The 97,563-nt window shown below is 69.8% G+C and carries 83 protein-coding genes, 2 pseudogenes and 1 riboswitch (1 of these 86 running past the window's edge); of the genes and pseudogenes, 27 read left to right on the top strand and 58 right to left on the bottom strand.

Annotated features, from left to right (window positions below):
• Window positions 1-166: 166 nt before the first annotated feature.
• Both ACFRKB_RS07430 and ACFRKB_RS07425 read right to left on the bottom strand, forming a co-directional pair.
• On the bottom strand, window positions 167-1,474 hold the full coding sequence (locus tag ACFRKB_RS07430) for a LolA family protein (protein ID WP_383104106.1): 1,308 nt from the start codon (window positions 1,472-1,474) through the stop codon (window positions 167-169).
• Window positions 1,475-1,769: 295 nt separating this feature from the next.
• Entirely contained in the window at window positions 1,770-2,780 is a 1,011-nt protein-coding gene (locus tag ACFRKB_RS07425) for a polyprenyl synthetase family protein (RefSeq protein WP_383104104.1), read from the bottom strand.
• Window positions 2,781-3,015: 235 nt separating this feature from the next.
• On the opposite strand from ACFRKB_RS07425, the gene ACFRKB_RS07420 reads away from it, so the two are divergent.
• Together ACFRKB_RS07420 and fahA are read left to right on the top strand one after the other, a co-directional pair.
• Window positions 3,016-5,031 (top strand): CocE/NonD family hydrolase, encoded by a 2,016-nt coding sequence (locus ACFRKB_RS07420; protein ID WP_383104102.1) that lies wholly within the window; start codon window positions 3,016-3,018, stop codon window positions 5,029-5,031.
• A 198-nt stretch (window positions 5,032-5,229) separates the two neighbouring features.
• On the top strand, window positions 5,230-6,453 hold the full coding sequence (gene fahA / locus ACFRKB_RS07415; RefSeq protein WP_383104100.1) for a fumarylacetoacetase: 1,224 nt from the start codon (window positions 5,230-5,232) through the stop codon (window positions 6,451-6,453).
• 62 nt (window positions 6,454-6,515) lie between these two features.
• Here fahA and nuoN read toward each other — a convergent pair whose 3' ends face one another.
• The 14 genes from nuoN to ACFRKB_RS07345 are packed head-to-tail and all read right to left on the bottom strand — an operon-like array spanning window position 6,516 to window position 22,514.
• Entirely contained in the window at window positions 6,516-8,168 is a 1,653-nt protein-coding gene (gene nuoN, locus ACFRKB_RS07410) for an NADH-quinone oxidoreductase subunit NuoN (protein ID WP_383104099.1), read from the bottom strand.
• The gene (locus ACFRKB_RS07405; protein ID WP_383104097.1) at window positions 8,165-9,742 is read right to left on the bottom strand and encodes an NADH-quinone oxidoreductase subunit M; all 1,578 of its coding nucleotides are present in this window, start codon (window positions 9,740-9,742) and stop codon (window positions 8,165-8,167) included. The genes nuoN and ACFRKB_RS07405 overlap by 4 nt, the downstream gene beginning before the upstream one ends.
• A 5-nt stretch (window positions 9,743-9,747) precedes the next feature.
• Window positions 9,748-11,643, bottom strand: coding sequence for an NADH-quinone oxidoreductase subunit L (gene nuoL / locus ACFRKB_RS07400; protein ID WP_383104095.1), 1,896 nt, complete (start codon window positions 11,641-11,643; stop codon window positions 9,748-9,750).
• Window positions 11,644-11,657: 14 nt separating this feature from the next.
• Window positions 11,658-11,957: an NADH-quinone oxidoreductase subunit NuoK gene (nuoK, locus tag ACFRKB_RS07395; RefSeq protein WP_365977471.1), complete on the bottom strand. Its 300-nt coding sequence runs from the start codon at window positions 11,955-11,957 to the stop codon at window positions 11,658-11,660.
• Window positions 11,954-12,832, bottom strand: a complete 879-nt coding sequence (locus ACFRKB_RS07390) for an NADH-quinone oxidoreductase subunit J (protein ID WP_383104093.1) — start codon at window positions 12,830-12,832, stop codon at window positions 11,954-11,956. Before ACFRKB_RS07390 ends, nuoK begins: the two co-directional genes overlap by 4 nt.
• Window positions 12,829-13,434 (bottom strand): NADH-quinone oxidoreductase subunit NuoI, encoded by a 606-nt coding sequence (gene nuoI / locus ACFRKB_RS07385; protein WP_351396659.1) that lies wholly within the window; start codon window positions 13,432-13,434, stop codon window positions 12,829-12,831. The genes ACFRKB_RS07390 and nuoI overlap by 4 nt, the downstream gene beginning before the upstream one ends.
• Window positions 13,427-14,827: an NADH-quinone oxidoreductase subunit NuoH gene (gene nuoH / locus ACFRKB_RS07380; RefSeq protein ID WP_383104091.1), complete on the bottom strand. Its 1,401-nt coding sequence runs from the start codon at window positions 14,825-14,827 to the stop codon at window positions 13,427-13,429. The genes nuoI and nuoH overlap by 8 nt, the downstream gene beginning before the upstream one ends.
• Entirely contained in the window at window positions 14,824-17,367 is a 2,544-nt protein-coding gene (locus ACFRKB_RS07375) for an NADH-quinone oxidoreductase subunit G (RefSeq protein WP_383104090.1), read from the bottom strand. The genes nuoH and ACFRKB_RS07375 overlap by 4 nt, the downstream gene beginning before the upstream one ends.
• Entirely contained in the window at window positions 17,364-18,725 is a 1,362-nt protein-coding gene (nuoF, locus tag ACFRKB_RS07370) for an NADH-quinone oxidoreductase subunit NuoF (protein ID WP_383104088.1), read from the bottom strand. Before nuoF ends, ACFRKB_RS07375 begins: the two co-directional genes overlap by 4 nt.
• Window positions 18,725-19,504: an NADH-quinone oxidoreductase subunit NuoE gene (gene nuoE, locus ACFRKB_RS07365; protein ID WP_383104086.1), complete on the bottom strand. Its 780-nt coding sequence runs from the start codon at window positions 19,502-19,504 to the stop codon at window positions 18,725-18,727. The genes nuoF and nuoE overlap by 1 nt, the downstream gene beginning before the upstream one ends.
• Window positions 19,501-20,850 (bottom strand): NADH-quinone oxidoreductase subunit D, encoded by a 1,350-nt coding sequence (locus tag ACFRKB_RS07360; protein WP_383104084.1) that lies wholly within the window; start codon window positions 20,848-20,850, stop codon window positions 19,501-19,503. Before ACFRKB_RS07360 ends, nuoE begins: the two co-directional genes overlap by 4 nt.
• On the bottom strand, window positions 20,850-21,584 hold the full coding sequence (locus ACFRKB_RS07355) for an NADH-quinone oxidoreductase subunit C (RefSeq protein WP_383104083.1): 735 nt from the start codon (window positions 21,582-21,584) through the stop codon (window positions 20,850-20,852). The genes ACFRKB_RS07360 and ACFRKB_RS07355 overlap by 1 nt, the downstream gene beginning before the upstream one ends.
• Complete coding sequence (locus ACFRKB_RS07350; RefSeq protein ID WP_046505025.1) at window positions 21,581-22,135, bottom strand: NuoB/complex I 20 kDa subunit family protein; 555 nt, start codon at window positions 22,133-22,135, stop codon at window positions 21,581-21,583. Before ACFRKB_RS07350 ends, ACFRKB_RS07355 begins: the two co-directional genes overlap by 4 nt.
• 19 nt (window positions 22,136-22,154) lie before the next feature.
• Window positions 22,155-22,514, bottom strand: a complete 360-nt coding sequence (locus ACFRKB_RS07345; protein WP_129773348.1) for an NADH-quinone oxidoreductase subunit A — start codon at window positions 22,512-22,514, stop codon at window positions 22,155-22,157.
• Between the two features lie 793 nt (window positions 22,515-23,307).
• On the opposite strand from ACFRKB_RS07345, the gene ACFRKB_RS07340 reads away from it, so the two are divergent.
• Window positions 23,308-24,147 (top strand): C40 family peptidase, encoded by an 840-nt coding sequence (locus tag ACFRKB_RS07340; RefSeq protein ID WP_383104081.1) that lies wholly within the window; start codon window positions 23,308-23,310, stop codon window positions 24,145-24,147.
• Window positions 24,148-24,244: 97 nt separating this feature from the next.
• On the opposite strand, the gene ACFRKB_RS07335 is transcribed toward ACFRKB_RS07340, so the two are convergent.
• Window positions 24,245-25,177 carry an SDR family oxidoreductase gene (locus ACFRKB_RS07335; RefSeq protein WP_383104079.1) on the bottom strand — a complete coding sequence of 311 codons (933 nt, stop codon included), beginning with the start codon at window positions 25,175-25,177 and terminating at the stop codon, window positions 24,245-24,247.
• Between the two features lie 97 nt (window positions 25,178-25,274).
• On the opposite strand from ACFRKB_RS07335, the gene ACFRKB_RS07330 reads away from it, so the two are divergent.
• A complete protein-coding gene (locus tag ACFRKB_RS07330) occupies window positions 25,275-25,958 on the top strand; it encodes a TetR/AcrR family transcriptional regulator (protein ID WP_383104077.1) in 684 nt (227 codons plus the stop codon).
• 162 nt (window positions 25,959-26,120) lie between these two features.
• Here the strand turns inward: ACFRKB_RS07330 and ACFRKB_RS07325 are convergent, their stop codons facing one another.
• The 3 genes from ACFRKB_RS07325 to ACFRKB_RS07315 all read right to left on the bottom strand — a co-directional run bounded on the left by ACFRKB_RS07325 (window position 26,121) and on the right by ACFRKB_RS07315 (window position 27,558).
• Window positions 26,121-26,303, bottom strand: coding sequence for a hypothetical protein (locus tag ACFRKB_RS07325; RefSeq protein WP_383104076.1), 183 nt, complete (start codon window positions 26,301-26,303; stop codon window positions 26,121-26,123).
• A 473-nt stretch (window positions 26,304-26,776) separates the two neighbouring features.
• Window positions 26,777-27,037: a hypothetical protein gene (locus ACFRKB_RS07320; RefSeq protein ID WP_383104074.1), complete on the bottom strand. Its 261-nt coding sequence runs from the start codon at window positions 27,035-27,037 to the stop codon at window positions 26,777-26,779.
• Entirely contained in the window at window positions 27,037-27,558 is a 522-nt protein-coding gene (locus ACFRKB_RS07315) for an ATP-binding protein (protein ID WP_383104072.1), read from the bottom strand. The genes ACFRKB_RS07320 and ACFRKB_RS07315 overlap by 1 nt, the downstream gene beginning before the upstream one ends.
• Window positions 27,559-27,801: 243 nt before the next feature.
• Here ACFRKB_RS07315 and ACFRKB_RS07310 point away from each other — a divergent pair, with 243 nt between their 5' ends.
• The 3 genes from ACFRKB_RS07310 (at window position 27,802) to ACFRKB_RS07300 (ending at window position 29,641) form a co-directional block, all read left to right on the top strand.
• Window positions 27,802-28,653: a Scr1 family TA system antitoxin-like transcriptional regulator gene (locus ACFRKB_RS07310; protein WP_383104070.1), complete on the top strand. Its 852-nt coding sequence runs from the start codon at window positions 27,802-27,804 to the stop codon at window positions 28,651-28,653.
• Window positions 28,654-28,666: 13 nt separating this feature from the next.
• On the top strand, window positions 28,667-28,861 hold the full coding sequence (locus ACFRKB_RS07305) for a DUF397 domain-containing protein (RefSeq protein WP_383104069.1): 195 nt from the start codon (window positions 28,667-28,669) through the stop codon (window positions 28,859-28,861).
• A 447-nt stretch (window positions 28,862-29,308) separates the two neighbouring features.
• Window positions 29,309-29,641: a hypothetical protein gene (locus ACFRKB_RS07300; RefSeq protein WP_383104067.1), complete on the top strand. Its 333-nt coding sequence runs from the start codon at window positions 29,309-29,311 to the stop codon at window positions 29,639-29,641.
• Between the two features lie 53 nt (window positions 29,642-29,694).
• Here ACFRKB_RS07300 and ACFRKB_RS07295 read toward each other — a convergent pair whose 3' ends face one another.
• Entirely contained in the window at window positions 29,695-32,535 is a 2,841-nt protein-coding gene (locus tag ACFRKB_RS07295; protein ID WP_383104065.1) for an ADP-ribosyltransferase, read from the bottom strand.
• A 282-nt stretch (window positions 32,536-32,817) separates the two neighbouring features.
• Between ACFRKB_RS07295 and ACFRKB_RS07290 the strand changes: the two genes are divergently transcribed.
• A complete protein-coding gene (locus tag ACFRKB_RS07290) occupies window positions 32,818-33,366 on the top strand; it encodes a glycoside hydrolase family 25 protein (RefSeq protein WP_383104063.1) in 549 nt (182 codons plus the stop codon).
• Between the two features lie 75 nt (window positions 33,367-33,441).
• Here ACFRKB_RS07290 and ACFRKB_RS07285 read toward each other — a convergent pair whose 3' ends face one another.
• Window positions 33,442-34,728 (bottom strand): geranylgeranyl reductase family protein, encoded by a 1,287-nt coding sequence (locus tag ACFRKB_RS07285; protein ID WP_365977440.1) that lies wholly within the window; start codon window positions 34,726-34,728, stop codon window positions 33,442-33,444.
• A 131-nt stretch (window positions 34,729-34,859) separates the two neighbouring features.
• Entirely contained in the window at window positions 34,860-36,059 is a 1,200-nt protein-coding gene (locus ACFRKB_RS07280; RefSeq protein ID WP_383104061.1) for an RNA-guided endonuclease InsQ/TnpB family protein, read from the bottom strand.
• Between the two features lie 29 nt (window positions 36,060-36,088).
• Here ACFRKB_RS07280 and ACFRKB_RS07275 point away from each other — a divergent pair, with 29 nt between their 5' ends.
• A complete protein-coding gene (locus ACFRKB_RS07275) occupies window positions 36,089-36,247 on the top strand; it encodes an Arc family DNA-binding protein (protein WP_383104059.1) in 159 nt (52 codons plus the stop codon).
• A gap of 92 nt (window positions 36,248-36,339) precedes the next feature.
• Window positions 36,340-36,846 (top strand): GNAT family N-acetyltransferase, encoded by a 507-nt coding sequence (locus tag ACFRKB_RS07270; RefSeq protein WP_383104057.1) that lies wholly within the window; start codon window positions 36,340-36,342, stop codon window positions 36,844-36,846.
• Between the two features lie 48 nt (window positions 36,847-36,894).
• Here ACFRKB_RS07270 and ACFRKB_RS07265 read toward each other — a convergent pair whose 3' ends face one another.
• The 5 genes from ACFRKB_RS07265 to ACFRKB_RS07245 form a co-directional block, all read right to left on the bottom strand.
• Window positions 36,895-37,587, bottom strand: coding sequence for a demethylmenaquinone methyltransferase (locus ACFRKB_RS07265; RefSeq protein ID WP_383104056.1), 693 nt, complete (start codon window positions 37,585-37,587; stop codon window positions 36,895-36,897).
• A gap of 92 nt (window positions 37,588-37,679) precedes the next feature.
• A complete protein-coding gene (locus tag ACFRKB_RS07260; RefSeq protein WP_383104055.1) occupies window positions 37,680-38,129 on the bottom strand; it encodes an imidazolonepropionase-like domain-containing protein in 450 nt (149 codons plus the stop codon).
• A 64-nt stretch (window positions 38,130-38,193) separates the two neighbouring features.
• Entirely contained in the window at window positions 38,194-39,420 is a 1,227-nt protein-coding gene (gene mqnC, locus ACFRKB_RS07255) for a cyclic dehypoxanthinyl futalosine synthase (protein WP_383104054.1), read from the bottom strand.
• 121 nt (window positions 39,421-39,541) lie between these two features.
• A complete protein-coding gene (locus ACFRKB_RS07250; protein ID WP_383104053.1) occupies window positions 39,542-41,323 on the bottom strand; it encodes a serine/threonine-protein kinase in 1,782 nt (593 codons plus the stop codon).
• A gap of 79 nt (window positions 41,324-41,402) precedes the next feature.
• Window positions 41,403-42,215 carry a menaquinone biosynthetic enzyme MqnA/MqnD family protein gene (locus tag ACFRKB_RS07245; RefSeq protein ID WP_383104484.1) on the bottom strand — a complete coding sequence of 271 codons (813 nt, stop codon included), beginning with the start codon at window positions 42,213-42,215 and terminating at the stop codon, window positions 41,403-41,405.
• A gap of 439 nt (window positions 42,216-42,654) precedes the next feature.
• On the opposite strand from ACFRKB_RS07245, the gene ACFRKB_RS07240 reads away from it, so the two are divergent.
• Window positions 42,655-42,858, top strand: coding sequence for a cold-shock protein (locus ACFRKB_RS07240; protein WP_017948713.1), 204 nt, complete (start codon window positions 42,655-42,657; stop codon window positions 42,856-42,858).
• A 381-nt stretch (window positions 42,859-43,239) separates the two neighbouring features.
• Here ACFRKB_RS07240 and ACFRKB_RS07235 read toward each other — a convergent pair whose 3' ends face one another.
• Window positions 43,240-44,241 (bottom strand): oxidoreductase, encoded by a 1,002-nt coding sequence (locus ACFRKB_RS07235; protein WP_383104051.1) that lies wholly within the window; start codon window positions 44,239-44,241, stop codon window positions 43,240-43,242.
• Window positions 44,242-44,341: 100 nt separating this feature from the next.
• On the opposite strand from ACFRKB_RS07235, the gene ACFRKB_RS07230 reads away from it, so the two are divergent.
• Window positions 44,342-45,355 (top strand): AraC family transcriptional regulator, encoded by a 1,014-nt coding sequence (locus ACFRKB_RS07230; RefSeq protein WP_383104050.1) that lies wholly within the window; start codon window positions 44,342-44,344, stop codon window positions 45,353-45,355.
• A 64-nt stretch (window positions 45,356-45,419) separates the two neighbouring features.
• Here the strand turns inward: ACFRKB_RS07230 and ACFRKB_RS07225 are convergent, their stop codons facing one another.
• The 10 genes from ACFRKB_RS07225 to ACFRKB_RS07180 form a co-directional block, all read right to left on the bottom strand.
• The gene (locus tag ACFRKB_RS07225; protein WP_383104049.1) at window positions 45,420-47,201 is read right to left on the bottom strand and encodes an ABC transporter ATP-binding protein; all 1,782 of its coding nucleotides are present in this window, start codon (window positions 47,199-47,201) and stop codon (window positions 45,420-45,422) included.
• Entirely contained in the window at window positions 47,198-48,289 is a 1,092-nt protein-coding gene (locus tag ACFRKB_RS07220) for a hypothetical protein (RefSeq protein WP_383104047.1), read from the bottom strand. Before ACFRKB_RS07220 ends, ACFRKB_RS07225 begins: the two co-directional genes overlap by 4 nt.
• 6 nt (window positions 48,290-48,295) lie before the next feature.
• On the bottom strand, window positions 48,296-49,354 hold the full coding sequence (locus ACFRKB_RS07215; RefSeq protein WP_383104045.1) for a DUF1611 domain-containing protein: 1,059 nt from the start codon (window positions 49,352-49,354) through the stop codon (window positions 48,296-48,298).
• 344 nt (window positions 49,355-49,698) lie between these two features.
• Window positions 49,699-51,054 (bottom strand): dicarboxylate/amino acid:cation symporter, encoded by a 1,356-nt coding sequence (locus tag ACFRKB_RS07210; RefSeq protein WP_383104043.1) that lies wholly within the window; start codon window positions 51,052-51,054, stop codon window positions 49,699-49,701.
• A gap of 403 nt (window positions 51,055-51,457) precedes the next feature.
• Complete coding sequence (locus ACFRKB_RS07205; RefSeq protein ID WP_383104482.1) at window positions 51,458-51,712, bottom strand: DUF4229 domain-containing protein; 255 nt, start codon at window positions 51,710-51,712, stop codon at window positions 51,458-51,460.
• A 138-nt stretch (window positions 51,713-51,850) separates the two neighbouring features.
• Entirely contained in the window at window positions 51,851-52,381 is a 531-nt protein-coding gene (locus ACFRKB_RS07200; RefSeq protein WP_383104042.1) for a GNAT family N-acetyltransferase, read from the bottom strand.
• Between the two features lie 31 nt (window positions 52,382-52,412).
• Complete coding sequence (mqnE, locus tag ACFRKB_RS07195) at window positions 52,413-53,591, bottom strand: aminofutalosine synthase MqnE (protein WP_383104041.1); 1,179 nt, start codon at window positions 53,589-53,591, stop codon at window positions 52,413-52,415.
• Window positions 53,592-53,643: 52 nt separating this feature from the next.
• On the bottom strand, window positions 53,644-54,624 hold the full coding sequence (locus tag ACFRKB_RS07190) for a quinone oxidoreductase family protein (RefSeq protein WP_383104039.1): 981 nt from the start codon (window positions 54,622-54,624) through the stop codon (window positions 53,644-53,646).
• Window positions 54,625-54,660: 36 nt separating this feature from the next.
• Window positions 54,661-55,116, bottom strand: a complete 456-nt coding sequence (locus tag ACFRKB_RS07185; protein WP_030351341.1) for an Lrp/AsnC family transcriptional regulator — start codon at window positions 55,114-55,116, stop codon at window positions 54,661-54,663.
• Between the two features lie 102 nt (window positions 55,117-55,218).
• Window positions 55,219-55,938: a UbiX family flavin prenyltransferase gene (locus ACFRKB_RS07180; RefSeq protein ID WP_383104037.1), complete on the bottom strand. Its 720-nt coding sequence runs from the start codon at window positions 55,936-55,938 to the stop codon at window positions 55,219-55,221.
• A gap of 183 nt (window positions 55,939-56,121) precedes the next feature.
• Between ACFRKB_RS07180 and ACFRKB_RS07175 the strand changes: the two genes are divergently transcribed.
• Entirely contained in the window at window positions 56,122-56,736 is a 615-nt protein-coding gene (locus ACFRKB_RS07175; RefSeq protein WP_383104035.1) for a rhomboid family intramembrane serine protease, read from the top strand.
• Between the two features lie 17 nt (window positions 56,737-56,753).
• Here the strand turns inward: ACFRKB_RS07175 and mqnP are convergent, their stop codons facing one another.
• Both mqnP and ACFRKB_RS07165 read right to left on the bottom strand, forming a co-directional pair.
• The gene (mqnP, locus tag ACFRKB_RS07170) at window positions 56,754-57,656 is read right to left on the bottom strand and encodes a menaquinone biosynthesis prenyltransferase MqnP (RefSeq protein ID WP_383104034.1); all 903 of its coding nucleotides are present in this window, start codon (window positions 57,654-57,656) and stop codon (window positions 56,754-56,756) included.
• Window positions 57,653-59,104 (bottom strand): menaquinone biosynthesis decarboxylase, encoded by a 1,452-nt coding sequence (locus ACFRKB_RS07165; RefSeq protein ID WP_383104032.1) that lies wholly within the window; start codon window positions 59,102-59,104, stop codon window positions 57,653-57,655. The genes mqnP and ACFRKB_RS07165 overlap by 4 nt, the downstream gene beginning before the upstream one ends.
• A gap of 185 nt (window positions 59,105-59,289) precedes the next feature.
• Here ACFRKB_RS07165 and ACFRKB_RS07160 point away from each other — a divergent pair, with 185 nt between their 5' ends.
• The gene (locus ACFRKB_RS07160) at window positions 59,290-59,616 is read left to right on the top strand and encodes a PLD nuclease N-terminal domain-containing protein (protein WP_383104031.1); all 327 of its coding nucleotides are present in this window, start codon (window positions 59,290-59,292) and stop codon (window positions 59,614-59,616) included.
• Window positions 59,617-59,730: 114 nt separating this feature from the next.
• Here the strand turns inward: ACFRKB_RS07160 and ccsB are convergent, their stop codons facing one another.
• From ccsB to hemL, 7 genes and pseudogenes are all read right to left on the bottom strand, one after another.
• Window positions 59,731-60,819 (bottom strand): c-type cytochrome biogenesis protein CcsB, encoded by a 1,089-nt coding sequence (gene ccsB, locus ACFRKB_RS07155; protein WP_383104029.1) that lies wholly within the window; start codon window positions 60,817-60,819, stop codon window positions 59,731-59,733.
• Window positions 60,816-62,627, bottom strand: coding sequence for a cytochrome c biogenesis protein ResB (gene resB / locus ACFRKB_RS07150; protein WP_383104027.1), 1,812 nt, complete (start codon window positions 62,625-62,627; stop codon window positions 60,816-60,818). Before resB ends, ccsB begins: the two co-directional genes overlap by 4 nt.
• A 4-nt stretch (window positions 62,628-62,631) precedes the next feature.
• Window positions 62,632-63,369 carry a cytochrome c biogenesis CcdA family protein gene (locus ACFRKB_RS07145; protein WP_383104480.1) on the bottom strand — a complete coding sequence of 246 codons (738 nt, stop codon included), beginning with the start codon at window positions 63,367-63,369 and terminating at the stop codon, window positions 62,632-62,634.
• Window positions 63,370-63,418: 49 nt separating this feature from the next.
• Window positions 63,419-64,039 carry a TlpA family protein disulfide reductase gene (locus ACFRKB_RS07140; protein WP_383104025.1) on the bottom strand — a complete coding sequence of 207 codons (621 nt, stop codon included), beginning with the start codon at window positions 64,037-64,039 and terminating at the stop codon, window positions 63,419-63,421.
• Between the two features lie 154 nt (window positions 64,040-64,193).
• Window positions 64,194-65,444 carry a polysaccharide deacetylase family protein gene (locus ACFRKB_RS07135; RefSeq protein WP_383104023.1) on the bottom strand — a complete coding sequence of 417 codons (1,251 nt, stop codon included), beginning with the start codon at window positions 65,442-65,444 and terminating at the stop codon, window positions 64,194-64,196.
• Between the two features lie 238 nt (window positions 65,445-65,682).
• Window positions 65,683-66,375: a histidine phosphatase family protein gene (locus ACFRKB_RS07130; protein WP_365976941.1), complete on the bottom strand. Its 693-nt coding sequence runs from the start codon at window positions 66,373-66,375 to the stop codon at window positions 65,683-65,685.
• 59 nt (window positions 66,376-66,434) lie between these two features.
• A pseudogene (hemL, locus tag ACFRKB_RS07125) lies at window positions 66,435-67,748 on the bottom strand (glutamate-1-semialdehyde 2,1-aminomutase); the annotation flags it as partial.
• A gap of 116 nt (window positions 67,749-67,864) precedes the next feature.
• Here hemL and ACFRKB_RS07120 point away from each other — a divergent pair.
• Both ACFRKB_RS07120 and ACFRKB_RS07115 read left to right on the top strand, forming a co-directional pair.
• A complete protein-coding gene (locus ACFRKB_RS07120; protein ID WP_365976965.1) occupies window positions 67,865-68,440 on the top strand; it encodes a hypothetical protein in 576 nt (191 codons plus the stop codon).
• A 251-nt stretch (window positions 68,441-68,691) separates the two neighbouring features.
• Window positions 68,692-69,234 carry an NUDIX hydrolase gene (locus tag ACFRKB_RS07115; protein WP_383104021.1) on the top strand — a complete coding sequence of 181 codons (543 nt, stop codon included), beginning with the start codon at window positions 68,692-68,694 and terminating at the stop codon, window positions 69,232-69,234.
• On the opposite strand, the gene ACFRKB_RS07110 is transcribed toward ACFRKB_RS07115, so the two are convergent.
• Window positions 69,231-70,556, bottom strand: a complete 1,326-nt coding sequence (locus ACFRKB_RS07110) for a helix-turn-helix domain-containing protein (RefSeq protein WP_383104019.1) — start codon at window positions 70,554-70,556, stop codon at window positions 69,231-69,233. The genes ACFRKB_RS07115 and ACFRKB_RS07110 overlap by 4 nt on opposite strands.
• Before the next feature lie 414 nt (window positions 70,557-70,970).
• Here ACFRKB_RS07110 and ACFRKB_RS07105 point away from each other — a divergent pair, with 414 nt between their 5' ends.
• The 4 genes from ACFRKB_RS07105 (at window position 70,971) to ACFRKB_RS07090 (ending at window position 74,418) form a co-directional block, all read left to right on the top strand.
• Window positions 70,971-71,774 (top strand): DNA glycosylase family protein, encoded by an 804-nt coding sequence (locus ACFRKB_RS07105; protein ID WP_383104018.1) that lies wholly within the window; start codon window positions 70,971-70,973, stop codon window positions 71,772-71,774.
• Window positions 71,775-71,846: 72 nt separating this feature from the next.
• Window positions 71,847-73,331, top strand: coding sequence for a B12-binding domain-containing radical SAM protein (locus ACFRKB_RS07100; RefSeq protein WP_383104016.1), 1,485 nt, complete (start codon window positions 71,847-71,849; stop codon window positions 73,329-73,331).
• A complete protein-coding gene (tmk, locus tag ACFRKB_RS07095) occupies window positions 73,328-73,981 on the top strand; it encodes a dTMP kinase (protein ID WP_383104014.1) in 654 nt (217 codons plus the stop codon). Before ACFRKB_RS07100 ends, tmk begins: the two co-directional genes overlap by 4 nt.
• Window positions 73,978-74,418 (top strand): NUDIX hydrolase, encoded by a 441-nt coding sequence (locus ACFRKB_RS07090; protein WP_383104013.1) that lies wholly within the window; start codon window positions 73,978-73,980, stop codon window positions 74,416-74,418. The genes tmk and ACFRKB_RS07090 overlap by 4 nt, the downstream gene beginning before the upstream one ends.
• A 56-nt stretch (window positions 74,419-74,474) precedes the next feature.
• Here the strand turns inward: ACFRKB_RS07090 and ACFRKB_RS07085 are convergent, their stop codons facing one another.
• Entirely contained in the window at window positions 74,475-75,038 is a 564-nt protein-coding gene (locus ACFRKB_RS07085) for a flavoprotein (RefSeq protein ID WP_383104478.1), read from the bottom strand.
• 311 nt (window positions 75,039-75,349) lie between these two features.
• Between ACFRKB_RS07085 and ACFRKB_RS07080 the strand changes: the two genes are divergently transcribed.
• Window positions 75,350-77,104 (top strand): hypothetical protein, encoded by a 1,755-nt coding sequence (locus ACFRKB_RS07080; protein WP_383104011.1) that lies wholly within the window; start codon window positions 75,350-75,352, stop codon window positions 77,102-77,104.
• Window positions 77,105-77,163: 59 nt separating this feature from the next.
• On the opposite strand, the gene ACFRKB_RS07075 is transcribed toward ACFRKB_RS07080, so the two are convergent.
• The 7 genes from ACFRKB_RS07075 to cobN form a co-directional block, all read right to left on the bottom strand.
• Window positions 77,164-82,170, bottom strand: coding sequence for a DNA repair ATPase (locus ACFRKB_RS07075; protein WP_383104009.1), 5,007 nt, complete (start codon window positions 82,168-82,170; stop codon window positions 77,164-77,166).
• Between the two features lie 145 nt (window positions 82,171-82,315).
• A complete protein-coding gene (locus tag ACFRKB_RS07070) occupies window positions 82,316-84,409 on the bottom strand; it encodes a flotillin family protein (RefSeq protein ID WP_383104007.1) in 2,094 nt (697 codons plus the stop codon).
• A 178-nt stretch (window positions 84,410-84,587) separates the two neighbouring features.
• Window positions 84,588-85,208, bottom strand: a complete 621-nt coding sequence (locus ACFRKB_RS07065; RefSeq protein ID WP_383104006.1) for a hypothetical protein — start codon at window positions 85,206-85,208, stop codon at window positions 84,588-84,590.
• Between the two features lie 355 nt (window positions 85,209-85,563).
• Window positions 85,564-85,788, bottom strand: a complete 225-nt coding sequence (locus ACFRKB_RS07060) for a GNAT family N-acetyltransferase (RefSeq protein WP_383104004.1) — start codon at window positions 85,786-85,788, stop codon at window positions 85,564-85,566.
• Window positions 85,789-86,074: 286 nt separating this feature from the next.
• Window positions 86,075-86,560, bottom strand: coding sequence for a hypothetical protein (locus tag ACFRKB_RS07055; RefSeq protein ID WP_383104003.1), 486 nt, complete (start codon window positions 86,558-86,560; stop codon window positions 86,075-86,077).
• Window positions 86,557-86,892 (bottom strand): hypothetical protein, encoded by a 336-nt coding sequence (locus ACFRKB_RS07050; RefSeq protein ID WP_383104001.1) that lies wholly within the window; start codon window positions 86,890-86,892, stop codon window positions 86,557-86,559. Before ACFRKB_RS07050 ends, ACFRKB_RS07055 begins: the two co-directional genes overlap by 4 nt.
• Before the next feature lie 54 nt (window positions 86,893-86,946).
• Complete coding sequence (gene cobN / locus ACFRKB_RS07045; RefSeq protein WP_383104000.1) at window positions 86,947-90,579, bottom strand: cobaltochelatase subunit CobN; 3,633 nt, start codon at window positions 90,577-90,579, stop codon at window positions 86,947-86,949.
• A 56-nt stretch (window positions 90,580-90,635) separates the two neighbouring features.
• Window positions 90,636-90,708: riboswitch (cobalamin riboswitch) on the bottom strand.
• Between the two features lie 260 nt (window positions 90,709-90,968).
• Between cobN and cobG the strand changes: the two genes are divergently transcribed.
• The 3 genes and pseudogenes from cobG to ACFRKB_RS07030 all read left to right on the top strand — a co-directional run.
• The gene (cobG, locus tag ACFRKB_RS07040) at window positions 90,969-92,369 is read left to right on the top strand and encodes a precorrin-3B synthase (RefSeq protein WP_383103998.1); all 1,401 of its coding nucleotides are present in this window, start codon (window positions 90,969-90,971) and stop codon (window positions 92,367-92,369) included.
• On the top strand, window positions 92,366-93,037 hold the full coding sequence (locus tag ACFRKB_RS07035; protein ID WP_383103996.1) for a precorrin-8X methylmutase: 672 nt from the start codon (window positions 92,366-92,368) through the stop codon (window positions 93,035-93,037). Before cobG ends, ACFRKB_RS07035 begins: the two co-directional genes overlap by 4 nt.
• Window positions 93,034-94,698 (top strand): annotated as a pseudogene (locus ACFRKB_RS07030) (precorrin-2 C(20)-methyltransferase); the annotation flags it as partial. The gene ACFRKB_RS07035 and the pseudogene ACFRKB_RS07030, both read left to right, overlap by 4 nt.
• On the opposite strand, the gene ACFRKB_RS07025 reads toward ACFRKB_RS07030, so the two are convergent.
• Entirely contained in the window at window positions 94,686-95,528 is an 843-nt protein-coding gene (locus ACFRKB_RS07025) for a cobalt-precorrin-6A reductase (RefSeq protein ID WP_383103995.1), read from the bottom strand. The pseudogene ACFRKB_RS07030 and the gene ACFRKB_RS07025 sit on opposite strands and share 13 nt — an antisense overlap.
• A 17-nt stretch (window positions 95,529-95,545) precedes the next feature.
• Between ACFRKB_RS07025 and ACFRKB_RS07020 the strand changes: the two genes are divergently transcribed.
• From ACFRKB_RS07020 to ACFRKB_RS07010, 3 genes are all read left to right on the top strand, one after another.
• A complete protein-coding gene (locus ACFRKB_RS07020; protein WP_383103994.1) occupies window positions 95,546-96,685 on the top strand; it encodes a cobalt-precorrin-5B (C(1))-methyltransferase in 1,140 nt (379 codons plus the stop codon).
• A gap of 56 nt (window positions 96,686-96,741) precedes the next feature.
• Window positions 96,742-97,257: a hypothetical protein gene (locus ACFRKB_RS07015; RefSeq protein WP_383103992.1), complete on the top strand. Its 516-nt coding sequence runs from the start codon at window positions 96,742-96,744 to the stop codon at window positions 97,255-97,257.
• A 246-nt stretch (window positions 97,258-97,503) separates the two neighbouring features.
• Window positions 97,504-97,563: the start of a hypothetical protein gene (locus ACFRKB_RS07010; RefSeq protein ID WP_383103990.1), read on the top strand. It continues 540 nt past the right edge of the window; 60 of the gene's 600 nt are visible here — the first part of the coding sequence; its start codon is at window positions 97,504-97,506; its stop codon lies off the right edge, out of view.

The raw sequence follows: 97,563 nt of genomic DNA, 5'->3' as shown, positions 1-97,563 counted from the left end.
ACGCACGTCACGCACATCGCGCACGGCTGTCATCCCGCTCCCCCGCTCTCGTCTTCCCGTCAGCGGTCGCACATCGGCAGTACGAGAACGGACCGGCCCCGGTCAGCGTTCCGCCCCGCCGTACGGAGCGTACGACGGGGCGGAACGGACCGGACCGGCCGGATCGTTACTTCGCCTCGTTGGCGGCCTTGACCAGCGCGTCCTGCGTCACCGCGCCGACGTACACCGTGCCGTCGTCCGTCATCAGGGCGTTGACCAGACGGGTCTTGAAGACCGTGCCCGAGCCGAACTTCCCGGTGACCTTGTCGCCCAGCGCGTCCAGGAACTGCCGCGCCTCGGCCGGGACATCGCCCGACTTCGCCGCGTCCGCGCCCGCCGCGCCCGCGATGCCCTCGCCTGCGCCGGTCTTCAGCTCGTAGACGGCGTTCCAGCCCTCGCCGATGACCTTCACGTCGCCCTGGTCCTTGGGCCCCTTGGCCTTGTCGTGGCCCTTGGGCAGCTCCGGGGCCCCGTTCTTGCCGGCGCTCCTGTCGCCGCTCTTGTCGCCCTCCTCCGTCACCTTCGCGCCCTTCGGGGGCGTGAATGCGAACGTGGAGGCGGCGGGCTTGGCGAAGTCGACGTCGGTGAAGCCGACATCGACCACGGCCTTGCCACCGCTGCTCGGCGAGAGCGTGAACTTCAGCGGGGTACCGGTCTTCGCGTCGACCGCGACCTTGATCGAGCCGACCGTCGAACCGCTCTGCTTCGGCTTGATGAGCAGCTGGTACGCATCGCGCCCGGCGACCTTCGCCGTACCGTCGACGCTCACGGACGTCGTGTCGCCCGCGGCCTTCAGCGCCTCCTCGGCGAACTCCTTGGGCGTCGCCGGGACGTCCTTCAGGGCGTCCTTCGGAACGTCCTTCTCGCCGCCCTTGGCCGCGCCGTGCTCGGCCGCGTCCTTCGGGGCGGTGGCGTGGTACGCCTCGTTGGAGGCGCTGTCGTACGCCCAGATCTCGCCGCCGTTGTGGATGAGGCTGTACTCGGCGGCGGTGTCGCGGATCGACAGCCGCTGCTTGTCGGGGCCGTCCACCGCGACCCGCAGCGTGTGCGTACCGGAGCTGAGCTCCATCAGCTTGGCGTTGGGGTCCGCGGTGGAGCTGTCGGAGGAACCGCTCGGCCCGCCCTTGCCGCCGGCGAGCGCCCCGCCCGCCAGGTCGCCGAGGCCGGCCAGCGACGGCAGCCCCAGATCGGTGGTGATCTTCACGGAGCCCGAGAGCTGCTCGGTCTCCGACGCGGCGATCTTCTCGATGAGTTGCTGCGCGCTGATCTCCGGCAGTTCGGGGTCGCCGGTCGCGGCGAGTGCCGGGACGAGCCCGATGGTCGCCGCAGCCACCCCCGCCACCGCGACGGGGAGCGCGTAGCGCGCCGCCTTGCGGCGGCCCTCGCGGGGCTCCCTGTCCTCCTCGGTGATCCGTGCGCTGTCGTTCGGTGCCATGTGTGCCCTACCTCCGTGGTCGGCGGCCTTCGGTCTGGTGCACTCGTCCACTCCGCGCCGCCGGTCTCACCCGAATTGGTCAGGAGTGGTGTTGACCATCTGACCAAACGGCCCCGCGATAAGCGTCAGACCCGGGGCGCAACTTCCCGTACTGCTCTGGGATGACATACCGAGGAGATGCTTCCCGCATCCACTAGGGGAAGACAGGATTCCGCCGGTTCGCGCCACATCGGGCCACGCCGTACGTCAGCCCGCCCCTCGCCGGGCAGACGCCTCGTCAGCCCTTCCGGTGGACTCAGCCCGCCCGGTGGACCACGGCGTCGCACAGCTCGATCAGCGCGGACTTCGCGTACCCCTCGGGCAGCGGCGTGAGCGTCGCCCGCGCCTCCTGCGCGTACCGCACCGTGTCCCTGCGCGCCTGCTCCAGGGCCGGATGCGCGCGCAGCAGCCGCAGCGCCTCCGAGAGCCGCGCGTCGTCCGCCAGATCGCCGTCCAGCAGCTCGACCAGCGCGAGGTCGTCGGGCTTGCCGTACGCCTCGGCCTGGGCGCGCAGCAGCAGCACCGGCAGCGTGGGGATGCCCTCGCGCAGATCCGTGCCGGGCATCTTGCCCGACTCGTGCGAGTCACTGGCGATGTCGAGGACGTCGTCCGCGAGCTGGAAGGCGACGCCGAGCCGCTCCCCGTACTGGGTGAGGATGTCGACGACCGACTCGTCCGCGCCGGAGGTCATCGCGCCGAAGCGGCAGGAGACGGCGACCAGCGAACCGGTCTTGCCGCCCATGACATCGAGGTAGTGCTCGACCGGATCGCGTCCGTCGCGCGGTCCCGCGGTCTCCAGGATCTGGCCCGTCACCAGCCGTTCGAACGCCTCGGCCTGGATCCGTACCGCCTCGGGCCCCAGATCGGCCAGGATGTGCGACGCGCGCGCGAAGAGAAAGTCACCCGTGAGGACGGCGACCGAATTGCCCCAGCGCGCGTTGGCGCTGTCCACGCCCCGGCGGACCTCCGCCTCGTCCATCACGTCGTCGTGGTACAGCGTCGCGAGGTGGGTCAGCTCGACGACCACCGCCGCGGGGACGACACCGGGCGCGTACGGATCACCGAACTGTGACGCGAGCATGACCAACAATGGCCGGAAGCGTTTGCCGCCCGCCCGTACCAGGTGCTGGGCCGCCTCCGTGATGAACGGCACGTCGCTCTTGGTGGCATCGAGCAGTCCCGCCTCGACAGCCGCCAACCCGGTCTGGACATCGGCCTCAAGAGCCTGGTCCCGCACGCTCAGCCCGAACGGCCCGACGACGGTCACGAGGGGTACTCCTGTCTGCTGACGATCACACGGATTGTCGATGTGTCGCTGTCTCCACTCAAGTCAGCGTATCCGGTCGCCTTTCGATCACCGTGGGCGCCTTCCCGGACCCGCCGGTATGTTCGGGATCAGCCATACCACCAGGAATAGCGCTTTTGTCCGGAACAACGACCGAACCCCGGGCGAACACGGAGCAGCCACCGTCTGGCGATGATCACGATCGGAGGTGACCGGTATGACCCCCGCCATCCGCACCGACTTCCCGTACGAGACGACCCACACGGACGTACGTATCCCCCTCCCCGACGGCACCCGGCTCTACGCGCGCGTCTGGCGGCCACTCACCGACGAGCCCGTCCCCGCGCTGCTCGAATACCTGCCGTACCGGCTGAGCGACGGGACCGCGCCGCGCGACCGGCAGCGCCACCCCTGGTACGCGGGCCACGGCTACGCCTCCGTACGGGTCGATCTGCGCGGGCACGGCAACAGCGAGGGGCTGCCGGGCGACGAGTACGACGCGACCGAGCTGGCCGACGGGGTCGAGGTGATCAACTGGCTCGCCGCGCAGCCCTGGTGCACCGGCCGCGTGGGGATGTTCGGGATCTCCTGGGGCGGCTTCAACGCCCTCCGGCTCGCCGCCCTCGCGCCGGAGCCGCTGAAGGCGATCGTCACCGTCTGCTCGTCCGACGACCGCTACGACAACGGTGTCCACTACATGGGCGGCTCGGTGCTCGCCGTGGACATGCACGCCTGGGCGGCCACCATGCTGGCCTTCGTCGCCCGGCCGCCGGACCCGGTGTACGCCGGGGAGGGCTGGCGCGAGATGTGGCTGAACCGTCTCGAAGCCGTCGAGCCCCTCCTCCACACCTGGCTGGCCCACCAGACCCGTGACGCGTACTGGCGGCACGGCAGCGTCCGCGAGGACTACGCCGCGATCGGGGCGGCGGTCCTGGCCGTCGGCGGCTGGCACGACCCGTACCGGGACACCGTGCTGCGGCTGGTCGAGCATCTGGACCCGGCGCGGGTACGGGGGCTGATCGGGCCCTGGTCGCACCAGTACCCGGACCGGGGGCTGCCGCCGGGCCCGGCGATCGGCTTCCTCCAGGAGACCCTGCGCTGGTGGGACCAGTGGCTGAAGGACGAGGACACGGGGATCATGGCCGAGCCGCCGCTGCGGAGCTGGATCAGCGCCTCGCACCCGCCCGCGACGGTCTATCCCGAGCTGCCGGGCCGCTGGGCCGGCGAACCTGCCTGGCCCTCGCCGAACGTCACCGTCGTCCCGTACGCCTTCCAGGGCGAGCCGGTGATCGTCGACTCCCCGCAGCAGACGGGGCTGGACGCGGGGCGCTTCTTCCCGTTCGGCGATGACGCCGATCTGCCGCCCGACCAGCGCGACGAGGACGCGAAGTCCGCCTGCTTCGAATTCCCCGTCACCGGCGGGCTGATCGAGATCCTGGGCCGCCCGCGCGTCCGGCTGCGGCTGCGGCTGGACGTCCCGGCGGGACAGGCGATCGCCCGGCTCTGCGATGTCGCGCCGGACGGCTCGTCCACGCTCGTCACGCGCGGTGTCCTCAATCTGTCGGCCAGGAAGGGCCGGGACCGGGCCGTGCCCTGGCCCGAGGGCGCGACCGAGGACGTCACCTTCGAACTGAACTCCATCGGACACACCTTCCCGCCCGGACACCGCGTCCGGCTCGCGGTCTCCTCCGCGTACTGGCCGTGGATCTGGCCGCGCGCCGAGTCGGCGGGCTTCACCCTGGACCCGGTGGGCAGCTCGCTCGAACTCCCGGTCCGTACGGCCGGCCCCGCGACGGAGGCCGTGGACCGGGCGATCGCGTTCGAACCGGCCGAGCAGGCGGAGCCGATGGGTGTGGTCTCGCTGGTGACGCTGGACGCGGAGCGGCCCGAGCGGCTGGTGACCCGGGATGTGGCGCGGGGGCTGTGGCGGCTGGACGTCGATCCGCGCTACGGCGGTACCCGCGTCTATCCGGACGGTCTCGAATTCACCGAGGAAGCGCTGGAGACGTACACGATCCAGGAGAGCGACCCGCTGTCGGCCACCGCGCGCTCGGAGTGGCGGATCCGGCTGCACCGGCCGGAGCCGGCCTGGGACGCCCGGGTCGAGACCCGGTCCGGGATCAGCTGCGATGTGGACGACTTCATCACGTCCGACGAGGTGATCTGCCACGACGGCGCCGAGGTGGTCTTCCACCGGACCTGGGAGAAGCGGATTCCGCGCACGGCGGGATGAGCGCGGGGCTTCCCATGGGGCCCCGCGGGGCTATCGCGGGGCTCGCATGGGGCTCCCATGGGGCTACCGCGGGTACGGTCCGCGAACTACCCGGCACAGGCCGCCCTTTCGGCCCAAGACGGACTTTTTACCACTGCCGCGGCTGGGCAACAGCGACGTAACGTGTCCTGCATCGATCCGGAAAGCGAGGCAGCACCAATGCCCGAGCAGAGCCCGCTCGAACCGGCCGAGGGAGACCCCTTCGGCCCGCACAACCTCCCGTACGGAGTCTTCTCCACCGCCGACGAGCCCGACCGCCGCCGGCTCGGGGTCCGTATCGGCGACCACGTGCTCGACGCGGGAGCGGCGGCATACGCCCTGGGCTCCCCGTACGCCGCACTGCTGGCCAGGCCGAGCCTCAACCCCCTGATGGCGGCGGGCCGTACGGCCTGGCGCGATGTCCGCAGGGCCCTCACCGCATGGGTCACGGTGCCCGCGCACCGCGCGGACATAGAGCCGCTGCTCCATCCGCTCGGCTCGGTCACCCTGCATCTGCCGTACGAGATCGCCGACTATGTCGACTTCTACGCGAGCGAGCACCACGCCACCAACGTGGGCCGGATCTTCCGTCCCGACGGGGACGCGCTGCCCGCCAACTGGAAGCATCTGCCGATCGGTTACCACGGCAGGGCCGGCACGATCGTCGTCTCCGGTACGGACGTGACGCGCCCCTCGGGCCAGCGCAAGGCGCCCACCGACCCGGTGCCGGTCTTCGGCCCCTCCGTGAAGCTGGACATCGAGGCGGAGGTCGGCTTCGTCGTCGGAACGCCCTCGCGGCAGGGCAGTCCGGTGGAGCAGGCGTCCTTCCGTGACCATGTCTTCGGGCTGTCGCTCCTCAACGACTGGTCGGCGCGCGACATCCAGGCATGGGAGTACGTACCGCTCGGCCCGTTCCTCGGGAAGTCCTTCGCCACGTCCGTCTCGGCGTGGGTGACCCCGCTGGAGGCCCTGGACGCGGCCCGGGTGGCGCCCCCGGCCCGCACCGCCGGCCTTCTCCCCTATCTGGACGACGCGGACGCCGAGGAGCCGGGCGGCTTCGATCTGCGGATCTCCGTCTCGCTCAACGGCCAGATCGTCTCGGAGCCGCCGTTCTCCACCATGTACTGGACGGCGGCGCAGCAGCTGAGCCATATGACGGTCAACGGCGCCTCGCTCCGTACGGGCGATCTCTTCGCCTCCGGCACGGTCAGCGGCGCCGCGCGCGAACAGCGCGGCTCTCTGCTCGAACTCACCTGGAACGGCACCGAACCCCTCGAACTCCCCGCCGGCAAGCGGACATTCCTGGAGGACGGCGACGAGGTCACCCTGACCGCCTGGGCCCCGGGCCCGGACGGCACCCGCGTCGGCCTCGGCGAGGTCACGGGCCGTATCGCGCCCGCCTGAACCGGACTGCCCGGCACCCGCGACGGGTGCCGGGCAGCCGGCTCGCTGTGTGACGGCACGCGCTACCGCACGAACCCGCCCGCCTGGCCCGCCAGGTCCAGGAAGTACTGCGGGGCCACGCCCAGGACCAGCGTGACCGCGACGCCGACCGCGATCGCCGTCGTCGTCAGCGCCGAAGGCACCGCGACCGTCGGGCCCTCCGGCTTCGGCTCGCTGAAGAACATCAGCACGATGACCCGGATATAGAAGAACGCGGCGATCGCCGAGGCGATCACACCGATCACGACCAGCACACCCGCGCCGCCGTCCGCCGCCGCCTTGAAGACCGCGAACTTCCCGGAGAAGCCCGAGGTCAGCGGGATACCGGCGAAGGCGAGCAGGAAGACCGCGAAGACCGCGGCCACCAGGGGCGAACGCCGCCCGAGCCCGGCCCACTTGGACAGATGCGTGGCCTCGCCGCCCGCGTCGCGCACCAGCGTGACGACCGCGAACGCGCCGATCGTGACGAAGGAGTACGCCGCCAGATAGAAGAGGACAGACGAGATGCCGTCGCTCGTCCCCGCGATCACACCGGCCAGGATGAAGCCCGCGTGCGCGATCGACGAGTACGCCAGAAGGCGCTTGATGTCGGTCTGGGTGATGGCGACGATCGCGCCGCCCAGCATCGTGACGATGACGACGCCCCACATCACCGGCCGCCAGTCCCAGCGCAGCCCCGGCAGCACGACGTACAGCAGCCGCAGCAGCGCGCCGAAGGCGGCCACCTTGGTCGCCGCGGCCATGAAGCCGGTGACCGGTGTGGGCGCGCCCTGGTAGACGTCCGGGGTCCACATGTGGAACGGCACCGCGCCGACCTTGAAGAGCAGCCCCATCAGCACCATCGCGCCGCCGATCAGCAGCAGCGCGTCATTGCCCATGGTGTCGGCGAGGGCCGGGTCGATGTTCTGGACGGTGCCGTTGACGACCTCCGCGATCCGCGCGTACGAGACGGAGCCCGCGTATCCGTACAGCAGGGCGATCCCGAAGAGCAGGAACGCCGAGGAGAAGGCGCCCAGCAGGAAGTACTTGACCGCCGCCTCCTGCGACATCAGCCGCTTGCGGCGGGCGAGGGCGCACAGCAGGTAGAGCGGGAGCGAGAAGACTTCCAGCGCGATGAAGAGCGTCAGCAGATCGTTGGCCGCCGGGAAGACCAGCATGCCCGCGACGGCGAACAGCGCCAGCGGGAACACCTCGGTGGTGGTGAACCCGGCCTTGACCGCCGCTTTCTCGGAGTCGCTGCCCGGTACGGCCGCGGCCTGCGCCACGAAGGAGTCGACGCGGTTGCCATGGGCCTCCGGGTCGAGCTTGCGCTCGGCGAAGGTGAACACGGCGACGATCGAGGCCAGCAGGATCGTGCCCTGGAGGAAGAGCGCCGGGCCGTCGACCGCGATGGCGCCCATGGCCGCGATGTGCTTCTTGGTCGTGCCGTATCCGCCCGCCGCGAGCCCGACCACCGCCGCGAAGCCGGCGGCCAGGGCGACCACGGAGAGGAACAGCTGTGTGTGGTACCGGCCCCGGCGCGGGACGAACGCCTCGGCCAGGATGCCCAGGACCGCCGCGCCCAGCACGATCAGTACGGGTGACAGCTGTGCGTACTCGATGTTCGGGGCCTGGATCTTGGTGATCCCGTCGGCCGCCGTCGTTGTCCACAGGCTGTGGACGACAGTCGCACTCATGGAGCGGCCTCCACCTCGGGCTTGGGATCGGTCTGCTGGACGTCGGAGAGCGTGTGCTCCACCGCCGGGTTGACGATCTCGGTCAGCGGCTTCGGATAGACGCCCAGGAACAGGAGCAGCGCGATCAGCGGAGTGATGACCACCAGCTCCCGGACGCGCAGATCCGGCATCGTCCTGACCTCGGCCTTCACCGGTCCGGTCATCGTGCGCTGATAGAGCACGAGGACATAGAGCGCGGCGAGCACGATGCCGATGGTGGCGATGATGCCGATCACCGGATACCGGCTGAACGTGCCGACCAGGACCAGGAATTCACTCACGAACGGGGAGAGGCCCGGCAGCGAGAGCGTCGCGAGCCCGCCGATCAGGAACGTCCCGGCGAGAACCGGCGCGACCTTCTGCACCCCGCCGTAGTCCGCGATGAGCCGCGAGCCGCGCCGGGTGATCAGGAAGCCGGCCACCAGCATCAGTGCGGCGGTCGAGATCCCGTGGTTGACCATGTAGAGCGTGGCGCCCGACTGGCCCTGGCTGGTCATCGCGAAGATGCCCATGATGATGAAGCCGAAGTGGGAGATCGACGCGTACGCGATCAGCCGCTTCATGTCCCGCTGGCCGACGGCGAGCAGCGCCCCGTAGACGATGCTGATCAGCGCGAGCACCAGGATCACCGGGGTCGCCCACTTGGACGCCTCCGGGAAGAGCTGGAGGCAGAAGCGCAGCATCGCGAACGTGCCGACCTTGTCGACCACCGCGGTGATCAGTACGGCGACGGGCGCGGTGGCCTCGCCCATGGCGTTGGGCAGCCAGGTGTGCAGCGGCCACAGCGGCGCCTTCACCGCGAAGGCGAAGAAGAAGCCGAGGAAGAGCCACCGCTCGGTGTCGGTCGCGATGGACAGCGAGCCATTGGCCCGCGCCTCGGCGATCTCGGAGAGCGAGAAGCTGCCCGCGACGACATAGAGCCCGATGACGGCGGCCAGCATGATCAGACCGCCGACCAGGTTGTAGAGGAGGAACTTGACGGCCGCGTACGAGCGTTGGGTGGCCGCCGCCTCGTCCCCGCCCGCGTGGGCGCGGTCCCCGAAGCCGCCGATGAGGAAGTACATCGGGATGAGCATGGCTTCGAAGAGGATGTAGAAGAGGAAGACGTCGGTGGCCTCGAAGGAGAGGATCACCATCGCCTCGACCATCAGGATCAGCGCGAAGAAGCCCTGGGTCGGCCGCCAGCGGCGGTTCGGGTTCACCTCTTCCAGCGGGTCGGCGTCATGCCAGCCGGCCAGGATCACAAAGGGGATCAGCAGCGCGGTCAGCGCGAGCAGCGCCACCCCGATGCCGTCCACGCCCAGTTCGTAGCGGACCCCGAAGTCCGAGATCCAGGCGTGCGATTCGGTGAGCTGATAGCGGGCACCACCGGGCTCGAAGCGGACCACCACGACGGCGGCCAGTACGAGCGTCGCGAGCGAGAAGACCAGCGCCAGCCACTTGGCGGCGGTGCGCCGGGCGGCCGGGACGGCCGCCGTGACGATCGCGCCGACCGCGGGCAGCACGGCCGTCGCCGTCAGGAGCGGGAACGACATGTCCGTTACACCGCCCTCATCAGCAGGGTCGCGGCGATGAGCACTGCCGTACCTCCGAACATCGAGACCGCATAGGTGCGGGCGTAGCCGTTCTGCAGCTTGCGCAGCCGGCCGGAGAGCCCGCCGAACGACGCCGCGGTGCCGTTGACCACCCCGTCGACCAGGGTGTGGTCGACATAGACCAGGGAGCGGGTGAGGTGCTCGCCGCCACGGACCAGGACCACATGGTTGAAGTCGTCCTGGAGGAGATCGCGGCGGGCGGCGCGGGTGAGCAGCGAGCCGCGCGGGGCGGTCACCGGCACGGGCTTGCGTCCGTACATGAACCAGGCGACGGCGACGCCGATGACCAGCACGACCACGGTGGCGGTGGTGACGGTGGCCGCGCTGACCGGCGAGTTCCCGTGGGAGTATCCGGTGACGGGCTCCAGCCAGTGCACGAAGCGCTCACCGATGGCGAAGAACCCGCCGGCGAAGACCGAGCCGAAGGCCAGGATGACCATGGGGATGGTCATGGACTTCGGGGACTCGTGCGGTCGCGGCTCGTTTCCGTTCTCGTCCGGCTGCCAGCGCTTCTCGCCGAAGAACGTCATCAGCATCACGCGCGTCATGTAGAACGCGGTGATCGCGGCGCCCAGCAGCGTGACGGCGCCGAGGATCCAGCCCTCCGTACCGCCCTTGGCGAAGGCGGCCTCGATGATCAGGTCCTTGGAGAAGAAGCCGGACAGCCCCGGGAAGCCGATGATCGCCAGATAGCCGAGGCCGAACGTGACGAACGTGACCGGCATGTACTTCCGCAGGCCGCCGTACCTCCGCATGTCGACCTCGTCGTTCATGCCGTGCATGACCGACCCGGCGCCGAGGAAGAGCCCGGCCTTGAAGAAGCCGTGCGTCACCAGGTGCATGATCGCGAAGACATAGCCGATCGGACCGAGGCCCGCCGCCAGGATCATGTAGCCGATCTGCGACATCGTCGAGCCCGCGAGCGCCTTCTTGATGTCGTCCTTCGCGCAACCGACGATCGCACCGAAGAGGAGCGTGACCGCGCCGACCACCACGACCACCAGCTGTGCGTCCGGCGCCGCGTTGAAGATCGCGCCGGAGCGGGTGATCAGATACACGCCGGCGGTCACCATCGTCGCCGCGTGGATCAGGGCCGAGACCGGGGTCGGGCCCTCCATCGCGTCACCGAGCCAGGACTGGAGCGGCACCTGAGCCGACTTGCCGCACGCGGCCAGCAGCAGCATCAGGCCGATCGCCGTGAGCTTGCCCTCCGTCGCGTCGCCCGTGGACGACAGCACGGGGCCGAAGGCGAACGTCCCGAAGGTGGTGAACATCAGCATGATCGCGATCGACAGACCCATGTCGCCGACGCGGTTGACCAGGAACGCCTTCTTGGCGGCCGTGGCCGCGCTGGGCTTGTGCTGCCAGAACCCGATGAGCAGGTACGAGGCGAGTCCGACGCCCTCCCAGCCCATGTACAGCAGCAGGTAGTTGTCGGCGAGGACCAGCAGCAGCATCGCCGCCAGGAACAGGTTCAGATAGCCGAAGAAGCGGCGGCGCCGTTCGTCGTGCTCCATGTACCCGATCGAATAGATATGAATGAGCGTGCCCACGCCCGTGATCAGCAGGACGAAAGTCATCGACAACTGGTCGAGCTGGAAGGCGACGTCCGCCTGGAACCCCTCGACGGGGATCCAGCTGAACAGATGCTGGTGCAGCGAGCGCCCTTCGCCGCTCTTGCCGAGCATGTCGCTGAAGAGCACGACACCGATCACGAAGGACGCGGCGGCCAGCGCTGTGCCGAGCCAGTGGCCCACGCGGTCGAGCCGGCGTCCGCCGCACAGCAGGACCGCCGCTCCGAGCAGAGGCGCCGCGATGAGCAGCGCAATCAAGTTCTCCACGATTCAGCGACCCCTCAGAGCTTCATCAGGCTGGCGTCGTCGACCGAGGCCGAGTGGCGGGAACGGAACAGCGACACGATGATCGCGAGCCCGACCACGACCTCCGCGGCGGCGACGACCATCGTGAAGAAGGCGATGATCTGGCCGTCGAGATTGCCGTGCATCCGGGAGAAGGCGACGAGCGCGAGGTTGCAGGCGTTCAGCATCAGCTCGATGCACATGAACACCACGATCGCGTTCCGCCTGATCAGCACCCCGGCCGCGCCGATGGTGAACAGCAGCGAGGCGAGATAGAGGTAGTTGACCGGATTCATCGCTTGACCTCCTCATCCTCGCGGCCCAGCCGCTCCGACGACCGCTGCTCCAGTGCCTTGAGGTCCGCGATGGCCTCGTTCGACACGTCGCGGATCTGCCCGCGGTCCTTGAGCGTCTTGCTGACCGTCAGCTCGGACGGGGTGCCGTCCGGCAGCAGGCCGGCGATGTCCACCGCGTTGTGCCGGGCGTAGACACCGGGGGCGGGCAGCGGGGGCAGTTGCGTGCCCTTGCGTACGCGCTCCTCGGCCAGCTCCCGCTGGGTCTTGGCCCGTTCGGTGCGCTCCCGGTGCGTGAGCAGCATCGCGCCGACCGACGCGGTGATCAGCAGCGCGCCGGTGATCTCGAAGGCGAACACGTACCGGGTGAAGATGAGGGCGGCCAGCCCCTCGACATTGCCGCCGGCGTTGGCCTGGCCGAGTCCGGTGAAGGTCTTCAGCGAGGCGTTGCCGATCCCGGCGATGAGCAGGATCCCGAAGCCGAGCCCGCAGGCGGCGGCCCACCAACGCTGGCCCTTCAGCGTCTCCTTGAGGGAGTCGGCGGCGGTGACACCGACCAGCATGACCACGAAGAGGAACAGCATCATGATCGCGCCGGTGTAGACCACGATCTGCACCACGCCCAGGAAATACGCCCCGTTGGCGAGATAGAAGACCGCGAGGACGATCATCGTGGCGGCCAGACACAGCGCGCTGTGCACGGCCTTCCTCATCAGGATCGTGCAGAGCGCGCCGATCACGGCGACGGTGCCGAGGATCCAGAACTGGACGGCCTCACCGGTCGAGGTGGTCGTGGCGGCGGAGGTGAAGGAAGGAGCGGAGGTGAAGGAGGAAACAGACGCGACGGACGCGAGGGAGGACGCGGCGAGCAGGCTCATGCACCGACCTCCTCGTCCGTCGGCTTCTCGCCCTTGCTCACCGCGACCTGCCGGACCGTACCCGGCGCGGCCTCGGTGACCAGCCCCCGGTAGTAGTCCTGTTCGTCGGTGCCCGGGAAGATCGAGTGCGGCGTCTCGACCATGCCTTCCTGGAGGCCCGCGAGAAGCTGCTCCTTCGTATAGATCAGGTTCTCGCGGGAGCTGTCGGCCAGCTCGAAGTCATTGGTCATCGTGAGCGCCCTGGTCGGGCAGGCCTCGATGCACAGACCGCACAGGATGCAGCGCGCGTAGTTGATCTGGTAGACGCGGCCGTAGCGCTCCCCCGGGGAGTAGCGCTCCTCGTCCGTATTGTCCGCGCCCTCCACATAGATCGCGTCCGCCGGGCACGCCCAGGCGCACAACTCGCAGCCGATGCACTTCTCCAGCCCGTCCGGATGCCGGTTCAGCTGATGCCGGCCGTGGAAGCGCGGCGCCGTCTCCTTCTGCTGTTCCGGGTACTGCTCGGTCAGCCGCTTCTTGAACATGGCCTTGAAGGTCACGCCGAAGCCGGCCACCGGATTCCGGGGGGGACGCGGGATGTCCCCCGGCGAAGAGTCAGACACTGTCAGCCTCCTTTCCGTCACTCTCGGTACCGTCACTCACAGTATTGCCCCCACCACTGACAATCAGCTCGCGGTCACGTCGTGGCCGCCTGCGCGGTACGGGCGGCAACTCCTGTCCCGGCAGCGGTGGTACGGGGAATCCGCCCGCCATCGGGTCGAAGGCCGGGGGTTCCGGCGCGCTCGCCGCCTCGGCCTTCTCCTTCCTGTCGCGGAAGATGTCCACGACGAAGGAGAGCAGCAGGATCGTGATGACCGCCCCGAGGACGTACAGCACGATCGACTGGAAGCCGTAGTTCTCGTTGCGCAGGGCCCGTACGGTAGCGACGACCATCAGCCAGACCACCGAGACCGGGATCAGGACCTTCCAGCCGAGCTTCATCAGCTGGTCGTAGCGCACGCGCGGCAGCGTGCCGCGCAGCCAGATGAAGAAGAACAGCAGCAGCTGGACCTTGACCACGAACCAGAGCAGCGGCCACCAGCCGTGGTTCGCGCCCTCCCAGAAGGTGGAGATCGGCCACGGAGCGCGCCAGCCGCCGAGGAAGAGCGTGGTCGCGACGGCCGAGACGGTGACCATGTTGACGTACTCGGCGAGCATGAACATCGCGAACTTGATCGATGAGTACTCGGTGTTGAAGCCGCCGACGAGGTCGCCCTCGGACTCCGGCATGTCGAAGGGGGCGCGGTTGGTCTCGCCCACCATCGTGACGATGTAGATGATGAAGGAGACCGGCAGCAGGATGATGAACCAGCGGTCGGCCTGGGCCTCCACGATCGCCGAGGTCGACATCGACCCCGAGTAGAGGAACACCGACGCGAACGCGGCGCCCATGGCGATCTCGTACGAGATCATCTGCGCGCACGAGCGGAGCCCGCCGAGCAGCGGATACGTCGATCCCGAGGACCAGCCCGCGAGGACGATGCCGTAGATACCGACCGAGGCGACCGCGAGGACGTAGAGCATTGCGATCGGCAGGTCGGTCAGCTGCATCGTGGTGCGGTGGCCGAAGATCGAGACCTCGTTGCCGGCCGGGCCGAACGGGATCACGGCGATCGCCATGAAGGCCGGCACCGCCGCGATGATCGGCGCGAGGACATAGACCACCTTGTCCGCGCGCTTGACGATGATGTCTTCCTTGAACATCAGCTTGGCGCCGTCGGCGAGGGACTGGAGCATGCCCCAGGGTCCGTGCCGGTTGGGGCCGATGCGCAGCTGCATCCAGGCGACGACCTTGCGCTCCCACACGATGGAGAAGAGCACGGTCAGCAGCAGGAACGCGAAGCAGAACACGGCCTTGATGACCACGAGCCACCACGGGTCGCGGCCGAACAGCGACAGGTCCTCGGCGGCGAGGACGGTCCCCGGGGCCGCCGCGAGCTGGGCGAGGGCGGTCATGCGCGCACCTCCGGTGCTTCCGTGGCCGCGTCCCTTGCCTCGGCCGGGCCGATACGGACGAGCGTGCCGGGGCGGGAGCCGGTGTCCGCGAGGACCCCGCCGCCCGTCGAGTTGAGCGGCAGCCAGACCACCCGGTCCGGCATCTCCGTGACCTGGAGCGGGAGCGTGACCGTGCCCAGCGGGCCGGTGACGGACAGCTCGTCGCCGTTCTTGACGCCCGTCTCGGCGGCCGTCACGGCGGAGAGCCGGGCGACCGCCGCGTGCCGGGTGCCGGCCAGCGCGTCGTCGCCCTCCTGGAGACGGCCGAGGTCCAGCAGGAGCCGGTGGCCCGCGAGGACCGCCTCGCCGTCGCCGGGACGGGGAACCGGACGGGAGGTTTCCAGCGGCTCGGTGGCGCGCGGTCCCTCCCAGCGGCCGAGCCGGTCCAGTTCGGTGCGTACGGCCCGCAGGTCCGGCAGTCCGAAGTCGACGGGCACGTCGGCGCCTTCGGCCGCGGCGAGCGTGTCGGCCAGCATGTGCAGCACGCGCGCGTCGGTCGGGGACAGCCGCCGGGTCATCTGCTCCGGCTTCAGCGCGGCCTCGAACAGCCGCGCCCTGCCCTCCCAGTTGAGGAACGTGCCGGACTTCTCCGCGACGGCGGCGACCGGGAAGACCACATCGGCCCGCTCGGTGACCTCGCTCGGCCGCAGCTCCAGCGAGACGAGGAAGCCGATGGCGTCCAGCGCGGCCCGCGCGCCCGCCGGGTCGGGCAGATCCGCGACCTCGACACCCGCGACGACCAGGGCGGCCAGCTCGCCGGTGGCGGCGGCCTCGACGATCTGGCCGGTGTCGCGCCCGTAGTGGTGCGGCAGTTCGCGTACGCCCCAGACGGCCGCGGTCTCCTCACGGGCCCGCGGGTCGGTGGCGGGACGGCCGCCGGGCAGCAGCGACGGGAGCGCGCCCGCCTCCACCGCGCCGCGCTCGCCGGCCCGCCGGGGGATCCACACCAGCTTCGCGCCGGTCGCGGTGGCGGCCCGCGCGGCGGCGGTGAGCCCGCCGGGGACGGCCGCGAGCCGCTCGCCGACGACGATCACGGCGCCCGGCTCGCGCAGCGCCTGGGAGGCCCGCTCACCGTCCCCTTCGAGTCCGGCGCTGACCGGGTTGGCGGCCAGCGCGTCCAGCCACTCGGTCTCGGTGCCGGGTGCGGCGGGCAGCAGCGTGCCGCCGGCCTTCTCCAGACCGCGGGTGGCGTAGGCGGCGAGCGAGAACGTGCGCTGGCCGTGGTTGCGGTGCGCCTTGCGCAGCCGCAGGAAGACGCCGGGCGCCTCCTCCTCGGACTCGAAGCCCGCGAGCAGCACCGCCGGGGCCTTCTCCAGCGTGGTGTACGTGAGCCCCGTACCGTCCAGATCGCGGCCGTGGCCGGCGACATGGGCGGCCAGGAAGTCGGCTTCCTCGGTGCTGTGCACGCGCGCGCGGAAGTCGATGTCGTTGGTGTCGAGGACGACCCGGGCGAACTTGGCGTAGGCGTAGGCGTCCTCAACGGTGAGCCGGCCACCGGCCAGCACACCCGCCCGGCCGCGCGCGGCGCTCAGCCCGCGGGCCGCGGCCTCCAGTGCCTCGGGCCAGCTCGCCGGTTCGAGGACGCCGTCCTCGTTGCGTACGAGCGGGGTGGTGAGCCGGTCCGGCTTCTGCGCGTAGCGAAAGCCGAACCGCCCCTTGTCGCACAGCCATTCCTCGTTGACCTCGGGGTCGTTGGCGGCCAGCCGCCGCATGACCTTGCCGCGCCGGTGGTCGGTCCTGGTGGCGCAGCCGCCCGCGCAGTGCTCGCAGACGCTCGGCGAGGACACCAGGTCGAACGGGCGGGAGCGGAAGCGGTACGCGGCCGAGGTCAGCGCCCCGACCGGGCAGATCTGGATGGTGTTCCCGGAGAAGTACGACTCGAACGGGTCGCCCTCGCCGGTACCGACCTGCTGGAGCGCGCCCCGCTCGATCAGCTCGATCATCGGGTCGCCCGCGATCTGGTTGGAGAACCGCGTACAGCGCGCGCACAGCACGCACCGCTCGCGGTCCAGCAGCACCTGGGTGGAGATCGGGACGGGCTTCTGGAACGTGCGCTTCTTGCCCTCGAAGCGGGTGTCCGGGTCGCCGACCTGCATGGCCTGGTTCTGGAGCGGGCACTCACCGCCCTTGTCGCAGACCGGGCAGTCCAGCGGGTGGTTGATGAGCAGCAGCTCCATCACCCCGCGCTGGGCCTTCTCGGCGACCGGGGAGGTCAGCTGAGACTTGACGACCATGCCGTCGGTGCAGGTGATGGTGCAGGAGGCCATCGGCTTGCGCTGGCCCTCCACCTCGACGATGCACTGGCGGCAGGCGCCGGCCGGGTCGAGGAGCGGATGGTCGCAGAAGCGCGGGATCTCGATGCCGAGCAGTTCGGCGGCGCGGATCACCAGGGTCCCCTTGGGGACGGAGATCTCGATGCCGTCGATGGTCAGCGAGACGAGATCCTCGGGCGGGACCGCCGCGTCGCCGCCGCCGGAGGGAGCGCTTGTCGTCACGGTCATGCGTTCACCTCCAGGTGCGGGTTCCGGTCTGCCCAGACGGTGGACTTCGCGGGGTCGAAGGGGCAGCCCTTGCCGGTGATGTGCTGCTCGTACTCCTCGCGGAAGTACTGGAGCGAGGAGAAGATCGGGGACGCGGCGCCGTCACCGAGCGCGCAGAAGGACTTGCCGTTGATGTTGTCGGCGATGTCGTTGAGCTTGTCGAGGTCGGACAGCTGTCCCTTGCCGTCCTCGATGTCGCGGAGCAACTGCACCAGCCAGTACGTGCCTTCGCGGCAGGGCGTGCACTTGCCGCAGGACTCGTGCGCGTAGAACTCGGTCCAGCGCGTGACGGCCCGTACGACGCAGGTGGTCTCGTCGAAGCACTGGAGCGCTTTCGTGCCGAGCATGGAGCCGGCCGCGCCGACCCCCTCGTAGTCCAGCGGGACATCGAGGTGCTCGTCCGTGAGGATCGGGGTCGAAGAGCCGCCCGGGGTCCAGAACTTGAGCCGGTGGCCCGCCCGCATGCCGCCGCTCATGTCGAGCAGCTGCCGCAGCGTGACGCCGAGCGGGGCCTCGTACTGGCCGGGGCCCGCGACATGGCCGCTGAGCGAGTAGAGCGTGAAGCCCGGGGACTTCTCGCTGCCCATCGACTTGAACCAGTCCTTGCCGCGGTTGAGGATCGCGGGAACGGACGCGATGGACTCGACGTTGTTCACCACGGTGGGGCAGGCGTAGAGGCCCGCCACCGCCGGGAAGGGAGGACGCAGCCGGGGCTGTCCGCGACGGCCCTCCAGGGAGTCGAGCAGCGCGGTCTCCTCCCCGCAGATGTACGCGCCCGCGCCCGCGTGCACGACCACATCGAGGTCGAGCCCGCTGCCCAGGATGTTCTTGCCGAGATACCCCGCCGCGTAGGCCTCGCGCACGGCCTCGTGCACCCTGCGCAGTACGGGGACGACCTCGCCGCGCAGATAGATGAACGCGTGCTGCGAGCGGATCGCGTAACAGGCGATCACGATCCCCTCGATGAGGGAGTGCGGATTGGCGAAGAGGAGCGGGATGTCCTTGCAGGTGCCCGGCTCCGACTCGTCCGCGTTGACGACGAGGTAGTGCGGCTTGCCGTCGCCCTGCGGGATGAACTGCCACTTCATCCCGGTGGGGAAGCCCGCGCCGCCGCGGCCGCGCAGGCCCGAGTCCTTGACGTACGCGATGACGTCGTCGGGCGGCATGGCGAGAGCCTTCTTGAGACCCTCGTACCCTTCGTGCCGCTCGTAGGTCTCCAGCGTCCAGGACTCCGGCTGGTCCCAGAAGGCGGACAGGACGGGCGCGAGGATCTTCTCGGGGCTGGTCCCGTTCTCATTGAGCGCGGCGGCCAACGTCATCACTTCCCCTCCTCGGCTGCGTCGGACTGCGTGTCGTCCTGGGGATGCGCGCCGTCCCGGGGCCGCACCACCCGCTGGGGTGCCTCGCCCTTGGCCAGCCGCAGGCCGGCCAGCGACGCGGGACCGGCGCCGCCGGTGGCCTCGACGGCGCCGGGGCGCTCGTCGGGGAAGCCGGCCAGGATGCGCGCGGTCTCCTTGTAGGTGCACAGGGGGGCGCCGCGGGTGGGCCGGACGGTCTGGCCTTCGCGCAGGTCGTCGACGAGCCGCTTGGCGCTGTCCGGCGTCTGGTTGTCGAAGAACTCCCAGTTCACCATCACGACGGGCGCGAAGTCGCAGGCCGCGTTGCACTCGATGTGTTCGAGGGTGACCTTGCCGTCCTCGGTCGTCTCGTTGTTGCCGACGCCGAGGTGCTCCTTCAGCGCGTCGAAGATGGCGTCGCCGCCCATCACCGCGCAGAGCGTGTTGGTGCAGACCCCGACCTGGTAGTCGCCGCCCTGCTTGCGGCGGTACATGGAGTAGAAGGTCGCGACGGCCGTGACCTCGGCGGTGGTCAGTTCGAGCAGCTCCGCGCAGAAGGCCATCCCCGTGCGGGAGACGTACCCCTCCTCGGACTGCACGAGGTGCAGCAGCGGAAGCAGCGCGGACCGGGAGCCGGGGTAGCGGCCGATGATCTCCTTGGCGTCGGCTTCCAGCCTGGCGCGCACATCGGCCGGGTAGTCGGGAGCGGGGAGCTGTGGCATCCCCAGGCTCACCCCCGCGTTGGGCGGTGTGGTGGTCACCGGTCGACGCCTCCCATCACGGGGTCGATGGACGCGACGGCGACGATGACGTCGGCGACCTGGCCGCCCTCGCACATCGCCGCCATGGCCTGGAGATTGGTGAAGGACGGGTCGCGGAAGTGGACCCGGTACGGGCGCGTGCCGCCGTCGGAGACGACATGCGCGGCCAGCTCGCCCTTGGGCGACTCCACGGCGGCGTACGCCTGCCCCGGCGGGACCCGGAAGCCCTCCGTCACCAGCTTGAAGTGATGGATCAGAGCCTCCATGGACGTGCCCATGATGTTCTTGATGTGGTCGAGCGAATTGCCCAGACCGTCAGGGCCGAGCGCGAGCTGCGCGGGCCAGGCGATCTTCTTGTCGGCGACCATCACCGGGCCCGGCTCCAGCCGGTCCAGGCACTGTTCGACGATCCGCAGCGACTGGCGCATCTCCTCAAGACGGATGAGGAAGCGGCCGTACGCGTCGCAGGTGTCGGCGGTCGGCACCTCGAAGTCGAAGGTCTCGTAACCGCAGTACGGGTCGCTCCTGCGCAGATCGTGCGGGAGCCCGGCGGAGCGCAGGATCGGTCCTGTGGCGCCCAGCGCCATGCAGCCGGTCAGATCGAGATAGCCGACGTCCTGCATACGGGCCTTGAAGATCGGGTTGCCGGTGGCGAGCTTGTCGTACTCCGGCAGGTTCTTCCGCAGCGTCTTCAGCAGCTCGCGCAGCTGGTCGACGGCGCCCGGGGGCAGGTCCTGGGCGAGTCCGCCGGGGCGGATGAACGCGTGGTTCATGCGCAGGCCGGTGATCAGCTCGTAGGCATCGAGAATCAGTTCACGATCACGGAATCCGTAGATCATGATCGTTGTCGCGCCCAGCTCCATACCGCCGGTGGCGATACAGACGAGGTGCGAGGAGAGCCGGTTCAGCTCCATCAGCAGGACGCGGATGAGCGTGGCCCGGTCCGGGACGGCGTCCTCGATGCCGAGCAGCTTCTCCACGCCCAGGCAGTACGCCGTCTCGTTGAAGAACGACGTCAGGTAATCCATGCGCGTGACGAAGGTGGTGCCCTGCGTCCAGTTGCGGAATTCGAGGTTCTTCTCGATACCGGTGTGCAGATAGCCGATGCCGCAGCGGGCCTCGGTGACGGTCTCGCCCTCGATCTCCAGGATCAGCCGCAGCACTCCGTGGGTGGAGGGGTGCTGGGGACCCATGTTGACGACGATCCGCTCGTCGTCGGCCTTGGCGGCGGACTGGACGACCTCGTCCCAGTCACCGCCGGTGACCGTGTAGACGGTGCCCTCGGTGGTCTCGCGAGGAGTGGCCTGCGGCGCCTGGGGGGCGTGGGGTGCGTGGGATGCAGACATCAGGAGTACGACCTCCGCTGGTCCGGAGCCGGGATCTGGGCGCCCTTGTACTCGACGGCGATCCCGCCGAGCGGATAGTCCTTGCGCTGCGGGAAGCCCTGCCAGTCGTCCGGCATCATGATCCGGGTCAGGGCGGGGTGGCCGTCGAAGATCAGCCCGAAGAAGTCGTACGTCTCGCGCTCGTGCCAGTCGTTGGTCGGATACAGCTCGACCAGGGACGGCACATGCGGGTCGGCGTCCGGCGCGGAGACCTCAAGACGGATCAGCCGGCCGTGGGTGAGCGAGCGCAGGTGGTAGACGGCGTGCAGCTCGCGGCCCTTGTCGCCGGGGAAGTGGACGCCGGAGACCCCCGTACAGAGCTCGAAGCGCAGCGCCGGGTCGTCGCGCAGGGTGCGCGCCACCTGGACGAGATGCTCGCGGGCGATGTGGAAGGTGAGTTCGCCGCGGTCGACGACCGTCTTCTCGATGGCGTTCTCCGGGACGAGTCCCTGCTCCTCCAGCGCCCCTTCGAGTTCGTCGGCGATCTCGTCGAAGGACCCGCCGGGGCCGCCGTACGGCCGCGCGGAGGGGCCCGGCAGCAGCACGGTCCTGACGAGCCCGCCGTAGCCGGAGGTGTCGCCGCCGTTGTTGGCGCCGAACATGCCCTTCTGTACGCGGATGGGCTCGCCGCTGTCCTCGCGCGCGGACGGAACGTTGTTTCCGGAGGTCCGCCCTCCGGTTCCCTGGTCGGTCACCGCAGCAGCCCCTTCATCTCGATCGTCGGGAGCGCCTTGAGGGCCGCTTCCTCCGCCTCACGGGCCGCCTCCTCCGCGTTGACCCCGAGCTTGGAGCTCTGGATCTTCTGGTGGAGCTTGAGGATGGCGTCCATCAGCATCTCGGGGCGTGGTGGGCAGCCGGGCAAATAGATGTCGACAGGGACAATATGATCCACACCCTGGACAATCGCGTAATTATTGAACATTCCGCCCGATGATGCGCAAACCCCCATGGAGATCACCCACTTGGGGTTCGGCATCTGGTCATAGACCTGCCGCAGAACCGGCGCCATCTTCTGGCTCACCCGCCCGGCCACGATCATCAGATCGGCCTGGCGCGGCGAACCGCGGAAGACCTCCATGCCGAACCGCGCCAGGTCGTACCGACCGGCGCCGGTCGTCATCATCTCGATGGCGCAGCAGGCGAGGCCGAAGGTCGCGGGGAAGACGGATGACTTCCGCACCCAGCCCGAGGCCTGTTCGACGGTGGTCAGCAGAAAACCGCTCGGCAGCTTCTCTTCGAGTCCCATTGGTGGCCCCTCAGCCCCTTTAGTCCCATTCCAGACCGCCGCGCCGCCACACATACGCGTAGGCGACGAAGACGGTGAGCACGAAGAGCAGCATCTCCACGAGCCCGAAAATCCCCAGCGCGTCGAAGGTGACGGCCCAGGGGTAAAGGAAGACGACCTCGATATCGAAGATGATGAAGAGCATCGCCGTCAGGTAGTACTTGATGGGAAAACGGCCGCCTCCGGCCGGCGTCGGCGTGGGTTCGATGCCACACTCGTACGCTTCAATTTTGGCCCGGTTGTAGCGCTTTGGGCCGATAAGCGTGGCCATGACCACGGAGAAGATCGCAAACCCAGCCCCGAGGGCGCCGAGCACGAGGATGGGTGCGTAGGAATTCACGCCCCTCAGCTCCTTCCAGTCGTCCTTGACCGTTGGATCGCACCGGGCGGTTCGCCTCACCACCTCGCCACGACCCCTGAAGATCGCTTACATGTGAGGCAGTTCACAAGCCCGACTGCCCCGCATCCTATGCCCGGTGGTCTGTGATCTGCGACACGGGGTGCAGCAACGGCTTTGTGATCTCCACCACCCGACGAAGGATCATGAAGTCGGATGAGCGGTGATCTTCATACGTGAAGCGGCCGAGCGGTCACCAGATGTGACAACCGAGTCCGTTTCCGCTGGTCGGAGGTGCGCTGCCCTATCAAGCGATGCACCGTACAAGCAAATTTGCAATGAAACAGTATACCGTGCTAAGGGGCTCGGCGGTCACCCGCGCGAGGGGGAAGTGCGGACCGACGTGGACACGTGCACGCATTCACGAGCAACCGGGACAGCCCGACAGGCGTCCATGGAGAGACGCGCGAGCGCGCCGGAAGACCCCGTGACCACTCCGGGCGGACTCCGTGATCGTCCCGACTGCCGCGCGGTGACCATCCTGTGACCTCCACCACTCCACTCAACCGTCAAGACAAGAGGGCTTGGCCATGGGTGTGAAGGGGTGGTAAGCGGCGGGCAATTCGGACCTTTATCGGAAAGACCGTGATCACAGCCATGATCACGCATGCCCGGTTTGCCCGTTACGGCGTCAATAAGACCCGAAGCTAAGCGGATTCACAGATTCCGAACGTAACTGTGGCGCAACACACCTTGCTTGACGGGAACCAGGTATCACCTGATAGCCGTAGGTCTCATGTCCCACACCGCTCACATACCCAGCCACCGGAAGCCCCGCCGCAGCGCGTCGAAAGTCGTCCTCCGTAGCGGAGTTGCCGGTGGCGTCCTCAGCACCATCGCGGTCGCGGGTGCCGCGGGCCCGGCGCAGGCCGAGCCGGTGACCACCCAGACCATAGAAATGCCCACGCTCACCTCCGGTCTCGTCGCCGACTTCACGCGGTCCGCCGAGGCCACGCAGCGCGTCGCGAACTCCCTGGACCTGCGCGCCCAGCAGGACGCCGCGGCGTCCACGGCCGCGCAGACCGCCAAGAAGGCCAAGGCCGAGGCGGACCGCAAGGCCGAGGCCAAGAAGAAGGCCGAGGCGAAGAAGGCCGAGGAGGCCCGCGCCAAGGCCGCCGCCGCCGAGCGCGCGTCCCGCACCGCGGAGCGCACGACGCTGTCGGCGTCGTCCTCCTCGAACTCGGGCTCCTCCACGGCCTCGAAGAGCAGCTCGCAGGCGACCGGTTCCGCCGCCGCCGTGCTCGCCTTCGCCCAGGCCCAGCTCGGCGACGCGTACATCATGGGCTCGACGGGCCCGAACGCCTGGGACTGCTCCTCCCTGGTCCAGGCCGCCTACCGCCAGATCGGCGTCGACCTCCCGCGCGTCTCGCAGGACCAGTCGACGGCCGGCACCCAGGTCTCCCTGAGCAACCTCCAGCCGGGCGACATCCTCTACTGGGGCGGCGCGGGCAGCGCGTACCACACGGCGATCTACGCCGGCGGCGGCGAGTTCATCGGCGCGCAGAACCCCAGCTCGGGTGTCGTGAAGAAGTCCCTGGACTGGGACCCGCCGAGCGGCGCGGTCCGCGTCCTCTGATCCGCTCGCGGATCCACCCGAAACACGACGAAAACCCGCAACTCCGGCTCGGGGGGTGCGGGTTTTCGTCGTTCACGTCCCTTTCGCCCTGTTCTCGTCAGGCGGCGGGGGCGGGCAGCGCGACGCCGGTCAGACGCTCGGACGCGGCCCAGAGACGGGCGTTGGCGGCGGGGTCGAGGGCGCGGCGGGTCGTACGGGCCGTGGTGGTGGGGCCGATCAGCCCGAACCGTCCGCCCGGACCGTAGTACCCGCCCGCGACGGCACCCGGGTCGGCCGCCGCGTACAGCAGCGGTTCCGTGCCCTGTTGGACGTCCTGCGAGGGCAGGAAGGTGAGGGACGTCAGCACGGAGATCCGGCGCGACGGCTTGCCGGTGCCGAGAGCCGGCCCCGTCGTCTGGAGGTTCGTGCGGGTGTAGCCGGGGTGCGCGCCGGTGCTCAGCAGCTGCCAGCCGCGCTCGTCGGCGAGGGCCGCGAGGTGCCGGGTCATCATGAGGTTGGCGAGCTTGGACTGTGCGTAGGAGAGGTTCGGGCTGTAGCGCCGGCGCTCCCACTGAAGATCCTCGAAGTGGATACGGCCGTAGTTGGCCGTCCCGCTGCTCATCGTCGCCACCCGCGGCGCGGTGGCGGAGAGCAGCAGCGGCAGCAGCCGGACCGTCAGCGCGAACGGGCCCAGGTAGTTGCTGCCCATCTGGAGCTCGAAGCCGTCGGCCGTGGTCATCCGGGCGGGCGGGGCCATCACCCCGGCGTTGTTGACCAGCAGGTCGAGCGGGGTGCCGTCGGCGATGAGCCCGTCGGCGAATTCCTGGACGGAGGCGAGATCGGCCAGATCGATCCGGCGTACCTCCAGTTGGGCGTCCGGATGCCGGGCCAGGATCTCGGCGCGGGCCCGCTCGCCCTTGGCGACCGTACGGACGGCCATCACGACCCGGGCCCCCGCGCCGGCGAGCCGACGGACCGCTTCCTTGCCGGTCCCGCTGTTGGCGCCGGTGACGACGGCGAGCTTCCCACTCTGGTCGGGGACGACGTACATGGCGACTCCTTCGTAGTAGACCGGCGGTCTGTTGCCATTCGACGCTAGCAGACCGTCGGTCTATTAACAACAGACCGGAGGTCTGTAGCCTGGGGCCATGACAACGCCCTTCCAGCGCGCCCGCAGCGAGGAGCAGCGCGCCGTGCGCCGGCAAGCGATCCTGGACACCGCGGCGGCGATGCTGACCGAGATGCCCGTGTCGCAGGTGAGCCTCAACGAGCTGAGCCGACGCGTCGGGCTGGCGAAGTCGAACGTGCTGCGCTACTTCGAGTCCCGCGAGGCCGTCCTCCTCGAACTGCTGGACACCGAGCTACGGGAGTGGCTGGGCCGGCTGGACGGCACGCTCGCCACGGCGGTCGACGCGTCCGGCGGACCGTACGAACGCGGCGACCAGGTCGCCGGCGCGCTCGCGGACACGCTCGCGGCCCGCCCGGTGCTCTGCGATCTGGTCAGCGCGCAGGCCGCGGTGCTGGAACGGAACGTCTCCCCGCAGATCGCCGCGGAGTACAAGCGCGCCGTCCTGACCGACGCCACCGCCCTGACCCGGCTGATCCGCACACACGTACCCGAACTGAACGAACACGACGCGATGCGGTGCGCCGCCGCCACCCTCCTGTCGGCCGGCGCGATCTGGACCCACGCGCAGCCCTCGGCCGCGATGCTGGCCGCCTACGAGGCCGATCCCACCCTGGCGACCATGCGCCTGGACTTCACCAGCACGCTCCGCGAGCTGCTGGAGGTACTGCTCACGGGCCTGCTGACCCGCGCACTGCGCCGCTGACCCGCGCGCTGCGCCGCCGACCCGCGCGCTGCGCTGCCGACCGGCGCGCTGGGCTGCCGACCGGCGCATTCGACTGCTGACCGGCGCACTGCGCCGTTTTCCCGCCTGAACGCACCCCGGCCCCCCGCGGTGAACCCGCGGGGGGCCGGTAATGAGCAGGCGTCACTTGTCGCCGAAGATCACGACCGTGTTGAAGCTGTTCTTGATCTTGGAGTCGATGTCGATGAACTCACGTCCGTCGTGACGTCCGTCGTGCTCCCAGCTCGACGCTGAGGCGGCACCCGCGCTGCCCAGGACGGCCATGGCGGCGAGAGCGGCGGCGGCGACTGCTGTACGAATACGCATGAGTTTTCTCCTTGTGAAGAAACATTCGGTTTGGACACTTCACAGGTTCACGGTGGAGCGCCGCCGATAACCGAGCGGGAAGAGAGACCACTCCGATGCGGAGAAAATGCAGTACCCCTGGCCGAAGGACGCCAAAGGTTCGCCTCTGGTCCCGCGGGCGAGTCTGGTTCCGCGGTCGGGCCGGCGAGACTCCGAGGTGCGGTTTCCACTGACGGCTCGGTATCACTCTGACGAGGTTGCGCCCGAGTCGCACGTCCCAGTCCGCGGTGGGGGTGCGCGGCAGGGCTACGGCGATCACGCGAGCGGCCGGGAATGATCACGTGAATCCGGGGCCGGAGGGTCCCCGGCGGCCGGGTCATGTCCCGCCCGTGAGGGCGCGGGCCCTCGTAGCTTGAGCACGACAATGCGGGTCCGCTTCTTGTTACCGATGGGTTCGGCGGCGGGCGAGAAGAGGCCCGCCCCGGCTACCTCGGCTACCCCTCGGTCCTCACCTCACGCCGACCACCAGGCGCACGCCCCACCAAGTGCGCCTGCGGAACACGGATCGTGACCCGCACCGGGTCGGGGCAGCAGTAACAGGTGTACGTGTAGCCCTCCTCCGCGTCGAGCGGGACGGGTGACACGGCACTGTCCGCCGTCGGCATCACGGCGTACAGCACCCCCACCGCCAGCACGATCGCACTCATCGCGATCGACACAACACCCCACAGCGCGGGGTCCGTTACGGGCTCCATCAGCCGGTCTCCCCGCTCTCGGCCCGCACTTCGGCCCATGCTTCGGCCCGCGCTTCGGCTTCGGCCTCGACCTCGGCCAGCGTGAACCAGACCGCCTTCAACCTGGGCGAGCGTCCCCCGTAGACCGTGAATCCCCACGCACGGGCCAGACTGTCCACGAGCATCAGCCCGCGCCCGCCTTCCTGCGCTCGCTCCCGGCACAGCGCGGCGGGCTCGGTCGGCGTGGGGAAGGCCCAGGGCCTGTCGTCGGCCACGGAGACCGTGGCCTGTTGGTGAGTCACCGTCACATGTACGCGGATCAGCTGCGTATGGGTATGGCGATGCGCGTTGGTGACCACCTCGGTCACGCAGAGGCGCGCGTCGTCGACGAGGTCGCGGTGCCGGCTGAGCCCGAGAAGCGACGTGACGAAGTCACGCGCGACCTTGGCCGCGCTCGCGGTGTTAGGCAGGGCGAGCCGGTAGCTCTCGCCGCCTGGTGGTGGCGGGGGTACGGGAGTTGCGGTGGCGGTCACGGTGGTCATGTCGTTCTCCCAACGCGGTGCGGTCTGAACTGGCGCGTGGCCCGCCATGCGTGGCGATGACCGCGATGGCGCGCCAAGGCGCGCTGAAACGGCTGCACTTCGGTCTTACTGACGTGCGACGCGGTGCAAGTACGACGTTACCGTCTGTCCATCACATGTGGTACCTGCTTCGATATTATGGGTAACGCAGTGGATTGTGGTTTGGACACGGGCCACACTGAGACCCGACAAGAGGAGAGACCAATGCCACCGAGGAAGGCGCTCACAGCGCGGCAGCGCCGACTGGGTTCCGAGCTACGCAAGATCCGGGAGCACTCCGGTCTCTCCATCACACAGGCAGCGGCGCTGCTCGGCACGGATCGCACCACCATCAGCAACACCGAGTCGGGACGATTCGGCGTGAGCCCCGCTCGCGTGCGGACCTGGGCGGGTCACTACGAGTGTCCTGACACGGCGTACATCGACGCACTCGCCGACATGGCCGCGGAACGTATAAACGGGTGGTGGGAGGACTACCGGGGCGATCTCCCCAGTGATGCACTCGACTTGTCCGAGTTGGAGCACCACGCCACCGGCATCCGCGCCGTGCAGATCATGCATATGCCCGGCCTGCTCCAGACCGAGGATTACGCTCGGGCCGTCTTTGCGGAGGACGTGCCATCACCGAGCCCTGTGAAACTGCGACGTCAGCTTTCCCACCGTTTGAAGCGGCGCGATGTGCTCGACCGGGCGGAGCCGCCGGCGTGCACGTTTCTCATCCATGAAGCCGCGCTTCGCATGCAGTACGGCGGCCCCGAGGTCACCCGTGGTCAACTCGACTACCTCCTGAAGGAGTCGGACCGCGACAACATCACCATCCGGGTGATTCCGTTTGCGGTGGGCGGTTTCCCGAACGCTGGCAGTTCAACACGCTATGTGTACGGTCCCGTCCCGCAGCTCGACACCGTACAGATCGACACTGCGACCGGGTCGGCACTTCTCGATGCCGAAACACCTCTCGCGAACTATCGAGCCGTACTGGAGCGGACCGAAGAGCGATCGCTCGATCCGCAGAGTTCGCGGGACTTCATCAATGAGATCGCACAACGAGTATGAAGGCGTGAGAATCATGGAAATTCAGTGGCGCAAGTCCTCCAAGTCCTCGAATGCCGCAGGCAGTGATTGCCTCGAACTCGCCGAGCACGACGGCGAGATCCTGATGCGCGAAAGCGACAACCCCGACGTCATCATCCGCACCACCCGCACCAAGCTCCGCGCCTTCCTCGACGGCGCCAAGGAAGGCGAGTTCGACAACCTCGCCTGACCAACCACAGCACCCCAGATACGGGCGGTCCCCACCGGCGCAGGTGGAGGCCGCCCGTTTCGCTGCCGGGACCACCACGACGTCGTCATCCGTACGACCCGCACCAAGCTGCGCGGCTTCCTCGACGGCGCCAAACAGGGCGAGTTCGACAACCTTGCCTGAGCCAGCCCTCACGACTGCCAGCGGGCGACGGACCGTTCACGTCCGTATCACTCGTTAGGTGTAAACACTTGATACGCGCCCGCAGCAAACGCTAACGTCTCCCCGTGCCGCCGCCACGGGCAGAACCCTCGGCCCCCGCCGTGCCCGTTCGCGTCGCACAACTCCCCTTTCATCTGCGCCAGTTGGGGGAGTCTCAGAAAGGTTGCCCCCTGCCTGCCGCTCGTCACGCCGGCCAAAGGCAGGGGGCAATCCCTCTCCGCACCCCGCCCGCCAGGAGGCCCCGCCATGCCCAACTCCGGGACAGAGCACGCGTTCTGGTGCGAGCAGGTCACCTACAGCTCACTCGCCGTCGACGGCATCGCCGACGCGTCGCACCACGTAGCCCCCACCCCCGCCGATGCGATCCGCAGCGTCCGTGCGGCCGTTCGCACACTCGCCGCCACGCTCCCGTCCATCGAGCGCCAGCGCGCGCTGAGTTGGGTGGACGGCGGTGGCTGCATCGGGGCGGTCGGGGCGCTGCACCGGGGCGAGCCGTGCGGATTCTCGCTCAGCCATCGTGGCCTGTGGACGGAGTGGACCGTACGTCCCGTACCGCTCCCCCTCAAGGACCGGGCATGACGACGGCCCTGTGCGGTGACCGGGCGGTCACCGCACAGGGCCGTACGCAGGGCTCAACCCACCTGTTTCACCTGGATGACCTTGTACTCCTTGCCACCGATGATCTTCGTCGTCTCGCCCGTCTTCACGAATTTGCCGCCACGCGGGATCAGGACCTCCGACTCCTTGCCCCGATAGCGGGAAAGGGGGTCGATGTTGCGGCCTTCGTCCGTGGTGATTTCGAGCACGACCTTCTCGCCCTTCCGGCCGTTGCTCTTCGAGTTCTCGGCGGCGCGGTCGGCCTTTGCCGGGTCGCTGGACGTGCTGAGGTACTCGGGCATCTCGACCTCTTCACCGTTGGCGAACCTCTCCAGCAGCTCGTCCGGCATGAACGTACCCCGGTAGAACGTCCCCTCGACCGGCGGCAGGTGCTCCAGAGCACTGTCCATGCGCTCGATGAACTTCGGGACCTGTTCCCCACGGCGGCCAGGGATCCCCTGACCACGGAGGTACTTGTTCGCGTCCTCGGCCCACGAGCCGGTGTAGTCGGCGATGATGAGCGCGTCCTGGGCGGTGAAATCCTTTGTCAGCGGGTTCTTGCGAGCGATCTCCTCGACCTCCTGCGCCCAGTTCTTCTTGTCGCCGGGGCGGAAGTCCGGGATATCCTCCAGCACGGTCATCGGGTCCGGGCGCTCGGAGCAATTCCCTCCATCCGGACCCGGTTCGGGCTCCGGCTCGGGCTCCGGTTCGGGCTCCGGTTCGGGGTCGTCGCGCTCGGGCTCCGGCCTCGGCTCGTCAGTGAGTCCGAGAGCGTTCCGGAGCCTGTCCTCCACCTCTTGGTACGTGTCGACACCAGCGATGGCGGAGCCGGATACCGACTGCAGCATGTCCATCGCGGAAGCGCTTCCCGGGTCGGCCGCGAGCGTGACGCGGCTGACGACAACACGCGTACGAACCGCAGCCGAGGCGAGCGTGTAGCGCCCGTCGCCGGTCGCTCCGGTACTCACCGGGCCGGAGAAAGCGATCTTGGAACCGTTCAGGCAGTCGTTCTTCTTGTCCTCGTTGTCCTCGTCCTTGTTGTCGTCCTCATCCTCGTCGTCGTTCTTGTCGTCGTCGTTCTTGTCGTCGTCGTTCTTGTCGTCGTCGTTCTTGTCGTCGTTATTGCCGCCGCTGCTCCCGCCCGAGCCACCACCGGTACCTCCGCCGGCGTCGGACCCGCCGGTGCCCGTTTCCCGGCAGCTCTGCATGATGCCCCAGGGGGCCATGACCGGATTGCACTCGACGCCGCCACTCGAACCGCCGCTGTCCGAGCCACCGTCGGACCCACCGTCCGAACCACCGCTGTCGGAGCCACCATCCGATCCGCCGCTGCTCGATCCACCGCCGTTCGAGCCACCACCGCTCGAACTACCGCCGTTCGAGCCACCACCGCTCGAACCGCCTCCGTTCGAGCCACCGCCGCTGGAACCGCCACCGTTGGAACCACCACCGCTCGAACTACCGCCGTTCGAGCCACCACCGCTCGAACTACCGCCGTTCGAGCCACCACCGCTCGAACCGCCACCGTTGGAACCACCACCGCTCGAACTACCGCCGTTCGAGCCACCACCGCTCGAACTACCGCCGTTCGAACCGCCGCCGCTGGAACCACCGCCGTCGGACCCACCGTCCGAACCGCCACCATCCGAACCGCCACCGTCGGACCCGCCATCCGAGCCACCGCCATCCGAGCCGCCGCCGTCGGAGCCACCGCCGTCCGACCCGCCACCGCTCGAACCTCCGCCGTTCGAGCCACCACCGCTGGAACCACCGCCGCTCGAACCGCCACCGTCGGACCCACCGTCCGAGCCACCGCCGTCCGAACCACCACCATCGGTCCCACCGTCCGAGCCGCCGCCGTCGGAGCCGCCGCCGTCCGAACCGCCACCGCTCGAACCTCCGCCGTTCGAGCCGCCGCCGTTCGAGCCGCCGCCGCTCGAACCGCCACCGTCGGAGCCGCCGTCCGAACCGCCGCCGTTCGAGCCCCCGCCGTTGGAACCACCTCCGTCGGAACCACCGTTGGAACCGCCCCCCGAGTCCCCACCGCCGTTGTCCCCACCACCGGAGTCACCACCGCCGGAGTCACCACCGCCGTTGTCCCCACCACCGGAGTCACCGCCCCCGGAGTCACCACCGCCGGAGTCACCACCGCCGGAGTCACCGCCACCGCTGTCGCCACCGCCCGACTCGCCACCGCCACCGGCAACCGCGTCGCTGTCGCACGAATCGCCAAGGATGTTGCAAACCGCTGTCTGGAGACCGTTCGCGATCTGGGTTCCCACGCCACCCATGACAAGCGCACCGATGATCAGGGCAACCAGACCGATCATGCCGACGTACTCAACCGTCGTCTGACCACGATTCCGGCGCCACCCGATCATGTGCGAAATCGACGGAAACGCCTCCCGACGCAACCGCTCACGCGTCCAACGCGGCCTCACCGCCCGCTGCTCCGCCGCCAGTTCGAACCAACCCCGACTGGCACCCGCACCGACCAGCGCCAGCAGAGCCCCCGGCAGCAGCAGCTGACTGACCCCGCGCGCCGAACCCACGTACAGATTGACGACGCTGCCGACCAGCAGCCACGCCTGAAGCCCGACCAACGCGAACCAGACGACCTTCCCACCGGTCCACAGGAACCGCGCCAGAATCACGGCGGCGATCCCCGGCGCCACCGCGTACAGCGCCGCCAGACTGAGCGTCGGCGTGATGTGAGTGCCCAGTTCCAGCAGCGAGTTCACCACGCCCACGCCGCCCAGCAGCGTCAGAGCGAACATCAGATAGAGCAGAACCCGGGTGACGACGAGAGATCTCGGCAACTCCCAGCGGTGCGTGGGTATGCCGGGCTGAATCACCAGGCCCTGCGAGTCCGACACGGAGAAACCTTTCCAACAAACCACTTGCGATTGTCCGGCCCCGGCATCCAGCCATGGCGCGTATATCGGCACACTACGTACGTACAAGACCCATTCCGAAGGGCCCACGGACCCACCCGGGGCCCACGTCGGGCCCATGCCGCGTCTCAGCGGCTCTCCCCCGGGATTTCACTCGTAAAGGTGTAGTGCCTGTCGCCGATACGCCAGCGCGATCGTACGAACCACGGTTGGGTAGGGGTGAGTTGAAACGCTTGAACCACCGGCGCAGGAGGCCCTCCCCCCATGACCACCAAAGGCATCGACGTCTCGTCACACCAGAGTTCCAGCTACAGCACCGCCGGCCTCGACTTCGTCTTCATCAAGGCCACCGAGGGCACGTCATACATCAACCCCAAGATGACCGCGCAGGCCGCGCGCGGGCGGGCGGCCGGGTTGGTGGTCGGGTTCTATCACTTCCTGCGGCCCGGTGACATGAAGGCGCAGGCGCGGTATTTCGTCGAGGAGTGCGCCAGTATCGAGTACGACCCGCTGTTCGCCGACTGGGAGGACGACGGGGTTTCCTGCGCCGAGAAGGACGCTTTCCTCGCCGAGGTGAAGCGCTTGCGCGGGTCGAATCACCGGGTGGGGCTGTACTGCGGGCAGTACTACTGGCTGCACCGCGACACCACCAGCAACGCGGGCGACGCGCTGTGGATCGCCGACTATGTGACCGTAGGAAAGCCGCGGATCAAGGCCGCGTGGAAGTTCCACCAGTACACGGACACCCCGGTCGACACGAACGTCGGGAAGTTCGCCGACCGGGCCGACCTGAAGAAGTGGACCCGAGGATAAGACGGGGATGAGCCCCCGGAGATAAGCCCCCGGGGACGAGACGGATGTCAGCCGGGACCGGTCGTCCACGCGGCCCTACGCCTTGGGGGCCACCTTCGACAGTCCGTTGATGATGCGGTCCATCGCGTCGCCGCCCGTCGGATCCGTCAAGTTCGCCAGCATCTTCAGGGTGAACTTCATCAGCAGCGGATGCGTCAGACCGCGCTGCGTCGCGATCTTCATGACCTTCGGGTTGCCGATGAGCTTCACGAAGGCGCGGCCGAGCGTGTAGTAGCCGCCGTAGGTCTCCTTGAGGACCTTCGGGTAGTGGAGAAGGGCCATCTCACGCTGGGCGGGAGTCGCGCGGGCGTGGGCCTGGACGATGACGTCGGCGGCGATCTGGCCGGACTCCATGGCGTACGCGATGCCCTCGCCGTTGAACGGGTTGACCATGCCACCCGCGTCACCGACCAGCAGCAGGCCCTTGGTGTAGTGCGGCTGGCGGTTGAACGCCATGGGCAGGGCGGCGCCGCGGATCGGCATCGTCATGTTGTCGGGGGTGTAGCCCCAGTCCTCCGGCATCGAGGCGCACCACGCCTTGAGCACCTGACGCCAGTCCAGTTCCTTGTACGCGGAGGAGGAGTTGAGGATGCCGAGGCCGACGTTCGACGTGCCGTCGCCCATGCCGAAGATCCAGCCGTAACCGGGCAGCAGCCGGTCCTCACCCGGGCCGCGGCGGTCCCAGAGTTCGAGCCACGACTCCAGGTAGTCGTCGTCGTGGCGGGGGGAGGTGAAGTACGTACGGACCGCGACGCCCATGGGCCGGTCCTCGCGCCGGTGCAGCCCCATGCCCAGGGACAGCCGGGTCGAGTTGCCGTCGGCGGCGACGACGAGCGGCGCGTGGAAGGTGACCGGGGTCTTCTCCTCGCCGAGCTTGGCGTGTACGCCGGTGATGCGGCCGGTGCGGTCGTCGGTGATCGGGGCGCCGACGTTGCACCGCTCGTACAGCCGCGCGCCGGCCTTCTGCGCCTGCCGGGCGAGCTGTTCGTCGAAGTCGTCGCGCTTGCGGACCAGGCCGTAGTCCGGATACGCGGCCAGATCCGGCCAGTCGAGCTGGAGCCGTACGCCACCGCCGATGATCCGGAGCCCCTTGTTGCGCAGCCAGCCGGCCTCTTCGGAGATGTCGATGCCCATCGAGACGAGCTGCTTCGTGGCGCGCGGGGTGAGGCCGTCGCCGCAGACCTTCTCGCGGGGGAACGCGGTCTTCTCCAGCAACAGGACGTCCAGGCCCGCCTTGGCGAGGTAGTACGCCGTGGTGGAACCGGCCGGGCCGGCACCCACGACGATCACATCTGCGCTGTTTTCGGAGAGGGGCTCGGTCACAGCGGGTTCTCCCGAAGACTCGAATTTGGGTACCTGGCGGCACGGGGCATGTGCAGTCTATGGGGGTGCACTGTTACCTGAAGGGTTGCCCTCTTGACTGCTCCCCACCTGAAGACGGGGGGATTCCTGGCTCACGCCGCTCGGCCGCTCAACGAGTGATCAAGTCTTACGCGATCAGCACCAGCCGGGTTCAGACCAGCCCGGACGAGCATCACACGCGCAGAGTTCTTATCCCTCGGAGACGAGACTCCGCACACGGTGCAGGTGTACGTACGTTGCGACAGGGGCAGTGCATGCTTGGTTCTCGCTCCGCAGTGTCCGCAGTCCATGGTGGTGTGCGCGGGATGTACCAGGTGGAGGGTGCGCCCGTGCTTGCGGGCCATGTTGATCAGTTCGTGCTTCGTGGCCGAGATCGCCGCGTCGGCCGCCTTGCGTGCCATGGTGGATTTGCCGAGGAACTTCGGACGAAAGTCCTCCACCGCGATTTGATCGAAGTCGGCCGTCACTTTTCTGGCCCACTTGCGGGCAGTGTCCTGCCGTTGCCGGGCAATCCTCTTGTGCACCTTCGCGGCCTGCCGCCTGGCCATCCGGTACCCCTTCGAGGCGGCATTTCCGCGCTTCGGCTTCCGGCGAGCCATCATCCGCTGGTAGTGCGCGAGCTCGGCGGCGGCTCTCTTCCCGTGCTCGGCATGCGGAAGGTCGTGGTCGTCGCTGGTGGTGGTCGCGGTCTCCTTCACACCCCAGTCGATGCCGACCGCCGTGCCGGTTGCGGCGAGCGGCTCGGTCTTGGAGGAGACGACGAACGAGCAATACCAATGCCCCAGACTGTCACGGTAAATCCGGACACTCGACGGTTCTTCGGGAAGGCCGCGAGACCACACCACGGTCAGCACGATGCCGCCCGCGAGATGCAGACGTCCGTCCTTGAGGCGAAAGCCGCGCCGCGTGTAATTGAGTGTGGCGTCGGCCAGGTCCTTCTTCTTGAATCGCGGCATCCCGGCCCTCTGCCGTATAGGCAGCCGGGCTTTGACGTCCTTCAGCGCCTTAACCCGAGAGGCGGCGAAGTCGCGGATGACCTGCTGCTGTGGCACCGATCCGCCAGCGCGCAGCCACTCGTGCTCGGCACGCCAGCCGGTCAGCTTCCTGTCGAGCCCTGCCGGGCCACACTTCTCCCCGACTTGGTGCGCGGCGCGGGATTCAGCGACGCACTGATTCCACACCCAGCGGCACCGATCCCACTCGGCAAGCAGCGCGGCGAGCGCGCTGGACGACACCCGGAGCCGGTAGGTGTACCGGGCACGTCCGACCTCTCTCCCCTCTGGTGTCGTCATGACACCATTTTAGCACTACGATTGAAGGTATGGACCAAGAAGTGCGCATCACGCTTCGGCTGCCCGCCGACCTCCACGCATGGCTGGTCTCCCAGGCCAAGTCCGCCCGACGGTCCCTCAACTCCGAGATCGTGCACCGTTTGGAGGTCGGGCGCGGCGCCGATGGAGCAGACGACGAATCGCCCTGACGGCGATTCGTCTATCCCCGTACCGCTACACGGCGGTCCGATTTCCCCCGGTCTGAAGGCTGGGGCATCCTCGGAGGTTCTCGGTGAACAACATGACCCAACCGCTCCCTGTGGTGCAGCTCCGCGTGCCCACGGAGGAGGACGCGTTCCACTGGCACCGGGTTTTCGACGACCCCGAGGTGATGGAGTTCCACGGCGGCGTCTCGGCGGAGATGTCGGTGTACGAGGAGTTGACCGCCCGGCAGCGCAGGCATGACGCCGAGCGCGGCTTCTGCTTCTGGACGATGACGGACGACGACGGTGAGGTGATCGGCTTCACCGGCGCCCAGCCCTGGCCGCACGAGACGTTCGGTCCGGTCGGCGAGATCGAGATCGGCTGGCGGCTGGGGCGGACGCACTGGGGTCGCGGTTACGCGACGGCCGCCGCGCACACCACACTGGAGCGGGTACGCGCGGCGGGCGTCGGCCGGGTCGTGGCGATGGTCAACTCCCGTAACGAGCGCTCGGTCGCGGTGGCGCGACGGCTCGGGATGGAGCTGGCGGAGACGTACCCGCTCACGTCGGGCGATACCGGGTACTGCTTCCGGCTGGAGTTGTGACCGGGTGAGCCCGTGAGCCGGTAGTGGCTGAGGATCCGCGGCGCCGGCTCAGTGGCGTACGCCCCGGTGCAGCGCCACGATCCCGCCCGTCAGATTCCGCCACGCCACCTTGGACCAGCCCGCCCCCTTCAGCCGCGCCGCGAGGGCGGGCTGGTCCGGCCAGGCCCTGATCGACTCGGCGAGATAGACGTACGCGTCGGGGTTGGAGGACACGGCGCGCGCGGTCGGCGGCAGCGCGCGCATCAGGTACTCCTCGTAGACCGTACGGAACGGCGCCCACGTCGGGTGCGAGAACTCACAGATCACGATCCGCCCGCCGGGCTTCGTCACCCGGTGCAGCTCGCGCAGCGCGAGGTCCGTGTCCTGGACGTTGCGCAGGCCGAAGGAGATCGTCACCGCGTCGAACACCCCGTCGGCGAACGGCAGTTTCGTCGCGTCCCCGGCCGTGAACGGCATCCACGGGTGCCGCTTCTTGCCCTGCCGCAGCATGCCCTGGGAGAAGTCGCAGGGCACGACGTACGCGCCCGTCGCGGCGAGCGACATCGAGGAGGTGGCGGTGCCCGCGGCCAGGTCGAGGACCTTCTCCGCCGGGCGGGCCTTCACGGCCTTGGCGACCTCCTTGCGCCACAGCCTGGCCTGGCCGAGCGAGAGCACATCGTTCGTGAGGTCGTACTTCTCCGCCACGTCGTCGAACATCGAGATGACTTCGTGCGGCTGCTTGTCCAGGGAGGCTCGGGTCACGCACTCCATTGTGGCAGGGCGGGTGCGGACCGGGCCGCGCCACTCCCCCGTACGGCCTCCCGGTACGCACCGGATACGCCGCCGGGCGGGCTCTACGCGCGGCGGTGCACCAGACGCCCCGCGCACACCGTGGCGACGCAGCGCCCGTCCGCGTCGAAGACGGCGAGATCGGCGCGGCCCGCCTCGGCGAGCGCCGTACGCCGGGCGGCGGGCAGTACGAGGACGCCCACCCGCGCGGCGGCGGCGCGCAGCCCCGGGGCCGTCGCGTACTCGGCGAGGACCGCCACCGCGCCCAGCTTCAGCACGGCGTGGACCTGTTCGCGCGGGGTCGGTGCGTCGGGCAGCGGTCCCTCGTGGACGCGGGCGGGGCCGAGCGTCCCGGCCCACTTCCGCACCCGCGCGCCCGGGAACCGCTCCCGCAGCTCCTCGAACGTGCCGACCGCACCGATCCGGTCGCCCGTCACCACGACGCCACCGCCCTTGATCGGCTCGGCGATGTCCCAGGCGCGGCGCACCTCGTCGGCCACATGCAGGGTCTCCACCGCGCGGTCCCCAGGTCGGATCGGTTGGATCAGTCGGATCGGTCGGTCAACTCAGCCGGTCAGCTCAGTTGGTGGCGATCAGCTTCAGTTCGGGGTGGGCCGTACCGCCCTCGATCGCCGTGGACGAGATATGCGACTGGACCCGGTCGTCGACGGGGTCGTTCGCCGGGTCGTCGTGCACGACCAGGTGCTCGTACGTCGTGGCGCGCTGCGCGGGGACGCGGCCCGCCTTGCGGATCAGGTCGATGATCTCCAGCCGGTTGGAGCGGTGCCTGGCACCGGCCGAGGACACGACGTTCTCCTCCAGCATGATCGAGCCGAGGTCGTCCGCGCCGTAGTGCAGCGACAGCTGGCCGACCTCCTTGCCCGTGGTCAGCCAGGAGCCCTGGATGTGCGCGACGTTGTCGAGGAAGATGCGCGCGATCGCGATCATGCGCAGGTACTCGAAGAGCGTGGCCTGCGTCTGGCCCTTCAGATGGTTGTTCTCGGGCTGGTACGTGTACGGGATGAACGCGCGGAAGCCGCCCGTCCGGTCCTGTACGTCACGGATCATCCGGAGGTGCTCGATGCGCTCGGCGTTGGTCTCGCCCGTGCCCATGAGCATCGTGGACGTCGACTCGACGCCGAGACCGTGCGCGATCTCCATGATCTCCAGCCAGCGTTCGCCGGACTCCTTGAGCGGGGCGATCGCCTTGCGCGGGCGGGCGGGCAGCAGTTCGGCGCCCGCGCCCGCGAAGGAGTCGAGCCCGGCGGCGTGGATGCGCCGGATCGCCTCCTCGGCGGAGACTCCGGAGATCCGGGCCATGTGCTCGACCTCGGAGGCGCCGAGGGAGTGGATGACCAGCTGGGGGAAGTCCTTCTTGATGGCGGCGAAGTGCTTCTCGTAGTACTCGACGCCGTAGTCCGGGTGGTGGCCGCCCTGGAACATGATCTGCGTACCGCCCAGCTCCACGGTCTCCGCGCAGCGGCGCAGGATGTCGTCGAGGTCGCGGCTCCAGCCCTTGGCGGTGTCCTTGGGCGCGGCGTAGAAGGCGCAGAACTTGCAGGCCGTCACACAGACGTTGGTGTAGTTGATGTTCCGCTCGATGATGTACGTCGCGATGTGCTCGGTACCCGCGTACCGGCGACGGCGTACGGCGTCGGCCGCGGCGCCGAGCGCGTGCAGCGGCGCGGAGCGGTAGAGGTCGAGCGCTTCCTCGGGGGTGATGCGGCCGCCGGCGGCGGCGCGGTCCAGGACATCAGTGAGGCTGCCAGTGACGTGTACGGACGTGAGGTCGGCCTTCTCGGTCACCGGTGCGGGTCCTTCCCAAGGGGTCTGTGACGACCGATCCAGCCTACGCCAGGGGTGGTGACGCGCCACGGGCGCCATGGGGCGCGCGGGCGGGCGGCCTGCCGCGCGCGGGCGGGCGGGCTCATCTCTGTTTCGTCAGGATGCCGGTGGGGCTGCCCGCGCGCGCGTCCCGCGAGAGGTAGCGGAGACCGTCCCTTTCGAGACCGAGCCGCAGACCGGTCGTACTCTCGGAGCACATGTCCTTGCTGCGCGGGCCGCGCCGGGCGTCGACGACGAGGGTGTCGCCCTCGACGCCGGTGAGGGTGAGCAGGTCCTCGCAGATGAAGTTGCCGAGGATGTCGGTCTGTTCGGCCTTCCCGACGCGCTCGCCGGTGGAGCCCGTTCGTATGGTCACCTTCATCGTGCCGGCGGGCAGACCGGCGGCGGTGACCTCGCCGTCCCAGACGCCGACGAGTTCGGCGGGTACGGAGCCGTCGCCAGAGCCATCGCCGGAGCCGTCGCCCGAGCCGTCGCCGGGATAGGAGTCGTCGCCGGCCGGGGGCTTCGAGGCGGCCACGCTCGATGACGGGTTGGCCTTGTCCTTGGAGGCGGAGTCGTTGGTGCCGCCGCCGGGCAGGAGATCGAAGAGGAGCGCGCTGCCCACCATCACGGCGGCCATCGCACCCGCGACGGCCAGGGCCACCGTGCAGCTGACCTTCCGCGCGCGCCGTCCGGTGCCGGTGACGGTGCCGTTGCTGTGGCCGGAACCCGTGCCGGGTCCCGTCCCCGTTGCCGTACTGGTGTCGGCGGAGACCGATACGGAGAACCGCGCCCCCGGAACCGAGGCGCCCTGGGGCGGATCGCTCGGCGGGACCGCCCGTACGTCCATCGGCGGGCCCGGCGGCAGGTCCGGCGGCGGGTCCATCGGCGGGTCCGTCGGCGGGCCGAAAACCCCCAGCGACGGGTTACTGAACGGCACGGGCCCGGTCTGTACGGGCGGAGCCGCCGCCTCCAGGTGCAGCAGCCGGACGACCGCCCGGCTGACTTCCTCGACCAGTGGGGCCGGCAGCCAGCCCGCGGCCACCAGCCCCTCCGCGCCGCCGCCCCCTTCGGGGACGAGGCGACGCACGATCGCGGCCGGCGCGGGCCGCGCGGACGGGTCCTTGGCGAGGCAGTCCGCGACCAGTTCGCGCAGTTCGCCGCTCAGGGAGCCCAGTTCGGGTTCCTCGTGCAGCACCTTGTAGAGGAGCGCCGCCGAGGAGTCGCCGGGGAAGGGGCTCGTACCCGTCACCGCGTACGCCAGTACCGCACCCAGCGAGAAGACGTCCGCCGCGCCCGTGACCACCTGGCCGAGGATCTGTTCGGGCGACATGTAGCCGGGCGACCCGACCGAGACGCCGGTCGAGGTGAGCGAGGCGGTGCCGTCCGTGGCGCGGGCGATACCGAAGTCGATCAGCCGGGGCCCGTCCGGGGCGAGCAGTACGTTCGACGGCTTGACGTCCCGGTGCACCAGCCCGAGGCCGTGCACGGCCGCCAGCGCCTCCGCGAGACCGGCGCCCAGCGCGCGTACGGAGTCTTCGGGCAGCGGACCGTGCGTGCCGACCGCCTGGGTCAGCGAGGGGCCCGCCACATACGCCGTGGCCACCCACGGAACGGTCGCCTCCGCATCGGCGTCCAGCACCGGCGCCGACCAGCGGGACCCGGCAGGGCCCGTACCGACGCGCCGCGCCGCGTCCACCTCGCGACGGAAGCGGGCCCGGAACTCCTCGTCCATCGCGAAGTGCGGATGGACGACCTTGACCGCGACCGTACGGCCGCCCTGCGAGCGGGCGACGTAGACCCTGCCCATTCCGCCCGACCCCAGCCGCCCGAGCAGCCGGTACGGACCGATGGTCGCCGGATCGCCGGCCTCCAGCGGCTGCATTCCCCGTCCCCCGTCCCCCTCGTGAGTCCCTACGCAGCAGACTAGGGGGTGGGGGTACGGCGGCGGTCGGTCTCTGGGATCAGGCCTGGAGCAGTTCGACACGCACATCGGACGGGAACCCGGTCGTGGGGCCGGTCCTGCGCGCGAACTCCCGTACGCCCGCGAGCTGGTCGGGACCGAAGCGGAAGTCGAGCGTCGTGAAGTACCGCTCCAGCAGCTCCGCGTCGAAGGTCTCCCAGCGTGCCGCCTGCTTGGCGACCTTCGCGACCTCCTCCAGGGAGAGATCCCGGGACGCGAGGAACGCCTCGTGCACCTTCCGTACGACCTCCGGCTCGCGCGCCAGATAGTCCTTGCGCGCCGCCCACACCGCGAAGACGAACGGCAGGTCCGTCCAGTCCTTCCACATCCGCCCCAGGTCATGGACCTGGAGGCCGAGCCGGGGCGCTTCGTACAGCGAGGCGCGCAGCGCGGCGTCGCCGATCAGGACGGCCGCCTCGGCCTCCTGCATCATCAGACCGAGATCGGGCGGACACGTGTAGTAGTCGGGGGTGACCTTGTACTGCTCGCTCAGCAGCAGCTGGGCCAGACGTACGGACGTACGGGACGTGGAGCCGAGGGCCACCCGGGCGCCGTCCAGCTGGTCCAGGGGCACCTGCGAGACGATGACGCAGGACATGACGGGTCCGTCGCAGCCGACCGCGAGATCGGTGAAGGCGACGAGATCGTCGGCATTGCGGAGGAATTCGACGAGGGTGACGGGGGCGATATCCAGCTCGCCGCGCACCAGCTGTTCACTGAGCTTCTCGGGAGTGTCCTTGGTCAGCTCCAGATCGAGAAGGGCGCCGGTCCTGGCGAGGCCCCAATAGAGGGGCAGACAGTTCAGGAACTGAATATGGCCGACGCGCGGCCGACTGCGACGGTCGTCGTCGCCTCCGGCCGCCGTGGGGTCCCCGGGGGCCGCCGGGTCCTCGGCGGGGGGCGCTGTCGCGCCGGATACCCCTGATGCCCCTGATGCCCGTGATGCTTCTGCCGCTGTGATTTCCGCTCGACTGTCCACAGCGCGAGGCTAGACCCGCGAGGGCCGCGGGAGCCCTCCGGGGCCCGCTTGCGGCGTGGCTCGTCAGCACGTCAGAGCCCTATACAAACGTCCGGGTGAAGTGATCTTTCCCTCTACCGCTGGACATGTCCTGCGTGCTAGGCTCGCCGCAAGTTGCAGTTTGGTTTCCCTTGCAGTACAGAGCCTGCGGAGCATGTGACCCGCAGGCTTTTGTAGTTTTCAGACTTCTTTGCAGGTTCTGGAGCAGGGCAACCCTTTGGCCCAAGGAGGGCTTATGGCTACCGGAACCGTCAAGTGGTTCAACGCTGAAAAGGGCTTCGGCTTCATCGCCCAGGACGGCGGCGGCCCGGATGTCTTCGTCCACTACTCCGCGATCAACGCGACCGGCTTCCGCTCCCTTGAGGAGAACCAGGTCGTGAACTTCGACGTCACTCAGGGCCCGAAGGGCCCGCAGGCGGAGAACGTCACCCCGGCCTAGTTGCCCGGGTCGGCGATCGCGCACGACTTACGCAGTAACCAAGGAGCCCTGCTTTCCCCACTTCGGTGGGGGACAGCGGGGCTCCTGCCTTTTCTCCTCCTCCGTGCTCTGCCTCTCTGCCCTTATCCCCCGGCCCGCGAGTCGCCATCGAACTCTTGTTCCCCGTTTTGGTGGCGCCGAACCGTACCGGATCGCGCCGGACCGTATACGACCGGAGGGGCCCGGAGGGGCCCGGAGGGGCTCAGCGTGCCCCATGTCTGGGGGGGTGCCTTCGGTTGCGGGTCACGACCAAGAGGTATCCGGGGCGGGCCGGAAGGTCCGATGGCGGGTAGGGGCCACGCCTGCCTCTCATCGGCGCATAACGCTCCCTTGGCGGGCGGGCTACCGGATCGCGCTGCCCGTGAGCCGCTCGCTCAGCTCCCACAGCCGCCCGGCCGCGACGGGATCGACCGCGTACGGCATCACACCCACCAGCCGGGTCGAGTCCTCGATGCCCCACTCGCGCACCTCGTCATCGGGGACCGGCCGGGCCACCTCGACGTTCTCGCAGTAGACACCGCCCATTGCGTCGAGCCGGGGGCTCGTCGCGCACCAGACGCTCGTCGCCGCCCCCTGCTCCGCGGTCTTCCGGCCGCTCGCCGCGTCGAAGACGGGGTCGCCGTTCTCGTCGATCGCGCCGACCGTCCGCTTCTCCTCGTCCGAGAGGTACTTCCCCAGACCGGTGCCCGCGATGTTGCCCGGGTGGAGGGAGAAGGCGCGTACGCCGTCGGCCCTGCCGCGCTCGTCCGCCGCGAGCGCGAAGAGGATGTTGGCCGTCTTCGACTGGCCGTAGGCCGCCCACGGGTCGTACACGCGGCGCTCGAAGTGGGGGTCGTCGAACACGACCGGCGAGAAGCGGTGCCCCCAGGACGACACCGAGACGACCCGCGCCCCGTCCGCCCGGAGAAGGGCCGGCCAGAGCCGCACGGCGAGCTGGAAGTGGCCCAGGTGGTTCGTCGCGAACTGCGATTCGTATCCGCGCGCGTCGCGTGCGAGCGGGCTCGCCATGATTCCGGCGCTGTTCACCAGGGTGTGCAGCGGCCGGCCCGAGGCGAGGAACCGCTCGGCGAAGGCGTCGACCGACGCCGGGTCGGTCAGGTCCATCGCCTCGATCCCGACCCCGTCGAGACCCTTCAGCGCGGTCGCGGCCCGGTCGTGGTCGCGCGCCGGGACGATGACCCCGGCGCCCGCGGAACGCAGCGTGCGTACGGTCTCCAGGCCGATCCCGGAATAGCCTCCGGTGACGATGGCGACCTTGCCGGACAGATCGATGCCCTCGATGACGTCGGCGGTGGTGGAAGCGGCACCGAAACCGGAGCCGATGGGCTGTTGCGGGGTGGTCATGGCACGTATCTCCTCGTTCGAAGTCTCCTGGCCAGCGTAGGCAGGCATATCCGGACGATGAATGCTTGCCAGTCCGCATTACTTGCGCGAGAGTACGGACATGAGCGCTGATCCCCTGTCCGACACACTCGCGCTCACCGACGCGCGGTGTGCCATCTCGCGCGGATTCGCGGCCGGGGGCACCTGGGCCCTGCGCTTCCCGGCGCCGAACCGGCTCAAGCTCACCGCCGTCGTGAAGGGCAGCTACTGGCTGGTCCTCGACGGCGCTGATGGCGGCGCTGATGGCGGCGCGGAAGGGGACGCGGGAGACGGCGCGGGAGAGAGCGCGGAGAAGGGCGTGCTCCTGGAGGCCGGGGACGTGGCCGTGTTCGACGGCAGGCATCCGTTCGTCCTCGCCAGCGATCCGGCCGTGGAACCGGTGGACGCGACGAGACTGTTCAAGGATTCCTCCGAGCCCATCGTCCGCGCCGACGAGCACGCGGCGGACGCGGACACAGAGAGCGCGGACGTCGTCTCCGTCGGCGGCCATATCGATCTGAACCGGGCCGGCGAGGAACTGCTGATCCAGGCCCTGCCGCCGCTGATCCATGTCCGCGCCACCGCCGACGAGGCCCCCGTACTGCGCTGGCTGCTCGACCAGCTCCTCCGGGAAATGGCGGCCGACCGGGCGGGCACCGGCTTCGCGACGGGCCAGCTCACCCAGCTCATGTTCGTCCAGGTGCTGCGCGCCTATCTCGCGGACGCCGAGTCGATCCCGGTCGGGTGGCTGCGGGCGCTCGCCGATGAACGCATCGCCCCGGCGCTGCACTTGATGCACGGCGATCCCGGCCGGCCCTGGCAGCTGAGCGAACTCGCCGGGGCGGCGGCCATGTCCCGTACCACCTTCGCGTCACGCTTCAGGGCCGTGGCCGGTGTCCCGCCACTGACCTATCTGCACAACTGGCGCATGCGTCTCGCCGAACGCGCTCTGCGCGAGGAGGACACCCCCATCTCGTCCCTCGCCCTCTCACTCGGCTACACCTCCGACAGCGCCTTCAGCAACGCCTTCAAGCGGACGATCGGTATCGCCCCGAAGCGCTACCGGGACACGGCGCGGGCGGCGGCCGCCGGCTGAGAGCCGGCCGCCCAGGCACGTCGGACGGCATCGGCAGCTCCGACCACGTCAGGGGCTGGACCCGTCAGGCGGCCCGCCGGGTCGCCCGCGCGGCCTCCCGCCGGGCCGACGCCGAGGCCGGACCGCGGCGCGTGCGCGGGGTGCCGTCGTCGAGATGGATGGTGCGGGTGGCGAGGCGGGTGAGGGCCGGCCGGTGGGTGGTCATCACCGCCGTCCGGCTCTCGACCAGGTGCCCGAGCGCGCGGACGACGAGCTCTTCGGCGGCGTTGTCCAGCCCCGTGGTGGGTTCGTCCAGCAGCACAACAGGGGCGTCGGCGAGCAGGGCCCGGGCGATGCCGACGCGCTGGCGCTGGCCGCCGGAGAGTCCGGCGCCTCGGTCGGCGAGCCGGGTGCCGAGGCCATCGGGCAGGTGTTCGGTGAACTCGGTGACCAGGGCTGCCTCCGCCGCCCGTGCGACCTCGTGCGGGCCGGCGTCGGGCCGGGCGTAGCGGATGTTGTCGGCGATGGTGCCGGAGAACAGGAACGTGTCCTGGAGCACGACCGCGATCTGGCGGTGCAGCCAGATGGCGGGGATGTCGCCGAGGGGGAGCCCGTCGAGGAGCAGATGGCCGCGGGTGGGCACGTAGAGCCCGGCGATGAGGGAGAGCACGGTGGATTTGCCGGAGCCGTTGGGTCCGAGCAGCGCGAGGCGTTCGCCGGGGTGCACGGTGAGGTCGAAGTGGTGCAGGACGGGGCCGCGGCCGTAGTCGAGGGTGATGTCGCGCAGGTCGATGCGGCCGGTGGCGCGGTCGGGCAGGCGCCGGTGTGGTGCCGGGGGCGGGGGCGGCTGGTCGAGGATGGCGGCGACGCGTTCCGCGGAGGCCGCGCCCTGGGGGAAGGTGATCGAAAGGCGGGACATCGATCGCATGGGCTTGATCATGTCCTTGAGGTAGCTGGTCACCACGACCAGCAGCCCGACGGTCCACCAGTGGTGCACGACACCGAGGCCGCCCGCCCACAGCAGTGCCGCGGTGGCCACCGCGGCGGCGGCTTCGAGCAGCGGAGTGAACCGGGCCCGGAGTTCGACGCTGCGCAGGCCGGCGTTGAGGGTGGTGCTGTTGCTGTGGGCGAAATGCGCGTCGTGCAGGTCCTGGCGGCCGAAGGCATGGATGGTGCGGATGCCTTGAAGGGATTCGGTGACGAAGGTGGCGAGGTGTCCTTCGGCGGCGCGCTGCCGCCGTTCCGTCTTGCGGGTCAGCCGCGTGTAACGGGCGGCCGTGAGGAATACCAGCGGGGAGCCCCCGATCGCGATCAACCCCAGGCGCCAGTCGACGGAGAGGATGACGGTGGCGTAGCCCGCGAGGGCCAGCAACCCGGGCAGGAACGTGGAGAACAGGTCGACCAGGGCGTCCTGGATCCGGCTGGTGTCGATCGCGATGCGGCTGGTCAGTTCCCCGACGGCTTGCCGGTCGTGGTAGCTCATGGGGAGCCGTTGCATATGGGCGAAGACGTCCGTACGGATCTCCGCCGTGATCCGCTCTCCGGCGCTGTTCATCACGCGGTCACCGAGGTAGTCGAACGTCCCCGAGGCGAGAGTGATCAGCAGCAGTGCGATGGCGGCCACGCTGAGCATGGCCAGCGGTGACGAGCCCACGATGCCCGTGAGCCAGGTCAGTGGGCCGCTGGTCTTGCCCCTGAGTACGTTGTCGATGACCAGCGCCAGCGGCCAGGGTGCCGCCAGGTCGGCGATCAGTTCTCCGATGCGCAGTCCCACGCCGAGCAGGAGCGTGCCCAGGTGCGGGCGGCCGTAGGAACGGAATCGCCACAGGTACCGCATCATTCCCACATCGGCTCGATGGGCCCTCATCTGCCCACCTCCCCGGTCAGTTCCGCGCGGGCGGCGTCTTCGAGAGCCGCGTTGCTCGCGCCGGGGCGTATGCCGTGCTCGGCCATGGCGGTCAGCACCACCGGCGCGAGTCCGGGGTCCGTACGCGTGATCGCGGACAGCAGCCGGGAGAACTGGCGGCGCCGGATCAGGGCCTCCTCGGTCACCCGGTCGGCATCGGCTCCGGCCGACTCCATGCCGCGCAGCAGCGCCGTGTCGAAGCGTGCCGCGTCGGCACCCGTGGCGATGACCCGCTCACGGGCGGACCAGCATGCCGATGCCCACACGGTGCCGTCGGCGTGCGGGTCCTGGTCCCGGCCGCCCACGAAGTGCGCCATGGTCCATCGCGGCTGTAGTTTGCGGCGCCGCGGATCCCACTCGGCGATGGTCCCGCGGTGCCAGCCGTAGATGTCCGGGGTGCCCAGCAGGATGGCCGTGAGGACATCCGCCGTGCCCTCGTCCAGGGCGATCTTCCGGTTGGTCTGCTGCGCCGGGGGACGCAGCCGGTTGAGCCGGAAGTCCGCGGTGTGCCGGCACAGATGATGGCCGACCTCGTGACAGATGATCGCGGCGTTGTGCGCGGGGGCGTGGAAGTACCGGCCGCCCTCCGGTGCCGGGAGGAATCCGTCGCCGCCGCCCAGATGGACCTCACCCGCGCGGCTGAGAGTGGCGGGCTCGTCCGTGAGCGACGACCTGGGAAGCCGGTAATGCCCTCCGTGCCAGCGGCGGGGCTGGTTGTGCATCCCGATTCTGACCAGCAGTCGGGGAAGAGGGTGGCCGAGCAGTGCCGAAGCGAACCGCAGGGCACGCTGGACGTGGAAGGCCGTGTTGGTCACGCCGAATGCTCGGGCCTGCCGGTCCGCGACGGCGTCAGCCAGCGGGCCGCCACCGGCCGCGGGGTCGAACATCAACGTGGAGCCGTCGAACAGCCGCCCGCCGCGCTCGTCACGGACCGTGGCCTCGGGCAGCACCACTTCGGCCGGCCCCAGTTCAAGGACGTCCAGGGCGGCTTCGGCCAACTGACCTGGCCAGGGACGTCCGTCAGGTAGGTAGACGATCGCCTTGGGCACGGGGCATCATCCCCGGACAGCGGCGTCGGCGAAGGATCCCGCCGTGGCGGGGGCCGGCCGGTCCGGTGCGCGCACCAGGTCCACGGCCGCGCCGTCCGCCAGTTGTGGCGGGGACAGGACCGGCAGTCCCGTGGCCAAGTGTGCTTCCTGGGAGGCGAGGGGGCTGGCGGTGACCAGGCCGCTCACCAGCCGGACGGGGACGCCCAGTTCCCGCAGGATCGTCACCCCGGCCGCCGCGTCCAGCGCGTTGGCCGCCGCCAGTACGACACCGTGGGCGAATCCGGGCAGGCACTCGACGAGCGCCCGTGTCTCGGACTGCAGCAGCCCGTCGGCGATCTCCAGGACGACCGCGTCCGCACCGTCGTCGACCAGGGCATCGCGGATGGCGACCATCGTGGTCCGCAGCCGCTCGACCGGATAGCCGAACGTGGAGGACATGCCGAAGTCGAGGAATTCGGCCACGGTGCTGGCGCCCGCGTCGATGTACGTCCAGCGGTCCTTGCCGCTGCCGGAACCGGTGACCTTGCCCGCACCGGCAGCCAGTCCGGCTCGCGTCCAGCCACTCACCATGGCCGACGCCGTCGTGGTCTTGCCCGCGTTCATCGACGAGCCGAGCACGACCAGAGTGCCCCACTCCGGCGCCGTGTGCGGGGACGGCGTCCGCGCGTAGTGTTCCAGCGACAGTGGCTTCCCGGACCGGTCGTTCAGCGTGCCGATCACCTTCAGCTCGGTCGGTGGCAGCCGTCGCGAATGCGCCGAGGCGACCGTTCCCACCAGGCCGCCCGCCGTCAGCAGATGAACCTGGGGCCCGGTCGGCAGGTAACCCTCGTAGAAGTCCGTGGCATAACGGTTGCCGTATGCACCTACGACGATGTCGCCCACGTAGAGACGGACGCGCCGACCGTGGACATCCTCCAGATGGTCGAGCTCGCCCAGGTGGGCGACGGTGGCGACCACGAGATCCCCGAGCTGCGGCTCGCGAACCGACCCACCGGGCACGGTCGCGTCCCGGTCGTTGATCCTGCGGGTCACATAGCCCCACTTGGCCCCAGCGAAATCTCTCATCACAGATACCTCATCCGGTCCGGATCGGGCCCGTACCGGCGCCCGAACGGGTGTCATCCATTCGATTCGCTCGTCCCATGTTCCGTGCTCCTGGGATCGACCGCATGGTGACGGTGGCCCTGGCGGCGACCGGAGGGGCGAAAGTCCCCGGAGCTACCGGGAAAAACTACGAGTTCAAAATGAGCCCGCCGGGCCCGGATTCATGTATGGCGCACCAGTAGAGACATCAACTACCACCGCGCCTCGGACGAGGCCGGGGCGCGACGGCCGGCCGGCTGACAGCACGTCGCCCCCGGCCTCGGCGGAGGACGGGGGCGATCCGGGGTGCGCTTCGCGCGTGTGCGTTACGCGGCGACCGGGACCTTCGCCCCGCGCGCCTCGTCGGCGCTGTCGTAGTCGTCCACCGGCGAGGCCGAGGCCGAGTTGTACGCGTCGTGGTCGAGGATCTTCTCGCGCGCCGCGACGACGACCGGGACGAGCGCCTGGCCCGCCACGTTCGTGGCCGTACGCATCATGTCCAGGATCGGGTCGATCGCCATCAGCAGACCCACGCCCTCCAGCGGGAGCCCCAGCGTGGAGAGGGTCAGCGTCAGCATGACCGTCGCGCCGGTGAGGCCCGCCGTGGCCGCCGAGCCGACGACCGAGACGAAGGCGATCAGCAGATAGTCCTGGATGCCCAGCTGGACGTCGAAGATCTGCGCGATGAAGATCGCGGCGAGCGCCGGGTAGATCGCGGCGCAGCCGTCCATCTTGGTCGTCGCGCCGAACGGGACGGCGAAGGAGGTGTACTCCTTCGGGACGCCGAGCCGCTCGGTGACCTTCTGGGTGACCGGCATCGTGCCGACGGAGGAGCGGGAGACGAAGGCCAGCTGGATCGCGGGCCAGGCGCCCTTGTAGAACTGGAGCGGGTTGACCTTGGCGACCGTGGCCAGCAGCAGCGGGTAGACGCCGAAGAGGACCAGCGCGCAGCCGATGTAGACGTCGGCGGTGAAGGTCGCGTACTTGCCGATGAGGTCCCAGCCGTAGTCGGCGATGGCGAAGCCGATGAGGCCGACCGTACCGATCGGGGCGAGCCGGATGACCCACCACAGGGCCTTCTGGAGCAGTTCGAGGACGGCTTCGCTGAGGGTGAGGATCGGCTGGGCCTTCGGGCCGAGCTTGAGGGCCGCGATCCCGGCGACGGCGGCCATGAAGACGATCTGGAGGACGTTCAGTTCGGTGAACGGGGTGATCACGTCGGTCGGCACGATGCCGGTCAGGAAGTCGATCCAGGACCCGGAGCCCTCGGGTGCCTTGCCGTCCTTCGGGGTGAGGCCGGTGCCCGAGCCCGGGTTGGTGATCAGGCCGATCGCCAGGCCGATGGCGACCGCGATCAGCGAGGTGATCATGAACCAGAGCAGGGTACGGGAGGCCAGCCTGGCCGCGTTGTTGACCTTGCGCAGGTTGGTGATCGACACCAGTATCGCGAAGAAGACCAGCGGCGCCACGGCCAGCTTCAGCAGCTGGACGAAGATGCTGCCGATCTTGTCGAGGGTGGTGTAGAGCCAGCTGATGTCCTGGCTGCGGGCGAGCCAGCCGAGCAGCACACCGAGGACGAGACCGGCGACGATCTGCGCCCAGAACGGGATCTTGGGTATACGGACGCCGGATCTGGGATCAGCCGGCGTCTCGGGCGTGGTGGACGGGGAGTTCGCGGACACGAACACACTCCAGACGTGACGTTTCGGGGGCACACGGGACAGGGGTGCGGCGCTCGTGCTTCGAAGGGCTCGGGAGGGTAAGGGCTCGGGAGGACTCAGAAGGGGCGCCGCTGCATGATGCCGGGTCAGACCGCGCGGCAACAGACCGCGGACATACAGCGGCAGAGATCGACATGCAGGCGTGCCACGAGCGGGATGCCCCGGTGGCGGCGGTGACGCACTGCTGTCTTCATGTCGAACACGTTAACACTTGAACTTTGAGAAGCTCAAAGCACTTCTTTGAGGTACGAAGCGCCGGAAACGAGCACCGGAAACAGGCGGCCCGAACAGGCGGAGGAAACACGACACCCCAGCTCCGGAGGGACGGCTCCGGAGCCGGGGTGTGAGAAAGCTTACGCGGCGACTACTGCGTGACGCCGTCCTCCCGCGCGCGGTTCGACTCCAGCCGCGACTTCGCGCCGTCGACCTTGCCGACGATCTGCGCGGACATCTCGTCGCGCTGCTTGCGCAGCAGCACGAAGCTGAGCGGCGCCGAGATCACGAGCGCGAGCAGCAGCACCCAGATGAAGTTGGAGTCACCGAGCCCCTTGGGCAGCACACCGAACTGGACCAGACCGGCGACGACCACGAAGCAGCCGGCGAAGATGCCCAGACGCATCGCGGTGTACCGGATCGTGGCGCCTGTCTTCGAAACGGTCACAGCGGGTCCTCTTTCTCTTCTCTTCCTGGCGTACTGGCGTCGCCGTGGGTCCGACGTCGCGGTATGTCCGAGTCCTACCAGTCAAGCACGGGCCGTTCAGTACCGGTCCAGCGGGAGCAGCATCGTGATGTCGTCACGGTCGTCACCCGGGGCGACCCTGATCGCGTCCGGCACCCGCCCGACCTCCTTGTAGCCGCAGGAGGCGTAGAACCTGTCGACGCCCGTGCCCCCTCGGCAGGTGAGCCGGATCGCCTCGATGGACTCGATCCCGCGGGCGGCGTCCGCGGCGGCGGCCATCAGGTCGCGGCCGTACCCCTTGCCCTGGTGCCGGGGGTGGACCATCACGGTGTAGAGCCAGAGCCAGTGCCGCATCAGCCGGTGGGTGTTGAGCGTGAGGAACGCCGTCGCGGCGACGGCGCCCTCCTCGTCGTACCCGACCAGCAGCCGGACCCGGCCCTCGGTCATGGCGGCGAAGTGCTTGACCAGCTCGGGCCGTATGTCGTCCGCCGTGACCGGCGGTACGAATCCGACGGCACCGCCCGCGTTGGAGACGTCCGCCCAGAGCGCCAGAACTCCGTCGCGCAGGGCGGGGTCCACCGCCGGATCCAGCTCGAATGTGAGCGCCATCGCGTCTGCCCTCTCAGCTCCGCGCGCCCGCTCAGACCCGCATGGGCTGCGGGGACTCGCGGCGGCCGGCGTCGGGGCCCGGGTACTCGCGGATGATCTCGTACCGGGTGTTCCGCTCGACGGGCCGGAAGCCCGCGTCGCGGATGAGGTCGAGCAGATCCTCACGGCCGAGCTTGTTGGGCGTGCCGTAGTTGTCCGCGTCGTGCGTGATCTTGTACTCGACGACCGAGCCGTCCATGTCGTCCGCGCCGTGCTGGAGGGCGAGTTGGGCGGTCTGCACGCCGTGCATCACCCAGAAGACCTTGACGTGCGGGACGTTGTCGAAGAGCAGCCGGGAGACCGCGAAGGTCTTCAGCGCCTCGGCGCCCGTGGCCATGGTCGTACGGGCCTGGAGGCGGTTGCGGATCTTGCCGTCCTTCATGTCCACGAAGTCGTGCTGGTAGCGCAGCGGGATGAAGACCTGGAAACCGCCGGTCTCGTCCTGGAGTTCACGCAGCCGCAGCACATGGTCGACGCGGTGCCGGGGCTCCTCGATGTGCCCGTACAGCATCGTCGCCGGGGTCTTGAGCCCCTTCTCGTGCGCGAGCCGGTGGATGCGCGACCAGTCCTCCCAGTGGGTGTTGTGGTCGACGATGTGCTGCCGGACCTCCCAGTCGAAGATCTCGGCGCCGCCGCCGGTCAGCGACTCCAGCCCGGCCTCGATCAGCTCGTCGAGGATCTCGGAGGCCGACAGGCCGGAGATCGTCTCGAAGTGGTGGATCTCGGTGGCGGTGAACGCCTTGAGGGAGACCTGCGGGAGGGCTTCCTTCAGCGCGCTGAGCGAGCGCGGGTAGTAGCGCCACGGCAGCGTCGGGTGGAGGCCGTTGACGATGTGCAGCTCGGTGAGGTTCTCGTTCTCCATCGCCTTGGCGAGGCGGACGGCCTCCTCGATGCGCATCGTGTACGCGTCCTTCTCGCCCGGCTTGCGCTGGAACGAGCAGTAGGCGCAGGAAGCGGTGCACACGTTCGTCATGTTGAGGTGACGGTTGACGTTGAAGTGGACGACGTCACCGTTCTTGCGCGTGCGCACCTCGTGGGCGAGACCGCCGAGCCAGGCCAGATCGTCCGACTCGTACAGCGCGATGCCGTCCTCACGGGTCAGCCGCTCGCCGGCCCGGATCTTCGCCTCCAGCTCGCGCTTGAGACCCACATCCTGAACAGATGCAGTCATCAGGCCGCCTCCCACTATGTCTGCCAAATCGTGCCAGTCGAGACTACGCCCCTCACGGTACGAGAACGACGCGGCCCATGCTGAGGCGCTGTTCGAGCAGGTCATGCGCGCGGGCGGCCTCGTCGAGCGGCACCCGCTCATGGATCACCGGCCGTACGGAACCGTCCGCGACCAGCCGGACCAGCAGTCGTACGCCCTCCTCCGCGAGCGCCGGGCTGTCGCGCAGCATGGCGGCCATGCTGAATCCCGTCACCTGCCGCATGCCCATCAGATCCATGACCGGGACGGCCGGCTGCTCGCCGTCGCCGCCGGACGCGCCGTAGAACACGAGCCGTCCGTACGGCGCGAGCAGCCGGACGCCGTCGAGGAGCCGGGGGCCGCCGACGCCGTCGAGGACCACGTCCACGCCCCGCGGTCCGGCCGCGTCACGGACCCGGTCGGGCCAGTCGGGGGCGGTGTAGTCGACGGCCGCGTCCGCGCCGAGCGAGCGTACGAACTCCCGCTTGCGCGCTGAGCCGGCGGTGGCGATGACCCGCCGAGCGCCGAGCGCACGGGCCGCCTGTACGGCGATATGGCCGATCGCGCCCGCGCCCGCGTGCACGAGCACCGTCTCCCCGGCGGCCACCCGCGCGGTCTGGAGCAGATGCACCGCGACCCGGCCGGTGGTGCCGAGCAGCGTGGCCTCCGCGAAGCCGAGGCCGTCCGGCAGCGGCAGCACGCGCGCGGCGGGGGCGGCGACGAACTCCGCGTACGCGTCGGGGGCCTGCCATACGACGACCCGCTGTCCCGGCTCGATCCCGGTCACCCGGCCGCCGGCCGCCACCACCGTGCCGGCGACATCCGTGGAGGGGCAGTACGGAAGCGGCGGGGCGCCGAGCGGGAAGGTGCCGAGGCGGCGCTGTACGTCGGCGTGGTCGACGCCGATGGCCTCCGCGCGGACGAGCACGTCCTCCGGGCCGTGGGCGGGCGGTTCGGCCTTCTCGGTCCGCAGCACCCGGGACGGGCCGTACTCGTGGTGCCGGACGATGCGCACAGTCGCTTCCCCTTCTCCGGTCGGGCTGGCGCGGCGTCAGACCTCCTCGGGCAGCTCCCCCACCCGGTTCTCCCACTTGGTGGAGAGCACGATGGTGGTACGGGTCCGGGAGACGCCCTTCGTGCCGCTCAGCCGGCGGATCGTCTTCTCCAGGCCGTCCACGTCGCTCGCGCGGACCTTCAGCATGTACGAGTCGTCGCCCGCGATGAACCAGCAGTCCTCGATCTCCCCGAGATCGCGCATCCGGCGGGCCACGTCCTCGTGGTCGGCGGCGTCGGAGAGCGAGATCCCGATCAGCGCGGTGACGCCGAGGCCGAGCGAGGCCGAGTCGACCGTGGCGCGGTAGCCGGTGATGACGCCCGCCGCTTCGAGACGGTTGATACGGTCGGTGACGCTGGGCCCGGAGAGCCCGACGAGCCTGCCGAGTTCGGCGTACGAGGCTCTGCCGTTCTCTCTGAGGGCCTGGATGAGCTGCCTATCCACGGCGTCCATATGCCTGAAGCCTTCCATTATTCGGCGATCTCGCAAGATTATAGACACAATCTAAGGCATGCAGGGGTGAAATCCTATGAATCCTTGGATCCGGGATCTGTTTCAGGCACCGTCACCCCGAGAGCCGCCGAGCTTCCCCTCCCAGCGGCGGTACAGCCGGTGCGGCACCCCGGCCGCGTCCAGGACCCGCCCGGCGACGAAATCCACCAGATCCTGGATGTGCGTCGCCCCCGCGTAGAACGCGGGAGAGGCGGGCAGCACCACGGCGCCCGCCTCGTCCAGCGACACCAGATGCTTCAGCGTCTGCCCGTTGAGCGGCGTCTCCCGTACGGCGACCACCAGCGTCCGCCGCTCCTTCAGGGTCACGCTCGCCGCGCGCTGGAGCAGATCCTTCGACAGTCCGAGCGCCACCCCGGCCACGCTCGCCGTGGACGCGGGCACGATCAGCATCCCCTTCACGGGGTACGAGCCCGAGGACGGGCCGGCCGCCAGATCTCCGGCCGGCCAGTGCCGTACGTCGTCCGCGCCGGGGTCCCGGCTCAGCTTCACGTCGAAAGTGTCCGGCTTGCCGTCCGCGCCGCGCGCCAGCCAGGTGCGCAGATCGTCCCGCCAGCGCGCGTCCCTGAAGGCGATGCCCGTCTCGTCGAGCAGCGTCAGCCGTGAGGCCCGGCTGACCACGAGATCGACGCTCTCGCCCGCGTCCAGCAGCCCCCGCAGCACGGCCGCGGCGTACGGCGTCCCGGACGCCCCCGAGACGCCGACGACCCAGGGCCGCCGGGGCTGTCGCGGGGTGTTCTGGTCTTCGTACGGTGCGGGCTTCACGGATCCGAGCCTATCCGGCGGCCCGGGACAGGAACCGATGGCCGTACCCCGGACGTTCACAGGGACAGAACCACGGGAACACGGACCGTGGGAACACTGTGCATACGGACAGACTGTGCATACGGACAGGAAGACATCCGGACGGACGGACCGACAGACGAGCAGTGACCAGAGGGGGGCCTGATGCCGTATCCGACCAGAGGCATGTCCGGCGGCACGACCGCACGGAGCCGGACCTCACGGATGAAGCCGGCCGCGGCCGTCATGATCGGCTGGGTCACGCTGCTCTGGGTGCTCGAAGCGGTGAACGGCGCGACGGGCTCGCTCAGTACGTACGGACTGAGCCCGCGTGACGTCGGCGAGCTGCGCGATGTCATCCCGATGGCCTTCCTGCACCACGGCTACGACCATCTCGTCTCCAACTCCGTGCCGCTGCTGGTGCTCGGCTTCCTCGCCGCGCTGACCGGCCTGCGGCGGTTCGCCGCCGTCGTGTTCACGATCATGGTCGTCGGCGGGCTGGGCGTCTGGCTCACCGCCGCCGACCACACGGTCACGGCGGGCGCCTCCGGGGTCGTCTTCGGGCTGCTCGGCTATCTGCTGGTGCGCGGCTTCGTCGACCGCAACGCGGTGGACATCGTGACCGGTCTGCTGGTCCTCGTGTTCTACGGCTCGGCCCTGTGGGGCGTCCTGCCGACCAACTCGGCCGTCAGCTGGCAGGGCCATCTCTTCGGGCTGATCGGCGGGGTGCTGGCCGCGTTCATGTTCCGCAGGCCGCCCCCGCTGAACGAGCGCATATGAACAAGCGCGGGTAGGCCCTACAGCGTCAGGCCGCGCACCAGGAGATCCAGCAGCGCGGCGGCGAACAGGATTATCCCGATGAAGCCGTTGACGCTGAAGAACGCCCTGTTCAGCCGGGACAGATCGCCCGGCTTCACGATCGTGTGCTCGTACAGGAACGCGCCGGCGACGACGGCCAGCCCGGTCCAGAAGAACGCCCCGGCGTCCGTGGCCAGCGCGTACCAGACCAGCAGCGCCACGGTCACGGCATGGCAGGCGCGCGCCCCGTACAGCGCCGCCGGGATACCGAACCGGGCCGGTACGGACAGCACGCCGTGCGCGCGGTCCGCCTGGACGTCCTGGCAGGCGAAGATCAGGTCGAAGCCGCCGATCCAGATACCGACCGCCAGCCCGAGGATCACCGCGTCCCACGACCAGCTGCCGGTGACCGCGAGCCAGGCGCCGACCGGGCCCATGGCCTGGGCGATGCCGAGGATGGCGTGCGGGAAGTTGGTGAACCTCTTCCCGTACGGATAGACCACCATCGGGATCACGGCGATGGGCGCGAGGGCGAGACAGAGCGGATTGAGCGCCGCCGCGGCCCCGAGGAAGAAGACGACGGCCACGGCCGCGCCCGTCCACGCGGAGCGCACCGAGACCGCGCCCGTCACCAGTTCGCGTCCCGCCGTGCGCGGATTGCGCGCGTCGATCTCGCGGTCGATGATCCGGTTGCAGGCCATCGCGAACGTACGGAGCCCGACCATCGCGATGGTGACCAGCAGCAGCTTGACCCAGTGGACGTTCCCGTCCAGCTGGAACATCGCGGTCAGCGCCGCGATATAGGCGAACGGCAGCGCGAAGACCGAGTGCTCGATCATCACCAGCCGCAGAAAAGCCCTGGTCCTGCCCGGCTGCGGTACTGCCGCCGCTGCGCTCGTCACAGCCCGTACTCCCTCCACCGGCGGTCGACTTTCGCCGCCGTCTCCGGGTCGGACTCGACCATCTCCGGCCAGCCGCCGTCCCGGGTGTACCCCTCCTCGGGGAGCTTCCTCGTCGCGTCGATCCCCGCCTTGCCGCCCCAGAACTGCTGGTAGGAGGAGTGGTCGAGATGGTCGACCGGGCCCTCGACGACGGTGAGGTCGCGCGCGTAGTCGGTGTTGCCCAGCGCCCGCCAGGACACCTCGTGCAGATCGTGCACATCGCAGTCCGCGTCGACGACCACGATCAGTTTGGTCAGCGACATCATGTGCGCGCCCCAGATCGCGTGCATCACCTTCTGCGCGTGCTTGGGGTACTTCTTGTCGATCGAGACGATCGCGCAGTTGTGGAAGCCGCCCGACTCGGGCAGGTGGTAGTCCACGATGTCCGGCACGATGATCTTCAGCAGTGGCAGGAAGAACCGTTCCGTCGCCCGCCCCAGCGGCCCGTCCTCCGTCGGCGGCCTGCCGACCACGATCGACTGGAGCAGCGGGCGCTTCCGCATCGTCACACAGTCGATGGTGAGCGCCGGGAACGGCTCCTGCGGGGTGTAGAAGCCGGTGTGGTCGCCGAACGGGCCCTCGGGCAGCATCTTGCCCGGTTCGAGCCAACCCTCGATGACCACCTCGGCGTTGGCGGGCACCTGGAGCGGCACGGTCTTGCAGTCGACCATCTCGATACGCCGGCCCTGGACGAAGCCCGCGAAGAGGTACTCGTCGATATCACCGGGCAGCGGGGCGGTCGAGGCGTACGTCACGGCGGGCGGACAGCCGAACGCGATCGCGACGGGCAGCCGTTCACCGCGCTTGGCGGCCACCTGGTAGTGGTTGCGGCTGTCCTTGTGGATCTGCCAGTGCATCCCGATGGTGCGCCGGTCATGGCGCTGGAGCCGGTAGAGCCCGAGATTGCGGACGCCGGTCTCGGGCTGCTTGGTGTGGGTGAGACCGAGGTTGAAGAAGGAGCCGCCGTCCTCGGGCCAGGTGAACAGCGCGGGCAGCTGGTCGAGATCGACGTCGTCGCCGGTGAGGACGACCTCCTGGACGGGCGCGTCCTTGATCTTCTTCGGCGGTACGTGCGCCACGGAACTGAGCTTCCCGAACGCCTCGCGCACCCCGATGAAGCCCTGCGGCAGCTCCGGCTTGAGCAGTCCGCCGATCTTGTCGCTGATATCGGTGTACGACTTCAGCCCCAGCGCCTTCAGCAGCCGGCGGTCCGTGCCGTACACGTTCATGGCGAGGGGCATCGCCGAGCCGCGCACGTTCTCGAAGAGCAGCGCGGGCCCGCCCGCCTTGTTCACCCGGTCGACGATCTCCCCGACTTCCAGGTACGGGTCGACTTCGGCCTTGATGCGCTTGAGGTCGCCCTCGCGCTCCAGCGCCCGGAGCAGCGAGCGGAGATCGTCGTAAGCCATGCGTTCCAGTGTGTCATCCCTTCGGGCGCGGTCCGCCGGGGGCTTACCGCCCGCGGCCCGCGAGCCGGAGCCCGCACGAGCGGCGAGCGTGACCGACCAGGACCGGGTCTGATCGGTTACTCGCTACCCTGGTGGTGTCAGGGGGCCGCTCACCCGGTCTCGATCTCCACTTAAAAGGGGACTCCATGCTTCGGGTGCTGATGATTCTGGTGCCGTTGGCTCTCAGCATCTACGCCTTCATCGACTGCATCACGACCGATGAGAAGGAGATCCGGTACCTCCCCAAGCCCATCTGGGCGATTCTGGTGCTGCTTTTCCCGCTGGTCGGCTCCATCTCGTGGCTGATCGTGGGCCGGGAGCGGACGACGACGGCGGCGCGCCGGGGCGGCTGGGTGGCGCCCGACGACAACCCGGAGTTCCTCAACTCCCTCAAGGACGACACGAGGGACGACAAGAGGGACGAGCGGCGTGAGAAGGGCGGCGGCGCGGACGACACCCCGCCGAAGCACTGAAGGCCGTTTATTCGCACATACAGGGGCGCCCCACGCGGAGTCAATACCGCGGAGGGCGCCTCTTGATGTATCCGGTGTACGCGGGATTCATCCCGGCGCACACGAAGTTACGGGTTACACCCCCGCGTACGAGTGCTTGCCCGTGACGAAGATGTTCACGCCGTAATAGTTGAAGAGCCAGCAGCCGAGGGCGATCAGCGCCAGATAGGCGGCCTTGCGGCCCTTCCAGCCGGCGGTGGCGCGGGCGTGCAGATAAGCGGCGTACGCGACCCAGGTGATGAAGGACCAGACCTCCTTGGGGTCCCAGCCCCAGTAGCGGCCCCAGGCGTCGCCCGCCCAGATCGCGCCCGCGACGATCGTGAACGTCCAGAGCGGGAAGACCGCGGCGTTGACGCGGTACGCGAACTTGTCGAGCGTCGCCGCGGCCGGCAGCCGTTCCAGCACCGAGGTCGCGAAGGAGCCGGGCTTGAGGCCGGCGGCGAGCTTCGACTCGTACCGCTCACGGAAGAGGTAGAGAACCGTGGACAGTCCACCGACGTAGAAGACCGCGCCGCAGAAGATCGCCGTGGAGACATGGATCCACAGCCAGTACGAATGCAGCGCCGGGACCAACTGGTCGCTGTCGGTGTACAGGACGGTGATGGCGAGCCCGAGATCGAGCAGGACCGTGATGAGTAGCGGCAGTCCGATCCAGCGGACGTTCTTCCTCGCCGCGAGGAAGGCGAGATAGACACCGACGGCCACGGTGGTGATCGTGATGTTGAACTCGTACATGTTGCCCCACGGCGCCCGCTGCACGGACAGCGCGCGGGTGACCACCCCGACCGCCTCGATGCCCCAGGCGAGGACCGTGAGGGAGATGGCGATCCGGCCGTACAGATCGCCCTGCGCGTCACCGCCGGCCGCGCCGGGACCGTCGGGCAGATCGCGACTGCCGCTCGCGGAGCGGGTGATGACCTTCGGCCGCTCCAGGACGGCGGTGGAACCGCCCTCCCGCGCGGACCGTACCCGCACCGGCACCGCCGCGGACTTCGCGTCGCCGGTCAGCGCGGCGGCGGTCCTGGCGACCTTGCTGCGGCTGCCGAACAGCCACTCGGCGATGTGCGCGAAGAAGGCCAGCAGGTAGACGGCCATGGCCGAATAGATCAGCACATTGCTGGTCTGTGCCAGGCTCTCATTGGTTGCTGCGGCGGCGAGATTCACTTCTCAGCCCCTTCAACGGTCTTTTCTGCGGGATCAGGCGCGCTGGGCGCCTCTGAATGGAGGGTGCCGGCCAGTTCGGCCAGTTCCTCGGGGAGCCTGACGGACTCACTGCGGCCGAGTCCCGCCATCTCGATGACGGTGACGCCGTCGGCGCCCCGTACGGCCCGGACCCAGACCCGGCGCCGCTGGATGAAGAGCGAACCGGCCAGCCCCACGATGGCGGCGATCGCGCCGCCGAGTGCCCAGGTGTTACCGGGCTCGTGCGAGATCTGGAAGCTCGCCCACTCCTTGACCTCCTTCTCGAAGGTGATGGAGCCGGCGCCGTCGGGCAGGGTGAGCGAGTCGCCCGGCAGCAGGGTCTTCTTCAGGACATTGCCCTTGGCGTCCTTGAAGGGCTTCATCTTGTCGGTGTTCAGCTGGTAGACGTTCTGCGGCAGCCCGGAGTCGACACCCAGACTGCCGTGGTACGCGCCGACGTTGAGCACCGGGAAGTCGAGCGCGGGGAACCGGGAGAACATCTGCCCGGAGCCCTTGCCGCCGTACGTCGGCACGAAGAACGCGGCGAAGCCCAGCTGGTCCTTCTTGCCGTTCTTGTCGCGGTAGCCGTCCATGATCTTGATGGCGCCCGTGGACGAGACGTTGTTGTCGATCGGCAGCAGCGGGACCGCGCCCTGGAAGACCTCCTTGCCGCGGCCGTCCTTGACGGTGACGACGGGGGCGTACCCGTGGGCGATGAGATAGACCTTCGAGCCGTCGACGTCGAGGGGCTTGTTGACCTCGATGACCGCCTTCTTCTCCGGACCGGTCGCGTCGGTGGTGTACCGGACGTCGGCCTTGAAGGTCCGGGGGGTGCCCAGTTGCGGCCCGCTGCGCTCGTACGTTCCCGTGAACGCGTCCAGGGTGAAGCTGAACGGCGTGAGCTCGTCCGTGTTGAAGAGGGAACCGGACTTGAAGTCGTCGTACTGGGTGAGGGTGTTGGAGAAGCCGTCGCCCTCCACGATCAGCTTGCCGCCCTCGGACTTGAGGAGCTGTCCGCTCGCGAAGGCCACCAGCATCACGATCAGCGCGATGTGGAAGGCGAGGTTGCCGGCCTCGCGGAGATAGCCCTTCTCGGCGGCGACCGCGTCACCGACGGTATGGACGCGGAAGCGGCGCTTCCTGAGGATCGCGAGCGCGGCCTCGCGGGCGGCCCCGGGCTCGGCGGTGGTGCGCCACGTCGCGTACGCCGGCATCCGGTTGAGGCGCTTGGGCGCGCCCGGCGGACGGCTGCGCAGCTGGCCGGCGAACTGCCAGGTGCGCGGGACGATACAGCCGATGAGGGAGATGAACAGCAGGATGTAGATCGCGGAGAACCACACCGAGCTGTAGACGTGGAAGAGCTGGAGGCTTTCGTAGATCGGCGCGAGCGTCTCGTGCCGCTCCTTGAAGTCCTGCACCTTCAGCTCGTCGATGCCGGCCTGCGGGATCAGCGAGCCGGGGATGGAGCCGAGGGAGAGCAGGAAGAGGAGGATCAGCGCGACGCGCATGGAGGTGAGCTGGCGCCAGAACCAGCGGAGCCAGCCGACGATCCCGAGGGTGGGGCCGCCGATGGTGGTGTCCTCGCGCTCCTCGCGGGGGGCGGTGGAGAGGGCGGACCCGGCGTCGCCGAGTTCGCGGGCGTCGCGGGCGCGCTCGGCGGTGCCGTCGTCGGTGGCCGCGGCGGCTCCGGGGCCGTTGGTTCGGGTGCCTTTGGTTCCCGTGTCGTCTTCGGTCGCCGCCGCGGCTCCGGGGCCGTTGGTCGAGGTGTCGTTCATGGATGCCTTGCTCATGGAACTAGATCCCCACCGTGAAGCCGTCGGACCAGGTCTGCATGTCCTGCACGATGCTGTCCCACGCGCCGGTCAGCAGCGCAAGACCGGTCAGGATCATCATCGCGCCTCCGATGCGCATCACCCATACGTGGTGGCGCTTTATCCAGCCGAACGCCCCGAGCGCCTTGCGGAACGCCACCGCCGCGAGCACGAACGGCAGACCGAGACCGAGGCAGTACGCGACGGTCAGGACGGCCCCGCGGCCCGCGCTCGCCTGGTCGAACGCGAGGGCGTTCACCGAGGAGATGGTCGGCCCGAGGCACGGCGTCCAGCCGATCCCGAAGAGAGCACCCAGCAGGGGCGCGCCCGCCAGACCGCTCACCGGCCGCTTGTGGAAGCGGAATTCGCGCTGGGTGAGCCAGGGCATCATCCCCATGAAGAACACACCCATGAGGATCATCAGGACGCCGAGCACCTTGGAGAGGACTTCGCGATGGTCCTGGAGCGTCGACCCGAAGTAGCCGAAGAGCGCCCCGCCCGAGACGAAGACCGCGGTGAAGCCGACGACGAAGAGCGAGGCGCCGACGACCATCCGGCCCCGTCTGGCCTCCGCCAGATCCGTTCCGCTGACGCCGGTGACATACGAGAGATAGCCCGGCACGAGCGGCAGCACGCACGGCGAGAAGAAGGAGATGAGCCCGCCCAGCAGGGCGATCGGCAGCGCGAGCAGCATCGCTCCGCTGTAGACCGTCTCGTTCATGCCGGGGGTCGCGGCGAGAATCTGCACGGGATCACTGACCTGCACGGGATCACTTCTCCGCGATCAGCGGGTCGATCATCTTGCGCAGCTTCTCCTCGTCGAGCGCCATCAGCGCGCGGGCCGCGATCTTCCCGTCCCGGTCGAGCACGATCGTGGAGGGGATGGACTGCGGGTTGAGACTTCCCTTGGGGAAGCCGTTGACGATGAGCTTGCCCGCCGGGTCGTACAGACTCGGGTACGGGACGCCGTAGTCCTTCTCGAACGCGAGCGCCGGGCCCTTGTTGGCGTCCCGGGTGTTGATCCCGACGAACGCCACGCCCTTCGACTCGGTCTCCTTGGCGACCTTCGCGAAGTGCGGGGCCTCGGCGCGGCAGGGCGGGCACCACGATCCCCAGACGTTCATCACGACGATCTTGCCCTTGAGATCGGCGACGTCGAGCTGCTCGCCGTCCAGGGTCTCGCCGGAGAGCCGGCCGGCGGGCTTGCGGTCGGCCGCCGCGACGGTGGAGATGCCACCGGTGTTCGTGACGAAGTTGGTGTCACCGCCGCCGCCGGACTTGCCGCCGCCCCCGCAGGCCGAGAGCGTCAGTGCCGCCACGCCGACGACAACCGGTGGGAGGGCGCGGAATCGTCGCTCGGAGCGGCGTCGGGGAGCGCGGCCTGAGTTCATGTGAAAAGTTTCGCATGGGCGATTCAGGGATCTTGCGCACCCCCCTGGCTGCCCGTAAAGCCCGTTGTAAAGAGCCGCGCGCGAGCCGGGCGCGGCGCTCGGGGGCCCTTCTCGGCCTTCCCGGCCTTCAGGCTGCTCCGGCTTCTCAGGCTTCTCAGGCTTTGAAGAATGTGTTCCAGCCGCCTGCGGGGGCCTGGCCGACCTCCAGAGTGCGGAGCTTGTCGAGTACGGCGGGGTTCTGCGCGTCGAGCCAGTCGGTGAACTGCCGGAACGAGACGAGCCGTACGTCCTTCTTGCCCGCCATCCCCTTCAGCGCCTCCTCGACGGCGTCCATATAGATCCCTCCGTTCCACTGCTCGAAGTGGTTGCCGATGAAGAAGGGCGCGCGATTCGACTCGTACGCGCGGTTGAAACCGCCGAGATACGCGTCGGTGGCCTGCTTGCGCCACTCCGGGTAACGCGAGGCCATGCCGTTCGTCGAATTCCCCGACTGATTGGCGAGGATGTTGTAGTCCATCGAAAGGACCTCGAAGCTCCGCCCGGGGAACGGGACTTGCTGGAGCGGGAAATCCCAGATGCCGAGCTTCTTGTCCGGCCACCGCTGCGTACCGCCGGGCGAACTCGCGTCGTAACGCCAGCCCAGCTTCTTCGCCGTCAGCAGCAGATTCTCCTGGCCGAGCAGACAGGGCGTACGGGCGCCGATCAGTTCCTTGCGGTAGTCGAAGGGCAGCGGGTCGAGGTCGGTCCAGCCGCTGTTCGTACGCCACTCGGTGACGAAGGACACAGCCTGGTCGATCTCGCTGCGCCACTGCTGCGGGGTCCAGTCGCCGACGGAGCCGGAGCCGGCGCAGAAGTGCCCGTTGAAGTGCGTACCGATCTCATGACCGTCCAGCCACGCCTGGCGGACGTTCTTGAGCGTGTCCTTGATGTGGCCGTCGGTGAGATAGCCGATGTCGGAGGCGCCGACGGGGTTGTTGGGCGGGCGGTAGAGCGTCTTCTTCGACTCCGGCAGCAGATAGAGACCGGAGAGGAAGAACGTCATCGCCGCGTCGTGGTTCCTGGCGAGTTCCAGGAAGCGCGGGAAGAGTCCGTTGCCGACCTCGCCGGCCCCGTCCCAGGAGAAGATCACGAACTGCGGCGGGGTCTGGCCGGGCTCCAGGGGGACCGGGGCGGGCGGCTGACGCGGCTGCTTTCCCGTGTCGGAAGTGGAACCGTCCCCTATGAGCCGGACCTCCTTACCGAGGGGGCTGGCGCCGCCCGTCCCGCCTCCGCTCTCACCCCCGCCCTTGCCCACCTCCGTGTGGCGGACCGTGCCGCTCCCGCCCGTGGAGCAGCCCGCGATCCCGATCGCGGCGGCGGCTCCGATGCCCGCTCCGAGCAGACTCCTTCGGCTGATGTCACGCATACAGTTCCCATCCGCGCTCGCCCGTACGCCGCGAATAAAAGTCTTACAAGCGGCAACACGAGAGATGAGGTGACGAACGCGGAGGTTCCTGTACTTGTCATATCTTTACTGATCTTTGCTGATGTAGCGACAGATATGACAGAAGTGATCAACGGACTGTGAGTGTTCAGCGGGCTGGGAGCGTGCGGCGGGTCAGGAGCGTGCGGCGGGTCGGGAGTGCGCGGCGGGCTGGGGGCGTTCAGGCCCCGAAGGCCTTGGCACCGCCCTTGACCGGCCGGGCGCCGGGGAGCAGATGGGCCGGTACGAGATCACGGGCCGGCTCGGAGTAGCCGACGGAGACGATCTTGTCGCCCTGATAGGTGAAGCTGGTCAGAGACGCGAGCGTGCACTGCCGGCGGCGCGGGTCGTGCCACAGCCTGCGCCGCTCGACGAAGCTCCGCACGATCCAGATCGGCAGCTGATGGCTGACGCAGACCGCCTCGTGCCCGCGGGCCGCGTCGCGCGCGGCGTTCAGGGCGCCCATCATCCGTACGACCTGGTCGATATAGGGCTCGCCCCAGGACGGCCGGAACGGGTTGGTGAGGTACCTCCAGTTGCCGGGCTTGCGCAGCGCGCCGTCACCGACCCCGAAGGTCTTGCCCTCGAAGACGTTCGCGGCCTCGATCAGCCGGTCGTCGGTGTCGAGGGTCAGCCCATGGCTCTTGGCGATGGGGGCCGCGGTCTCCTGCGCGCGCTCCAGGGGGGAGGCGACGACGTGAGTGATGTCACGGTCCGCGAGGTGCTCGGCGACCCGGTCGGCCATCTGCCTGCCCAGCTCGGAGAGGTGGTAGCCGGGGCGTCGGCCGTAGAGGACACCGTCCGGGTTGTGCACTTCGCCGTGGCGCATGAGATGGACGACGGTGATCTCTTCGATCTCTTCGCTCGTGCTCATGCGGCGTTCTCCGGGTCGCTGGGTTCGGGGGCGGTGGCCTTGAGCCGGCCGGGCTCGGGGGCGGTCGCTTCGGCGGCGGCGCGGGCGGCGGCCGGCAGCGCGGCGGCGATCCGCTCGATCGCGCGCTCGTCGTGGGCGGTGGAGACGAACCAGGACTCGAAGGAGGACGGCGGCAGATAGACGCCATCGGCCAGCAGTGAGTGGAAGAAGGGCGTGAAGCGGAACGACTCCTGCTTCTTGGCGCCCTCGTAGTCACGGACCTCGTCGGCCGTGAAGAAGACGGAGAACATGTTGCTCGCCGTCTGTACGCGGTGGGCGACGCCCTCCTTGCCGAGCGCCTCCGTCACCAGCCCCTGGATCTGCCGCGAGACGGCGTCGATCTTCGCGTACGCCGCGTCGTCGAGCAGCCGCAGCTGCGCGAGGCCCGCGGCGGTGGCGACCGGGTTCCCGGAGAGCGTGCCCGCCTGGTAGACGGGGCCCGCCGGGGCGAGCCGCCCCATGACATCGGCGCGCCCGCCGAACGCGGCGGCCGGGAAGCCGCCGCCCATGACCTTGCCGAAGGTCATCAGGTCGGGCACGACCCCGTCGACGCCGTACCAGCCGGCCTTCGACGTACGGAACCCGGTCATCACCTCGTCCGAGATGTACAGCGCGCCATCGGCGGCGCAGAGATCCTTGAGCCCGGCGTTGAACCCGTCCCGGGGCGGTACGACGCCCATGTTGCCGGGCGACGCCTCGGTGATCACACAGGCGATCTCGCCGGGGTGCGCGGCGAACGCCCGGCGCACGGCGTCAAGATCGTTGTACGGCAGCACGATGGTGTCCCCGGCCTGCGCGCCGGTCACCCCGGGGGTGTCCGGCAGCCCGAGGGTCGCGACCCCGGACCCCGCCGCGGCGAGCAGCGCGTCGACATGCCCGTGGTAGCAGCCGGCGAACTTCACGACCTTGGCGCGCCCGGTGAAACCGCGGGCGAGCCGGATGGCGGACATGGTCGCCTCGGTCCCGGACGACACGAGCCGTACCTGCTCGACGGGCCCGACCCGGCCCACGATCTCCTCGGCGAGCGCCACCTCGCCCTCACCGGGCGTGCCGAAGGACGTACCGCGGGCGACGGCGGCCTGGACCGCTTCGACGACCTCCGGATGGGAATGTCCGAGAATCATCGGCCCCCAAGAACATACGAGGTCGACATATTCACGGCCGTCCGCATCGATGAGGTATGGACCGTTACCGGACACCATGAACCGGGGCGTACCGCCCACCGCGCGGAAGGCGCGGACGGGAGAGTTCACGCCGCCGGGCGTCACGAGGGCCGCGCGGTCGAAAAGCGTCTGCGAAACTGGGGCGTCATAGGGGAAGCTCACGGAATCCATGGTGTCAGAGGCTCGGACGTTCTTGCGGACAGGTGTTTCACCGGACGTTCGTGGGGGAGGTCACTGTCACGATGATCGGGTTGCGCGGCCATGGCTGCGAGTGGTCGGGTGGAGATATGCATCGCGGTGGCGGACTGGGCGAGGGAACCGACGACCTCGGTCCCGAGCCTGCCCGGCGTGGAAAGCATCGACGGCGCGAACGCGAGGCGCGGGAGCAACTTCCAGGAACGCCGGAAAGCAGGAGTGGTGGCCGGGTGGGGGTGACCTACAAATACTTCGGCGCGCCCGACGGAGCCACGGCCGCGCGTGTGCCCATTTCCATGCGCCCGGAGGAGCTGGGCGGCGACGAGCTCGGCATGAACGGCATGTTCACGAAGATCAAGCCCGAGACGATAGCGGCGATGGTGCTCACGGGCATTCAGGGCATGCCCCTGTACAAAGTGCCGCCGCTCGAACTGGTCGTGCTGCACCCCGATTACGCGGTGGTCAAACTCCCGATGACGGTGGTGGACCCGCTGCGCGGAATCGGCGAGGAATCCGTGGGCGCGGCGGCCTTCATCTGGTCGACGGTCCCGGACAGGGGCGGCCCGAGGGACGCGTACAACGTCTACCAACTGCTGCACGAATGGCAGGACTTCAGCCATCGGCTGCATGAGGCGGGGCATCAGCCGTACTGCCTGGTGTGGCCCTGAGCCGAGGTCGCGCTGCGCGGGGGCGGGGCCTTTGGGGCTCCGCCCTCATCTACGTACGCCGGATGAACCCGGAGTCGGAGGTACTTGGCCCCGCCTGACCCGCGTCGGCCACCACTCTCCGCCCAACGTGGGCGCGGGCCGGTGACTCCGGACCGATAACGCCAGTAACGGCCCGAAATCGCTGATGGGCAGACGACTTCTCGTCCAAGTGACATTCTTGGAGCTGCACGGCGGCGAAGGGGAGTTGGCTCATGCGGTGGACGGTTCATGGCGAGCGTCAGATTTACAGCAATCCGTGGGTCAATCTCTGGCTCGTGGATGTCCAGCAGCCGGACGGCCGACGGTGGGAGCACCATGTGGTCCGGATGCGGCATCTTGCCGTGGCCGCCGTGGTGGACGAGCAGAAGCGGGTGCTGATGATGTGGCGCCACCGTTTCATCACGGACACCTGGGGCTGGGAACTGCCGATGGGCCTGATCGAGGCCGACGAGACCCCGGAACAGGCGGCGGCCCGTGAGGTGGAAGAGGAGACCGGCTGGCGGGTGGAGGGCCTGAAGCCTCTGGTGTACGCGCAGCCGGCGAACGGCATCACCGACTCGGAACATCACGTCTTCCGGGCTCAGGCTGCTGCTTACGCTGGCCCGCCGACCGAACTGAACGAGTCGGACCGTATCGAGTGGATCCCGATATCCGAGATCCGCGGCATGATCGACCGTCGCGAGGTGGTCAGCAGCGGAAGCCTGGTCGGGCTGCTGTACCTCCTGCTGGACGATGCCACCAGCGCCGCCGGCTAACCGATCGCGTCGCGCATGCGCTGCTCGAACACGACCACTGGCGTCTCTTGCGCGTACGGGGCAAGTCGCCAGTGAAACTCGTGGACGTGGCGTGCTACGCGTGGCGAATCCAGGGACGCATTGAGGTCCAGAGCGAGCCCGGCGCTGTCGCACGCGGCCTCCAGCCGACCTTGTTGCAGTTGAACCGTAGCCAACCAGAAGGCGTGGAAGGCACGGCCACGTCGCTGCGCGCCGGTTTCCCGTCGAAGGCCCTCGGCGATCAGCGGCTCGGCACGTTCGGACTCGCCCAGTTCGGCAAGAGCGATACCTGTGTCGACGAGCAGTTTCGTCTCATCGAAGTAACGGACCCAGGAAGGCGCCTCGTCTTCCCGACCGCGAGCCTGTTCGTACGCCTCCCGGGAACGCCCGATGGATTGATGGCAGGAGGCGGCATCACGAAGCGTGGCGTGTGCGAAGGCTTCACGCATGTGGAGCATGGACATCACCAGTGGCTGCCCGCCTGCGGTGCGGGCGGCATCTTGGGCTTTGCAGGCCAGCGCCACCGCGTCCGAGGGCTGCCCGTCGTAGGTAGCCTGCAGACTCATGCAGGACAGGACGTTTGCCATAAAGAGGTAGTCGTCCTGCCCATGCGAGAGCCGGAGGGCTCGGGTGAAATGGGAGCGCGCGGTGCTGTATTGGCGTGCGTCGAAGTAGGCCCATCCGGCGAGGCGAGCGAGTTCGGCGGCGAGTGACTGAAGATCGCGGCGCAAGGGGTCCGGGACGCTGCCCATCACCTGCATCACGTACCGAAGGTGTCCCACGACCGCCGGGCGCATGGCTGCGCCGCCGTGCTCGTCGTCACGGCGCCAGTAGTCCTCAACTGATGACTTGAGGGCGAGAAGTGTCGATCTCGTCACCCTGCCGTCAGCGAGAGTCAGCAACTCGTCCAGTTCCGTGCCGGATTCGGCTTCGCGCTCCTGCTCGGAGTCAGCGGCGGTTGCGAAGCTCTGAACCGAACGCCTCCGCACAGGCTGCCCGGAGGCGGCGGACGGAGGGATCTCCCAGGGGCGGTGGGCAAGCCCGAGCAAGGCGCCGGGGATACGAAGTCCATCCGCGACCCGCTCGATGACATCGATGTGAGCGAGCCGGCGCTGCCCCGACATGATCTCCCCCACCCGGCTCGGCGTCATGCCGCACAAGGCGGCCACACGAGACGGATAGATGCCGGCTTTCACCTTCACGAGGCGGAACACACTCGCGAAGTCGCGCTGCCGGCAGGCGCGTTGCCACTCAGAGTTCCTGAGCAGTTCTGGCGGGAGCCCTTGTGGCTGGGGTCCGGGCACATGCGCTCCTCTGCCGTCCTAGGCGGTCGTCCGGCCATTGGGCAGCCGTAATGCAGATTACCCACGTTGGGTAATCACTGTGACCTGATTGCGTGATGGCTCCTCGCGGTGAGCTGGTCCTCCGACTGACCGCCCGCGAAAGAGGGCGCGAGGTACGTACGTCCCCAGACCTGGACCCGAAAACCCAAGGTTCCAGGACCTCGGAGGTAAATCCCGTGTCCCTGATGCCCCCGGCACACCGCGTCCCCGCCTTCCCTTCCCGACGTTCTGCCGTGAACCTCGCCATGCCACTCGACGACAACCGCCCCCCGACCGCAGAGGCGACAGCAGACACGGAATCGGATCGGAGGTCTCCTCTCTCCGGTCAAACGCGAGAGGCTACGGCGGACCGACCAACCACCATGAGGAGCCACCATGACTGGCGTTCTGACGACCGATCACCCTGCCTGGATCGAGGTGAGGACCGACACCCACGCACGAGCCGTGCGCACCGCCTCCGGGGTCTGGGTTCTGTCGTGGGACCAGCAGGGCCCGCACATGACCTGTGTGCAGGGCTCTGAGGACGTAAAGCCGACGTTCGTCACCACGGACCCCTCGTGCCTGCCCGATAGTGTCCCTGCCGAGCTCAGGGCTGGGCTCGACGGCCTCGGCCCCACGCAGCGTCCGGCCAACCCCTGGCTGTGGGACGCCATCACCACCGCGATCCTGCGGCAGGTCGTACGCGCCGAGCAGGCCCGCAAGCTGTACAGGGCGTGGTGCCGGACGTTCGGCGCCACCGTCCTCAGCCCCATGGGTGAGCTGTCCGTCGCCCCTACCGCCACCCAGGTTCTGGAACTGGATGACGAACGGTTCACGGATGTCGGGGCCAAGTTCCACCGCAGTGCCTTGCAGGCCGCGGCCACCCACTACGAGCGGCAGTCCATCCACTGGCAGCGTATGGACTCCCACGACCTGGTCGTCGCTCTCATGAGTGTCCCGCGCATCGGCCCATGGACCGCAGCAGCCGCGGCAGCCGACTACACCGGCGACTTCAGCGTCTACCCGCACGACGATCTGGCCGTGCGTACCTGGGCCGGGCAGATCGCGCCCGCCCACGCCTGGCCCGGCAGGAAGGACAAGGGGTTCGGCCCGATGTGGACTGGCATGGCCGGTCCCGACCGCATCGCCCTGCACACCCTGACTCTCTCCACACTCACCTGGGGTTCCCATGCCCGCTGATCCGGAGGGCCCATGCCGCATTTATCACTGATCACGGGTGCCGATCCGACCCGCACGCTCGACGCACTGTTCGTGAACGCGCCGCTGCGCGACTACGACAAACGACCGCGGACCAACGACTACACCCTGCCCGTGCTGGGCATGGCCTATATCGCTACGTACGCGCAGAAGATCGGCGGTTTCAATGTAGGCGTCCTCGACGCCGAAGCACACGGTCTCGGCATCGCAGAGACAGCGAGACTCGTCAACGTCGCACAACCCCGGTGGGCGGCGATGAACCTGCTCGCCCCCACCTACGAGATGTCCGCCCGCATCGCGGCGCGCCTCTCCCCGGACATCGCTCTCATGGTCGGCGGCCACCACGCCAAGGCGATGCCGGACCGTGTTCTGGCCGACCCGCGCATGGCCAACCTGCGGGCTCTCGTGCTGGGTGAGGGCGAACTCCGTGTCACTGCCCTCCTGGAGGACGAGCAACGCCGTCGTGAACTGCCCGGGGTGCTATGGCGTGATCCTCTGCTCGGCACGCGGGCGGCAGGCGTCCCCGTCGGCAAGACGAGTGCTCAGATGCTCGGCCCCGACATCAATGCCTTGCCGTACGTCAACCGCGCCTTCCTGCCCCAGGATCCCTACCGCGCCGCCCCCACGGAGTCGGACCGGCGCCTCGCGGTGTGCCGCGGCACCGAGCCACTGACGCAGGCTGCCCGCGCCGGGCACATGGAGGCGAACATCGTAGGCTCCAGGGGCTGCCCCTACAACTGCACCTTCTGTGGTGCGGCCGTCAGCGCCAACCCCGACGTCAACATCCGAGTTCGCGACCCCGAGGACATCATCGGCGAACTCAACGAGTTGCACGACGAGTACGGCGTCACCGCGTTCCGGTTCGTCGATGACCTGTTCCTCGGCGCCTCCCGCGTCATCAAGACGCAGATGGCGGCCTTCACGCGGCACCGGATCGGCGAGCAGTACGTGTGGGACGCCACCGGGCGCATCAACGTCCTGGACCGGCTCGACAATGCCGGGCTCGAACTGCTCGTCAATAACGGCCTCCGGGAAGTCGCCCTCGGCATCGAGTCCGGCAGCGACCGCATCCTGAGCGCGATGGACAAGCGGATCGACGCCGAGATGACCGAGCGCGTAGCCCGTCGCCTTGTCGAACGCGGCATTGGTGTGAAGGGGTACTTCATCCTCGGCTTCCCCGGCGAGACCCACGAGGACATCCAGGCAACCGTGCGCCACATCCGCAACCTCTGGAGCATCGCCGACGCCAATCCCGGCGACGTGCGGGCCAGCGTGTTCGAGTTCCGCCCCTACCCCGGCACGCCCGTGTGGAAGACACTGACCGACGTCGGCCACGACCCCGACAAGCTCCTCGCGTACGGAGACGTCGACCTGACCGAAGACGGAGCCGACGAGTCGATGCGCCAGCGCGACGAGTTCAACTTCTCCGTCGGCATCCAGTTCGGCGACGTCCCCCTGAGCGAAGTCCGCTCCACCCTGGCCGCGCTGACCCGCGAACAGCACGAGCGCAACCAAGCGACCCGAGAGGACGCGGCGTGACGTCGAAACGCGGGCAGCTCATCACCCTCGACGGCCCCAGCGGCGTCGGGAAGACGACTACCGTCCAGGCCCTGAACAGGGAATTGATCAGACGCGGCCAGGCCGTCCGTCAGACCGTGGAGCCCACCCTCGGCGACATCGGCGTCTTCGTCAGGGAGCACTTCGGCCACATCCGCGGGCGAGCCTTGGCCTGCCTGGTCGCGGCGGACCGGTACGAGCACGTCGAGCACGAGATCGAGCCCTGGCTGAGCACCGGCGACATCGTCGTCTGCGACCGGTACCTCCCCTCAACGCTCGTCATGCAACAACTCGATGGTGTGCCGCTGAAGTTCCTGCTCGACCTGAACGCGCACGTCCTGATGCCGGACCTGGCAGTCATCCTGACCGCGTCCCCCCGCCTCATCGCCGAACGGATAGCCATGCGCGGCCCCCGCAATCGCTTCCACCTCGACCCGACTGCGCCCGGCCGCGAAGTCGACTTGTACGACGAGGCCGCCCAGATCCTCATGACCGCGAACGTGAAGGTGCTGGTCGTGAACACAGGCGACGCCACCCCAAAGGAGGTTGCGGCCACAATCGCCGACGCAATCCCCCATTCGTCGGTAACGTCAGCCGCCTCAATGCCACCAATAACCCCCCAGGAAACATGAATCCGCAACGCGCACAACCCGTCATCGACACGCACGTCCTCCTCCGCGACGGAGACAAACTGCTCTTCTCCCAGCGCGGAGGGCCGTACGGCTACGGCCGCTGGCACATGCCGTCGGGCAAGCTCGACCAGGGCGAGCCCTTGAGTGTCGGAGCCGCCCGGGAACTGCTGGAGGAGACCGGCGTCGAGGTGGACCCAGCTCATCTGCGGCTGGTGCATGTCGTGCACCACAGGCAGAGCGAGGCCGTGGAACGGATCGGGTTCTTCTTCGAGGCCACCGACTGGACCGGGGAGCCCGTCAACAAGGAGCCGGCGAAGTGCCTGGGGCTCCAGTGGTTCAGCGTGCACGAACTGCCCGAGGACTTCATCGAGTACCCGAAGGAAGGACTGCTCGGCTACTTGATGGGTTCCGGCTCTCTGGCAGAGCACGGCTGGTAATGGTCCAGCGCGGCTACCCACGCCTGTTGACGTGCTTGGCGCGAAGACGGACGTGGTCAGTGTCGGGGCGGGAGCGTCGGGGCGAGTAGGTCCAGGGCCTCCTGCCAGCGGAAACGGTCCGCGGCTCCCTCCGTCTTCGGGGGATGGGGCCGGTTCGAGCCGATCAGGACGCCCATCTCGCGCAGTCGCTCCAGGCTCCGGGGATACGCGGGGTGAGAGGCCATGGCCGCGTTCACGTACGGGAGGACCGCCGTCGGGATGCCGAGTCCGTACGCCTCGCAGAGAATTCCCAGGGCGAGGGTGTCGGAGATGCCGGCGGCCCACTTGTTGATCGTGTTGAAGGTGGCCGGTGCGACCGCGATGGCGTCCGGGGGCGGTAGCGGGCGTGGGTCGCCGGGGCTGCGCCAGGCGGATCGGATCGGGTAGCCGGTCTGTGCTGCCACCGCCTCGGCGTCGATGAAGCCGAGGCCCAGCGGGGTGGCGATGACGCCCACGTCCCAGCGCCGCTCCTGCGCGGCGGTGATGAGCGTGCCGACGTCGCCCGCGATGCCGGACGCGCACACGATGACGTACAGGAACGGCTTCTTCGGCTGCACGCTCATCGGCGGCTGCTCGCTCATCGGCGGCTGCTCGCTCATCGGCGGCTGCTCGCTCATCGGCGGCTGCTCGTTCATCGGCGCGCCCTCCCCTGTGGTCATGCTCCCGACCCTAACGGCCAGCGGACATCCCGGACTCGGCACGGAAGACGGAACACGGCCCTCCGGAGTTCATCCAACCGTGCGTCGGGCGCAACTTTCCGCAGGTAGGAGGGGGTGCGCCGGTCTGCGAGTGGGCCCCTCAACTGGGCCCGGGGACCCTGCGTTTGGGCCCGGCCCCCTCCTTACGCTGCTCCCGCTCGGGGGATCGGGGACGGCGTGGGCGAGGAGAACTGATGAGGGGCGCCGACAGGTTGCGCAGATGGCATACGCAGAGCCATGGGCTGGTCGACAGAGGGCATCGCGACCGGGGGCATCGCGACAGAGGGCATCTCGACAGAGGCCATCTCGACCGGAGACAGAGCGACCGGGGGCAGAGCGGCGCCGAGTACGCCGCGATGGTCGGCGTCGTGTCCCTGGTCGTGGCGGCCATCGTCGGTCTGAGCGTGCCCGCCGACGAGGCGACCGGCCTCAAGAGCGCGGTGTGCCGAATACTTCACCCGCTCAGCGGGGCCGAGGCATGCTCCACCGGCGACTACGCGGGCGACGACGGTGACGGCGGAGGCGGCGACAACGGCGGAGGCGGCGGGCCCGGGGATCCCTTCGTCCCCAACGGCGATCCGTTCGAGCCCGCGAGATGTCTGCTGTCGCAGGACCAGACGAAGACCACCGTCGTCATCCAGATCCTCTTCATCAAAATCAGCAGCTCGGAGACGGTCAAGCTCCAGCAGTGGTCCGACGGCACCGTCACCCTGGAGCGCGTGAAGGAGACCGGCGGCGGCGTCACGGCAAGCATCTCCGCCGGCATCCCGGGCCTCAAGGACTGGGGCGGCAGCGCCAAGCTGAGCGGCACATACCTGGCGGGCAGCGGCAGCGGCGGGCAGTGGCTCTTCAACGGGAACAAGACCGGCGATCCCCAGGCAGACCTGGCGGCCAACCTGGAGGACGCGCAGCAGTTCACCGAATACCTCAAGGCGCAGGACGAGTGCAACAGCAGGCCCGCCGGCCCCCGCTCCTCCGAACTGGGCATGATCTGCGGCTACCACGCCGGCAAGAAGAAACCCGATCTCGAACCGGAGCGGGCACCCGACGTCGACATCACCAAGACCTCCACCGAGGCCTCCGGCAACGCCAGCTTCGGCGGAAAGTTCAAGAGCAACGGCAAGAGCGGCAAGGACTCCGGGAAGAGCGACGGTCCCAAGGACCTCGGCAAGATCTCCGGCGAGGTCCTCAACGGCACCATGACCGAGGACGTCGTGGTCATGCGCACCAACACCGGCGCCAACGCCGGGAAGATCACCTTCATCTACACCTTCACCGTCAAGGGCTCGGCCGGCCTGGGCGGGGTCGCCACGGGCGAGCGGATGCAGCAGGTCGCGGTCACCTACGACGCCGCCGCCTACGACCAGGAGGAGAAGGACGGCGCCGAACACCACCCGGAGAAGCTGGTCATCACCACCAGCCAGGAAGCCGGGGACGGCACCGGCATCAAGGTCGAGGCAGGCGCCAACGCCGGTCCCGTGACGATCGACGTCGGCGGCGGTGGCGGAAGCACCCAGTCACAGATCCACACCGAGTCGGCCGAACTCATCCTCGACAACGACACCGACAGCACCCTCGTCGAGGACTGGCTGCGCGGGCGCGGCGACGCCCCCGCCAGCAACCCACTGCCCTCCCCCTCCGACGCCGCCGAAGTGCCGGGCCCGGACGCGAGCCCCCTCGAACGGCTCCTCCACGACAAGGGAAAGCTCAGCAAACTCGACTACAACGCCAACACCGACTGGTGGAACGCATCGCTCGGTATCGGCTTCGGCATCTCCGCCGGACAGTTCACCCTCGGCTTCAAACTCTTCGGCATCGACATCACCCACGAAGAGAAGACGCAGACGATCACCGGCAACCCCACCTATGCCACCGGCCCCAAGAGCGGCGGCGCCCGCCCCTGGGTCGAGTGGAAGAACTGCACCCGGACCAAGCCCATCCCGACCTGATCTGACCGAAGGACCGCGTGGTCGCGCGCGACCGAGCCGCCCGCACGCGGCCACGCGGCTCAGCGGTGCCGGCCCGCTCCCTCCCCCGCCACGCCCCTGATCGCCGTCTCCACCGCCGCCACCCGCTCCGTCAGCAGGCCCAGCGCCGCCACCGCCCGGGTCATCGGGTCGGTCTCCGGGCCGCCCAGGGACTGGGTACGGGCGTAGGCCGTCTTGACGGCCGTCCAGCGGGCCGCGCGGGACGGGGTGAGGGTGGCGCGGAGTTCGGCGAGTTTGAGGAGGTTGGATTCGGCGCCGGTGGTGAGGGTCTGGGCCTCGCCCCTGTAGTGGTCCTCGATCAGCGCCGCCACTTCGGCGTCGTTCATGACCGCGTCGATACGGGCCGCGATCTTGTTCATGTTGCGGTAGGAGCCCTGGAGCAGGAAGGGCGGTTCGGTGCGGGAGGTATCGGACTGGGCCGCCGAGGCGATATAGGCCGCGTTGACCGCGAGGACCGTCGCGCGGGCCGTCAGCAGATGGCGCAGGACGGCGAGTACGCGGTCGAGTTCGGCCGGGGTGTAGGGGTGGGTCAGCCGGTCGGCGCGGGCCGTGGGGTCGGCGTCGGCCAGGCGTACGAGGAGATCGAGGTCGGCGCGGTCACGGGCGGCGAGAGGGGCCAGGACCGGGTGGGCGGTCAGGGCGTTCTCGATGAAGCTGAGCGCGAAGACGTCCTCCTTGCCGGTCAGTACGTCGCCGAGGTTCCAGACGTCGGCGCGGTTCGCGAGCATGTCGGGGATACGGAAGCGGTGGCCCGACTCGGTGTACGGGTTGCCGGCCATGCAGACCGCGAAGCGCTTGCCGCGCAGGTCGTACGTGCGCGTCTCACCGTTCCGTACGCCCTCGATCCTGCGCTGCGCGTCGCACAGCGGGATGAACTGCTGGAGCAGTTCCGGCGAGGTGTGCTGGATGTCGTCCAGATACAGCAGCGTGTTGTTGCCGCTCTCCAGGGCGAAGTTGATCTTCTCGACCTCCTGGCGGGCCGTCGCGTTCGGCGCCCGGTCCGGGTCGAGCGAGGTGACCTCGTGGCCCAGCGCCGGGCCGTTGATCGTGACCAGGACCAGGCCGAGCCGGTCGGCGACGTACTCCATCAGCGTCGTCTTGCCGTACCCCGGCGGGGAGACGAGCAGCAGCAGACCGTTGCTGTCGGTGCGCTTCGTCTCGTCCGCCGTGCCGAGCTGCTTGGCGAGGTTGTCGCCGATCAGCGGCAGATAGACCTCGTCGATCAGCCGGTTGCGTACGAAGGACGACATGACGCGCGGCCGGTGGTCGTCCAGCCGCAGCCGTGCCCGCTCGGCCGCGACCAGGGCGGCGCGGCCTCGCTGGTAGGCACGGAAGCCGGGGGCGATCCGGTCACGGAAGTCCCGTGTACGGGACAGGAGTTCATCGATACGGACGGTCAGCCGGCGCCGCTCGATCCTCGGGTGGCGTCCGAGCAGTCCGTCCACGGTCTCGGTCAGCGGCGCCGCCGAGTCGTAGCGGACGAGGTCCGGGCAGAGTTCGACGGCGGTCGCCTCCGCCAGCTCTCCCGCGTCGGTGCCCTCCCTGCCATCGGCCGTCGCGTACGCGGTCAGCCAGTTCTCCACCAGCTGGCGCCGCGCCGCCAGGTCGTCGCGGAGACCGGCCAGATCGTCGTCGTACGCCGACGTGTCCACGGCGCGGCGGAAGGTGTCGAGGAGGGTACGGGCGCCCGCGCCGGTGACAAAGCCCTCGGGGCCACCGGTCAGCTCCTCGAAGAGGTATTCCGCGCTCAGAGTGGTGTCGTCGTTCAGGGATGTCCCGGCGCTCAGGGATGTCCCGCCCGCCGTCATGAACGTCCCTATCGCTTCCGCCAGTTCACGCTGAAGCTCCGCGATCGCCGGCGCCAGTCCGAACGTCTCCCGCGCCCGCGCCATCGACACCGCGCGCCGCGTCCAGGCGTCCCGCGCCCCCTCCGTCGTGCCGTGCGCCCAGAACAGCTGCGCGGCGGCGCGGACGGCCGGCGGATAGCGCAGCAGCCCCGCCCCGGCACGCAGCCTCAGCAGCGCGCCGAGGATCAGCGTGGCGTCGTGGTCGTGGACCCCGCGCTCGTACCCCTCGTCGTACGCCGACTCCGCCGACCGCCGTACGAAAGCCGCGAGTTCGCCGTCAAAGACATCAGGCGCTCCGGGCCCCAGCTCGGCCAGCAGCCGCGCCGCCAGGTACTCCGCCCGGTAGACCTCCGGCGACTCCGACGGCAGCGTCTGCCCCCAGTACGGGCGCGTCGCCGCGAACTCCGGGTCCGTCACCGGCGCGCGGTAGTCGGTCCCGGTGAGCGCGAAACTCAGTCCCGCACCCGAACTGTCCGGTACGAGCGTGAGGTCGAGCGGCTGCGTGTTCACGGCGAAGCTGTGCCGCCCCAGCCGGATCAGCGCGCCGCCGTCCGCGTACAGGTCCGCGCGGTCGCGCAGCGCGCGCGACGCCTCCTGCCGCGCGGCCTTGAGCCGCCCCTCCAGCTCGCCGGCCCGTACCCGGTCGCCCAGTTCCCACAGCTCCGCCACCGTACGGCGGACCTTCGCGACCATCGGGTCGGAGGCGAAGTACGTACTGACCTCGTCGGCCGAGTCCAGGGCCGCCGCCCGCCGCCCGACCGTCTCCAGCACCCGCGCGGCCGACTCCCCCAGCCGCTCGGCGCGCCGGGCGCGGGCGTCATGGAGGCCCTGTTTACGGGCCGAGAACGTCTCGTAGATCTCGCCGCGCCTGGTGGCCAGCACGGCGAGGAAGTCGTCCGACTCCGCGAACCGGGATTCGAGGTTCTCCAGCCGCAGCAGCAGCGTCGCGAGCTGGTCGTCACATGTCTCGGGGGAGTCGGCGGCGGCCAGCGCGCCCGTGACCGCCTGCCCCAACAGGGCCGATTCGGCGGCGAATTCGGCCCGTCCCTCGTGGTCGCGCAGCTCTCCGCGGCGCGCGTCGAGCGTGGCGCGGGCGCTGTTGACCCCGCCCAGGACCTCGGCGATCCGCTCCAGGATGGACGTACGGACGGTCGCGTCCTCGATGTCGAGCCCCGTGACGACCTCGGTGACGGTACGCAGCCCCGCGGCCAGTTCGTCCAGCCGCGCGGTGAGCGGCGCGGCCCCGGCCGCGGTGGCGAGCGCGCCCGCCTCCTCCGTCAGCCGCGCGATCTCCTCGTGGTGGCCGGTGAAGGCGTCGTCGCGGCGCAGGAACCGGACCGCCCGCTGCGCGAACGCGGTGAGATCCTTCTCCGTCTCCGCCGCGAGCGCGTCGACGCGCGCGAGGTCCGCGTACCGCCGCTCCTTGAGGGTGAGCAGATGGCCGTGCGCGCGGCGCAGTTCGGTCAGCCGTCCGACCCACGCGGCGGCCGAGGGCGGTACCTCGCCGCGGGCCCGGCGGACCAGCGCCGCGATCCCGGCGGCGGACGCGTCGAGCGCCTCGGCGGCCTGCCGGGTCAGGGTCTGTACGGTCGCGAACTCGGCCAGGACCTGTTCCGCGGTGGCCTGTACGGCGGCCACCGGCCCGCGCAGATCGCCCGTGCCGGGATCGGCCAGCCAGTGGTAGGTGTCGGTGACGCGCACACAGGCGGCGAGCAGCGTCTCGTACCCGGCGGTGGTCGGGGCGGCCGTCTCGGTGACGGCGCGGGCCAGCGACAGACAGTCGGAAATGCCGCGGACGAGGTCGGCGTTGCCGATTCTCCCCAGCGCCCCGCCGCCACCGTCCCCATCACTGTCACCGCCGCCGTCACCGCCCCCGCCCCCGTCTCCCGTCGCGGCGGCATGGGTGTCGGAGACATACGCGGAGCGCCAGATCTGGAGCGGATGGACCCGGGCCGGCTCGGCGCGCTCGTCGGCGCGCAGCACGATCAGCGTGCCGTCCTCGAACAGCGCGTACCCGTGGCAGGAGAGCGGGGCGGCGACCTCCTCACGGATCAGGTTGTACGGGAGGAGCAGGCTGCGGCCCTCGGCGCGGGCGTGGAAGACGTACAGCACGTCCTCGCCGTTCGGGGAGCGCAGCTCACGCTCGAACTCCAGGCCCCCGGCGTCGAGATCGAAGGTCTTGTGCGCGCCCGAGGCCAGGCAGTAGCCGCCGGGGAAGACGATGCCCTGGTCCTCGGGCAGCCTCCGGCAGGCCCGCCCGATCCCGTCCAGCCGGACGACGGTCCGGGTGACGGTGTTGAAGACCAGATAGCGCGCGGCCTCCTCCTTGTACGGGCGGACGCGCAGCAGGATCAGCACGCCGGCCCGCGCGTGGGCGACCTCGGCGTCCGCGAGCGACTGGAGCGGCTCCTCGACCGGCTCGGTGTGGATGCCGTCGCCCGACTCGGTGTCGTTCTCGGTCTTGACGGTGAGCGCGCCGCCGACTGTCGAGACGAAGACCTGGCCGCCGTCGACGGAGATGTGCGGATGCCGGCCGAGGACCTGGTCCTCGCGGGTGGTGACCGTCCACTCGACGTCGTGGGAGGCGGGGACGACATGGTCGCGCTCGCCGCGCGCGTCCAGGAACGCGACGGTGCCGTCCGCCGGGTCCGTGTCCGTCGCGTTCGCCGCACCGGCCGCACCGGCCGCGCCCGCCGCCACGGTCCAGCGCAGGACGCGGATGTCGTCGGTGCTCTCGCCGGTCTGGAAGACGGCGAGCAGTCTGTCCCCGGTCCGCCGGAGCCGGAGCAGCCGGGCGTCGCGGAAATAGCGGTGGAGATCCGCGAACTCCCTGACGAAGCGCGGGTCGTCGAGGAGACCGGGCACGGCGTCGGCGGGGAGCGGGTTCAGCTCGCGGTCGTGCAGGGCGAGGACGTCGCCGACGGCGATGTCCGACGACGTCGTACCGGGCGGGCTGGTGTAGCCGAAGAGGAGCGCGCCCCCGACGGACACGACGTCCCGGGGGACGGCGGGCCGTTCGGTCCGTACGCGCCCGGTCCCGGTCAGGGCCAGCTCCATCGAGCCGAACGCCTTGATCCGGCGGGAGTTCAGCTCCTCGGCGCGCCGCGCCAGCTCGCGGGCCTGCGCACCGAGCCGGTCGCGCAGCACCTCGTACGTACCGGCGTCCACTTCGGTCTCCATGGGACTCTCTCTCGCTTTCCGTACGAGTCGTTCGCGTACGAGCCGTTCTCTCCAGCAGCGACCACGCCGCGTTGCCCGCGGGATCCGGAGCCATCGACCCCCGTACGTCGGCTCCGGATCCCGCGTGCCCTCCGAGGGTGTCCCCTCAGCCCTTGACCGCGCCGTTCACGGCCTCGGTCAAGTGGTCCAGTTGGCCGGCCCCCGCCGCCCCCGCCGCCCCCGCCGCCCCCGCCGCGCCGGGCACACCGGGCACACCGAGCGCGCCCGACTTCATCAGCTTCATCAGCAGCGCCGACACCGTCAGGTTCTGCACGTCGGCCGTCGAGACCGACCCGAGGATCTGCTTCAGGTCCTCCGGCAGGCTGGCCGTACCGTCCAGATACGGCTTCGCGAGCGCCTGCGCCGTCTCGGAGTGCTGGACGAATCCGTCGACGCTCTTGCCGAGGGAGACCGACGACACGAGCCGGTCGAAGAAGACGGAGTCACCGCCGACGATAGTGATGTCGGAGTTCTCAAGTCCCGTGGCGAGCACGGTGGCCTGCGCCTCCGCGACCTGCCGCTGTACGTCGAGACCCGCGAGCCGGATCTCCTTCTCCGCCGCCAGCCGCAGCCGGTACTCCTCGTGCGTACGGGACGCCTCGTCCAGCGCGGCCATCGCCGCCGCCTTCTCGGTCAGCCCCTCGGCCTCGGCCTTCAGCCTCTCGCCGATCATCGCCGCCTCGGCGGTGGCCTGGGCCCGGGTGCCCTCGGCCGTCGCCAGCGCCTTCAGCCGGGTCCCCTCGGCCTCCGCCCGCAGCCGGGCCTCCGTGGCCTCGGCCTCCGCGCGGCCCGCCTTCTCCAGGACGTCGGCCTCCTTGTCGCGTACCTGCACCCCGGCGAGACCGGCCGCCGCCGTCTCGGCCTGGATGCCCTCCGCGAGCCGCAGCTTGGCGCGCGAGTCGAGATCGGCGGACTTCAGCCGGGCCTCGGCGAGCGTCAGCTGCTCGGCCGCGTGGTGCTTGGCCGCGACCTCCGCCGCCTCGGCCGCCTTGATGTCCTTGACCAGCTTCTCCTGGGCCTCCGCCTCGGCGGCGATGATCACGGACTGCCGGGTGCGCTCGGCCTCCTCGACGATCCGGAGCTTCTTGATGGACTCCTCCTGCTCGGCGACGGTACGGTCCACCGCGATCCGCTCCCGGATCACGTCCGCGACCTCCCGGCGCTCCGCCTCGACCTCCTTGTCCTTGGAGATCCGGCTCAGTTCGGTCTCGCGCTCCCGTCCGATGACCTCAAGGACGCGGTCCTTCTCGATGCGCTCGTTCTCGATGGCGATGACGCGCTCGCGGTTCTTCTGCGCCACGGCGATCTCGCGCGCCTGGTTCTCCCGCTGCACGCCGAGCTGTTCCTCGGTACGGAGGAACGCGGTCTGCGCGCCGAGCCGCTCCTCCTCCTGCACCTTGGAGGTCGCCGCCTCCTCGCGGGCCCGCAGCGTCTCCACCTCGCGGCGCTGCTTGATCTCGGCCTCGGCCTGCCGCCGTTCCAGCTCCAGGATGGTTTCCCGGGCGTCGACGTTCTGCCGGGTGATCTCCTTCTGCTCGGTGCGCTGGAACTCGTTGGTGCGTACGTGCTCGACCGCCGTCAGTTCGGTGATCTTGCGGATGCCCTGGGCGTCGAGGATGTTCGCGCCGTCGAGCTGTGTCATCGGCGTCTGCTCAAGGAAGTCGATGGCCGCGTCGTCGAGGTGGTAGCCGTTGAGGTCCGTACCGATGACGCGGATGATCCGGTCCCTGAACTCCTCGCGCTTGGTGTAGAGATCGACGAAGTCCAGCTGCTTGCCCACGGTCTTCAGCGCCTCGGAGAACTTGGCGGCGAAGAACTCCTGGATGGCGGCGGGGTCGCTGGCGCGTTCCGTGCCGATCGCCTGGGCGACCTTGATGACGTCCTCGACGGTCTTGTTGACCCGTACGAAGAACGAGATGTGGATGTCGGCGCGGATGTTGTCCTGGCAGATCAGACCTTCTCTGCCGGTGCGGCGGATCTCGATGATCTTCACCGAGATGTCCATGAACTCGGCCTTGTGCAGCACCGGCAGCACGATGGCGCCGGTGAATGTGACATCGACCTTCTTGGTCTTGGAGATGATCAGCGCGCGGCCCTGTTCGACCTTCCGGAACAACCGGCTGACCAGCAGGGACAGGGCGAGGGCGATGAGCAGGACAACGGCGATGAGCACGCCGATGCCCAAGGAGATGGCATCCATGTGATGTGTCCTTGAAAGAAGGCGAAGAGGAAGAGAGAGAGGGCGAACGGAGCGCGCGACGGACCTGGTTGCCGGCGGAACGCGGGCTCAGCGGAACGCGGCTCGACGGAACTCGGCTCGACGGACGAAGCCCGACGGACGGAACTCGGCGGACGGAACTCGGCGGAGGAAGCTCGGCTCAGCGGGCGGAGCGCGGGTCGAGCGCCGGGTCGAAGGGCGCGACCCAGAAGAACTCGCCGTCGACGTCGAACGCGTACAGCAGGCCCGTGCTTCCGGCGACGAGTACGTCGTCGTCGCTCCGGCCGGTCTGCCTGACCTGGACCACCGCGGTCGAGCCGTCGGCCGCCGCGACCTCGGCCTGACCGAAGTCGGCGGAGACGGAACCGGTACGGATCGTGCAGGTCAGCCCGATGAAGTCCAGCCGGGACGGCGGCGCCTGTTCAGGTACGAGGTCACGCAGCCGGCGTACGAGCAGCCGCGTGACGCCCCAGGCGATCAGCAACGCGGCGGCCGGCACGGCCACGGACAGCAGGGTCCCGGCGGCGCCTGACACCCCGGAACGGCGCACCAGCACCGAGCCGACGAGACCGGCGAACCACGCCACGGCGATCACCAGCGACACCGTGACGGTCACCGGCACCCCGCCGAGCCCCGCCGCGTCGGTCACCGGACGCGGCTGGAAGGAGTCGTGTTCGGCGGCGCCGGCCAGTACGAGCAGCCAGAAGGCGATGACCACGAGCAGCGCGGCACCGAAGAGGACGGCGGGAAAACCCAGCGCGGCGTCAAGGAACTCACTCATCGCCCACCCCCGATTCCCCCTGCGTACGTGCGACTCCGGACCCCGGCGCCGTCGGCGTTTCCGCATCCCGGCACCGGGGTCGCTCCCCCGTTTGCGCAGTACCTATTCTGCGTGCAGTGGGCATGTACACGCATTGCCGGATCCCGGCAGTCTTAACGCGTTCTTAATGCCGGGCAGCGCCACGGGGTCACGGCGCGCACGCAGCCCCGGACGCCGGACCGCACAGCGGACCGGACAGCCGCCCCCGGCTCAGTCCTCGCCCTCCAACTCCCCCTCGGTCTCCGAGGAACACCGCCCGCAGCGCGTCCAGCACCGCCGCCGTGGTACTGGAAGTAGCCGTCGCGGCCCACTGCGATCAGCGGAAGCAGTTGTGTACAGGCCGCCTGAATTCGTATGTCACGAAGCTGTCGCCAAGTCCCGTGCAGGCGAATCCAGTCTTCGCCAGGACGCGGCCGGAGGCGGGGTTGTGGGGGTGGTGCTCAGCGGTAAGCAGGGCGAGGCCGAGCGTGGTGAACGCGAAGCTGACGAGCTGCTTGACCGCGTGATCGGTTTCGCCGGGGCGGCGGTCTGCCTCGAACACCCCACCGGGCTCGTGTGGAGCACGCGCTCAGCCTCCGTACGGCCCGCGACCGAGTGGGAGAAGCGGCAGCTCAAGGCCCTTGCCAGGCTCCACAGGCAGAAGCGTCTTCCGACGAGTGCCGCCACGATCCGTCAGCACCGCACCGGACGGAACGACGGTGAAGGCGGGGCACTGACCTCGCGCACCCGCCGTCGGCCCGCCCGGGGTCAGATCGCGTCTGGGTCGATCGGGCCGACGCCGGTGCCGTCATACAGCGCCGGGCGTACGGACCGCGCCGCTCCGTCCCTCAGACCTGCACCACGTGTACGTCCTGGGCGTTCAGCGCCCTCAGGTAGGCGTCGAGGTCGGCCGGATCGCTGGTGAAGACCACGGCGCTACCGTGCCGCGCCGCTGTCAGCGCCACGAGGGCGTCCACCGCGTCCGGACGCTCCTTCGGGGGGAGGTCCGCCGTACCGAGAGCGCTGCCGACACGCTGCCACTCGATGAGGTCAGGGCCCGTCGCACACACTATGCACATTGTCTGACCGGCACTGGTGGGGCGCATGGCCGGCGACGCGCTGCGCGCCTGCGGCACGGTGCACTCCTTCAGCACACCGGCGAGGGCATGCACCGTGGCCGGAGTGGGGCGCCAGACCTGGGCGAGCACCGGACCGAGCACCACCGCACGGTGCGGCGTGTTCTTGACACCCGCGTGCAGGGCCACCGCCTTCGCCTTGCGGTCCGCGAGCGCGATGAGCATGCCGGTGTCGTACACCGGAACACGGATCGTCACGCGGCGTCGCCCGGGCGGACGGACGGGCCGGTCACGCCTTCGACGCCGTAGACGAGGTCCATGGCCGCGCGCACCTCGCGCCGCTCCTCCTCGGTCAGGTCGCCCTCCGCGGTCTCCGGCAGCGGCGGCAGCGCCAGCGCCTCCTCCTCGGCCGCCGCGATCAGGGCGTCGAGCCCGGCGAACTGGGCTTCGGCGACCTCCACCTCAGCCATCTGCCGGGTCGCGGCGTTGACGAGATAGGCGGAGACGTCCATGCCCGCGCGTTCCGCGTGAGCACGGATGCGCTCAGCGTGCTCGCTCTCCAGGCTGATACTGATCCTCGTCTTGGACATACCAGGAGTGTAAGACGCGTATTACGATTCGCCAAGCGCGCTCCTCCGCCCCCCTCAGTCCTCCCCCTCCAGCTCCCCCTCGGTCTCCAGGAACACCGCCCGCAGCGCGTCCAGCACCGCCGGGTCCGGCTTGGCCCACATGCCGCGGGACTCCGCCTCCAGCAGGCGTTCCGCGATGCCGTGCAGGGCCCAGGGGTTGGCCTCCTGGAGGAATTCGCGGTTCTCGGGGTCCAGGACGTAGGTCTCCGTGAGCTTGTCGTACATCCAGTCCGCGACCACGCCCGTCGTCGCGTCGTACCCGAAGAGGTAGTCGACCGTCGCGGCCAGCTCGAAGGCGCCCTTGTAGCCGTGGCGGCGCATCGCCTCGATCCAGCGGGGGTTGACCACGCGGGCGCGGAAGACCCGGGAGGTCTCCTCGACCAGGGTGCGCGTGCGGACGGTCTCGGGGCGGGTCGAGTCGCCGATGTACGCCTCCGGGGCCGTGCCCTTGAGCGCGCGGACCGTGGCGACCATGCCGCCGTGGTACTGGAAGTAGTCGTCCGAGTCCGCGATGTCGTGCTCGCGGGTGTCGGTGTTCTTGGCGGCCACCGCGATGCGCCGGTACGCGGTCTCCATCTCGTCGCGCGCCGGGCGGCCGTCGAGTTCGCGGCCGTACGCGTAGCCGCCCCACACCGTGTAGACCTCGGCGAGATCCGCGTCCGTGCGCCAGTCGCGGCTGTCGATGAGCTGGAGGATGCCCGCGCCGTACGTACCGGGGCGGGAGCCGAAGATACGGGTCGTGGCGCGGCGTTCGTCGCCGTGCTCGGCCAGGTCCGCCTGGGCGTGGGCGCGGATGAAGTTGGCGTCGGCGGGCTCGTCCAGCGAGGCCGCGAGCCGTACCGCGTCGTCCAGCAGCCCGATCGCGTGCGGGAACGCGTCACGGAAGAAGCCGCTGATGCGCAGGGTGACATCGACACGCGGGCGGCCGAGTTCGGCGAGAGGGATCGCCTCCAGGCCCGTCACCCGGCGCGACGCGTCGTCCCACACCGGGCGGACGCCCAGCAGCGCCAGCGCCTCCGCGATGTCGTCGCCCGAGGTGCGCATCGCGCTCGTACCCCAGAGGGACAGTCCGACCGAGGTCGGCCAGTCGCCGTTGTCGGTGCGGTAGCGGGTGAGGAGGGAGTCCGCGAGGGCCTGGCCGGTCTCCCAGGCGAGCCTGCTCGGTACGGCCTTGGGGTCGACGGAGTAGAAGTTGCGGCCGGTCGGCAGGACGTTGACCAGGCCGCGCAGCGGGGACCCGGACGGGCCCGCCGGTACGAACCCGCCGCTCAGCGCGTGCACCACATGCTCGATCTCGTCGACCGTGCCCGCGAGACGCGGTACGACCTCGCGCGCCGCGAAGCCGAGGACCGCCGCGACCCCGTCCGGCAGGCCGGCGGCCACGTCCGGCACCGCCGCCGGGTCCCAGCCCGCGTCCTCCATCGCCTGGACGAGCGCGCGGGCCCGCTCCTCCGTCTCGTCGGCGTCGGTGCGGGTCGCCGCCGACTCGTCGAGCCCCAGGGCCTCGCGCAGACCGGGCAGGGAGGCCGTACCGCCCCAGATCTGCCGGGCGCGCAGGATCGCCAGGACCAGATTGACGCGCGCCTCGCCGGCCGGGGCGCCGCCGAGCACATGCAGACCGTCGCGGATCTGCGCGTCCTTGACCTCGCAGAGCCAGCCGTCGACATGGAGCAGGAAGTCGTCGAACCCGTCGTCGTCCGGCCGGTCTTCGAGCCCCAGGTCGTGGTCGAGCTTCGCCGCCTGGATCAGCGTCCAGATCTGGGCGCGGATCGCGGGCAGCTTGGCCGGGTCCATGGACGAGATCGCCGCGTACTCGTCGAGCAGCTGCTCAAGGCGCGCGATGTCGCCGTACGACTCGGCGCGGGCCATCGGCGGGACGAGATGGTCCACCAGCGTGGCGTGGACGCGCCGCTTGGCCTGCGTGCCCTCGCCCGGGTCGTTGACCAGGAACGGATAGATCAGCGGCAGATCGCCGAGCGCGGCGTCGGGGGCGCAGGCCGCGGACATGCCCGCGTTCTTGCCGGGCAGCCACTCCAGATTGCCGTGCTTGCCGAGATGGATCATCGCGTCGGCGCCGAAGCCGCCGTCCTCGCGGGCGGCCTGGATCCAGCGGTAGGCCGCCAAGTAGTGGTGCGAGGGCGGCAGATCGGGGTCGTGGTAGATCGCGATGGGGTTCTCGCCGAAGCCGCGCGGCGGCTGGATGAGGATCAGCAGATTGCCGCGCCGCAGGGCGGCGAGCACGATGTCGCCGTCCGGGTCCCCGCCGGAGGCGGCCCGGCTGCGGTCCAGGAACATCTCACCGGGCGGCGGCCCCCAGTGCCGCTCCACCGACTCGCGCAGCTCGGCGGGGAGTTGGCCGTACCACCGCCGGTAGTCGGCGGCCGGGATACGGACCGGGTTACGGGCGAGCTGCTCCTCGGTCAGCCACTCCTGGTCATGGCCGCCGGCCTCGATGAGGGCGTGGATCAGCTCGTCGCCGTCGCCCGAGGCCAGACCGGGGACGGGCTCGGAACCGAAGTCGTAGCCCTCCTGGCCCAGCCGGCGCAGCAGGGAGACCGCGCTGGCGGGGGTGTCGAGACCGACCGCGTTGCCGATGCGGGAGTGCTTGGTGGGGTACGCGGAGAGCACCAGCGCGACGCGCTTGTCGGCGTTCGTGACGTACCGCAGCCTGGCGTGGCGCACGGCGATCCCGGCCACCCGCGCGGCCCGTTCGGGGTCGGCGACGTAGACCGGCAGGCCGTCCGGGTCCAGCTCCTTGAAGGAGAACGGGACGGTGATCAGGCGGCCGTCGAACTCCGGCACCGCGACCTGCGAGGCGGCGTCGAGCGGGGACAGCCCCTCGTCGCTCCCGGCCCAGGCGGCGCGGCTGCCGGTGAGGCAGAGGGCCTGGAGGATCGGTACGTCGAGCGCGGCGAGCGCCCCCGCGTCCCAGGCCTCGTCGTCCCCGCCCGCCGACGCCTCGGCCGGCTTGGTGCCACCCGCCGCGAGCACGGTCGTGACGATGGCGTCGGCCTCGCGCAGGGCCACCAGCAGCTCGGGCTCGGGGGCGCGCAGGGAGGAGACATAGAGCGGCAGGGCGCGGGCGTCGGCCGCCTCGATGGCCTCGCACAGCGTGTCCACGAAGGCGGTGTTCCCGCTCAGCTGGTGCGCGCGGTAGTAGAGCACCGCGACCGTCGGCCGGTCCGCGCCCGGCGCGGTGGCCCGTACCGGGCGGGGCACCCGGCCCCAGGTGGGCGCGGCGGCGGGCGGCTCGAAGCCGTGGCCGGTCAGCAGGACCGTGTCGGAGAGGAAGCGCGCGAGCTGGTCCAGGTTGGCGGGGCCGCCGTGCGCGAGATAGGCGTGCGCCTCGGCGGCGATACCGATGGGGACGGTCGACGCCTCCATCAGCTGGGCGTCGGGGGCCTGTTCACCGGTGAGGACCACGACCGGACGGTCACCCGCGAGCAGCAGATCGATCCCGTCCTGCCAGGCGCGCAGCCCGCCGAGGAGCCGTACGACCACGAGGTCGGCGCCGTCGAGCAGCGCGGGCAGTTCATCGAGCGCGAGCCGGGCGGGGTTGGCGAAGCGGTACGGGACGGGCCCGCCCGCCGCGTTCGCCGCGCGGGCGCTGAGCAGATCGGTGTCGGACGTCGACAGGAGCAGAAGCATGCGGCGTCTGGCCTTCCTCGGGGTCCGCGCCCCGGGCGAGGTGTGGAGGACGGCGGGAGTTCCTGGCTCGCCCGGCTGCTGCCGGACTCACAGTGGCGGGACCGCGCCGGGTTCGCACCGGGCTTCCTCCCCATGACGCCGTCGCTGGCGTTGACGGGCCGGGCGGGCCCGTCGTCTGCATAGTAAGTGCTGAGGTCACGGGCAGGGGAGGGCGCCTGGAACACGGGCCGGTACGGGGCCGGTACGAGGCTCGTACCGGGGGGCGGCACAGGGCTCGTACCGGGGGTCGGTACGGAGCCGGAGCGGCTTGGCGGTGCCCTGGAGGTGGCCCGGAGGTGGCCGGGCGGCGGGACGGGAGCGGGTGTGGGTACGTGGGTATGCTCGCCGCCATGCCGCCCACCTCGCCAACACCCGTGAACCGGGACGAAGCTCCCCCGCGGGCCGCCGTAGAGGCTCCTCCGCGGGAGCGGGGCGACGCCTGCCCCGGCGCGCTGCGGCTGCATGCCGCCGACGACGGCCGGCTGGCCCGACTGCGGCTGCCCGCAGGGCTGCTGACACCTCGTCAGGCCGAGGCACTGGCGGGCGCGGCGGAGCGGCTGGGCGACGGACATCTGGACCTCACCTCCCGGGGCAATGTGCAACTGCGCGGCCTGGGCGGGAGCTGCGGCGCGGAACTGGCCGAGCTGCTGCGCGACGCCGGACTGCTGCCCTCGGAGACGCACGAGCGGGTACGGAACATCGTCGCGTCGCCGTTGGCCGGACTCGACGAACTGCCCTCCGCCGACGTCCAGTTGTGGGCGCGCGAGCTGGACGGACTGCTCTGCGCGAGCGCGCGGGCGGCGGCTCTCTCCGGGCGGTTCCTCTTCGCGCTGGACGACGGACGCGGCGATGTGGCGGCACTCGGCGCCGATGTGACGTTGCTCGCACGGCGGGACGGGTCGGCGGTCGTACGTACCGGGGCAAACCGGTCCGGCGCGCGCGTGGCCCCCGAGGACGCCCCGCGCGCCGCCCTGTTGGCGGCGGAGACGTTCCTCACGTTCGCGGAGGCGAGTGGCGCGAGTGGCTCGGGCGCCTGGCGGGTACGGGAGCTGCCCGCCGAGGACGGCCGGGAGCTGGAGGCGGCGGTACGCGCGCGGCTGGCGGACGCCGGGATCGGGACGGAGTCCGTGGCGGACGCGACGGGTCCGGACCCGGACCCCGATCCGAACCGGAGCCTGGCCCCGAGCGCGAGCGCGGGCGCGGGTCCGGGCTCGGAAGGAGAGCCTCCCCTTCCAGGTCCCGTCATGTCGCCCGACGGGACCGTGGCACTCTCCGTCCACGCCCGCCTCGGCCGGCTGAGCGTGGCCCAGTGGCGGCTGCTCGCCACGGCGGCGAACGGACCGCTGCGCGTGACCCCCTGGCGCGGAGTGATCGTGCCGGGCGTGGCCCCGGCCGCGGCCGACGGCGTCCTGGACCGGCTCCGTACGGCCGGCCTGATCACCGACCCGCGCTCCCCCTGGCACGGCGTCGGCGCCTGCACCGGGCGGCCCGGCTGCGCGAAGGCGCTGGCGGACGTACGGTCCGACGCGGCGGCGGCCGTGTCCCGCCACGGCTCGGGCGGACTGCCCGTCTACTGGTCGGGATGCGCGCGCCGCTGCGGCCATCCGCAGGGCCGGTGGGTGGATGTGGTCGCGACGGGCGAAGGCCGCTACGACATCTCCGTACAGGCAGATGCCCGTCCGGTCACCACCACAGGAACGAAACTCGCCGACGCGGTTGCGGCGGCACGCACGACCCCCTTGACGAGATGAGCGAGAAGACCACGGTGTCCAGAGTGACCACAGGGTTCACAGGGTTCGAGTACGAGAAGGACGGCGCGGCGATCTACCGCCAGTCCTTCGCCACGATCCGCGCCGAGGCGGACCTCACCGGACTGCCGGCCGAGGTCTCCCAGGTCGCGGTCCGGATGATCCACGCCTGCGGCATGGTCGACCTGGTGCGCGATCTCGCCTTCAGCCCCGATGTGGTGATCCGCGCCCGCGAGGCGCTGCGCGCGGGCGCGCCCGTGCTGTGCGATGTGGCGATGGTCGCCAGCGGGGTCACCCGCAAGCGGCTGCCCGCGGACAACGAGGTCGTCTGCACCCTCTCCGATCCGTCGGTGCCCGCCCTGGCCGCCGAGTTGGGGACGACCCGCAGCGCGGCGGCGCTGGAGCTGTGGCGGGACCGGATGGAGGGCGCGGTGGTGGCCGTCGGCAACGCGCCGACCGCCCTCTTCCGGCTGCTGGAGATGATCGAGGACGGCGCCCCGCGCCCGGCTGCGGTCATCGGGGTACCGGTCGGATTCATCGGCGCGGCCGAGTCCAAGGACGCGCTCGCCGGACACCGCTCCGGCCTGGAACACCTGGTCGTACGGGGACGGCGGGGCGGCAGCGCCCTCGCCGCCGCGGCCGTCAACGCGATCGCGAGCGAGGAAGAATGAGCGCCCGGAGCACCACCGGTGAGCAGGCGGCGGGCGGGCACTCCCCGGCCGGTGAACGCGGCGTGGGCTCGGAGTCGGGCGTCGGCTCGGGCGTGGGCTCGGACTCGGATTCGGGCGTGGGCTCGGACTCGGGCGTCGGCCGGCTGTACGGAGTCGGTCTGGGCCCGGGAGACCCGTCCCTGATGACGGTCCGGGCCGTGCAGGTCATCGCCGAGGCCGATGTGATCGCGTATCACAGCGCCCGCCACGGCCGGTCCATAGCCCGGTCCATAGCCGCCGGTCATCTGCGTCCCGATCACATCGAGGAGCCGCTGGTCTACCCGGTCACCACCGGGACCACCGACCACCCCGGCGGCTATCAGGGCGCGATGGACGAGTTCTACGCCGAGTCGGCCGCGCGGCTCGCCGCCCATCTGGACGCCGGGCGGACGGTCGCGGTGCTCGCCGAGGGCGATCCGCTCTTCTACGGCTCGTACATGCATATGCACAAGCGGCTGGCCGACCGCTATCCGACCGAGGTCATCCCCGGTGTGACGTCCGTGAGCGCGGCGGCGGCGCGGCTCGGCACCCCCCTCGTCGAGGGCGAGGAGGTGCTGACGATCCTGCCGGGCACGCTGCCCGAGGAGGAGCTGACGGCCCGGCTGGCCTCGGCGGACTCGGCGGTGGTGATGAAGCTCGGCCGTACGTTCCCGGCCGTACGGCGGGCGGTCGAACGGGCGGGCCGGCTGGCCGACGCGCGGTATGTCGAGCGCGCCACGATGAGCGGCGAACGCACGGGAGCGCTGGCCGGTACGGACCCGGAGTCGGTGCCGTACTTCTCGGTGGCGGTGCTGCCGAGCCGCGTGGCCGCGCGTTCCGTACCCGGGTACGACGCCGATGAACGGGGCGACGGGACGGCCGGCGAGGTGGTGGTCGTCGGGACGGGACCGGCGGGGCCCTTGTGGCTCACGCCCGAGACGCGTGGCGCGCTCGCCGCTGCCCAGGATCTCGTCGGCTACACCACCTATCTGGACCGTGTTCCGGTCCGCCCCGGCCAGCGGCGCCACGGCTCCGACAACAAGGTGGAGTCGGAGCGCGCGGAGTTCGCCCTCGACCTGGCGCGACGTGGCCGTCGCGTGGCCGTGGTCTCGGGCGGCGATCCGGGGGTCTTCGCGATGGCCACGGCCGTCCTGGAGGCCGCGTCGGCCGACCCGTACCGGGATGTGCCCGTACGCGTACTCCCGGGCGTGACCGCCGCCAACGCCGCGGCGGCCCGCGTCGGCGCCCCGCTCGGCCACGACTACGCCGTGCTCTCGCTCTCCGACCGGCTCAAGCCGTGGGAGGTCATCGCCGAGCGCCTGCACGCGGCGGCGCGGGCGGACCTGGTGCTCGCGCTCTACAACCCCGGTTCCGCCAGCCGGACCTGGCAGGTCGGCAAGGCCCGTGAACTCCTCCTGGAACACCGCGCTCCGGACACCCCCGTGGTCCTCGGCCGCGATGTGGGCGGTCCGGAGGAGCGCGTACGGATCGTACGGCTGGCGGATCTCGATCCGGCGCAGGTCGACATGCGGACGATCCTGCTGGTCGGCTCCTCGCGGACGGTGACCGCGCGGCGGGGCGACGGGGAGGGTGAGGGCCAGGGCGAGACGGTGGTCTGGACGCCGCGCCGCTACCCGGAGAGCCGGGGAGGCTCCGCGAGCCCTGGGAACTCCGAGAACCCTGAAGAGCCCCGGAGCCCCGGGAACTCAGGAAGCCCGGGAAGCTGAGCCAGCCACTCCACCGCGTCCTCGACCGTGGCCACCGAGAACACCCCCTCCGGAACGGCCGGCCGGCGCACGACCACGACCGGAATCCCCGCCTCGCGGGCGGCCGTGAGCTTGGGCGCGGTGGCGGCGCCGCCGCTGTCCTTCGTCACCACGACGTCGACGCGATGGCGGCGCAGGATCTCCCGCTCGCCGTCGAGGGTGAACGGCCCCCGGTCCAGCAGCACTTCCGTACGGGCCGGGCGGGGAGGTTCCGGGGCGTCCACGGACCGCACGAGGAACCACACCGCGTCGAGACGCGCGAAGGCGGCGAGCCCCATCCGCCCGGTGGTGAGGAAGACGCGCGCGCACCGCAGCGCGGTCAGCTTCTCGGCGGCCTGCGCCAGCGAGCCGACCGCGTGCCAGTCGTCACCGGCGACCGGCACCCAGGAGGGGCGGCGCAGGGAGAGGAGGGGAACATGGGTGAGCGCGGCGGCGTGTGCCGCGTTGCGGCTGATGGTGCCGGCGAAGGGATGGGTGGCGTCGATGAGCGCGTCCACGCGATGCTCGCGCAGCCAGCGCGCCAGCCCGTCCACTCCCCCGAACCCGCCGATCCGTACGTCCCCGGGCGGCGGCACGGGCCGGGCGACGCGGCCGGCGAGGGAGCTGGTGACACGGAGGCGGCCCTGGCCGTGCAGCCGCTCGGCGAGCCGGCGGGACTCGGTCGTACCGCCGAGGATCAGCACATGGGCCGGGGCCGGTTCACTCATCGTGGGCGGTTCCTTCCATGACTGACGGCGTTACGGGTACCGACGGCGCGACGGGCGGGCGCGCCGCCCAACTCAAGCACACCGGCCTCCGGCCGGGCTGGACGACCGGCGCGTGCGCGACGGCGGCGACGACGGCCGCGTACACGGCGCTGCTGACCGGCGAGTTCCCCGACCCGGTGACGATCACGCTGCCCAAGGGCCAGACCCCGTCCTTCGCCCTGGCCACGGAGGACCTGACCACCGGGGACCGGGCCATGGCGGGCGTCGTCAAGGACGCGGGCGACGACCCCGACGTCACCCACGCCGCCCTGATCCGCGCCACCGTACGGCTGCTGCCCCCCGGCGCGGGGGTCGTCTTCCGCGCGGGTCCGGGCGTGGGCACGGTCACCCGCCCCGGCCTCCCCCTGGACGTCGGCGAACCGGCGATCAACCCGGTCCCGCGTCAGCTGATGCGCTCCCACGTGGCGGAGGTGGCGGCCCGCCACGGCGGCACGGGCGACGTGGAGATCACCGTCTCCGTGGACAACGGCGCGGAGATCGCCCGCCACACCTGGAACCCGCGCCTGGGCATCCTGGGCGGCCTCTCCATACTCGGCACGACGGGCGTCGTCGTCCCGTACTCCTGCTCCGCCTGGATCGACTCGATCCGCCGCGGCGTCGACGTGGCCCGCGCGGCGGGCCGTACACATGTGGCGGGCTGTACGGGATCGACGTCCGAGCGGACGGTCCTCGCGGCCTACGACCTCCCTGAGGACGCCCTCCTGGACATGGGCGACTTCGCGGGCGCGGTACTCAAATACATCCGCCGCCACCCCGTCGACCGCCTCACCCTCTGCGGCGGCTTCGCCAAACTCTCCAAACTGGCGGCGGGCCACCTGGACCTCCACTCGGCCCGCTCCCAGGTGGACAAGACCTTCCTCGCCCAACTGGCCCTGACAGCGGGCGCGGACGCACCACTGGCCGAGCGGGTGGCCACGGCCAACACGGGCCTGGAGGCGCTCCGCCTGTGCCAGTCCCGCGGCGTCCCCCTGGGCAACGAGGTCGCCCGGCGCGCACGTGACGAGGCACTGTCGGTGCTGCGCGGAGCGCCGGTGGAGGTGGACGTGATCTGCGTCGACAGGGCGGGCACGGTAGTGGGCCGCAGCGATCCCGCATGACCGCGGGAGCGGTTGTACGTTGGCGAGCGTACGGACCCGGGTCGCGAAGGAGTCCGGTGAAGAACCGTAGGGCCCGCGTCGCCCTCGCCCTCGGGTGGGCCGTCGTACTCGGTCCGGCCCTGGCCTCCTGCTCGAGCGCCACGACCGGCGACGCCGCCGGCGCGCGCGGCCAGGTGCCCAACTGGGCCGAGGACGCGACACCGGCGAGCGTCAGTGAACAACTCGGCGTCGAGATCCCCGCGACGGCCACCGATCGCCGGGCCGCGTACCAGAACGGCTTTCAGGACGACGGGCTGCTGCTCGCCTTCTCCCTGTCCACCGCGGAGGTCGACGCGTTCGTCACCGGACTGGCGCCGGAGAGGGAACTCACGCTGCGGGACAAACCTCTCCAGAAGTCCGTCAAATCCACCACGCCCTTCTCTCACCTCGGCCTCGCGGAGCCCGAGACGCTTCCCGACGTCCGGGAGGGGCAGATCTGCGGACCGTGCGAGGGGCAGCTGAACTTCCTTCAGATCGCGGTGCATCCACTCGACGACCGGGTCAGCCGCGTCTATCTCAGAGGGGTCGACTGACCGCGACCCGTTCGCCCTGACCGGGGACGGCCACGGCGCCCAGGCCGCGCGGCCGTGGGCCGCCATGTCCTCAGCGTGAAGCCGCTACCTCGTTCGGTCGACAGCGGTCGCTGGTGGCCATCAGGCGCGATGTCATGACAGTGCGACCTCCATCGGACCCGGATCGCGACACGGAGCGTCACCGCCGCAGGTGAGAGAGGGGGAAACAATATGCTGCGGAAAAGTCGGAATTGAACGGAGTGGGCGATGCCGCGTCCCTGGCTGAACGTGCTGGCAAAGGTCGTGCCCGTTCCGCTCGGGTTGCTG

Source organism: Streptomyces scopuliridis (genome assembly GCF_042790125.1).
Classification (GTDB): Bacteria; Actinomycetota; Actinomycetes; order Streptomycetales; family Streptomycetaceae; genus Streptomyces; species Streptomyces scopuliridis_A.
This window is presented reverse-complemented; position numbering and strand designations above follow the sequence as displayed.

Coding starts and splice junctions, on each gene's coding strand:
- ACFRKB_RS07430 (WP_383104106.1), bottom strand. CDS start 1,474: ATGGCACCGAACGACAGCGCACGGATCACCGAGGAGGACAGGGAGCCC.
- ACFRKB_RS07420 (WP_383104102.1), top strand. CDS start 3,016: ATGACCCCCGCCATCCGCACCGACTTCCCGTACGAGACGACCCACACG.
- fahA (WP_383104100.1), top strand. CDS start 5,230: ATGCCCGAGCAGAGCCCGCTCGAACCGGCCGAGGGAGACCCCTTCGGC.
- nuoN (WP_383104099.1), bottom strand. CDS start 8,168: ATGAGTGCGACTGTCGTCCACAGCCTGTGGACAACGACGGCGGCCGAC.
- ACFRKB_RS07405 (WP_383104097.1), bottom strand. CDS start 9,742: ATGTCGTTCCCGCTCCTGACGGCGACGGCCGTGCTGCCCGCGGTCGGC.
- nuoK (WP_365977471.1), bottom strand. CDS start 11,957: ATGAATCCGGTCAACTACCTCTATCTCGCCTCGCTGCTGTTCACCATC.
- ACFRKB_RS07390 (WP_383104093.1), bottom strand. CDS start 12,832: ATGAGCCTGCTCGCCGCGTCCTCCCTCGCGTCCGTCGCGTCTGTTTCC.
- nuoH (WP_383104091.1), bottom strand. CDS start 14,827: ATGACCGCCCTCGCCCAGCTCGCGGCGGCCCCGGGGACCGTCCTCGCC.
- ACFRKB_RS07375 (WP_383104090.1), bottom strand. CDS start 17,367: ATGACCGTGACGACAAGCGCTCCCTCCGGCGGCGGCGACGCGGCGGTC.
- nuoF (WP_383104088.1), bottom strand. CDS start 18,725: ATGACGTTGGCCGCCGCGCTCAATGAGAACGGGACCAGCCCCGAGAAG.
- ACFRKB_RS07360 (WP_383104084.1), bottom strand. CDS start 20,850: ATGTCTGCATCCCACGCACCCCACGCCCCCCAGGCGCCGCAGGCCACT.
- ACFRKB_RS07350 (WP_046505025.1), bottom strand. CDS start 22,135: ATGGGACTCGAAGAGAAGCTGCCGAGCGGTTTTCTGCTGACCACCGTC.
- ACFRKB_RS07340 (WP_383104081.1), top strand. CDS start 23,308: ATGTCCCACACCGCTCACATACCCAGCCACCGGAAGCCCCGCCGCAGC.
- ACFRKB_RS07335 (WP_383104079.1), bottom strand. CDS start 25,177: ATGTACGTCGTCCCCGACCAGAGTGGGAAGCTCGCCGTCGTCACCGGC.
- ACFRKB_RS07330 (WP_383104077.1), top strand. CDS start 25,275: ATGACAACGCCCTTCCAGCGCGCCCGCAGCGAGGAGCAGCGCGCCGTG.
- ACFRKB_RS07325 (WP_383104076.1), bottom strand. CDS start 26,303: ATGCGTATTCGTACAGCAGTCGCCGCCGCCGCTCTCGCCGCCATGGCC.
- ACFRKB_RS07320 (WP_383104074.1), bottom strand. CDS start 27,037: ATGGAGCCCGTAACGGACCCCGCGCTGTGGGGTGTTGTGTCGATCGCG.
- ACFRKB_RS07315 (WP_383104072.1), bottom strand. CDS start 27,558: ATGACCACCGTGACCGCCACCGCAACTCCCGTACCCCCGCCACCACCA.
- ACFRKB_RS07310 (WP_383104070.1), top strand. CDS start 27,802: ATGCCACCGAGGAAGGCGCTCACAGCGCGGCAGCGCCGACTGGGTTCC.
- ACFRKB_RS07305 (WP_383104069.1), top strand. CDS start 28,667: ATGGAAATTCAGTGGCGCAAGTCCTCCAAGTCCTCGAATGCCGCAGGC.
- ACFRKB_RS07300 (WP_383104067.1), top strand. CDS start 29,309: ATGCCCAACTCCGGGACAGAGCACGCGTTCTGGTGCGAGCAGGTCACC.
- ACFRKB_RS07290 (WP_383104063.1), top strand. CDS start 32,818: ATGACCACCAAAGGCATCGACGTCTCGTCACACCAGAGTTCCAGCTAC.
- ACFRKB_RS07280 (WP_383104061.1), bottom strand. CDS start 36,059: ATGACGACACCAGAGGGGAGAGAGGTCGGACGTGCCCGGTACACCTAC.
- ACFRKB_RS07275 (WP_383104059.1), top strand. CDS start 36,089: ATGGACCAAGAAGTGCGCATCACGCTTCGGCTGCCCGCCGACCTCCAC.
- ACFRKB_RS07270 (WP_383104057.1), top strand. CDS start 36,340: ATGACCCAACCGCTCCCTGTGGTGCAGCTCCGCGTGCCCACGGAGGAG.
- ACFRKB_RS07250 (WP_383104053.1), bottom strand. CDS start 41,323: ATGCAGCCGCTGGAGGCCGGCGATCCGGCGACCATCGGTCCGTACCGG.
- ACFRKB_RS07240 (WP_017948713.1), top strand. CDS start 42,655: ATGGCTACCGGAACCGTCAAGTGGTTCAACGCTGAAAAGGGCTTCGGC.
- ACFRKB_RS07235 (WP_383104051.1), bottom strand. CDS start 44,241: ATGACCACCCCGCAACAGCCCATCGGCTCCGGTTTCGGTGCCGCTTCC.
- ACFRKB_RS07230 (WP_383104050.1), top strand. CDS start 44,342: ATGAGCGCTGATCCCCTGTCCGACACACTCGCGCTCACCGACGCGCGG.
- ACFRKB_RS07225 (WP_383104049.1), bottom strand. CDS start 47,201: ATGAGGGCCCATCGAGCCGATGTGGGAATGATGCGGTACCTGTGGCGA.
- ACFRKB_RS07215 (WP_383104045.1), bottom strand. CDS start 49,354: ATGAGAGATTTCGCTGGGGCCAAGTGGGGCTATGTGACCCGCAGGATC.
- ACFRKB_RS07205 (WP_383104482.1), bottom strand. CDS start 51,712: ATGCGTCTGGGCATCTTCGCCGGCTGCTTCGTGGTCGTCGCCGGTCTG.
- ACFRKB_RS07200 (WP_383104042.1), bottom strand. CDS start 52,381: ATGGCGCTCACATTCGAGCTGGATCCGGCGGTGGACCCCGCCCTGCGC.
- mqnE (WP_383104041.1), bottom strand. CDS start 53,591: ATGACTGCATCTGTTCAGGATGTGGGTCTCAAGCGCGAGCTGGAGGCG.
- ACFRKB_RS07185 (WP_030351341.1), bottom strand. CDS start 55,116: ATGGACGCCGTGGATAGGCAGCTCATCCAGGCCCTCAGAGAGAACGGC.
- ACFRKB_RS07175 (WP_383104035.1), top strand. CDS start 56,122: ATGCCGTATCCGACCAGAGGCATGTCCGGCGGCACGACCGCACGGAGC.
- ACFRKB_RS07165 (WP_383104032.1), bottom strand. CDS start 59,104: ATGGCTTACGACGATCTCCGCTCGCTGCTCCGGGCGCTGGAGCGCGAG.
- ACFRKB_RS07160 (WP_383104031.1), top strand. CDS start 59,290: ATGCTTCGGGTGCTGATGATTCTGGTGCCGTTGGCTCTCAGCATCTAC.
- resB (WP_383104027.1), bottom strand. CDS start 62,627: ATGAGCAAGGCATCCATGAACGACACCTCGACCAACGGCCCCGGAGCC.
- ACFRKB_RS07145 (WP_383104480.1), bottom strand. CDS start 63,369: ATGAACGAGACGGTCTACAGCGGAGCGATGCTGCTCGCGCTGCCGATC.
- ACFRKB_RS07140 (WP_383104025.1), bottom strand. CDS start 64,039: ATGAACTCAGGCCGCGCTCCCCGACGCCGCTCCGAGCGACGATTCCGC.
- ACFRKB_RS07135 (WP_383104023.1), bottom strand. CDS start 65,444: ATGCGTGACATCAGCCGAAGGAGTCTGCTCGGAGCGGGCATCGGAGCC.
- ACFRKB_RS07130 (WP_365976941.1), bottom strand. CDS start 66,375: ATGAGCACGAGCGAAGAGATCGAAGAGATCACCGTCGTCCATCTCATG.
- ACFRKB_RS07120 (WP_365976965.1), top strand. CDS start 67,865: ATGCATCGCGGTGGCGGACTGGGCGAGGGAACCGACGACCTCGGTCCC.
- ACFRKB_RS07115 (WP_383104021.1), top strand. CDS start 68,692: ATGCGGTGGACGGTTCATGGCGAGCGTCAGATTTACAGCAATCCGTGG.
- ACFRKB_RS07105 (WP_383104018.1), top strand. CDS start 70,971: ATGACTGGCGTTCTGACGACCGATCACCCTGCCTGGATCGAGGTGAGG.
- ACFRKB_RS07090 (WP_383104013.1), top strand. CDS start 73,978: ATGAATCCGCAACGCGCACAACCCGTCATCGACACGCACGTCCTCCTC.
- ACFRKB_RS07085 (WP_383104478.1), bottom strand. CDS start 75,038: ATGAGCGAGCAGCCGCCGATGAGCGTGCAGCCGAAGAAGCCGTTCCTG.
- ACFRKB_RS07080 (WP_383104011.1), top strand. CDS start 75,350: ATGAGGGGCGCCGACAGGTTGCGCAGATGGCATACGCAGAGCCATGGG.
- ACFRKB_RS07075 (WP_383104009.1), bottom strand. CDS start 82,170: ATGGAGACCGAAGTGGACGCCGGTACGTACGAGGTGCTGCGCGACCGG.
- ACFRKB_RS07070 (WP_383104007.1), bottom strand. CDS start 84,409: ATGGATGCCATCTCCTTGGGCATCGGCGTGCTCATCGCCGTTGTCCTG.
- ACFRKB_RS07065 (WP_383104006.1), bottom strand. CDS start 85,208: ATGAGTGAGTTCCTTGACGCCGCGCTGGGTTTTCCCGCCGTCCTCTTC.
- ACFRKB_RS07050 (WP_383104001.1), bottom strand. CDS start 86,892: ATGTCCAAGACGAGGATCAGTATCAGCCTGGAGAGCGAGCACGCTGAG.
- cobN (WP_383104000.1), bottom strand. CDS start 90,579: ATGCTTCTGCTCCTGTCGACGTCCGACACCGATCTGCTCAGCGCCCGC.
- cobG (WP_383103998.1), top strand. CDS start 90,969: ATGCCGCCCACCTCGCCAACACCCGTGAACCGGGACGAAGCTCCCCCG.
- ACFRKB_RS07035 (WP_383103996.1), top strand. CDS start 92,366: ATGAGCGAGAAGACCACGGTGTCCAGAGTGACCACAGGGTTCACAGGG.
- ACFRKB_RS07025 (WP_383103995.1), bottom strand. CDS start 95,528: ATGAGTGAACCGGCCCCGGCCCATGTGCTGATCCTCGGCGGTACGACC.
- ACFRKB_RS07020 (WP_383103994.1), top strand. CDS start 95,546: ATGACTGACGGCGTTACGGGTACCGACGGCGCGACGGGCGGGCGCGCC.